The sequence below is a fragment of the Actinomadura miaoliensis genome, assembly GCF_039536785.1.
In the GTDB taxonomy this organism is placed as follows: Bacteria; Actinomycetota; Actinomycetes; order Streptosporangiales; family Streptosporangiaceae; genus Spirillospora; species Spirillospora miaoliensis.
In genome coordinates this window covers 63,224-178,566 of record NZ_BAAAZG010000006.1, presented here as the reverse complement: position 1 = coordinate 178,566, position 115,343 = coordinate 63,224, and the positions used below count along the sequence as shown (strand labels likewise).

The 115,343-nt window shown below is 72.8% G+C and carries 46 protein-coding genes, 1 tRNA gene and 1 pseudogene (1 of these 48 cut by a window edge); 14 read left to right on the top strand and 34 right to left on the bottom strand.

Annotated features, from left to right (window positions below; genetic code table 11):
• The 12 genes from ABD811_RS08060 to ABD811_RS08005 all read right to left on the bottom strand — a co-directional run.
• On the bottom strand, nucleotides 1–20,577 hold the 5' portion of the coding sequence (locus tag ABD811_RS08060) for a non-ribosomal peptide synthase/polyketide synthase (protein ID WP_344943180.1). 2,049 nt of this gene lie to the left of the window's left edge; 20,577 of the gene's 22,626 nt are visible here — the first part of the coding sequence; it begins with the start codon at nucleotides 20,575–20,577; its stop codon lies beyond the left edge, outside the window.
• Nucleotides 20,571–31,322 carry an amino acid adenylation domain-containing protein gene (locus ABD811_RS08055; RefSeq protein ID WP_344943177.1) on the bottom strand — a complete coding sequence of 3,584 codons (10,752 nt, stop codon included), beginning with the start codon at nucleotides 31,320–31,322 and terminating at the stop codon, nucleotides 20,571–20,573. The genes ABD811_RS08060 and ABD811_RS08055 overlap by 7 nt, the downstream gene beginning before the upstream one ends.
• Complete coding sequence (locus ABD811_RS08050) at nucleotides 31,319–49,306, bottom strand: non-ribosomal peptide synthase/polyketide synthase (protein WP_344943174.1); 17,988 nt, start codon at nucleotides 49,304–49,306, stop codon at nucleotides 31,319–31,321. Before ABD811_RS08050 ends, ABD811_RS08055 begins: the two co-directional genes overlap by 4 nt.
• Nucleotides 49,303–64,473 carry an amino acid adenylation domain-containing protein gene (locus ABD811_RS08045; RefSeq protein WP_344943171.1) on the bottom strand — a complete coding sequence of 5,057 codons (15,171 nt, stop codon included), beginning with the start codon at nucleotides 64,471–64,473 and terminating at the stop codon, nucleotides 49,303–49,305. The genes ABD811_RS08050 and ABD811_RS08045 overlap by 4 nt, the downstream gene beginning before the upstream one ends.
• Nucleotides 64,463–64,711, bottom strand: a complete 249-nt coding sequence (locus ABD811_RS08040) for an acyl carrier protein (protein WP_344943167.1) — start codon at nucleotides 64,709–64,711, stop codon at nucleotides 64,463–64,465. The genes ABD811_RS08045 and ABD811_RS08040 overlap by 11 nt, the downstream gene beginning before the upstream one ends.
• Nucleotides 64,712–64,730: 19 nt before the next feature.
• Nucleotides 64,731–66,620, bottom strand: coding sequence for an HAD-IIIC family phosphatase (locus tag ABD811_RS08035; RefSeq protein ID WP_344943164.1), 1,890 nt, complete (start codon nucleotides 66,618–66,620; stop codon nucleotides 64,731–64,733).
• Nucleotides 66,621–66,633: 13 nt separating this feature from the next.
• Nucleotides 66,634–68,757 (bottom strand): ABC transporter ATP-binding protein, encoded by a 2,124-nt coding sequence (locus ABD811_RS08030; protein ID WP_344943161.1) that lies wholly within the window; start codon nucleotides 68,755–68,757, stop codon nucleotides 66,634–66,636.
• Between the two features lie 20 nt (nucleotides 68,758–68,777).
• Nucleotides 68,778–68,996 (bottom strand): MbtH family protein, encoded by a 219-nt coding sequence (locus tag ABD811_RS08025; protein WP_344943159.1) that lies wholly within the window; start codon nucleotides 68,994–68,996, stop codon nucleotides 68,778–68,780.
• Between the two features lie 274 nt (nucleotides 68,997–69,270).
• Nucleotides 69,271–70,080, bottom strand: coding sequence for an enoyl-CoA-hydratase DpgD (gene dpgD, locus ABD811_RS08020; protein ID WP_344943156.1), 810 nt, complete (start codon nucleotides 70,078–70,080; stop codon nucleotides 69,271–69,273).
• Complete coding sequence (gene dpgC / locus ABD811_RS08015; RefSeq protein ID WP_344943153.1) at nucleotides 70,077–71,402, bottom strand: (3,5-dihydroxyphenyl)acetyl-CoA 1,2-dioxygenase DpgC; 1,326 nt, start codon at nucleotides 71,400–71,402, stop codon at nucleotides 70,077–70,079. The genes dpgD and dpgC overlap by 4 nt, the downstream gene beginning before the upstream one ends.
• Before the next feature lie 76 nt (nucleotides 71,403–71,478).
• Complete coding sequence (locus ABD811_RS08010; protein ID WP_360707303.1) at nucleotides 71,479–73,020, bottom strand: acyl-CoA carboxylase subunit beta; 1,542 nt, start codon at nucleotides 73,018–73,020, stop codon at nucleotides 71,479–71,481.
• A gap of 149 nt (nucleotides 73,021–73,169) precedes the next feature.
• Nucleotides 73,170–74,570: an aminotransferase-like domain-containing protein gene (locus tag ABD811_RS08005; protein WP_344943148.1), complete on the bottom strand. Its 1,401-nt coding sequence runs from the start codon at nucleotides 74,568–74,570 to the stop codon at nucleotides 73,170–73,172.
• A gap of 371 nt (nucleotides 74,571–74,941) precedes the next feature.
• Here ABD811_RS08005 and ABD811_RS08000 point away from each other — a divergent pair.
• Nucleotides 74,942–75,015 (top strand) — tRNA-Leu (locus ABD811_RS08000).
• Between the two features lie 32 nt (nucleotides 75,016–75,047).
• Here ABD811_RS08000 and ABD811_RS07995 read toward each other — a convergent pair.
• A complete protein-coding gene (locus tag ABD811_RS07995; RefSeq protein ID WP_344943145.1) occupies nucleotides 75,048–77,861 on the bottom strand; it encodes a helix-turn-helix transcriptional regulator in 2,814 nt (937 codons plus the stop codon).
• Between the two features lie 548 nt (nucleotides 77,862–78,409).
• On the opposite strand from ABD811_RS07995, the gene ABD811_RS07990 reads away from it, so the two are divergent.
• From ABD811_RS07990 to ABD811_RS07980, 3 genes are read left to right on the top strand one after another with little or no spacing between them, the layout of a single operon-like run.
• Nucleotides 78,410–81,406: an AAA family ATPase gene (locus tag ABD811_RS07990; protein WP_344943142.1), complete on the top strand. Its 2,997-nt coding sequence runs from the start codon at nucleotides 78,410–78,412 to the stop codon at nucleotides 81,404–81,406.
• Entirely contained in the window at nucleotides 81,403–82,320 is a 918-nt protein-coding gene (locus ABD811_RS07985; protein ID WP_344943139.1) for an ABC transporter ATP-binding protein, read from the top strand. The genes ABD811_RS07990 and ABD811_RS07985 overlap by 4 nt, the downstream gene beginning before the upstream one ends.
• Nucleotides 82,320–83,129, top strand: coding sequence for an ABC transporter permease (locus ABD811_RS07980; RefSeq protein WP_344943136.1), 810 nt, complete (start codon nucleotides 82,320–82,322; stop codon nucleotides 83,127–83,129). The genes ABD811_RS07985 and ABD811_RS07980 overlap by 1 nt, the downstream gene beginning before the upstream one ends.
• A gap of 101 nt (nucleotides 83,130–83,230) precedes the next feature.
• Here the strand turns inward: ABD811_RS07980 and ABD811_RS07975 are convergent, their stop codons facing one another.
• The 5 genes from ABD811_RS07975 to ABD811_RS07955 all read right to left on the bottom strand — a co-directional run bounded on the left by ABD811_RS07975 (nucleotide 83,231) and on the right by ABD811_RS07955 (nucleotide 89,273).
• Nucleotides 83,231–84,235 carry a ParB/RepB/Spo0J family partition protein gene (locus ABD811_RS07975; RefSeq protein WP_344943134.1) on the bottom strand — a complete coding sequence of 335 codons (1,005 nt, stop codon included), beginning with the start codon at nucleotides 84,233–84,235 and terminating at the stop codon, nucleotides 83,231–83,233.
• A 584-nt stretch (nucleotides 84,236–84,819) separates the two neighbouring features.
• Nucleotides 84,820–85,905, bottom strand: coding sequence for a maleylacetate reductase (locus tag ABD811_RS07970; protein ID WP_344943131.1), 1,086 nt, complete (start codon nucleotides 85,903–85,905; stop codon nucleotides 84,820–84,822).
• Entirely contained in the window at nucleotides 85,902–86,807 is a 906-nt protein-coding gene (locus tag ABD811_RS07965; RefSeq protein ID WP_344943127.1) for a dioxygenase family protein, read from the bottom strand. The genes ABD811_RS07970 and ABD811_RS07965 overlap by 4 nt, the downstream gene beginning before the upstream one ends.
• Nucleotides 86,808–86,850: 43 nt before the next feature.
• The gene (locus ABD811_RS07960; protein ID WP_344943124.1) at nucleotides 86,851–88,017 is read right to left on the bottom strand and encodes an acyl-CoA dehydrogenase family protein; all 1,167 of its coding nucleotides are present in this window, start codon (nucleotides 88,015–88,017) and stop codon (nucleotides 86,851–86,853) included.
• Between the two features lie 71 nt (nucleotides 88,018–88,088).
• Nucleotides 88,089–89,273 (bottom strand): CaiB/BaiF CoA transferase family protein, encoded by a 1,185-nt coding sequence (locus tag ABD811_RS07955; protein ID WP_344943121.1) that lies wholly within the window; start codon nucleotides 89,271–89,273, stop codon nucleotides 88,089–88,091.
• Nucleotides 89,274–89,393: 120 nt separating this feature from the next.
• Between ABD811_RS07955 and ABD811_RS07950 the strand changes: the two genes are divergently transcribed.
• The 4 genes from ABD811_RS07950 (at nucleotide 89,394) to ABD811_RS07935 (ending at nucleotide 92,257) form a co-directional block, all read left to right on the top strand.
• Nucleotides 89,394–90,380 (top strand): LysR family transcriptional regulator, encoded by a 987-nt coding sequence (locus ABD811_RS07950; protein ID WP_344943118.1) that lies wholly within the window; start codon nucleotides 89,394–89,396, stop codon nucleotides 90,378–90,380.
• The gene (locus tag ABD811_RS07945; protein WP_344943115.1) at nucleotides 90,380–91,183 is read left to right on the top strand and encodes an alpha/beta fold hydrolase; all 804 of its coding nucleotides are present in this window, start codon (nucleotides 90,380–90,382) and stop codon (nucleotides 91,181–91,183) included. Before ABD811_RS07950 ends, ABD811_RS07945 begins: the two co-directional genes overlap by 1 nt.
• Before the next feature lie 100 nt (nucleotides 91,184–91,283).
• Nucleotides 91,284–91,727, top strand: a complete 444-nt coding sequence (locus ABD811_RS07940; protein ID WP_425549377.1) for a PaaI family thioesterase — start codon at nucleotides 91,284–91,286, stop codon at nucleotides 91,725–91,727.
• Complete coding sequence (locus tag ABD811_RS07935; protein ID WP_344943114.1) at nucleotides 91,724–92,257, top strand: DUF6817 domain-containing protein; 534 nt, start codon at nucleotides 91,724–91,726, stop codon at nucleotides 92,255–92,257. The genes ABD811_RS07940 and ABD811_RS07935 overlap by 4 nt, the downstream gene beginning before the upstream one ends.
• 10 nt (nucleotides 92,258–92,267) lie before the next feature.
• Here the strand turns inward: ABD811_RS07935 and ABD811_RS07930 are convergent, their stop codons facing one another.
• On the bottom strand, nucleotides 92,268–93,131 hold the full coding sequence (locus tag ABD811_RS07930; protein ID WP_344943111.1) for a universal stress protein: 864 nt from the start codon (nucleotides 93,129–93,131) through the stop codon (nucleotides 92,268–92,270).
• Nucleotides 93,132–93,393: 262 nt separating this feature from the next.
• Between ABD811_RS07930 and ABD811_RS07925 the strand changes: the two genes are divergently transcribed.
• Nucleotides 93,394–93,645 (top strand): DUF1876 domain-containing protein, encoded by a 252-nt coding sequence (locus tag ABD811_RS07925; protein ID WP_344943108.1) that lies wholly within the window; start codon nucleotides 93,394–93,396, stop codon nucleotides 93,643–93,645.
• Nucleotides 93,646–93,684: 39 nt separating this feature from the next.
• On the opposite strand, the gene ABD811_RS07920 is transcribed toward ABD811_RS07925, so the two are convergent.
• The 3 genes and pseudogenes from ABD811_RS07920 to ABD811_RS07910 all read right to left on the bottom strand — a co-directional run bounded on the left by ABD811_RS07920 (nucleotide 93,685) and on the right by ABD811_RS07910 (nucleotide 96,615).
• A complete protein-coding gene (locus ABD811_RS07920; protein WP_344943104.1) occupies nucleotides 93,685–94,221 on the bottom strand; it encodes an acyl-CoA dehydrogenase family protein in 537 nt (178 codons plus the stop codon).
• A 61-nt stretch (nucleotides 94,222–94,282) separates the two neighbouring features.
• Nucleotides 94,283–94,825: pseudogene (locus tag ABD811_RS07915) on the bottom strand (acyl-CoA dehydrogenase family protein); the annotation flags it as partial.
• Nucleotides 94,822–96,615, bottom strand: coding sequence for an AMP-dependent synthetase/ligase (locus ABD811_RS07910; protein WP_344943101.1), 1,794 nt, complete (start codon nucleotides 96,613–96,615; stop codon nucleotides 94,822–94,824). The gene ABD811_RS07910 and the pseudogene ABD811_RS07915, both read right to left, overlap by 4 nt.
• Nucleotides 96,616–96,790: 175 nt before the next feature.
• On the opposite strand from ABD811_RS07910, the gene ABD811_RS07905 reads away from it, so the two are divergent.
• Complete coding sequence (locus ABD811_RS07905; protein WP_344943099.1) at nucleotides 96,791–98,023, top strand: TetR/AcrR family transcriptional regulator; 1,233 nt, start codon at nucleotides 96,791–96,793, stop codon at nucleotides 98,021–98,023.
• Here the strand turns inward: ABD811_RS07905 and ABD811_RS07900 are convergent.
• The gene (locus tag ABD811_RS07900) at nucleotides 97,980–98,615 is read right to left on the bottom strand and encodes a TetR/AcrR family transcriptional regulator (RefSeq protein WP_344943096.1); all 636 of its coding nucleotides are present in this window, start codon (nucleotides 98,613–98,615) and stop codon (nucleotides 97,980–97,982) included. The two genes, ABD811_RS07905 and ABD811_RS07900, sit on opposite strands and share 44 nt — an antisense overlap.
• Nucleotides 98,616–98,690: 75 nt before the next feature.
• On the opposite strand from ABD811_RS07900, the gene ABD811_RS07895 reads away from it, so the two are divergent.
• Nucleotides 98,691–99,512, top strand: a complete 822-nt coding sequence (locus ABD811_RS07895) for an oxygenase MpaB family protein (protein WP_344943094.1) — start codon at nucleotides 98,691–98,693, stop codon at nucleotides 99,510–99,512.
• Between the two features lie 52 nt (nucleotides 99,513–99,564).
• Nucleotides 99,565–100,467 (top strand): oxygenase MpaB family protein, encoded by a 903-nt coding sequence (locus ABD811_RS07890; RefSeq protein ID WP_344943091.1) that lies wholly within the window; start codon nucleotides 99,565–99,567, stop codon nucleotides 100,465–100,467.
• A gap of 166 nt (nucleotides 100,468–100,633) precedes the next feature.
• Here ABD811_RS07890 and ABD811_RS07885 read toward each other — a convergent pair whose 3' ends face one another.
• The 11 genes from ABD811_RS07885 to ABD811_RS07835 form a co-directional block, all read right to left on the bottom strand.
• Complete coding sequence (locus ABD811_RS07885) at nucleotides 100,634–101,314, bottom strand: TetR/AcrR family transcriptional regulator (RefSeq protein ID WP_344943089.1); 681 nt, start codon at nucleotides 101,312–101,314, stop codon at nucleotides 100,634–100,636.
• A 106-nt stretch (nucleotides 101,315–101,420) separates the two neighbouring features.
• Nucleotides 101,421–102,239: a hypothetical protein gene (locus ABD811_RS07880; RefSeq protein ID WP_344943086.1), complete on the bottom strand. Its 819-nt coding sequence runs from the start codon at nucleotides 102,237–102,239 to the stop codon at nucleotides 101,421–101,423.
• An 18-nt stretch (nucleotides 102,240–102,257) separates the two neighbouring features.
• Nucleotides 102,258–103,544, bottom strand: coding sequence for an MCE family protein (locus ABD811_RS07875; protein WP_344943083.1), 1,287 nt, complete (start codon nucleotides 103,542–103,544; stop codon nucleotides 102,258–102,260).
• A complete protein-coding gene (locus ABD811_RS07870) occupies nucleotides 103,541–104,575 on the bottom strand; it encodes an MCE family protein (protein WP_344943080.1) in 1,035 nt (344 codons plus the stop codon). Before ABD811_RS07870 ends, ABD811_RS07875 begins: the two co-directional genes overlap by 4 nt.
• 26 nt (nucleotides 104,576–104,601) lie before the next feature.
• Nucleotides 104,602–105,645 carry an MCE family protein gene (locus ABD811_RS07865; protein WP_344943077.1) on the bottom strand — a complete coding sequence of 348 codons (1,044 nt, stop codon included), beginning with the start codon at nucleotides 105,643–105,645 and terminating at the stop codon, nucleotides 104,602–104,604.
• On the bottom strand, nucleotides 105,642–106,697 hold the full coding sequence (locus ABD811_RS07860; protein ID WP_344943074.1) for an MCE family protein: 1,056 nt from the start codon (nucleotides 106,695–106,697) through the stop codon (nucleotides 105,642–105,644). Before ABD811_RS07860 ends, ABD811_RS07865 begins: the two co-directional genes overlap by 4 nt.
• Entirely contained in the window at nucleotides 106,698–107,837 is a 1,140-nt protein-coding gene (locus ABD811_RS07855; protein ID WP_344943071.1) for an MCE family protein, read from the bottom strand.
• Between the two features lie 79 nt (nucleotides 107,838–107,916).
• Entirely contained in the window at nucleotides 107,917–108,939 is a 1,023-nt protein-coding gene (locus tag ABD811_RS07850; RefSeq protein WP_344943069.1) for an MlaD family protein, read from the bottom strand.
• The gene (locus tag ABD811_RS07845; protein WP_344943066.1) at nucleotides 108,936–109,814 is read right to left on the bottom strand and encodes an ABC transporter permease; all 879 of its coding nucleotides are present in this window, start codon (nucleotides 109,812–109,814) and stop codon (nucleotides 108,936–108,938) included. The genes ABD811_RS07850 and ABD811_RS07845 overlap by 4 nt, the downstream gene beginning before the upstream one ends.
• A complete protein-coding gene (locus ABD811_RS07840) occupies nucleotides 109,814–110,599 on the bottom strand; it encodes an MlaE family ABC transporter permease (RefSeq protein WP_344943063.1) in 786 nt (261 codons plus the stop codon). Before ABD811_RS07840 ends, ABD811_RS07845 begins: the two co-directional genes overlap by 1 nt.
• Nucleotides 110,600–110,924: 325 nt before the next feature.
• Complete coding sequence (locus tag ABD811_RS07835) at nucleotides 110,925–111,941, bottom strand: effector-associated domain 2-containing protein (RefSeq protein ID WP_344943539.1); 1,017 nt, start codon at nucleotides 111,939–111,941, stop codon at nucleotides 110,925–110,927.
• Nucleotides 111,942–112,194: 253 nt separating this feature from the next.
• Here ABD811_RS07835 and ABD811_RS07830 point away from each other — a divergent pair, with 253 nt between their 5' ends.
• Complete coding sequence (locus tag ABD811_RS07830) at nucleotides 112,195–113,769, top strand: VMAP-C domain-containing protein (RefSeq protein WP_344943060.1); 1,575 nt, start codon at nucleotides 112,195–112,197, stop codon at nucleotides 113,767–113,769.
• Between the two features lie 227 nt (nucleotides 113,770–113,996).
• Nucleotides 113,997–115,226 carry an AAA family ATPase gene (locus tag ABD811_RS07825; protein WP_344943057.1) on the top strand — a complete coding sequence of 410 codons (1,230 nt, stop codon included), beginning with the start codon at nucleotides 113,997–113,999 and terminating at the stop codon, nucleotides 115,224–115,226.
• Nucleotides 115,227–115,343 lie beyond the last annotated feature (117 nt).

Here is a 115,343-nt window from a genome sequence, read left to right as displayed (position 1 = left end):
GGAGGAGTCCAGTTCGATCCGTAGGGGCTCGGCGGACTGATCCGCGATCAGGTCATCGAGGGAGTCGATCCGTAGGGTCGCGCCGCTATCGGTGAGCATGAATTCCAGCCGGTCAGCCGGATACTCCGGGTCGAGCGGCACGTAGGCCGCGCCCGCCTTCCACACCCCGACCATCGCCACCACAGCGTCGATCCCGCGCGGCAGGCACAGGCCAACGATCGACTCTGGGCCGACCCCGGCGTCTCGGAGGTATCGGGCCAGCCGGTTCGACCGTTCTTCCAGCTCGGCGTAGGTCAGGGCGGCGTCACCGCACCGCAGCGCGTCCGCGTCCGGCGTGCGGTCCGCCCACTCCTGGATCCGGTCGGGGATCGTGGTTTCGGGGATCGCCGCGGCCGTGTCGTTCCAGCCGGTGAGCAGCGCGTCGCGCTCCCCCTCGCCGAGGATCTCGATCCGGCTGACGCGGGTGTCGGCGTCGGCGGCGACCTGTGCCAGCACGTGGACCAGCCGTTCGGCGATCCGGCGGACGGTGGCCTCGTCGAACAGGTCGGTGGCGTACTGGATGTCGCCGCCGATCCCGGCGGGCGCGCCGTCGGGGTCGCGCTGTTCGACCAGCGTGACCGACAGGTCGAACCTGGCCGCCTCCGTGCCCTCCAGCGGCGGCATCGGCTGCACGCTCAGGCCCGGCAGCTCCCACTCGCCCTCGGCACGCGGAGTGTTCTGGACGGCGAGCATCACCTGGAACAGCGGGTGGCGGGACAGCGAGCGGGACGGGCTGAGGTCGTCCACGAGCCGTTCGAACGGTACGTCCTGGTGGGCGTAGGCGGAAAGGTCGGCCTCGCGGACCCGGCCGAGCAGCTCACCGAACGTCGGGTCGCCGCCGACGTCGGTGCGCAGCACGAGGGTGTTGACGAAGAACCCGGCCAGGTCCTCCAGTGCGGCCTCGCCCCGTCCCGCGATGGCGGTGCCGAACGGGATGTCGGTACCGGCGCCGAGCCGGGCGAGCAGGACGGCCAGCGCGGCCTGCGCGACCATGAAGACGGTCGCGCCGCCGTGCCGGGCGACCTCCAGGAGGCCGGCGTGGACCTCCGGGTCGAGCCGGAGGGGCACGGACGCGCCCTCGAACGACGGGACGGCGGGACGCGGCCGGTCGGTGGGCAGCGCGAGCTCTTCGGGCAGTCCTGCGAGCGCGTCCCGCCAGTAGCCGAGCTGGGAGCTGATCATGCTGTCCGGATCGTCCAGCTCGCCGAGAACCTCGCGCTGCCACAGCGCGTAGTCGGCGTACTGGACGGGCAGCGGGTTCCAGTCCGGTTCACGGCCTTCCAGCCGGGCGGCGTAGGCGACGCCCAGGTCACGGGCCAGGACGCCCATCGACCAGCCGTCCACCGCGATGTGATGGGCGACGATCAGGAGCAGGTACTCGTCGTCTCCCAGCGCCATCAGCCGGATCCGCCAGGGCAGCTCCCTGCCGACGTCGAAGCCCCGGCCGGCCTCGGCCGCCAGCACCTCGCCCAGCTCGTCCTGCGTGACCTCGGTGACGACCAGCGGCGGGCGTCCGGCCGGTCCGGTCAGGATCCGCTGGACGGGGGTCCCGCCGGTCTCGGGGTAGATGGTGCGAAGGGTCTCGTGCCGGTCGGCGAGGTCGCCCAGGGCCGCTTCCAGGACGGACGGGTCCAGCCGACCCGAAAGGCGCAGCGCCATCGGCAGGACGTAACCGGCGCCCGCACCGGCCTCTTCCAGCCGGTTCAGGAACCACATGCGCTGCTGCCCATAGGACAGCGGCAGCACCTGCGGCCGTGGCCGGGACGTGAGCGCCGGTCGGACGCCGCCCGGCCCGGCCGCGCTGACCGCCCTGGCGACGGCCGCGGCGGTGGGTTCGGCGAACAGGGCCCGGATGCCGATCTCGGTGTCGAAGACCGCCCGCACGCGGGCGATGAGCCGCATGGCGAGCAGCGAATCTCCGCCCAGTTCGAAGAACGAGTCTTCGGCTCCGACGCGCTCCAGCCCGAGAACTTCGGCGAACAGGCCGCAGAGGATCTCCTCGGTCTGGGTGGCAGGGGCGCGACTGACCGACCGTCCGGCGAAGTCGGGCGCGGGGAGCGCCGCCCGGTCGAGCTTGCCGTTGACAGTGAGGGGAAGCTCCTCCAACTGCACGAACGCGGCCGGGACCATGTACTCGGGCACAGTGGCCGACAGATGCTCACGGAGAACCGTGGCGTCCACGGCGCCGTTCGATGGGACGACGTAGGAGACCAGGCGTTCGTCTCGGACCAGCACTACCGCGCGGTCGACGCTCTCGTGCTTCGCCAGCACGGCTTCAACCTCGCCCGGCTCCACACGGAACCCGCGAATCTTCACCTGCTCGTCCGCACGCCCGACGAACTCCAACGCCCCATCAGGCGTCCAACGAGCCAGGTCGCCGGTGCGATACATCCGCCCGGCGGCGAACGGGCAGGCCATGAACCGCTCAGCGGTCAAAGTGGGACGGTTGACATACCCGCGCGTCACGCCTGCGCCGGCGACGTACAGCTCTCCAGTCACCCCGGCCGGAACCGGACGCAGGAACTCGTCCAGCACAAACGCCTTGATGTTGCCGATCGGACGGCCGATGGGCGGTGTTCCAGGGCGGTCCACCACACCCACTGTGGCCATGACGGTCGTCTCGGTGGGGCCGTAGGTGTTCCACAGCCGATCCCCGCCTGCCCAGCGTGCAGCCAGGTCCGCCGACAGTCGCTCGGCACCCAGCACCCACCGGCCGACACCTTCGACCTGGGCCGGGTCGAGCACGCTCAGCAGCGACGGCACGATGCTCGCCGCGTCAACACCCTGCTCATTGATCATTCGGGTCAGCGCCGCCGACTCGGCACGCTCCTGCGCGGTCGCGATGACGAGGGTGGCCCCCGACGACAACGCCACAGCGATATCGAGCACCGAGGCGTCGAAGCTGAACGACGCGAACTGCAAGATCGCCTTACCCGGGGCCGCGCCCAGGACCGGCCGCAGCGATTCGACCAGGTTGACCATGCCGCCGTGGTGGCCCATCACACCCTTGGGACGACCCGTGGAGCCGGAGGTGTAGATGACGTACGCCAGGCTCGCCGCGTCCACCTCGATCCCCAACGGCTCGGCGGACTGCTCGGCGATCAGGTCGTCCAGCGAGTCGATCCGCAGGGACGCACCGCTGTCGGACAGCATGAACTCCAGCCGGTCAGCCGGGTACTCGGGGTCCAGCGGAACGTAGGCCGCGCCCGCCTTCCACACCCCGATCATCGCCACCACAGCGTCGATCCCGCGCGGCAGGCACAGGCCCACGACCGACTCACGGCCGACCCCGGCACCCAGCAGATACCGGGCCAGCCGATTCGACCGCTCATCCAACTCGGCATACGTCAGGGCCGCGTCACCGCACCGCAACGCCACCGCGTCCGGCGTCCGGTCCGCCCACGCCCGGATCTGCTCGGGGATCAGGACATCCGCGACCGGCGCCTGCGTGGCGTTCCAGTCCGCCACCACGGCACGCCGCTCGGCCTCGTCCAGAACCTCGACCTGGCTGACGCGCAGTTCCGGGTCGGCCGCGACTTGCTCCAGCACCCGTGCGAAACGGTCGGCAAGAGCCTGAGCGGTGGACTCATCGAACAGATCGGTGGCGTACTGAATGCCGCCGCCGATCCCCATCGGCGCGCCGTTCTGGTCCCGGTGCTCCGTCAGGCTGACCGACAGGTCGAACCGGGCGACCTCGGTGACGTCCTGCGGTGGTAACGGCTCGACTTGTAGGCCGGGCAGGTCCCAGCCACCGCGGACCTGGGGCAGGTTCTGGAGGGCGAACATCACCTGGAACAGCGGCTGGCGGGACAGCGAGCGGGACGGGCTGAGGTCGTCCACGAGCCGTTCGAACGGGATGTCCTGGTGACCGTAGGCGGCCAGGTCGGTGTCGCGGACACGCTTCACCAGGTCGGCGAACGACGGGTCGCCGCCGACATCCGTGCGCAGCACGAGGGTGTTGGCGAAGAATCCGGCGACGTCGTCGAGCGCCACATCCCCGCGTCCGGCGATCGCGGTGCCGAGGGGAATGTCGGTGCCGGCGCCGAGCCGGGACAGCAGCACCGCCAAGGCGGCCTGGGCCACCATGAACACGGTGGACCCGCTGCGCTGGGCGTACTCGACCAGTCGGCCATGTGCCTCGGCGGAGATTCCGACCGGCACGGACGCGCCCCTGAACGAGGGGACGGCGGGACGCGGCCGGTCCGTCGGCAGAACCAGTTCCTCCGGCAGGTCACGCAGAGCCTCGCGCCAGTAGCCGAGCTGACCACTGATCACGCTTTCGGCGTCCTCCGGATCGCCTAGCACCTCCCGCTGCCACAACGCGTAGTCGGCGTACTGGACGGGTTGGGCGGCCCACTCGGGCGCGCCGCCCTGGCGCCGCGCCGTGTAGGCAGCGCGCAGGTCACGCGCGAGCAGGCCCATGGTCCAGCCGTCCACCGCGATGTGGTGCGCCACGATGACCAGCACGTAGCGGCCGTCGCCGCGATCGAGCAGCCGAACCCGCCAGGGCACCTCCCGCTCGATGTCGAATCCCTGGGTGACCTGAATGGCGAGGATCTGGTCGAACTCGTCGTCCTCCACCTGGATCACTTCCAGCGGTGAACCGGCCTCTGCGACGGTGAGTATCCGCTGGTAGGGCGTGCCGTCGATCTGGGGGAAGATCGTGCGGAGGGTTTCGTGCCGCTCGGCGAGGTCGGTGAGCGCGGCCCCCAAGGCGTCCACGTCCAGGTCTCCGGAGAGCTCAAGAGTGAGCGGCAGGTTGTAGGCGGCGCCGGAGCCTTCCTCTTCCAGCCGGTTGAGGAACCACATGCGCTGCTGCCCGTACGACAGAGGCAGCCTTTCCGGGCGGGGCCGGGCCGTCAGCGGTGGACGGGCCTGGTCCGTGCCCGCCGTGACAGCCTTCGCGACGCCGGCGACCGTCGGTTCGGCGAACAACGCCCTGATACCGATCTCCACGCCGAACACCGCTCGCACCCGGGCGAGCAGCCGCATGGCCAACAGCGAGTCCCCGCCCAGTTCAAAGAAGGTGTCCTCGGCTCCGACGCGCTCCAGACCCAGTAGCTCGGCGAACAGGCCGCAGAGGATCTCCTCGGTCTGGGTGGCGGGGGCGCGGCTGACCGACCGTCCGGCGAAGTCGGGCGCGGGGAGGGCGGCCCGGTCGAGCTTGCCGTTGACGGTGAGGGGAAGCTCCTCCAACTGCACGAACGCGGCCGGGACCATGTACTCGGGCACAGTGGCCGACAGGTGCTCGCGGAGAACGGCGGTGTCCACGGCGCCGTTTGATGGGACGACGTAGGAGACCAGACGGTCATCGCGGACCAGCACCACAGCGCGGTCGACGCTCTCGTGCTTCGTCAGCACGGTTTCGACCTCGCCCGGTTCCACGCGGAATCCGCGGATCTTGACCTGTTCGTCGGCCCGTCCGACGAACTCCAGCTCGCCGTCGTCCGTCCAGCGGGCCAGGTCGCCGGTCCGGTACATCCGCCCATCGGCGAACGGGCAGGCCACGAACCGCTCAGCGGTCAGAGTCGGACGGTTGACATACCCGCGCGTCACGCCCGCGCCGGCGACGTACAGTTCGCCGGTCACTCCGGCCGGAACAGGCTGCAGGAACTCATCCAGGACGAACGCTTGCGTGTTGCCGATCGGACGGCCGATGGGCGGTGTTCCGGGGCTGTCGACCACGCCAACCGTTGCCATCACGGTCGTCTCGGTGGGGCCGTAGGTGTTCCACAGCCTGTCCCCGCCTGCCCAGCGCGCGGCCAGGTCCGCCGACAGCCGCTCGGCGCCCAGCACCCATCGGCCCACGCCTTCGACCTGGGCCGGGTCGAGCACGCTCAACAGCGACGGCACGATGCTCGCCGCATCAACACCCCGCTCATTGATCATTCGCGTCAGAGCCGCCGGTTCCGCGCGCTCCTGCGCCGTGGCGATCACCAACGTCGCACCCGACGACAACGCCACCGCCACGTCCAGGACCGACGCGTCGAAGTTGAACGACGCGAATTGCAAGATCGCCTTCCCCGGGGCCGCGTCTAGGACCGGTCGCAGCGATTCGACCAGGTTGACCATGCCGCCGTGGTGGCCCATGACGCCCTTGGGGCGGCCTGTGGAGCCGGAGGTGTAGATGACGTACGCCAGGCTGGACATGTCCAGAGCGGCCTCGATGGGCTCTGGGGACTGATCCGCGATCAGGTCATCGAGGGAGTCGATCCGCAGAGACGCGCCACTGTCGGCGAGCATGAACTCCAGCCGGTCAGCCGGATACTCGGGGTCGAGCGGCACATAAGCGGCACCCGCCTTCCACACCCCGACCATCGCCACCACAGCGTCCACACCACGCGGCAGGCACAGACCCACCACCGACTCACGACCGACCCCGGAATCCCGCAGATACCGGGCCAGCCGGTTCGACCGCTCCTCCAGCTCGGCATACGTCAGGGCCGCGTCACCGCACCGCAACGCCACCGCGTCCGGCGTGCGCTCCGCCCAGTCCTGGACCAGGCCCGGCAGCGTCACCGCCGGGACGGGACGCGCGGTGGCGTTCCAGTCCGCCAGCGCCGCGTGCCGTTCGGCGTCGTCCAGAACCTCGATCTGGCCGACCTTGAGGCCGGGGTCGAACGCCACCTGTTCGAGAACCCGCTGCAGCCGGGTTGCCAACGCCTCAGCGGTGGGCTTGTCGAACAGGTCGGTGGCGTACTGGATCGCGCCGACGATGCCGGCGGGCTCGCCTTCGCGGCCGCGGTGCTCGGCGAGGCTGATCGACAGGTCGAACCGGGCGGTCTCGGCCTCGTCGCCGGGCGGCATCGGCTCGACCTGCAGGCCGGGCAGGTCCCACCGGCCCTGTGCGACGGGCACGCTCTGCAGGGCGTACGAAACCTGGAACAGCGGCTGGCGGGACAGCGACCTGACGGGGTTGAGTTCGTCCACAAGCCGTTCGAACGGGACGTCCTGGTGGGCGTAGGCGGCCAGGTCGGTCTCGCGGACACGCTCCACGAGGTCGGCGAACGAGGGGTTGCCGCTGACGTCGGTGCGCAGCACCAGCGTGTTGACGAAGAACCCGACGAGGCCGTCGAGGTCGGCGTCCCCCCGGCCCGCGGTGACGGTGCCGAGCGGGATGTCGCTTCCGGCACCGAGCCGGGACAGCAGCACCGCAAGCCCTGCCTGCACCACCATGAACACCGTCGAACCGCTGTACTGGGCGAGTTCCACCAGCCGACCGTGGGCCTCGGCGGAGATCCCGACCGGCACGGACGCGCCCTTGAACGAGGGGACGGCGGGACGCGGCCGGTCCGTCGGCAGGACCAGCTCCTCCGGCAGATCACGCAGGGCCTCGCGCCAGTAGCCGAGCTGACCACTGATCACGCTTTCCGGATCGTCCAGGTCACCGAGAACCTCACGCTGCCACAGCGCGTAGTCGGCGTACTGGACGGGCAGCGGCTCCCAGTCCGGCTCCGTGCCCTCCAGCCGGGCGGCGTACGCGATGCCCAGGTCGCGGGCCAGGACGCCGACCGACCAGCCGTCCACCGCGATGTGATGCGCGGTGACCACCAGGGCGTGTTCGTCCTCATCGAGGACCACCAGCCGGACCCGCCACGGCGGCTCCGTGCCGACGTCGAATCCCCGGGCCACCTCGGCTTCGACAAGCTCGGCGAGTTCCGCCTCGGGCACCCGGCTGATCGTCAGCGGGGGACGTCCCGCCTCGCCGGTCAGGATGCGCTGGGAGGGGGCGCCATCGACCTCGGGGAAGATCGTTCGCAGGGTCTCGTGGCGTTCCGCGACATCTGCGAGCGCGGCCTCCAACACGGTCACGTCCAGGGGGCCGGACAGCCGCAGCGTCAGCGGGACGTTGTAGGCGGCGCCGGAGCCCTCCCCTTCGAGCCGGTTGAGGAACCACATGCGCTGCTGCCCGTACGACAGAGGCAGCCTGTCCGGACGGGGGCCGGCCGTCAGTTGCGGCCGGGCCTGGTCCGTGCCCGCCACGACGGCCTTGGCGACTCCGGCGACGGTGGGGTCGGCGAAGAGCGTCCGGATGCCGATCTCGGCCTCGAAGACCGCCCGCACGCGGGCGAGCAGCCGCATGGCCAGCAACGAGTCCCCGCCCAGCTCGAAGAACGAGTCCTCCGCCCCGACCCGCTCCAACCCGAGGATCTCGGCGAACAGACCGCACACGATCTCCTCGGTCTGGGTGGCCGGTCCCCGGCTCGCCGACCGGCCCGCGAAGTCAGGGGCGGGCAGCGCGGCCCGATCGAGCTTGCCGTTGACCGTCAGCGGCAGCGCCTCCAATTGCACGAACGCGGCCGGGACCATGTACTCGGGCAGGCTCACCGACAGATGCTCACGGAGAACGGCGGCGTCCACGGCACCGTTTGATGGGACGACGTAGGCGACGAGACGGTCATCCCGAACCAGCACCACCGCGCGGTCGACGCTCTCGTGCCCGGACAGGACGGCTTCGACCTCACCCGGCTCCACACGGAACCCACGGATCTTCACCTGCTCGTCCGCCCGGCCGACGAACTCCAACACGCCTTCAGGCGCCCAGCGGACCAGGTCACCGGTCCGGTACATCCGCCCGGCGGCGAAGGGGCAGGCCACGAACCGTTCGGCGGTCACGGTGGGGCGGTTGACGTACCCGCGTGTCACGCCTGCGCCGGCGACATAGAGTTCGCCGGTCACTCCCACCGGCACCGGCTGCAGGAACTCGTCCAGCACGAACACGCTGGTGTTGCCGATCGGGCTGCCGATCGGCGGCGTCCCTGGGCCGTCCACGACGCCGACCGTCGCCATGACGGTGGTCTCGGTGGGGCCGTAGGTGTTCCAGAGCCTGTCGCCGCCTGCCCAGCGCGCGGCCAGGTCCGCCGACAGCCGCTCGGCGCCCAGCACCCAGCGATCCACGCTCTCCACCTGGGCCGGGTCGAGCACGCTCAGCAGGGACGGCACGATGCTCGCCGCACTGACCGCCTGCTCGTTGAGCATCCGGGTAAGCGCCGCCGGTTCCGCGCGCTCCTGCGCCGTGGCAATGACGAGCGTGGCCCCCGACGACAATGCCACCGCAACGTCCAGCACCGACGCGTCGAAGCTGAACGAGGCGAACTGCAAGATGGCCTTCCCCGGGGCCGCGCCCAGGACCGGCCGCAGGGACTCCACCAGGTTGACCATGCCGCCGTGGTGGCCCATCACGCCCTTGGGACGTCCCGTGGAGCCGGACGTGTAGATGACATACGCCAGGGCCGCCGCGTCCACCTCGATCCCCAACGGCTCGGCGGACTGGTCGGCGATCAGGTCATCGAGCGAGTCGATCCGCAGGGACGCGCCGCTGTCGGCGAGCATGAACTCCAGCCGGTCAGCCGGATACTCCGGGTCGAGCGGAACGTAAGCCGCACCCGCCTTCCACACCCCGACCATCGCCACCACAGCGTCCACACCACGCGGCAGACACAGACCCACCACCGACTCACGACCGACCCCGGAATCCCGCAGATACCGGGCCAGCCGGTTCGACCGCTGATCCAACTCAGCGTAGGTCAGCGCCGCGTCACCGCACCGCAACGCCACTGCATCCGGCGTCCGCGCGGCCCAGTCCTTGACCAGGCCCGGCACCGTCAGCGTCGGGACAGGCCGCGCGGTGGCGTTCCAGTCCGCCAGCACCGCGCGCCGTTCGGCGTCCTCCAGAACCCCGATCTGGCTGACCCTCAACTCCGGGTCGGCCGCGACCTGCTCCAGCACCCGCACGAAGCGGTCGGCGATGGAACGAGCGGTGGACTCGTCGAACAGATCGGTGGCGTACTGGATCCCGCCGCCGATCCCCGCCGGCGCGCCGTCCTCGTCGCGCCGCTCCGACAGGCTGACCGACAGATCGAACCGGGCCGCCTCGGAACCCTCGCGAGGCGGCAGCAGATCGACCTGGAGCCCCGGCAGTTCCCACCGGCCCTGCCGGTCGCCCGCAGCGCTCTGGAGCGAGTACATCACCTGGAACAGCGGCTGACGCGACAGCGACCTGACGGGGTTGAGGTCGTCCACGAGCCGTTCGAACGGCAGGTCCTGGTGGGCGTAGGCCGCCAGGTCGGCATCGCGGACGCGCTTCACCAGATCGGCGAACGACGGGTCGCCGCCGACATCGGTGCGCAGTACGAGGGTGTTGACGAAGAACCCGGCGAGGCCGTCGAGGACCGCCTCGTCCCGGCCGGCGGTCGCGGTGCCGAGGGGGATGTCGGTGCCCGCCCCGAGCCGGGCCAGCAGCACCGCCAGCGCGGCCTGCACGACCATGAAGACGCTCGCGCCCTGCCGCTGCGCCACCTCGGCCAGCGCCGCGTGGACCTCGGCGGACACGCCCATGGGCGTCATCGCGCCCTCGAACGACGGGACGGCGGGACGCGGCCGGTCCGTCGGCAGGACCAGCTCCTCCGGCAGGTCACGCAGGGCTTCGCGCCAGTAGCCGAGCTGGCCACTGATCACGCTGTCCGGATCGTCCAGTTCACCGAGAACCTCGCGCTGCCACAGCGCGTAGTCGGCGTACTGGACGGGCAGCGGCTCCCAGTCCGGCGCCGAGCCCTCCAGCCGGGCGGCATACGCGATGCCCACCTCCCGGGCCAGAACACTGAGCGACCAGCCGTCCACCGCGATGTGGTGCGCGATGATCACCAGAATGTGCTCGTCGTCCCCGAGAACCAGCAACCGGACTCGCCACGGCAGTTCGCGCTCCACGTCGATGCCCGCCCCGCTCTCCTCGGCGAGCACCCGGTCCACATCGGCCGCCTGGACGGGCGTGACGTTCAGCCGGGGGTGACCGGCGCGGCCCGTCAAAATGTGCTGGCGCGGGACGCCACCCGTCTCGGGGAAGATCGTGCGCAGGCTCTCGTGCCGGTCGGCGACGTCGGCGAGGGCCGCTTCCAGCGCGGTCACGTCCAGTTCGCCGGAGATCCGCAGGGCCAGCGGCAGGTTGTAGGCGGCGCCGACCCCTTCTCCTTCGAGCCTGTTGAGGAACCACATGCGCTGCTGCCCGTACGACAGCGGCACCACGTCCGGGCGGGGCCGGGCCGTCAGCGCCCTGCGGGTGGTGCCCCGGCCCTCCGCCGAGACGATCCGGGCGACGCTCGCGACCGTCGGCGCCGCGAACAGCGCCCTGATCTCCACCTCGACCTCGAACACCGCCCGGATCCTGGCGATCAGCCGCATCGCCAGCAGTGAGTCACCGCCGAGTTCGAAGAACGAGTCTTCGGCGCCGACCTGGTCGAGGCCGAGGACTTCGGCGAACAGGCCGCACAACACCTCTTCGGTCGCGTTCGCCGGGCCACGCCCACCCGACCGGCCACCAAAGTCCGGGGCGGGCAGGGCGGCCCGGTCGAGCTTGCCGTTCGGGGTGGTCGGTAACGCCTCCAGCACCACGAACGCCGCCGGAACCATGTACTCCGGTAAGCGCTCGGCCGCGAACTTCCGCAACACGGCCTCATCCACACCGGCCCCGTCGACGGGGACGATGTAGGCGACGAGGCGTTTGGTGCCGGGCTGGTCTTCGCGCACCACCACCGCGACCTGGCCCACGGAGGTGTGTGCGGCAAGCGCGGCCTCGATCTCGCCCAGCTCGATCCGGAATCCCCGGATCTTCACCTGGTCATCGACCCGCCCCAGATACACCAGCTCACCATCAGCGGACCATCGGGCCAGGTCACCGGTCCGATACATCCGCTCACCCGACCCGAACGGGCAAGCAACAAACCGCTCGGAAGTCAGTCCCTGGCGCCCCAGATAACCCCGGGCCAGCTGCACACCGGCCACATACAACTCCCCCGCGACACCGACCGGGACCGGTTGCAGGGACGAGTCGAGGACGTAGGCGCGGGTGTTCCACACCGGACGGCCGATCGGGATAACGGTCGCGTCCTCGTCGGCCAGGCAGGGCCGGAACGTCACATCAACCGCTGTTTCCGTGGGGCCGTACAGGTTGTGCAGTTCCACCCGAAGCCGCCGGTGGAACTCCGCCACCAGCTCCGCCGGCAGCGCTTCACCGCTGCACACAACCCGCCGCAGACTCCCGCACCGCCCCGGCGACACCTCCGGCAGGAACGCACCCAGCATCGACGGCACGAAATGCACCGTGGTGATCTGCTCCCGCTCGATCACCTCCACCAGATACGCCGGATCCTGATGACCACCCGGACGCGCCATCACCAACCCCGCACCCGTGATGAGCGGCCAGAAGAACTCCCACACCGACACATCGAACCCCGACGGAGTCTTCTGCAGCACCCGATCCGACCCGTCCAGCCCGTACTGGTCCTGCATCCACAACAGACGATTCACGATCGCCCCGTGCGAGACCGCCACACCCTTCGGACGCCCCGTCGAACCCGACGTGTAAATCACATACGCGACGTCGTCCCCGCCCACCGGCACCTCAGAGGGCTTCGGACCGTCGCCGCCGACCAGGCCGTCGTCCACCACAAGGACGTCAGTGCCCTCGGGCACGACATCCCGGGTCGCCTCCGTGCACACCACGACGGCCGGGCGGGCGTCGCCGAGCATGAACTCGATCCGCGCCGCCGGATAACCCGAATCCACCGGCACATAACCCGCACCCGCCTTCAACACCCCCACCAACACCGCCACCAGCTCAACAGAACGATCGACCACCACCCCCACCAAGTCACCACGACCCACACCACGCGCCACCAACTCCCCCGCCACCCGATCACTGGCCGCGTCCAACTCCGCATACGACCAACGCACCCGCTCATCCGCCACCGCCAACGCACCCGGCGTCCGCCCCACCTGCTCAGCGAACAACCCCACCAACGACCCCGACGCCACCCCACGCGCCGTGTCGTTCCAACCCGACACCACGACCTCGCGTTCGGCGGAGTTGAGGACCTCCACCCGGTTCACCCGGACGGCCGGGTCGGCGGCCACCTGTTCGAGGACGCGGACGAGACGGTCGGCCATTTCCGCGACGGTGTGTTCGTCGAACAGGTCGGTGGCGTACTGGATGACGCCGCCGATGCCGCCCGGGGTGCCCTCGTCGTCGCGGTGTTCGGCGAGCGTCACCGACAGGTCGAAGCGTGCCGCCTGGGTTCCGTCCTCGGGCGGGAGCGCTTCGAACGCCAGCCCGGGCAGGGCGGTACGTTCCTGCCAGCGGGGCAGGTTCTGCAGGGTGTACTCGACCTGGAACAGCGGGTGCCGGGACAGCGAGCGGGACGGGCTGAGGTCGTCCACGAGCCGTTCGAACGGCACGTCCTGGTGGGCGTAGGCGGCCAGGTCGGCCTCGCGGACGCGGGCGACCAGGTCGGCGAACGACGGGTTTCCGCTGACGTCGGTGCGCAGCACCAGGGTGTTGACGAAGAAGCCGGTGACGTCGTCGAGGGCGGCGTCGCCGCGGCCCGCGACGGCGGTGCCGAGGGGGATGTCGTCGCCCGCGCCGAGCCGGGCCAGCAGCACCGCCAGGCCGGCCTGGACGACCATGAAGACGGTCGCGCCGCTCTGCTGGGCGATCCGCACGAGACGGGCGTGCACGGCGGCGGGGACGTGCACCGGCACGGCCGCGCCCTGGAACGTGGGCATCGACGGCCGGGGACGGTCCGCCGGCAGCGCCAGTTCCTCGGGGAGTCCGGCGAGCGCCTCGCGCCAGTGGCGGAGCTGGGCGCTGATCGCGCTGTCGGGGTCGTCGAGTTCGCCGAGCACCTCGCGCTGCCACAGCGCGTAGTCGGCGTACTGAACGGGCGGCGGGGTCCAGGCGGGGGCGGTGCCCTGGCGCCGCGCGGTGTAGGCGGCGGCGAGGTCGCGCAGCAGGACGCCCATGGACCAGCCGTCGACGGCGATGTGGTGGGCGACGACGCTCAGCACGTGCTCGTCCTCGCCGAGGGGCACCAGCCGGACCCGCCAGGGCAGGTCGCGGGCGACGTCGAAGCGGTGGACCGCCTCGGCGCGCAGGACGTCGCCGAGATCCTCGCCGGGGTCGCCGACGGTGAGGCGCGGGTGTCCGGCGGGGCCGGTCAGGATCTCCTGGCGGGGGGTGCCGTCCTGGTCGGGGTAGATCGTGCGGAGGGTCTCGTGCCGGTCGGCGACGTCGGCGAGGGCCGCTTCCAGGGCCGCCGTGTCGAGTTCGCCGCGCAGCCGGACGGCCAGGGGGACGTTGTAGCCCGCGCCGGCGCCCGCCTTCTCCAGCCGGTTGAGGAACCACATGCGCTGCTGGCCGTAGGAGAGCGGGACCGCGTCGGGCCGGGGCCGGGGCGTCAGGGCGGGCCGGGCGGTGCCGCCGGTCGTGTCGACCAGCCGGGCCACGTCGGCGGGGGACGGGCCGGCGAACAGGTCGCCGATGCTGATCTCGGCGCCGAGGACGGCGCGGATGCGGGCGAGCAGCCGCATGCCCAGCAGCGAGTCGCCGCCGAGGTCGAAGAAGGAGTCGTCCGCGCCGACCTCGTCCAGCCCGAGCAGCTCGGCGTACAGGCCGCACAGCAGCTCCTCGACGGGGGTCGCCGGGGCGCGCCCGCCGGTGAGGCCGCCGAAGTCCGGTGCGGGCAGGGCGCGCCGGTCGAGCTTGCCGTTGGACGTCAGGGGCAGCGACTCCAGCACCACGAACGCGGCCGGGACCATGTACTCGGGCAGGCGGGCGGCGGCGAGGTCGCGCAGCCGCGCGGTGATGCCGCGGTCGTCGCCGGCGGGGACGACGTAGGCGACCAGGCGCTTGTCGCCGCGGGTGTCCTCGCGGACGACGACGGCGACGCGCGCGACGTCGTCGCAGGTGGCCAGCAGCGCCTCGATCTCGCCGGGCTCGACCCGGTAGCCGCGGATCTTCACCTGCTCGTCGGCGCGGCCGGCGAACATCAGCCGGCCGTCGTGCCAGCGCGCGAGGTCGCCGGTCCGGTACATGCGGGTGCCCGGGGCGAACGGGCAGGCGGTGAACCGTTCGGCGGTGAGCGCGGGCCGGTCCAGGTAGCCGCGGGCCAGGCCGTCGCCCGCGACGTACAGTTCGCCGGTGACGCCGTCGGGCACGGGCTGGAGGAACTCGTCCAGGACGTAGACGCGGGTGTTGCCGCGCGGGCGGCCGATCGGCAGCACCGCGGGCGGGTCGGAGCGGACCTCGTGGGTGGTGGCGCACAGCGTCACCTCGGTCGGCCCGTACAGGTGCCGGAGGGTGACGTCCGGGCAGGCCGCCATGATCTTCGCGGCGGCGCCGGGCGGGACCACGTCGCCGCCGGTCAGGACCTCCTGCACGCCGGTGAGGGCTGCGGGGGATTCCTCGGCGAGCACGCCGAACAGGCCGGCGGTCAGGTGCACGGCGGTCAGCGCGTGGTCGCGGACGAAGCGGGTGAGCGTCGCCGCGTCCACCTTGCCGGGCGGCGCCACGACGACGGCGCCGCCGTGAGCGAGCGGAACCCAGATCTCGAAGGTGGAGGCGTCGAAGGCGTGCGGCGCGTGCAGCAGGACGCGGCCGCGGGCGCCGGGGCCCCAGCACGGGTCGGTGGCGAGGGCGGCGACCGCGCCGTGGGTGGCGGTGACGCCCTTCGGCACGCCGGTCGACCCCGACGTGTACATGACGTAGGCGAGGTCGGCCGGTGCGAGGGCGACGGCGGGCGGGGCCGCGTCGGACGGCAGGTCCTCGACGGTGACGACCGTCCCGGCGGCGATCACCTCGTCGGCGACGAGCTGCCGGGCGAGCCCGCCGTCGGCGACGACCACGTCGAGTCCGGCGAGGACGTGGCGGGTGCGGGCGGCGGGCCACGACGGGTCCGCCGGCACGTACGCGGCGCCGGACCTGAGGATGCCGAGCAGGACCGCGAGCAGGTCGGGTGAGCGTTCCATCGCGACGCCGACCAGGTCGCCGCGGCGGACTCCGCGCGCGGCCAGGCCGGCGGCGATCCGGGCGGCGTGCCGGTCCAGGTCGGTGTAGGTCCAGGAGCGGCCGGCGCCGACGACGGCCACCGCGTCAGGAGTGCGGGCGGTCTGCGCGGCGAGCAGTTCCACCAGGGTCGGCGCGGGCGTCCCGGCGGCGGTGTCGTTGCGTTCGGCGAGCAGGACGTGCCGTTCCGCCGGGTCGAGCACCTGGATCTGGCTGACGCGCAGGCCGGGATCGGCGGCGACCTGGTCGAGCACGCGCACCAGCCGGTCGGCGAGGGTCCGCGCGGTCGTCTCGTCGAACAGGTCGGCGGCGTAGAGGAGGCCGCCGCCCATGCCGGCGGGGGCGCCTGCGGCGTCGCGGTGCTCGGACAGGCTGAGGGACAGGTCGAAGCGGGCGGCTTCGGCGCGGGACATCGCCTGCCGCACCGTCAGCCCGGACTGCTCCCAGCCGCCGGTCTCGGCGTCGGGCTCCGGCATGCTCTGCACGCTCATCGCGACCTGGAACAGCGGATGCCGGGACAGCGAGCGGGTCGGGCTGAGGTCGTCCACGAGCCGTTCGAACGGCAGGTCCTGGTGGGCGTAGGCGGCCAGGTCGGCCTCGCGGACGCGGGCGACCAGGTCGGCGAACGTGGGGTCGCCGCCGACGTCGGTGCGCAGCACGAGGGTGTTGACGAAGAATCCGGCGAGGTCGTCGAGGGCGGCGTCGCCGCGGCCCGCCACGGCGGTGCCGAGCGGGATGTCGGTGCCCGCGCCGAGCCGGGCGAGCAGGGCGGCCAGCGACGCCTGCACGACCATGAACATCGTCGCGCGTTTCTGCTGCGCGAGCCGCACGAGACGGGCGTGCGCCGCCGCCGGGACGCGCAGCGGCACCGACCCGCCGGCGAACGACGGGGTGGCGGGGCGGGGCCGGTCGGCCGGCAGCGTCAGCTCCTCGGGCAGCCCCTCCAGGGCCTTGCGCCAGTGGCCGAGCTGGGCGGTGATCGCGCTGGCGGGGTCGTCGAGTTCGCCGAGCACCTGGCGCTGCCACAGCGCGTAGTCGGCGTACTGGACGGGCAGCGGCGCCCAGCCGGGCGCCTCGCCGCGTCTCCTGGCGGTGTAGGCGGCGCCGAGGTCGCGGGCGAGCACGCCCATCGACCAGCCGTCCACCGCGATGTGGTGGGCGACGACCAGCAGGAGGTGTTCGCCGGCGCCGAGGCGGAGCAGCCGGACCCGCCAGGGCAGGTCGCGTTCGACGTCGAAGCCGCGGGCCGACTCCTCGCGCACCACGGCTTCGACGTCGGCGGCGTCCACCGGGGTGACGTCCAGGGCGGGGTGTGCGGTGAGGATGCGCTGGCCGGGGGCGCCGTCGGTCTCGGGGAAGATCGTCCGCAGGCTCTCGTGCCGGTCGGCGACGTCGGCGACGGCCGCCCGCAGCGCCGCCGTGTCGAGCGCGCCGGACAGGCTCAGCACCATCGGCACGTTGTACCCGGCGCCCTCGCCCGACTTCTCCAGCCGGTTGAGGAACCACATCCGCTGCTGGCCGAACGACAAAGGCAGCGTCTCGGGGCGGGGACCGGCGGTCAGCGCCGGGCGGACGCCCTCGCCGCCGAGGTCGTCGATGAGGCGGGCCAGGCCCGCCACGGACGGCGCGGCGAACAGGTCCCGGATGCCGATCTCGGCCTCCAGGACGGCCCGCACCCGGGCGATCAGCCGCATCGCCAGCAGCGAGTCGCCGCCGAGGTCGAAGAAGGAGTCCTCGGCGCCCACCCGCGCCACGCCCAGCACCTCGGTGAACAGGCCGCACAGGACCTCCTCGGTGACGGTGGCGGGGCCGCGTCCCCCGCTGCCGCCGCCGAGGTCGGGGGCGGGCAGCGCGGCGCGGTCGAGCTTGCCGTTCACCGTGAGCGGCAGCGCGTCCAGGAGCACCACGGCGGAGGGCACCATGTGCTCGGGCAGCAGGCGCGCGGCGAACTCGCGCAGCGCCGCGCCGTCGAGCGCGGCGCCGTCGGCCGGGACGACATAGGCGACCAGGCGGCGGTCGCCGGGGCGGTCCTCGCGCGCCACGACCGCGACCCGGTCGACGCCGTCGTGCCCGGCCAGGACGTGCTCGATCTCGCCGGGCTCGATCCGGAAGCCGCGGATCTTGACCTGCTGGTCGGCGCGGCCGACGAACGCCAGCTCGCCGTCCGGCGTCCAGCGGCCGAGGTCGCCGGTCCGGTACATCCGCTCGCCGGCGGCGAACGGGCAGGCGACGAACCGTTCCGCGGTCAGCCCGGCGCGGCCGAGGTAGCCGCGGGTCAGGCCCGCGCCCGCCAGGTACAGCTCGCCGGTGACGCCGGGCGGCACCGGCCGCAGGGACCGGTCGAGGGCGTACACGCGGGTGTTGGCGACGGGTCGGCCGATCGCGGGCAGGCCGTCGGCCCATCCGCGGCCGTGGCCCCGCGGGTGGACCGGCCCGGCGGTGGCGATGACCGTGGTCTCGGTGGGCCCGTAGGTGTTCCACAGGCGTTCGCCGCGGGTCCAGCGGGCGGCCAGGTCGGCGGGGAGCCGTTCGGCGCCCAGCACCCAGCGTTCCACGCCGCCGAGGTCGGCCGGGTCGAGCATGCCGAGCAGCGACGGGACGATGCTGGCGGCGCCGACGCCCCGCTCGTTCATCATGCGGGTGAGGGCCGCCGGTTCCGCGCGTTCCCCGGCGGTCGCGATCGCCAGGGTCGCGCCGGACGCCAGCGTGACCACGACGTCCAGGACGGACGCGTCGAAGCTGAAGGACGCGAACTGCAGGACCGTCACGCCGGGCGCGGCGCCCAGCACGGGACGTAACGCCTCGGCCAGGTTGCGCAGGCCGCCGTGCTGGGCCATCACGCCCTTGGGCCGTCCGGTGGAGCCGGAGGTGTAGATGACGTAGGCGAGGCCCGCCGGGTGCGGCTCCGCCGCGGGCGGTTCCGGGGACTGGGCGGCCACGGCCGCGCGCACTCCGGGGTCGTCGAGCGGCACCCGCCGGACCCCGGCGGCGGGCACGTCCGTGCCCGTCCCGGCGGTGGTGACCAGCAGGGACGCGCCGCTGTCGGCGAGCATGAACCCGAGCCGGTCCGCCGGGTACTCCGGGTCGAGCGGCACGTACGCCGCGCCCGCCTTCCACACCGCGAGCATCGCGACGATCAGGTCGACGCCGCGCGGCAGGCACAGCCCGACGACGGTCTCGGCGTCCGCGCCGCGGTCGCGCAGGTACCGGGCCAGGCGGTTCGACCGTTCCTCCAGCCCGGCGTAGGTCAGCGACTCCTCCCCGCACAGCACGGCGAGGGCGTCGGGGGCGGCCTCGGCGCGGGCCCGGATGAGGGCGGGCGCGGTGGCCTCGGGGACGGGGGCGGACGTGTCGTTCCAGGTGTCCAGGACGGCGTCGCGTTCGGCGGGGTCCAGCAGGTCGAGCCTACCGAGCGGAAGATCGGGGTGGGCGGCGATCTGCCCGAGGATCCGCACCAGCCGGTCGGCGAGCGCCTGCACGTCCCGTTCGGCGAACACGTCGGGCCGGTAGCTGATCCGGAAGTCCAGGTCGTCGCCGGGGGCGACGGCGACGGTCAGCGGGTAGTGGGCGGCGTCCCGGCCGCCGGTCATGGCGAGCCGCAGCCCGCCGAGGTCGGGCGCGCGGCCCTCACCGGCCGGGTAGCTCTCGAACGCCATGAGGGTGTCGAAGCCGGCGCCGGGCCCGGCGACCCGCCGGATCTCGGCCAGGCCCAGGTACTGGTGGTCGAGCAGCGCGGACTGCTGCTCCTGGAGGCGGGCGAGCACGTCGGCGACGGTCAGGGCCGGGTCGAGACGCACCCGGACGGGGACGGTGTTGAGCAGCAGTCCCAGCATGCGCTCCACGCCGGGGATCTCGGCGGGACGGCCCGCGACGGTCGCGCCGAACACCACGTCGTCGCGTCCGGCCAGGCCGCCCAGCAGGATCCCCCAGGCGGCCTGGGTGACGGTGTTCAGCGTCAGGCCGCGGCCGCGGGCCAGTTCGCGCAGCGTCTCGGTGAGGCGGCTCCCGGCCCGGGCGACGACGGTCTCCGGCAGCACCGGCACGCCGTTGCCCGCGGCGGGGGCGACCAGCGTCGGCTCGTCCAGGCCCGCCAGCGCCGCGCCCCACGCCGCGCGCGCCCGGTCCTTGTCCTGGCGGGCCAGCCACGCCAGGTACTCGCGGTAGGGGGTGACGGGCGGCAGGCCGCCGGCGCGGCCGCCCGCACCGTAGACCGCCCACAGCTCGCCCATCAGGATCGGCAGCGACCAGCCGTCCAGCACGATGTGGTGCAGGGTGATCACCAGCCGGTGGCGGCCGGGTCCGAGCTTCACCAGCAGCAGCCGGAACAGCGGCGGGGCGGACAGGTCGAACCGGCGCAGCCGCTCCTCGGTGACGAGCCGGTCGGCCTCCTGCATGCCGGCGCCGCTGTCCAGGCCGGACAGGTCGACCTCGCGCCACGGCAGGCCGACGCTGCGCATCACGACCTGGACGAGCTGTTCGGCCCCGGCGGGGCGGCGGAAACCCACGCGCAGCCCGGCGTGCCGGGCCAGCAGCGCTTCCCACGAGCGGCGCAGCACGGCGGCGTCCAGGGGGCCTTCCAGGTCGACGACCTCCTGGCCGACATAGACGTCGAGGGCGTCGTCGTCGAAGAGGGCGTGGAAGAGCAGGCCCTCCTGTAACGGAGACAGCGGCCAGACGTCCTCAACTCGCCTCTGCGTCACCATGCGCCCCCTTCAAGTTCGGATTCGAGCTCGTCGATCTGGCCCTGCGCCAGCGTCACCAGCGGAAAGTCGGACGGGGTGTGGCCGCCCGCGTCCGCGCGGTCGGCGTACGCGGCCAGCCCCGTCAGCATCGCCGCCCACCCCGCGGCCAGACCGGAGACCGCCGCCTCGGGCAGCAAGTCTTCGGGCCAGGCCAGTGTCAAGGCAAGGGCCGGGCCGTCCGGCAGATCGTGGACGACGCCGGAGACCTCCAGCACGTGCCCGGCGGCCATGCGGGGATCGGCGCCGCCGCCCAGCCCGGTGCGGCCGACGGGCTGCCACGGGCGGTTCGTGTCGTCGGCGGCCGCGGCGAACCGCCCCAGGTAGTTGAACGCGATCTGCGGCGCGGGCAGCGCCGCCAGCTCGGCGGCGGTGTCCGGGTTGAGGTGCCGCAGCAGCCCGTAGCCCAGGCCGTCGGACGGCACCGCGCGCAACTGCTCCTTGACGCGTTTCACCAGGCGGTCGACGGCGGGTCCGCCGGCCCGCACGTCCGCGAGGTCCAGCGTCCCGGGGTCGAGGCGGACGGGGTGGACGCTGGTGAACCAGCCGACCGTCCGCGACAGGTCCAGCGTGTCGGACGTGCGTCCGTGGCCTTCGACGTCGATGAGCACGCCGCCGTCCGCGGCGCCGCCGTGGCCGCGCCGCCACTCGACGAGCGCGGCGGCCAGCGCCGCGAGCAGGACGTCGTCGACGCCCGCGTGGAACGCCGCGGGCACCCGCGTCAGCAGCGCGTCGGTGACGTCGGCGGGCACGGAGGCGTCCACCCGGCGCATCGCGCTCACCAGGTCGCGGGACGGGTCGAGGTGGCGTGCGCCCAGCAGCGGGTCGGGGCCGTCCAGCATCGCCTTCCAGACCGGCAGCTCGGCCGTCCGTTCCGGGCCGGTCGCCTGCTCGGCGAGGTCCAGGGCCCACTGCCGGTAGGGGACGGGCACAGGCGGCAGTTCCGCGTCCGGAGCCTCGTAGGCGGCGGTGAGGTCCGGCAGGAGGATCCGCCAGGACACCCCGTCCACCACGAGATGGTGGATCAGCCACAGCAGGAGGCCGTCCGCGTCCGGGCCCGCGTCGAACCACACCAGCCGGGTCATCACCCCGGCCGCCGGGTCCAGCCGCGACGCCTCCTCGCGGGCCCGCTCGGCGACGACGCGTTCCAGGTCGTCGCCGGCCTCCAGCCTGCGCAGCACGTCGGCGGCCGCGACCGGCCGCTCGGGGACCACGAGCCGATGCTCGCCGGGCTCCAGCCGGGCGCTGAGCAGCTCGTGCCGGTCGAGCACGGCCTGGACCGCGCCGGTGAGACGGTCGTGGTCCACTCCGGCGGGCACCGACAGCAGCATCGACTGGTAGAACCCGCCCGTCAGGGCCGCATCCCCCGACCGTTCCGCGGCCAGGTGGATCACCGGCGTCCACGGGACCGGGCCGGTCGCCGCGACGCCGCCGTCCTCGTCGTCCTCGATCGGGACCGCCACCGCCGCCAGCCCCGCCGGGGTCTGGTGCTCGAACACCTGCCGCGCCGTGATCGCCAGCCCGGCGCGGCGCGCCCCCGCCACCACCAGCATCGACAGGATCGAGTCGCCGCCCAGGGTGAAGAAGCCGTCGTCCGCGCCGACCTGTTCCAGCCCGAGCACCTCGGCGAACAGCCCGCACAGCGTCTCCTCCGCCGGGGTGGCGGGGGCGCGGCCGCCGACCATGCCGGCGAAGTCCGGGGCGGGCAGGGCGGCCCGGTCCAGCTTGCCGTTGGCGTTCAGCGGCAGCGCCTCCAGCTCGACGACCGCGCCCGGCACCATGTAGGCGGGCAGCAGGCCCGCCGCGAACTCCTGGAGCGCGGCCGTGTCGACCGAGCCGCCGGCGACCGGGACGACGTAGGCGACGAGCCGGTCGTCCCGGGCGACCACCGCCACCCGCTCCACGGCGTCGTGCCCGGCCAGGACGTGTTCGACCTCGCCGGGCTCGATCCGGAAACCGCGAATCTTCACCTGCTCGTCGGCGCGGCCCGCGAACACCAGCAGCCCGTCGGGGCTCCATGCGGCGAGGTCACCGGTCCGGTACATGCGCCGCCCCGGCCAGAACGGGCACGCCACGAACCGTCCGGCCGTCAGCCCGCGCCGGTTCAGATAGCCGCGCGCCAGGCCCGCGCCCGCCACGTACAGCTCACCGGTCACCCCCGGCGGCACCGGCCGCAGGTACTCGTCCAGTACGAACACCCGGGTGTTGAGGATCGGCCGCCCGATCGACGGCACCCCGCCGACCCAGCCGCCGCCGTCCTCCCCGACGGGTCCGGTGGTGCAGATGACGGTGATCTCGGTCGGGCCGTAGGCGTTCCACAGCCGCTCGCCCCGGCCCCAGCGCCGCGCCAGCTCCTCCGGCATCCGCTCGGACCCCACGACCCAGCGGGCCACGCCGTCGAACCGGTCCGGGTCCAGCTCCCGCACCAGGGACGGAACGAGGCTCACCGCGCCGACGCCCCGCTCGTTCACCATCCGGGTCAGCAGCTCCGGGTCGGCCCGCTCCTCGTCCGAGGCGATCACCAGCGTCGCGCCCGACGCCAGCGCCACCGCCACGTCCAGCACCGACGCGTCGAAGCTGAACGACGCGAACTGCAGCATGGCCACGCCGGGCGCCACCCCCAGCACGGGACGGAACGCCTCCGCGAGGTTCACCATCCCGCCGTGCCGGGCCAGCACGCCCTTCGGCCGTCCCGTCGTGCCCGACGTGTAGATGACGTAGGCCAGGCCGTCCGGGTGCGCCCGCGTGCCGACGGGTTCCGCGGACCGGCCCGCGACCAGCTCGTCCAGCGACTCGATCACCAGGGCCGCGCCGCTGTCGGCGAGGATGAACTCCAGCCGGTCGGCGGGGTATTCGGGGTCGAGCGGAACGTACGCCGCGCCCGCCTTCCACACCCCCACCATCGCGACCACCGCGTCGATCCCGCGCGGCAGGCGCAGGCCGACCACGGACTCCCCGCCGATCCCGGCGTCCAGCAGGTGGCGGGCGAGCCGGTTCGACCGCTCCTCCAACCCGGCGTAGGTGAGGGCGGCGTCGCCGAACCGCAGCGCGACCGCGTCGGGCGTCCGCTCCGCCCACCCGCTGATGATCTCCGGCAGCGTCGCCTCGGGGACGGGCCGCGCGGTGCCGTTCCAGTCGGTGAGCGTGGCCCGCCGCTCGGCGTCGTCCAGCAGCTCGACGCCGGCCACGTCGACGTCCGGGTCGGCGGCGACCTGTTCCAGCACGCGGACCAGCCGTTCGGCGATCCGCCGGGCGGTGGCCTCGTCGAACAGGTCGGTGGCGTACAGCAGCCCGCCCTGCAACCCGGCCGGCGCCCCGTCGGCGGCCCGGCTCTCGGTGAGGCTGACCGACAGGTCGAAACGGGCGGCCTCGGTGTCCGGCCGCACCGGCCGCACGCTCACCCCGGGCAGCTCCCACCGGGCGGGCGGCAGGTTTTCGATCGACAGGGTCACCTGGAACAGCGGGTGACGCGACAGCGAGCGGGACGGGCTGAGGTCGTCCACGAGCCGTTCGAACGGCACGTCCTGGTGGGCCAGCGCGGCCAGGTCGGTCTCCCGGACGCGCCGGACCAGTTCGGTGAACGTCGGGTTCCCGCTGACGTCGGTGCGCAGCACCAGCGTGTTGAGGAAGTACCCCACCAGGTCTTCCAGCGCCGCGTCACCCCGCCCCGCCACGGTGGTGCCCACCGGGATGTCGGTGCCCGCGCCGAGCCGGGAGAGCAGGACGGCCAGCGCCGACTGCACCACCATGAACACCGTCGAGCCGGTGCGCTGGGCCAGCTCCACCAGCCGCGCGTGCGCGGCCGCCGGAACCGCGAGGGGAACCACGGCTCCCCGGAACGACGGGACGGGCGGGCGGGGCCGGTCGGTCGGCAGCGCGAGCTCTTCGGGCAGTCCTGCGAGCGCGTCCCGCCAGTAGCCGAGCTGGGAGCTGATCGCGCTGTCCGGATCGTCCAGCTCGCCGAGCACATCCCGCTGCCACAGCGCATAGTCGGCGTACTGGACGGGCAGCGGCTCCCAGTCCGGTTCCCGGCCTTCCAGCCTGGCGGCGTAGGCGACGCCCAGATCACGGGCCAGGACGCCCATCGACCAGCCGTCCACCGCGATGTGATGGGCGGTCACGACGAGGATGTACTCCCCGTCGCCGACCACGAGCAGTTCGGCCCGCCACGGCAGCTCGGCGCCGACGTCGAAGCCCCGTCCGATCACCTCGGCGATCACCGCGGACGGCTCGGACGACTCGGCCCTGGTGAGGCGGGTGACGGTCAGCGCCGGGTGCGCGGCCGGACCGGTGAGGATCTTCTGCTGCGGCAGCGCCGCGGTCTCCGGGTAGACGGTGCGGAGGGTCTCGTGCCGGTCGGCGACGTCCGCCAGGGCCGCCTCCAGGACGTCCGGGTCCAGCTCCCCCGAGAGCCGCAGCGCCAGAGGGACGTTGTAGGCGGCGCCGGACCCTTCCTCTTCGAGCCGGTTGAGGAACCACATGCGCTGCTGCCCGTAGGACAGCGGCAGGATGTGCGGGCGAGTGCGCGGAGTCAACGCCGGCCGGGCCACGGCCGAGCCTTCCGTGACCGCCCTGGCCACGGCCGCGACGGTCGGTTCGGCGAACAGGGCCCGGATGCCGATCTCGGTGTCGAAGACCGCCCGCACGCGGGCGATCAGTCGCATCGCCAGCAGCGAGTCCCCACCCAGATCGAAGAACGAGTCTTCGGCTCCGACCCGCTCCAGCCCGAGGATCTCGGCGAACAGGCCGCAGAGGATCTCCTCGGTCTGGGTTGCGGGGGCGCGGCTGACCGACCGTCCGGCGAAGTCGGGCGCGGGGAGGGCGGCCCGGTCGAGCTTGCCGTTGACGGTGAGGGGGAGCGCCTCCAACTGCACGAACGCGGCCGGGACCATGTACTCGGGCAGGCTTCCCGACAGGTGCTCACGGAGAACCGTGGCGTCCACGGCGCCGTTTGATGGGACGACGTAGGAGACCAGACGGTCATCGCGGACCAGCACTACCGCGCGGTCGACGCTCTCGTGCTCCGCCAGCACGGCTTCGACCTCACCCGGCTCCACACGGAACCCGCGAATCTTCACCTGCTCGTCCGCACGCCCGACGAACTCCAGCTCGCCGTCGTCCGTCCAGCGGGCCAGGTCGCCGGTCCGGTACATCCGCCCGTCGGCGAACGGGCAGGCCACGAACCGCTCAGCGGTCAGGGTCGGGCGGTTGACGTACCCGCGCGTCACGCCTGCGCCAGCGACGTAGAGTTCGCCGGTCACCCCTGCCGGAACGGGCTGGAGAAACTCATCCAGCACAAACGCCTTGGTGTTGCCAATCGGACGACCGATCGGTGGCGTACCCGAAGCATCGACGACGCCGACCGTCGCCATGACGGTCGTCTCCGTCGGACCATAGGTGTTCCACAACCGGTCGCCACCCGACCAGCGTGCGGCCAAGTCCGCCGACAACCGCTCGGCACCCAGCACCCACCGGCCCACGTTCTCCACCTGGGCCGGGTCAAGCACGCTCAGCAGCGACGGCACGATGCTCGCCGCGCTGACCTCCTGCTCGTTGACCATTCGGGTGAGCGCCGCCGACTCGGCACGCTCCTGCGCAGTGGCGATGACGAGCGTGGCCCCTGACGACAACGCCACAGCAACATCCAGCACCGAGGCGTCGAAGCTGAACGAGGCGAACTGCAAGATCGACTTACCCGGCTCCGCGCCCAGGACCGGACGCAAGGACTCCACCAGGTTGACCATGCCGCCGTGGTGCCCCATCACCCCCTTGGGGCGGCCCGTGGAGCCCGAGGTGTAGATGACATACGCCAAGCTCGCCGCGTCCACCTCGATACCCAACGGCTCGGCGGACTGATCCGCGATCAGGTCATCGAGGGAGTCGATCCGCAGGGACGCGCCGCTGTCGGCCAGCATGAACTCCAGCCGGTCAGCCGGATACTCCGGGTCGAGCGGCACATACGCGGCGCCCGCCTTCCAGACGGCGACCATGGCGACGACTACATCGATCCCGCGCGGCAGGCACAGACCCACCACCGACTCACGGCCGACCCCGGCACCCAGCAGATACCGGGCCAGCCGGTTCGACCGCTCCTCCAGCTCGGCATACGTCAGCGCCGCGTCACCGCACCGCAACGCCACGGCATCCGGTGTGCGCTGCGCCCACGCCCGGATCTGCTCGGGGATCAGGACATCGGCGACCGGCGCCTGCGTGGCGTTCCAGTCCGCCACCACGGCACGCCGCTCGGCCTCGTCCAGAACCTCGACCTGGCTGACGCGCAGTTCCGGGTCGGCCGCGAGCTGTTCGAGGACCCGGACGAGGCGGTCGGACAGGGCCTGGGCGGTCGCGGTGTCGAACAGATCGGTGGCGTAGAGGACCTCTCCGCCGATGCCCACGGGGACGCCGTCCTCGTCGCGGCGTTCCGACAGGGTGATCGACAGGTCGAACCGGGCAGTCTCGGCCTCCTCGCCGGGCGGCATCGGCTCGACCCGGAGCCCCGGCAGCTCCCACTGTCCCTGCCGGTCGCCCGTAGCGCTCTGGAGGGTGAACATCACCTGGAACAACGGGTGTCGATCCAGTGACCGGGTGGGGCTGAGTTCGTCCACCAGCCGTTCGAAGGGCAGATCCTGATGCGCATAGGCGGCCAGATCGGTTTCGCGAACGCGCGCCAGGAGTTCCAGGAACGACGGATCTCCGCTCACGTCCGTGCGCAACACCAGCGTGTTGACGAAGAACCCCGCCAGCCCGTCCAGCGCGGCGTCACCCCGGCCCGCGACAGGCGTGCCGAGCGGGATGTCTGTGCCCGCCCCGAGCCGGGCCAGCAACGCCGCCAGCGCCGTCTGCACCACCATGAACACGGTCGCGCCGCCCCGCTGCGCCACCCGGACCAGGCCCGCGTGAGCATCCGGGCCCAAGGTCACCGGTACGGAACGGCCCCGGAAGGACGGTGAGGCGGGCCTCGGCCGGTCGGTCGGGAGCGTCAGTTCCTCCGGCAGATCGCGCAGGGCTTCGCGCCAGTAGCCGAGCTGGCCACTGATCACGCTGTCCGGGTCGTCCGGATCGCCCAGCACCTCGCGTTGCCACACCGCGTAGTCGGCGTACTGGACCGGCAGCGGCGCCCAGCCTGGCGCTCGCCCCTCCCGGCGAGCCGCGTACGCGACACCGAGATCACGTGCCAGTACCCCCAGCGACCAGCCGTCCACGGCGATGTGATGCGCCACGATCTCCAGGACGTATTCGTGCCGGCCCAGCTCCACCAGCCGGGTCCGCCAGGGCAGGTCCTTCCGGAGATCGAAAGCGCGGTCAACGTCCTCGTCAGGCCGGGTGACCTCCAGCCGGGGATGACCGGCGCGCCCCGTCAGCACCCGCTGGTGCGGTTCCCCGTCGATCTCAGGGAAGGTCGTGCGCAGGCTTTCGTGCCGGTCGGCGACGTCGGCGAGGGCCGCTTCCAGCGCGGCGACGTCCAGTTCGCCGGAGATTCGCAGTACCAGCGGCAGGGTGTAGGCCGCGCCCTCGCCGGCCTCCTCCAGACGGTTGAGGAACCACATGCGCTGCTGCCCGTACGACAGCGGCACCACGTCCGGACGGGGCCGGGCCTCCAACGGCGGCCGGGCCTGGCTCGCGCTCGCAGTGACGGCTCTGGCGACCCCGGCGACCGTGGGCTCGGCGAACAACGCCCTGATCCCGACCTCGACCTCGAACACCGCCCGCAGGCGAGTGACGAGCCGCATGGCGAGAAGGGAGTCACCGCCGAGTTCGAAGAAGGAGTCTTCGGCGCCGACCTGGTCGAGGCCGAGGACTTCGGCGAACAGGCCGCACAACACCTCTTCGGTCGCGTTCGCCGGCCCACGCCCACCCGGCCGGCCACCAAAGTCGGGGGCGGGCAGTGCGGCCCGGTCCAGCTTGCCGTTCGGCGTGGTGGGCAGCGTCTCCAGCACGACGAAAGCCGCTGGGACCATGTACTCGGGAAGCCGGTCGGCCGCGTGCTCTCGCAGCGCTCCGGTGTCGACCGAACCGTCGGCCGGGACGATGTAGGCGACGAGGCGCTTGGTGCCGGGCTGGTCCTCCCGCACCACGACAGCGATTTGGCTCACGGAGGCGTGCGCGGCAAGCGCCGCCTCGATCTCGCCCAGTTCGATCCGGAATCCCCGGATCTTTACCTGGTGATCGGCCCTGCCCAAGAACTCCAGCTCACCATCGGGGGTCCATCGAGCCAGGTCACCGGTTCGATACATCCGCTCACCGGAGCCGAACGGGCACGCCACGAACCGCTCAGCGGTCAAGCCTTGGCGTCCCAGGTATCCCCGGGCGAGTTGCACACCGGCCACGTACAGCTCTCCGGCGGCGCCGACGGGTACCGGCTGCAGGAAGTCATCGAGTACCAGCATCCGGGTGTTCCACACCGGACGACCGATCGGAATCACCGAAGCGTCCTCGTCGGCCGGGCAGGCCCGGAACGTCACATCGACGGCGGTCTCGGTGGGGCCGTACAGGTTGTGCAGCTCCACGGGCAACCGCCGGTGGAACTCGGCCACCAGTTCCGCCGGCAGCGCTTCACCGCTGCACACAACCCGCCGCAGACTGTCGCACCGCCCCGGTGAGACCTCGGGCAGGAACGCACCCAGCATGGACGGCACGAAATGCACCGTGGTGATCTGCTCGCGCTCGATCACCTCCACCAGATACGCCGGATCCTGATGACCACCCGGACGCGCCATCACCAACCCCGCACCCGTGATGAGCGGCCAGAAGAACTCCCACACCGACACATCGAACCCCGACGGCGTCTTCTGCAGCACCCGATCCGAGGCGTCCAGCCCGTACTCGTCCTGCATCCACAACAGACGATTCACGATCGCCCCGTGCGAGACCGCCACACCCTTCGGACGCCCCGTCGAACCCGACGTGTAGATCACATACGCGACGTCATCCCCGCCAAGTCGCACCGCTGGAGGCTTCGGGGTGTTGGCAGCCGACAGGTCGTCCACCACGAAGACGTCGAAGCCCTCGGGCACGGCGTCGCGGGTCGCGTCCGTGCAGACGACGACGGCCGGGCGGGCGTCGGCGAGCATGAACTCGATCCGCGCCGCCGGATAACCCGGGTCCACCGGCACGTAACCGGCGCCCGCTTTCAGCACGCCCAGTAGCACCGCTTCCAGCTCGACGGAGCGGTCGACCACCACCCCCACCAAGTCGCCCCGGCCGACGCCACGCGCCGCCAACTCCCCCGCCACCCGATCACTGGCCGCGTCCAACTCGGCATACGACCAACGCACCCGCTCGTCCGCCACCGCCAACGCACCCGGCGTCCGCCCCACCTGCTCAGCGAACAAACCCACCAACGACCCCGACGCCACCCCACGCCCGGTGTCGTTCCAACCCGACACCACGACCTCGCGTTCGTCAGCGCCCAACGCCTCCAAACGCCCCACCAGCAGCCCGGGATCAGCCGCCATCTGCTCCAGCAACCGCACCAACCGCTCGGCCAACGTCCGCGCCGAGGCCTCATCGAACGCGTCGGGGCGGTAGTCCAGCTTCAGTTCGAGCCCGTCACCCGGCCCCACCACGAGCGACAGCGGGTAGTGGGTGGTCTCCTGGACGTCGCCTCCGGTGAAGCGCAGGCCGCCGAGGTCCGGCGGACCCTGCTGGTCCATGGGGTAGTTCTCGAACACCAGCAGCGTGTCGAAGGTGGCGCCGGAGCCCGCGAGCCGCTGGATCTCCGCCAGGCCCAGGTACTGGTGGTCGAGCAACACCGACTGCTCCGCCTGCACGCGGCCCAGCAGCGCCGCCACCGTCTCACCAGGCTCCAGCGCCACTCGCACGGGAACGGTGTTGATGAACAGGCCGAGCATCTGTTCCACGCCGGGCAGGTCGAGTGGACGGCCCGCGACGGTCGCGCCGAACACGACATCACGACGCCCCGTCAGCTTGCCGACGAGTAACGCCCAACCCGCCTGAACGACCGTGTTCAGCGTCACCCCGACACCGCGGGCCAGGTCGCGCAGACCGTCGGCGAGTCGTTCCCCCGCCTGGACGGTCAGGCTGGACGGCGCCACCGGGACGTCGCTCGCGGGGGCGACGAGCGTCGGCTCCTCGACTCCGGCGAGAGCCTCGCGCCAGACGGCCCGCGCGCGGTCCTTGTCCTGGCGGGCCAGCCACGCGAGGTATGCCCGGTAGGAGGTCGCCCGAGGCAGGCCGGTGGTGACGCCTCCCGCGGTGTAGACGGCCCACAGTTCGTTCATCAGGACCGGCAGGGACCAGCCGTCCAGGACGATGTGGTGGGTGGTGATGACCAGCCGGTGCCGGTCCGGCGCCAGTTTCAGCAGGAGCAGCCGGAACAGGGGCGGGACCGCGAGGTCGAAGCGACGGCGGTGCTCCTCGGCGGTGAGGCGGGCGGCCTCCGCCGACGCGGCGTCCGGTGCCCGGCCGGACAGGTCGACCTCCCGCCACGGAACCCGCACGCCCCGGAAGATCACCTGGACGGGCGCGCCCGTGGCGCGCTGCCGGAAGCCGGCGCGCAGGCTCGCGTGCCGGTCGAGCAGCGCCTGCCACGACCTTCGGAGGACCTCGGTGTCCAGGGGGCCGTCAAGGTCGAGCACCCGCTGCCCGACGTACACGTCCGGGGCGTCCTCGTCGTAGACGGCGTGGAACAGCAGGCCCTCCTGCAAGGGCGACAGCGGCCACACTTCCTCCAACATGGACTCGCTCACTTCGGCCCCTTCCGCGCCATCTTCTTCGCCGTCATTTCGAATTCGTCGAGTTCGTGCTGGGAGATATCCGTCAGGGGGAAGTCGGACGGGGTGTGGCCTCCGGCGTCGCCGCCGTCGGTGTGCGCGACCAGTCCGGACAGCATGGCCGCCCATGTCCCGGCCAGTTCCTCGACCGCCTCGGCGTCCAGCAGTTCTTCCGGCCAGGACAGGGTCAGGGCGAGGACGGGACCGTCCGCCAGGTCCTGGACGACGCCCGAGATCTCCAGCGTGTGCGTGGCGGCCATGCCGGGATCGACTCCGCCGTCCAGGCCCCCGAGCGGCTGCCACGGGCGGGGCTGCCGCGCGTCGGCGGTCGCGGTGAAGCGGCCGAGGTAGTTGAAGGCGATCTGCGGTGTGGGCAGTGCCGCCAGTTCGGCGGCGGTGTCGGGGTTGAGGTGGCGGAGCAGTCCGTAGCCCAGGCCGTCGGTCGGGATCGCGCGCAGTTGTTCCTTGATCCGCTTGAGCAGCCGGCCCGCGTCGGGGCCGCCGGCTCGCACGTCGGCGAGGTCGATCGTTCCGGGGTCGAGTCGGACCGGGTGGACGTCGGTGAACCAGCCGACGGTCCGCGACAGGTCGAGCGTTTCGGATGAGCGGCCGTGGCCTTCGACGTCGATGAGTACGCCGCCGCTGTGCCGCCGCCAGTCGGCGACGGCCGCCGTCAGCCCGGCGAGCAGGACATCGTCCACCCCCGCGTGGAAGGCCGCCGGAACCCTGGTGAGCAGCGCCTCGGTCACCTCGGAGGACACCGACACGTCGAACCGCCGCATCCGCGCCACCACGTCGCGGGCCGGGTCCAACGGGCGCTTGCCGATCCGCGGGTCGGGGCCTTCCAGCACCGCCTTCCAGGCCGGTAGCTCAGCGACGCGTTCGGGGCCGGTCGCCTGGGCTTGGAGTTCGAGGGCCCAGCGCCTGAACGGAACCGGCACCGGTTCCAGCTCGTCGTCCGGCGCGTCATAGGCGCCGGCGAGATCAGGCAGCAGAATCCGCCACGAAACGCCGTCCACCACGAGGTGATGGACGAGCCACAGAAGCGTTCCTTCGGCGTCGGGGCCCGCGTCGAACCAGACGAGCTGGGTCATCACCCCGGCCGCCGGATCGAGCCGAGACTCAGCCGCGCGGAGTTGCTCGTTCACCGGCTCGGCAGCCGGCACACGAAGCAGCGGCGGGTTCACCGACTCTTCGCGTTCCGGAATGACCAGCTCGGTGCCGTCGAGCCGGGAACGCAGCACGTCATGGCGGTCCAGGACGGCCCCGACCGCGCGGGCAAGACGCTCGAAGTCGAGCCCGGCCGGGACCGACAGCAGCATCGACTGGTAGAACGCCTCGCCGCTCGACCGTTCGATCGCCTCCCGCATCACCGGCAGCAGCGGCAGCCGTCCCGTCGCCTCGACCTCGTTCGCGGCACCTTCGTCATCGGCTACGGGGACGGCCACGGCCGCCACCCCCGCCGGGGAGCGATGCTCGAACACCTGCCGGGCGGTGAACACCAGCCCCGCGCGGCGCGCCCGCGACACCAGCAGCATCGACATGATCGAGTCGCCGCCGAGGGTGAAGAAGTTGTCGTCCGCGCCGACCCGGTCGAGCCCGAGCACTTCGGCGAACAGACCGCACAGCACCTCCTCCACCGGAGTGGCCGGTGCTCTGCCGCCCGCGAGGCCCGCGAAGTCCGGAGCAGGCAGCGCGGCGCGGTCGACCTTGCCGTTCACCGTCAACGGCAACGACTCCAGCTCCAGCACCGCCGCCGGAACCATGTACTCCGGCAACCGCCCCGCCACGTACTCCCGCAAAGCAGCGGCATCCACAGAACCATTGGCCGGAACCACGTAGGCCACCAGACGCTTGACGCCCGGCTGGTCCTCACGCGCGACCACCGTCGCCCGCCCCACCGACTCATGACCCGCCAGCACGGTTTCGATCTCGCCCGGCTCCACCCGGAACCCACGAATCTTCACCTGCTCATCGGCCCGCCCCACGAACACCAGGTCACCGTCGGGCGTCCACCGCACCAGGTCACCCGTGCGATACATCCGCTCCCCGGCCCCGAACGGGCATGCGACGAACCGTTCGGCGGTCAGGCCAGGCTGCTCCAGGTAGCCGCGAGCGAGCCCGCCCCCGGCGACATACAGCTCCCCCACCATCCCGGCGGGGACCGGCTGCAGGTGCCGGTCGAGCACGAACACGCGGGCATCGTCGCGGGGGCGCCCGATGGGCAGCACGCCCGGCAGTTTGGCTTCGGCGGGCAGCTCGAAGGTGGTGGCGCACAGCGTCACCTCGGTCGGCCCGTACAGGTGCCGGATCACCACACCCGGGCAGGCCTCCCGCACCGCCTCCACCGCCGAGACCGGCACCACGTCACCACCGGTCAACACCTCGCGCACACCCGCGAACGACCCCGGCGACTCCTCCGCCAGCAGCCCCAGTAACCCGGCCGTCACATGCACATGAGACAACCCGTGGGTTTTGATCAGCCGTTCCAGTTCGCGGCTTTCGACCTGTCCGGGCGGCGCGACGACCAAGGTTCCCCCGCTGACCAGCGGCGCCCAGATCTCGTAGGTGGAGGCGTCGAAGACATGGGGCGCGTGCAGCAGCACCCGATCCCCCGCCCCCACACCCCAGCCGCTGTCGACGGCCAGCCGCGCCACGCCGCCATGCGTGGCCACGACCCCCTTGGGCACACCGGTCGAGCCCGACGTGAACATGACGTATGCCGCGTCATCGGCACCCACCCCGGCACGAACCCGACCGCCATCAGTCTCCTCGGCCGGCGCCTCCGAAGGGTCGTCCACCACCACGCTCACCCCGGCGAGCACCGCCTGACGCCGTGCCTCCGGCCACCCCGGATCCACCGGCACATACGCAGCACCCGCCTTCAACACACCCAACAACACACCGATCAGCTCAGCCGACCGGCCCATCACCACACCGACCAGATCACCCCGGCCGACCCCGCGCCCCACCAGCCCGCGTGCCACACGGTCCGCGAACACGTCCAGATCCGCGTACGACCACACCCGGCCCTCTTCGACCACCGCCACCGCATCCGGCGCCGCCTCGACCCGCTCCTCGAACAGGTCCACGACGGAACGGGCGGAGGCCGGTGACGTGGTGTTGTTCCAGTCCGTCAGTACGGTGCGGCGTTCGTCGTCATCGAGGAGCCCGATCCGGCCGACGGGCGTCTCCGGGTCGGCGGCGAACTGTTCGAGGACGAGCACCAGGCGCCGGGCGAGGGCGTCGGCGGTGGGCTCGTCGAACAGGTCGGGGCGGTAGTCCAGCTTCAGTTCGAGTTCGGTGAAGGGCGCGACGGCCAGGGTGAGCGGGTAGTGGGAGACGTCCCGGTCGCCGGTCACCTCGATGCGCAGGCCGCCGCCGGGCGGCGCGGTCGCGTCGACGGGGTAGTTCTCGTAGATCAGGAGGGTGTCGAAGGCGGCGCCGGGGCCGGCCAGACGCTGGATCTCGGTGAGGCCGAGATGCTGGTGGGCGATCAGCTCAGCCTGCCGTTCCTGCAGGTCCGTCAGCAGGTCCGCGACGGTCGCGGCCGGGTCGAACGGCACCCGGACCGGGACGGTGTTGATGAACAGGCCGAGCATGCGTTCGACGCCGGGCAGGTCGGCGGGGCGGCCCGAGACGGTCGCGCCGAACACGACGTCGTCGCGGCCGGTGAGACCGGCGAGCAGCAGCGCCCACGCGCCCTGCACCACGGTGTTGACCGTCAGGCCGCGGGTGCGGGCCATCTCGCGCAGGGCGCCGGTCAGCGGCGCGTCCGCGCGGGCGACGACGCTGCGCGGCATGACCGAGACACCGGGGGCGGCGGCGGGGGCGACGAGGGTCGGGCCGTCCAGTCCGGCGAGGGCCCGGCGCCAGTGTTCCCGCGCGTCCGCCTTGTCCTGGCGGGCCAGCCATTCCAGGTGCGACCGGTAGGGGGTGACCGGCGGGAGGACGTCCGCGTCGCCGCCCGCCCCGTAGACGGTCCACAGTTCGCGCATCAGCACCGCGAACGACCAGCCGTCCAGCAGGATGTGATGCATGGTGATCACGAGCCGGTAGCGGTCGGCGGCCAGGCGCAGCAGGAGCAGGCGGATCAGCGGCGGCTCGGCGAGGTCGAACCGGCGGGCCCGGTCCTGCGCGGCGAGCCGTTCGGCCCGCTCGTCGGGGCGGTCGGTGCCGGAGAGGTCCGTCTCGGTCCACGGGACGGTCACGTCACCGGCGACGACCTGCACCGGGTGGTCCGCTCCGGCGGGCCGCCGGAAGGCGACCCGCAGGCTGGCGTGCCGGGCCATCACGGCGTCCCAGGACCGCCGCAGCAGCGCGGCGTCCACGGGTCCGTGCAGCTCGACGGTCTGCTGGATGGTGTAGACGTCGGGGATCTGGTCGTCGTAGGCGGCGTGGAACAGCAGGCCCTCCTGCAGCGGTGCGGGAGGCCAGACGTCGGCGAGCGCGGGGACGGCGCGTTCCAGTTCCTCGATCTGGTCCTGGTCCAGCGTGACCAGCGGGAAGTCCGACGGGGTGTGGCCGCCCGCGGCGGGGTCGGCGACGTGGTCGGCGAGATCCGCGAGGACGCCCGTCCACGCCTCGGCCAGTTCCTCGACGGCCGTGTCGGCGAGCACGTCCGCGGGCCAGGTCAGGGTGAGGGTGAGCCGCGGCCCGCCGGGCAGGTCGTGGACCAGGCCCGCCGCCTCCAGGGTGTGCGTGGCGGCCAGCGTGGCGTCCGCTCCGCCGGCCAGGCCGATGCCGGTGGGCTGCCACGGCCGGTCGTCGGCGTCGCCGGCGGCGGCGAACCGGCCCAGGTAGTTGAAGCCGATCTGCGGTGCCGGCAGCGCGGCCAGCTCGGCGGCGGTCCGCGGGTTGAGGTGACGCAGCAGGCCGTAGCCCAGTCCGTCGGACGGGACCGCGCGCAGCTGCTCCTTGACGCGTTTGACCGCGCCGCCCAGGTCGGCGGGGTCGCCCGGGTCCAGGCGCACGGGGTAGGTGGTGGTGAACCAGCCGACCGTCCGCGACAGGTCCATCGACTCCGGGGACCGGCCGTGGCCTTCGACCTCGACCAGCAGCCCCGCCCCGGGCTCCGCGCGATGGCGGACGACGGCGCAGGCCAGCGCGGCGAGCAGGACGTCATCGACGCCCGCGTGGAACGCCTCGGGCACGCGCGTCAGCAGCGCCTCGGTGACGGAGGGCGGGACGGTCGTCTCCATGCGCCGCATCTGGGCGGCCAGGTCGCGGTCCGGGTCGAGCGGACGGTCCCCGAGCGGCGGCTCGGGGGTGCGCAGCGTGCCGGTCCAGTGCGGCAGCTCGGCGAGGCGGTCGGGGCCGGTGGCCTGCTCGGCGAGCGTGCGGGCCCAGTGCCGGTACGACACCGGGACGGGTTGCAGGGCCCGTCCCGCGTAGGCGTCGGCCAGGTCGGGCAGCAGGATCCGCCAGGACACGCCGTCGACGGCGAGGTGGTGGATCACCCACAGCAGGAGCCCGCCGGTGTCCGGGCCCGCGTCGAACCAGAGGACGCGGGTCAGGTGCCCGGACCGGGGGTCGAGGCTGCCGCCGGCCTGCCGCATCCACGCGGCCACGGTCTCCTCGTCGGTGCCCTCGACGCGCTGGACGACGTCGGCGGCGTCGACGGCGCCCCTGCCGGGGACGACCAGCTCGTCGCCGTCCAGGCGGGCCCGCAGCAGGTCGTGGTGGTCCAGCACCGTCTGGACGGCGCCGCACAGCCGGGCCGGGTCCAGTCCCGCCGGGGCGGTGACCAGCATCGACTGGAAGTACTCGCCGGTCAGGGCCGTCCGCCCGGCCCGCGCGGCGATCTCGTGCGCGACCGGGGGCAGCGGCAGCCGCCCCTCCCCCGCCGCTTCTTCTCCGGGGGCGGGCGCGTCCCCGGCCTGCCCGGCCCCGCCGAACTCGGCCCCGCCGAACTCGGCGACGGCGGCGAGCGCGGCCGGTGTGCGGTGCTCGAACACCTGCCGGGCGGTGAACCGCACCCCGGCGCGGCGGGCCCGCGACACCAGCAGCATCGACATGACCGAGTCGCCGCCGAGCGCGAAGAACCCGCCGTCGGCGCCGACCCGGTCGAGGTTCAGCACGTCGGCGAACAGTTCGCACAGCAGCCGTTCCCGCGGGGTGCGCGCCTCCCGGCCGCCCGCGAGCGCCGCGAAGTCGGGGGCGGGCAGCCGTGCCCGGTCCAGCTTGCCGTTCACCGACAGCGGCAGCTCCGCCAGCTCCACGAACGCGGCCGGGACCATGTGCTCGGGCAGCCGCTCGGCCAGGTGGGCGCGCAGCGCCGCGCCGTCGACGCCTGCGGCGCCGTCCCCGGCCGGGACGACGTAGCCGACGAGCAGCCGCCCGCCAGGCCCGTCGCGCCGGGCGACCACGGCGGCCTGCGCGACGCTCTCGTGCCCGGTCAACACGGTCTCGATCTCGCCGGGTTCGATCCGGAAGCCGCGGATCTTGACCTGTTCGTCGGCGCGTCCGGCGAACTCCAGTTCCCCGCCGGGCGTCCAGCGGGCCAGGTCGCCGGTGCGGTACATGCGCTCGCCCGGCGCGGCGAACGGGCAGGCCACGAACCGTCCGGCGGTGACGCCGGGCCGCCGCACGTATCCGCGGGTGATGCCCGCGCCCGCCACGTACAGCTCGCCGACCGTGCCGGGCGGCACCGGCTGGAGGCACTCGTCCAGGATGTACACCCGCACGTTGGCGATGGGCCGGCCGAGCGGCACGGTGCCGGGGACGTCGGGCGGGCAGGTCCAGCAGGTCACGTCGACCGTCGCCTCGGTCGGCCCGTACTCGTTGAAGAACGCCCGGCCGGGCGCGAAGCGGCGCAGCAGGTCCGGCCCGCACGCCTCGCCCGCGGTGATCAGCCGGGTGACGGTGCGCAGCGCGTCCGGGTCGAGGGTGTCCAGGACGGTCGGGGTGAAGGTGGCGGAGGTGACGGCGAGGTCCCGCACCTCCTGCCCGAGGTCGCCGTCGCGGTCGGCGACGCACAGGGTCGCGCCGGACGTCAGCGCGGGGAAGATCTCGCAGACGGACGTGTCGAACGAGACCGACGCGAACTGCAGCACCCGGTCGCCGGGCCCGAACCCGTAGGCGGAGCTGCGCCACGTCACGTAGTTCACCGCGCCCGCGTGGGGGACGACGACGCCCTTGGGCTCGCCCGTGGACCCGGACGTGTAGATCACGTAGGCCGGGTGGGCGGGCAGCAGCGGGGCCGTCCGGTCGGCGTCGGTGGGCGGGGTGTCCGGCCGGGCGGCGATCGCGGGGTCGTCCCAGCGCAGCAGCGGCACTCCGGCGGGCAGCGCCGGGGCGGTCGCGTCGGTGCAGACGACCACGGCGGGGTCGGCGTCGGCCACCATGACAGCGAGCCGCGCCGCCGGGTAGCCGGGATCCAGCGGCAGGTAGGCGGCACCGGCCTTCAGCACGCCCAGCAGGACGGCGATGAGTTCGGGCGAGCGTTCCAGCGCCACGCCGACGATCCGTTCCGGGCCGGCGCCGCGGGCGATCAGCTCGCGGGCGACGCGGTTGGCGGCCGCGGCGAGTTCGGCGTAGGTCCAGGTGGCGGCCCCGTGCGTGACGGCGGGGGCGTGCGGGGTGCGGGCCGCCTGCCGTTCCAGCAGGTCGACCAGGGTGGCGGCGGACACCGGACGCTCGGTGGCGTTCCAGTCGGCGAGGACGAGACGGCGTTCGGCCGGGTCGAGCACGTCCAGCGCGCCGACACGGGTGCCGGGGTCGGCGGCGAACTGGCCGAGGATCCGCAGCAGCCGGTCGATGAGCCGCCGGGCCTCCTCGCCGGTGAAGGCGTCGGGCCGGTAGTCCAGGCGCAGTTCCAGGTCGTCGCCGGTGTTGACGACGAGGGTCAGGGGGTAGTGCGCGGCGTCCCGGATCTCCCCCCGGGTCAGCCGCAGCCCACCGGCGACCGCCGGGCCCGCCGGGTCGGCCGGGTAGTTCTCGAACGCCAGCAGCGCGTCGAACACGGCGCCCTGCCCGGCGTGCCGCTGGATCTCCGACAGCCCCAGATGCTGGTGCGCCAGCAGCTCGGCCTGCCGCCGCTGAAGGTCGGCCAGCAGCGCGCCCACCGGGCGGGCGGGGTCCAGCGGCACCCGCACCGGAACCGTGTTGATCAGCAGGCCGAGCATGCGCTCCACGCCCGGCACCTCGGCGGGACGGCCGGAGACGGTCGCGCCGAACACCACGTCGCGGCGGCCGGTGAGCTTGCCGACCAGCACCGCCCACGCGGCCTGCACCAGGGTGTTGACGGTCAGGCCCCGGGCCCGCGCGGTGTCGCGCAGCGCCCCGGTGAGCCGTTCGCCCGCCCGGACGGTGACGCCGCGCGGCGGCACCGGATCGGCGCCCTTGACGGCGGGCGCGACGAGCGTCGGCTCGTCCAGCCCGTCCAGGGCGTCCCGCCATGCCCGGCGTGCCGCGTCCCGGTCCTGCCGGGCCAGCCAGCCGAGGTAGTCGCGGGGGGATGCGGCGGGGGGCGGCGCGGCCGGTGCGCCGCCCGCCTCGTACGCCGCCCACAGCTCCTCCATCAGGATCGGCATCGACCAGCCGTCGATGACGATGTGGTGCATCGTGACCACCAGCCGGTGACGGCCGGGGCCGAGCCTCATCAGCAGCAGCCGCAGCAGCGGCGGCGACGCCAGGTCGAACCCGCATTCCGCCTCCTCGGCGACCAGCCGCTCCGCCTCGTCCGCGTCGCCGCCCGGCACGTCCGCCTCCCGCCACGGGACGGCGACGCCCTCGGCGACCACCTGCACCGGCTCGCGCGCACCGGCCGGGGTGAGGAAGCCGACGCGCAGGCCGGCGTGCCGGTCGAGCAGCGTCTGCCACGACCGGCGCAGGGCCGCCGTGTCGAGCGGTCCTTCGATGTCGAGCACGCGCTGGCTGACGTAGACGTCGGGGAGTTCCTCGTCGTAGCCCGCGTGGAACAGCAGCCCCTCCTGCAGGGGCGTCACCGGCCACACCTCGGCCAGGCCGGGGACGGCGCGTTCCAGCTCCTCGACCTGGCCCTGGTCCAGGGGGACCAGCGGGAAGTCGGACGGGGTGTGGCCGCCCGCCGCCGGGTCGGCGGCGTGCGCGGCCAGGCCGGCCAGCATCGCCGCCCACGCGTCGGCCAGCTCCCGGACGGCCGCCTCGGTCAGCAGCCGTTCCGGCCACATCAGGCCGAGGACGAGTTCGGGGCCGTCCGGCAGGTCGTGGACGACCCCCGACACCTCCAGCACATGACCGGCCGCCATCCGCGGGTCGGCGCCGCCGCCGAGACCGGTGCGGTCCACCGGCTGCCAGTGCCGTCCCCCGTCACCGGGGGCGCCGGCGGACCCGGAGGCGAGGCGGCCGAGGTAGTTGAAGCCGATCTGCGGGGCGGGCAGGGCCGCCAGTTCGGCGGCGGTGTCCGGGTTCAGGTAGCGCAGCAGGCCGTAGCCGAGGCCGTCGGACGGGACCGCGCGCAACCGCTCCTTCACCCTCTTGATCAGCTCGCCCGCGGCAGGACCGCCCGCACGCACGTCGCCGGGGCCGGTCTCCGGGACGGGCAGCCTGACGGGATGCACCTTGGTGAACCAGCCGACGGTCCGTGACAGGTCCATTCCTTCCCGTCCGTGGCCTTCGACGTCCACGACAACACCCGTCGCCCGGTAGTCCTCGCGGGTCTCGGCGAGCGCCGCGCTGAACGCCGCCAGCAGGACATCGTCGACGCTCGCGTGGAAGGCCGCCGGCAACCGGGTGAGCAGCGCCCCGGTCACCTCGGCCGGGACGGTCACCGTCACCTGGCGCAGGGTCGTGACCTTGTCCAGTTCCGGGTCGAGCGGCCGGTCGCCGAGCGGCGGTTCCGGGCCGTCCAGGAGCGCCGTCCAGCGCGGCAGCTCGGCGACGCGTTCGGGCGCGGTGGCCTGGGCCGCGAGGTCCAGGGCCCACTGCCGGAACGACACCGGTACCGGCTCCAGGTCCGTGTCCGGCGACTCGTAGGCCGCCGCCAGATCCGGCAGCAGGATCCGCCACGAGACCCCGTCCACGACCAGGTGGTGGATCAGCCACAGCAGCCGCCCGTCACCCTGCGGACCGGCGTCGAACCAGACGAGCTGCGTCATGACCCCGTTGGACGGATCGAGCCGTGCGGCGGCCGCGCGGACCTGCTCGTGCACCGGCTCCTCCGCGGGCACCCTGCGCAGCGGCGGCGCCGGTGCGTGCACGCCGCCTTCGGGGACCACGAGTTCGGTGCCGTCGAGCCGGGCGCGCAGCACGTCGTGCCGGTCCATGACCGCACGCACCGCCCGCGCCAGCCGGTCGGCGTCCAGCCCCGCGGGCACCGCGACCAGCACCGACTGGAAGAACTCGCCTTCCAAGGCCGCCGGGCCGGACCGCTCCGCCGCCTCCCGCATCACCGGCACCAGCGGAATCCGGCCCGTCGCGGCGGGCGCGTCCGAGGCGGCGGCGCCGTCCAGCGGCGCGGCCACGACCGCCAGCGCCGCCGGTGACCGCTGCTCGAACACCTGCCGCGCGGTGAGCACCAGCCCCGCACGCCGGGCCCGGGCCACCAGCAGCATCGACATGATCGAGTCGCCGCCCAGCTCGAAGAACGAATCCTCCGCCCCGACCCGCTCCACCCCGAGGACCTCGGCGAACAGGCCGCAGAGGAGCTCCTCGGTGGGGGTGGCGGGGGCCCGGCTCGACGTCCGGCCCGCGAAGTCGGGGGCGGGGAGTGCGGCCCGGTCGAGTTTGCCGTTGACGGTGAGGGGGAGCGCCTCCAGCTCAACGAACGCGGAGGGGATCATGTACTCGGGCAGGTGCACCGCCGCGAACTCGCGCAGGACGGCGACGTCGATGCCACCGTTCGCCGGGACGACGTAGGCGATCAGGCGGCCGTCGTGCACCGTCACCACGGCGCGGTCGACGCTCTCGTGCCCAGCCAGCACGGTTTCGACCTCGCCCGGCTCCACGCGGAATCCGCGGATCTTGACCTGCTCGTCGGCTCGTCCGATGAACTCCAGTTCGCCGTCGTTCGTCCAGCGGGCCAGGTCGCCGGTGCGGTACATGCGTCCGGTGGTGAAGGGGCAGGCCACGAACCGTTCGGCGGTCAGGGTGGGGCGGTTGACGTATCCGCGTGTGACGCCTGCGCCGGCGACGTAGAGTTCGCCGGTCACTCCGGCTGGGACAGGCTGGAAGAATTCGTCCAGGACGAACGCCTGCGTGTTGCCGATCGGGCGGCCGATGGGCGGTGTTCCAGGGCCGTCGACCACGCCGACTGTGGCCATGACGGTCGTCTCGGTCGGGCCGTAGGTGTTCCACAACCGGTCGCCGCCTGCCCAGCGCGCGGCCAGCTCTGCTGACAGCCGCTCGGCACCCAGCACCCAGCGATTCACGGTCTGGACCTGGGCCGGGTCGAGCACGCTCAGCAGGGACGGCACGATGCTCGCCGCACTGACCGCCTGCTCGTTCAGCATCCGCGTCAACGCCGCCGACTCGGCACGCTCCTGCGCGGTCGCGATGACGAGCGTGGCCCCCGACGACAGCGCCACCGCAACATCCAGGACCGAGGCGTCGAAGCTGAACGAGGCGAACTGCAGCACCTTCTCGCCTGGCGCCGCGCCCAGGACCGGGCGCAGCGATTCGACCAGGTTGACCATGCCGCCGTGGTGGCCCATGACGCCCTTGGGGCGGCCTGTGGAGCCGGAGGTGTAGATGACGTACGCCAGGCTGGACATGTCCAGGGCGGCATCGATGGGCTCTGGGGACTGATCCGCGATCAGGTCATCGAGGGAGTCGATCCGCAGGGTCGCGCCACTGTCGGCGAGCATGAACTCCAGCCGGTCAGCCGGATATTCGGGGTCGAGCGGCACATAGGCCGCGCCTGCCTTCCACACCCCGACCATCGCCACCACAGCGTCCACACCACGCGGCAGGCACAGACCCACCACCGACTCACGACCGACCCCGGAATCCCGGAGATACCGGGCCAGCCGGTTCGACCGCTCCTCCAACTCGGCATACGTCAGGGCCGCGTCACCGCACCGCAACGCCACCGCGTCCGGAGTGCGCTCCGTCCAGGCCCGGATCTGGCCGGGGATCAGGGTGTCGGGGACGGACGCGCCGGTGTCGTTCCAGCTCTCCAGCAGGGTGAAGCGTTCGGTCTGGTCCAGGACCTCGATCCGGGCGATCGCGCGTTCCGGGTCGGTGGCGAGCTGTTCCAGCACCCGCAGCAGCCGGTCGGCGTAGGTCCGGACGGTCGGCTCGTCGAAGATGTCCGGACGGTAGGTCAGCCGCAGTTCCCACGGGTCCACGGGTGCCACCGCGAGCGTCAGCGGGTAGTGGGCCGCGTCCTGCGCCTCCGCGTCGAGCAGGCGCAGTTCGCCGGGCATCGGCGGCCCGGCCGCCTCGATCGGGTAGTTCTCGTAGACCAGCAGCGTGTCGAACGTGGCGCCGGCGCCGGCCATCCGCTGGATCTCCGCGAGCCCCAGGTACTGGTGGTCGATGAGTTCCGACTGCCGGTCCTGGAGCGCTGACAGCGTCGAGACGAGCGAGGCCGCCGCGTCCAGGCGCACCCGCACGGGGACGGTGTTGATGAACAGGCCGAGCATCCGGTCCACGTCGGGCAGGTCGGCGGGGCGCCCCGACACGGTCGCGCCGAACACCACGTCGTCGCGGCCGGTCAGCTTGCCGACCAGCACCGCCCAGGCGCCCTGCATGAGCGTGTTCAACGTCAGGCCGTGGGTGCGGGCGGTGTCCCGCAGCGCGTCGACCAGCCGGTCGTCCGGCCGGATGGTCAGGCTGGCCGGGAGCACCGTGGCCTCGGCCGTGGCGGGCGCGATGAGCGTAGGTCCGTCCACTCCGGACAGTGCCTGCTGCCAGGCGGTCCGCGCCGCGTCCCGGTCCTGCCGGGACAGCCAGTTTAGATAGCCGCGGTACGGGACCACGGGCGGCAGCGTCGACGTGTCGCCGCCCGCCTCGTACACCTGCCACAGCTCGCTCATCAGCACCGGCAGCGACCAGCCGTCCAGCACGAGGTGGTGCATGGTGACGACCATCCGGTACCGGTCCGCGCCCAGCTTCACCAGCAGCAACCGGATCAGCGGCGGTGTTCCGACGTCGAACCGGCGTCGTCGTTCGTCTGCGGCCAGACGTTCCGACTTCTCGCGGGCCTCGTCCCGGCCGAGCCCGGACAGGTCCGCCTCGTGCCAGGGGACCGTGGCCTCGGGCACCACCACCTGCACGTACTGTTCCGCTCCGGTCGGCCTGCGGAATCCCGCGCGCAGGCCCGCGTGCCGGGCCACCAGGGCGTCCCAGGACCGGCGCAGCAGTGCGGTGTCGAGCGTGCCGGTGAACGTCGCCAGGTGCTGGACGGTGTAGACGTCGGGGGCCTGCTCGTCGTAGAGCGCGTGGAACAGCAGCCCTTCCTGGAGCGGCGACAGGGGCCACACGTCGGCCAGGCCCGTCTCCTCCAGTTCCTCGATCTGGTCCTGGTCCAGGCTCACCAGCGGGAAGTCCGACGGGGTGTGACCGCCCGGCGCGTCGGCGAGCCCGTTCAGCAGGTCGGCCCAGGCCTGCGCCAGGGACCGCACGTCCGGCTCGTCCAGCAGCGTCACCGGCCAGCTGAGCGACAGTTCGAGTTCGGGACCGCCGGGCAGGTCGTGCACGAGCCCGGCCGCCTCCAGCACGTGCGTGGCCGCGAGCCGGGGGTCGGCTCCGCCGCTCAGCCCGCCCGCGCCTGTGGGCTGCCAGTGCCGGCCGGGCTCGCCCGCGGCGAAGCGGCCGAGGTAGTTGAAGCCGATCTGCGGCACCGGGAGCCCGGCCAGCTCGGCGGCGGTCTCCGGGTTGAGGTGGCGCAGCAGCCCGTAGCCGAGCCCGTCGGACGGGACCGCGCGCAACTGCTCCTTGACGCGCTTGACCAGCCGTCCGGCGTCCTGGCCGCCCGGCGTGACGTCCAGGTCGCCCGCATCCAGGCGGACGGGGTGAAGGCTGGTGAACCAGCCGACCGTCCGGGACAGGTCCATGCCGTCGGTGAGGGGGACTCGTCCGTGCCCCTCGACGTCCACGAGCATCCCCGCGCGTGTTTCGGGACGCCATGCGGTGACGGCGCCGGTCAGGGCCGCGAGCAGAACGTCGTCGATTCCGGCGTGGAAGGAGGCGGGGACGCGGGTCAGCAGTGCACGCGTCACCTCTGCGGGGACCGTCACCGTCACCTGGCCGACCCCGGCCGCCACCACGTCCACGTCCGGGTCGAGGGGACGGTCGGCCAGCGCCGGGTCCGGGCCGCTCAGCAGGTCGATCCAGGCCGGAAGCTCGGCCAGGGTCTCGGGGCTCCCGGCGCGAGCGCGCAGTTCCCGCGCCCACTCCCGATAGGACACGGGAACGGGGGCGAGGTCGGGGGTCCGGCCCTCCGCCACCGCCGTGCCGGCGTCGGCCAGATCGGACAGCAGGACGCGCCAGGACACGCCATCGACCGCGAGATGGTGAACCGCCCACAGAAGCAGACCGTCGACGTCCGGACCCGCGTCGAACCAGACCAGCTGCGTCATCACCCCCGCCTGGGGGTCCAGCCTGCGGCCCGCCGCCCGCGACTGTTCGGCGACGACGTCGGGGGCGATGCCGTCCACGCGGCGCAACACGGCGTCGACATCGACGGAGCCGGGCTCGGTGACCAGCAGTTCGTCAGTGGTTTCGAGGCGGGCGTGCAGCATGTCGTGCTGGTCGAGAACCGCCCGGACGGCCCGGGACAGCCGCCCGTGGTCCAGGCCGGCGGGAACCGAGACGAGCATCGACTGGTAGAACTCGCCCTCAAGCGCGACCCGTCCGGCGCGTTCCGCGACGTCACGCATGATCGGGACGAGTGGGAGCCGTCCCGTCGCGGCGTCCTCGCGAGGTTTTGCGGCGGCCTGGCCGGCGGGAACGGCGATGGCCGCGAGACCGGCGGGCGAGCGGTGTTCGAACACCTGGCGGACGGTGAGCGCCAAGCCCGCCCGCCTGGCCCGCGACACCAGCAGCATCGAAGCGATCGAATCCCCGCCGAGTTCGAAGAACGAGTCCTCGGCGCCGACCTGGTCGAGGCCGAGGACTTCGGCGAACAGGCCGCACAACACCTCTTCGGTCGCGTTCGCCGGGCCACGCCCACCCGACCGGCCACCAAAGTCCGGGGCGGGCAGGGCGGCCCGGTCCAGCTTGCCGTTCGGGGTGGTCGGTAACGCCTCCAACACCACGAACGCCGCCGGAACCATGTACTCCGGTAAGCGCTCGGCCGCGTGCTCTCGCAGCGCTCCGGTGTCGACCGAACCATCGGCCGGGACGATGTAGGCGACGAGGCGTTTGGTGCCGGGCTGGTCCTCCCGCACCACCACCGCCACCCGCCCCACGGAGGCGTGCGCGGCAAGCGCCGCCTCGATCTCGCCCAGTTCGATCCGGAATCCCCGGATCTTTACCTGGTGATCGGCCCTGCCCAAGAACTCCAGCTCACCATCGGGGGTCCATCGGGCCAGGTCACCGGTTCGATACATCCGCTCACCGGAGCCGAACGAGCACGCCACGAACCGCTCAGCGGTCAAGCCATGGCGACCCAGGTAGCCCCGGGCCAGTTGCACACCGGCCACGTACAGCTCTCCGGCGGCGCCGACGGGTACCGGCTGCAGGAAGTCATCGAGTACCAGCATCCGGGTGTTCCACACCGGACGACCGATCGGGATGACGGTCGCGTCCTCCTCGGCCGGGCACGGCCGGAACGTCACATCAACCGCGGTCTCTGTCGGGCCGTACAGGTTGTGCAACTCCACGGGCAACCGCCGGTGGAACTCGGCCACCAGTTCCGCCGGCAGCGCCTCACCACTGCACACCACCCGCCGCAGACTGTCGCACCGCCCCGGCGACACCTCGGGCAGGAACGCACCCAGCATCGACGGCACGAAATGCACCGTGGTGATCTGCTCCCGCTCGATCACCTCCACCAAATACGCCGGATCCTGATGACCACCCGGACGCGCCATCACCAACCCCGCACCCGTGATGAGCGGCCAGAAGAACTCCCACACCGACACGTCGAACCCCGACGGGGTCTTCTGCAGCACCCGATCCGAGGCGTCCAGGCCGTACTGGTCCTGCATCCACAGCAGACGATTCACGATCGCCCCGTGCGAGACCGCCACACCCTTCGGACGCCCCGTCGAACCCGACGTGTAAATCACATACGCGACGTCATCGGCGTCCAAGTCCAACGACGTCACGGGAGCCGCTGCCGCCCCCTCCAGCGGCAGGGCGTCCACGACAAGCGGTTCTCCCGTCACCACGTGCCGAGTGGCCGACGTGCACACCACGACGGCCGGGCGGGCGTCGCCGAGCATGAACTCGATCCGTGCCGCCGGATAACCCGAATCCACCGGCACATAACCCGCACCCGCCTTCAACACCCCCACCAACACCGCCACCAGCTCAACGGAGCGGTCGACCACCACCCCCACCAAGTCACCCCGACCCACACCACGCGCCACCAACTCCCCCGCCACCCGATCGCTCGCCGCGTCCAACTCGGCATACGACCAACGCACCCGCTCGTCCGCCACTGCCAACGCATCCGGCGTCCGGGCCGCCTGCTCAGCGAACAAACCCACCAACGACGCCGATGCCACCCCACGCCCGGTGTCGTTCCAACCCGACACCACGACCTCGCGTTCGTCAGCGCCCAACGCCTCCAAACGCCCCACCAACAACCCGGGATCAGCCGCCATCTGCTCCAGCAACCGCACCAACCGCTCGCCCACCGCCCGTGCCGACCGTTCGTCGAACGCGTCGGGCCGGTAGCTGAGGCGCAGCTTGAGGACGTCGAGCGGTGCGACGGCCAGGGTCAGCGGGTAGTGGGCGGCGTCGCTGCCGTCCGTGCCGGCGACGCGGAGCCCGCCGAGGTCGGGCGGCCCCGCCGGGTCGCCGGGGAAGCTCTCGTAGGCGAGAAGGGTATCGAAGGTGGCGCCGGAGCCCGCGAGCCGCTGGATCTCCGCCAGGCCCAGGTACTGGTGGTCGAGCAACACCGACTGCTCCGCCTGCACACGCCCCAGCAGCGCCGCCACCGTCTCACCAGGCTGCAATGCCACCCGCACCGGAACCGTGTTCACGAACAGGCCGAGCATCTGCTCCACGCCTGGCAGGTCGGCCGGACGGCCCGCGACGGTCGCACCGAACACGACGTCACGACGCCCCGTCAGCTTGCCGACGAGCAACGCCCAACCCGCCTGAACGACCGTGTTCAGCGTCACCCCGACGCCACGGGCCAGGTCGCGCAGCTCGCCGCTGAGCCGGTCGCCCACGTCGACGATGACCTCTTCCGGCATGACCGGGGCCGCGTCCCGGACGGACGGGACGAGCAGGGTCGGCTCCTCAACGCCGGCGAGCGTCTCACGCCACACGGCACGTGCGCGGTCCTTGTCGTGGCGGGCGAGCCAGGCCAGGTACTCGCGGTAGGGGGTCACGTAGGGCAGCCCGGAGGTGTCGCCCCCCGCCGCGTACACCGCCCAGAGTTCCCGCATCAGGATCGGCATGGACCACCCGTCCATGACGATGTGGTGGACGGTGACGACCAGCCGGTGCCGGGTCTCGCCGAGCCGGACCAGCAGGAGCCGCAGCAGCGGCGGCACCTCCAGGTCGAAGCGGCGGCCCCGCTCGTCGTCGGCGAGCCGGGCAGCCTCCGCCGACGCGGCGCCCGGCGCCCAGCCGGACAGGTCGACCTCCCGCCAGGGAAGCTCCACGCCGCGGATGACCACCTGGACGAGCTGCTGCGATCCGGCGGGCTGGCGGAAGGCGGCGCGCAGGCTGGCGTGCCGGTCCAGGAGCGCCTCCCAGGAGCGGCGCAGCAGGTCCGCGTCGAGGGGGCCGTCCAGCTCGACGATCTGCTGGACGGTGTAGACGTCGAGGGTCCGCTCGTCGTACAGGGCGTGGAACAGCAGCCCCTCCTGTAACGGCGACAGGGGCCAGACGTCCTCGACCCGCCTCTGCGTCACCGCGTTCCCCTTTCGTCCGTGTACTCGGCTTCGAGCTCGTCGATCATGTCCTGGGCCAGCGTGACCAGCGGGAAGTCCGACGGCGTGTGGCCTCCGGAACCGGTGCCGTCGGTGTGCGCGACGAGGCCGGTGAGCATCGCCGTCCACCCGGCGGCCAGGGCGCCGGCCTCCGCCTCGTCCAGCAGGTCCTCCGGCCAGCTGAGGGAGAGTTCCAGCTCGGGCCCGTGCGGTCGTTCGCGGACCAGGCCGGTGAGCTCCAGCGCGTGCGGGGCCGCCATCGCGGGGTCGGCGCCGCCGCCCTCGCCGACCTGCCGCCAGGCGGCGCGGGCGCCGCCGGCGGTGCCGCCGGTGAAACGGCCGAGGTAGTTGAAGCCGATCTGCGGCACCGGCAGCCCCGCCAGTTCGGCGGCGGTGCCGGGGTTGAGGTGGCGGAGCAGGCCGTAGCCGAGCCCGTCGGACGGGACCGCGCGCAGCTGCTCCTTCACCCTCTTGATCAGCTCCCCGGCGTCCGGGCCGCCGGCGCGCACGCCGGCGGGGTCGATCGGCCCGGTGTCGAGACGGACGGGATGGGCGCTGGTGAACCAGCCGACGGTCCGGGACAGGTCCATGTCGTCGGACAGGGCGACCCGGCCGTGGCCTTCGACGTCCACCAGCACGCCGGTGGTGCCGCGGGTCTCGGTGAGCGCGGCGGCCAGCGCGGCGAGCAGGACATCGTCCATTCCCGCGTGGAAGGCGGCGGGGACGCGCGTCAGCAGCGCGCCGGTCGTCTCGGGCGGGACGGTCACCGTCACCCGGCGCATCCGGGTGAGCAGGTCGCGAGCCGGGTCCAGCGGCCGCCCGCCGAGCGGTGGTTCGGGGTGGTCGAGCATCGCCTTCCACAACGGCAGCTCGGCCGTCCGCTCGGAGCCGCGCGCCTCGGCGGACAGTGCCAGGGCCCAGCTGCGGAACGACACCGGCACGGGATCCAGGGGCTCGTCCGGTTTCTCGTAGGCGTCGGCGAGGTCGGGCAGCAGCACCCGCCAGGACACGCCGTCCACGGCGAGATGGTGGACGAGCCAGAGCAGCGTTCCCTCGGTGTCGGGGCCCGCGTCGAACCAGACGATCTGGGTCATCACCCCGGCCGCCGGGTCGAGCCGGGTGCCGGCCAGGCGAAGCTGTTCGGCGACGGCCTGCTCCGAGGCTTCGGCCGTGACGCGGTGGACCAGCGCGGCGACGTCCACGGTGCCCGGCTCGAGGATCACCAGTTCCCACGGCTCCTCCAGCCGGGCGCGCAGCACGTCATGGCGGTCCATGACCGCGCCCAGCGCGGCGACGAGACGATCGAGGCTGATCCCGGCGGGGACGGCCAGCCGCATCGACTGGAAGAAGCCGCCTTCCAGTGCCGTGCGCCCCGACCGTTCGGCCAGCTCGCGCATCACCGGGGTCAGCGGTGCCCGGCCGACCGCTTCGGCCGCGGCCGTGGGCTCCTCGTGGGCCCCGGTGACGGCTTCGGCGACGGTGGCGAGCCCGGCGGGCGAGCGGAGTTGGAACAGCTGCGTGGTGGTGATCTGCAGCCCGGCGCGGCGGGCCTTGGACACCAGGAGGATCGCGAGGATGGAATCGCCGCCGAGTTCGAAGAAGGAGTCGTCGGCGCCGGCCTGTTCCACGCCGAGCACCTCGGCGAACAGCTCGCACAGCAGGGTTTCGGCGGGCGTGGCGGGGGCGCGTCCCTCGGCGCGGTCGGCGAAGTCGGGGGCGGGTAGGGCGGTGCGGTCGAGCTTGCCGTTGGCGGTGACGGGGAGCGCGTCGAGTTCCACCACGGCGGCCGGGACCATGTGGTCGGGTAACCGCTCGGCGACGTACTCGCGCAGCGCCGCCGCACCCGCGGAACGGTTCGCGGCCGGGACGGTGTAGGCGACCAAACGTTTGTCGCCTGGACGGTCCTCCCTGGCCACGACCGCGACCTGAGCGACGTCCTCATGCGCCGCCAGCACCGTCTCGACCTCTCCCAGCTCGATCCGGAACCCGCGGATCTTCACCTGCTCGTCGGCGCGCCCGGCGAACACCAGCTCACCGTCTGGCGTCCACCGCGCCAGGTCACCGGTCCGGTACATCCGCTCACCCGTCCCGAACGGGCAGGCCACGAAACGCCCCGCGGTCAGGCCGGCCCGACGCAGGTATCCGTGGGCGAGCTGGACGCCCGCGACATACATCTCGCCGGTCACGCCGGCCGGGACGGGGCGCATGAATTCGTCCAGCACGAAGACCTGGGTGTTGGTGATCGGACGGCCGATGGGGACGACGTCTCCGCCGGTCAGCGGGCCGGTCATGGTCGCGCACACCGTCGTCTCGGTCGGACCGTAGGCGTTGATGAACCGACGGCCGGCCGACCAGCGCCGCGCCAGCCACGGCGGACACGCCTCCCCGGCCACCACCAGCGTCACCCCACCTGGCAGGGCGTCCATCACACCCAGCACCGAAGGCGGCACCGTCACATGCGTCACCCCATGCGACTCCACCACCCCGGCCAGGTCACCGCCGGGCACGTCCACCATCACCACCGCCGCACCCGACAACAACGCCACGAACACCTCAGAAACCGCCGCATCAAAACCCAACGACGCGAACTGCAACACCCGCGCCCCGGCCTCCACACCGAAGCCCTCGGACTGAGCAGCCACCAGATTCACCACGCCACCGTGCGGGACCGCCACACCCTTCGGCACACCCGTCGAACCCGACGTGAAGATCACATAAGCCACGTCGTCAGCCGAGACCGCCACGTTCGGCGCCGCGACCGGCCGGCCGTCCAGGTCCCCCAGGACGAACACCGGTGTTCCCTCGGGGACGACGTTCCGCGTGGCGGGCCCGCAGACGACGACCGTCGGGCGGGCGTCGGCCAGCATCAGCTCGATCCGTGTGGACGGATAGCCGGGGTCGACCGGCACGTAACCCGCACCGGCCTTCAACACACCCAGCAGCACCGCCACCAGCTCGGCCGACCGCTCCACCACCACACCCACCAGATCACCACGCCGCACACCACGAGCCACCAGCTCATGCGCGACCCGATTACTCGCCGCGTCCAGCTCCGCGAACGTCCACGAGCCATCAGCACCCACCACCGCCGTCGCCTCGGGCGAACGACCCACCCACTCGGCGAACCGATCCACCAGCGAACCCCCCGGCACCGGCCGAGCGGTGGCATTCCATCCCTCGACGACCGTGTGCCGTTCGGCCGGGTCCAGGATGTCGAGCCGGTCGACGGGCAGCTCGGGGGCGGCCACGACCTGTCGGAGCACCCGGGTGAGCCGGTCGGCCAGCGCGCGGACGGTGGACTCGTCGAACAGGTCGGCGGCGTAGTGCAGCCCGCCCTCCAGGCCGGCCGGCGCGCCGTCGGCGTCCCGGTGTTCGGCCAGCGAGAGCGACAGGTCGACGCGGGCCGCCTCGGTGCCCTCCTGCAGGGGCAGGGGTTCGACCTGGAGGCCCGGCAGCGTCCAGGAGGCCGAGGGGATGTTCCCGAAGGCGAGCATGACCTGGAACAGCGGATGCCGGACCAGCGAGCGGGTCGGGCTGAGGTCGTCGACGAGCCGTTCGAACGGCAGGTCCTGGTGGGCGTAGGCGGCGAGGTCGGTCTCGCGGACCCGGGCCAGCAGATCGAGGAAGGACGGATTGCCGCTGACGTCGGTCCGCAGCACGAGCGTGTTGACGAAGAAGCCGGTCAGCCCGTCCAGGGCGGCGTCGCCACGGCCCGCCACCGCCGTCCCGATCGGGATGTCGGTGCCCGCGCCGAGCCGTGCGAGCAGCGCCGCCAACGCGGCCTGCACCACCATGAACGCGGTCGCGCCGCCGCGCTGCGCCACCCGCAGCAGACCGGCGTGGGTCTCGGGGTCGACGTCCATCGGGACCGTCCCGGCCCGGAACGACGCCGTGACCGGGCGGGGCCGGTCGGTCGGCAGGACGAGTTCTTCCGGAGCACCCGCCAGGGCGTCGCGCCAGTAACCGAGCTGGCCGCTGATCAGGCTGTTCGGATCGTCCAGGTCGCCGAGCACCGCACGCTGCCAGATCGCGTAGTCGGCGTACCCGACCGGCAGCGGCGGCCAGTCCGGGGCGCGGCCCGCCCGGCGCGCCGCGTACGCGACGCCCAGATCACGGGCCAGGACGCTCATGGACCAGCCGTCCACCGCGATGTGGTGGGCGACGACGCTCAGGACGTGCTCGTCGTCGTCCAGCACGAGCAGCCGGGCCCGCCAGGGCAGCTCGCGGGCGAGGTCGAAGCGGACGTTGGCGTCGGCGGCAAGAGCGGTTCCGAGGTCCTCCGCGGCGATCCGGACGGCCTCCAGGCGGGGATGTCCGGCCGTGCCCGCCAGGATCCGCTGGTGGGGCGTGTCACCGTCGTCGGGGAAGATCGTGCGGAGGGTCTCGTGCCGGTCGGCGAGGTCCGCCAGCGCCGCCTCCAGCGCCGTCACGTCCAGCCTGCCCGACAGGCGCAGCGCCAGCGGAAGGTTGTAGCCCGCGCCCGTCCCCTCCTTCTCCAGCCGGTTCAGGAACCACATGCGCTGCTGGCCGAAGGAGAGCGGCACCCGGTCCGGACGGGGACGCGCGGTGAGCGCGGCACGTCCCGCGCCGTCCTTCGCCGAGACGGCCCGCGCCACGCCCGCCGCCGAAGGCGCGGCGAACAACGCCCGGATGCCGATCTCGGCGTCGAAGACCGCCCGCACGCGGGCGAGCAGCCGCATCGCCAGCAGCGAGTCACCGCCCAGCTCGAAGAACGAGTCCTCCGCCCCGACCCGCTCCAAGCCCAGGACCTCGGCGAACAGGCCGCACACGACCTCTTCCGTGGCGTTCAGCGGGGCCCGTCCGCCCGCGCGTCCGCCGTAGTCGGGGGCGGGTAGGGCGGTGCGGTCGAGCTTGCCGTTGGCGGTGACGGGGAGCGCGTCGAGTTCCACCACGGCGGCCGGGACCATGTGGTCGGGTAACCGCTCGGCGACGTACTCGCGCAGCGCCGCCGCACCCGCGGAACGGTTCGCGGCCGGGACGGTGTAGGCGACCAGGCGTTTGTCGCCTGGACGGTCCTCCCTGGCCACGACCGCGACCTGAGCGACGTCCTCATGGGCCGCCAGCACCGTCTCGACCTCTCCCAGCTCGATCCGGAACCCGCGGATCTTCACCTGCTCGTCGGCTCGCCCGGCGAACACCAGCTCACCGTCTGGCGTCCACCGCGCCAGGTCACCGGTGCGGTACATCCGGCCGCCTGTGCCGAACGGGCACGCCATGAACCGCTCGGCGGTCAGGCCGGGACGGTTGACGTACCCGTGAGCCACCCCGGCGCCGGCCACGTACAGCTCACCCGTCACCCCCACCGGCACCGGACGCAGGAACTCGTCCAGCACGAACACCTGGGTGTTGGTGATGGGACGGCCGATGGGGACGACGTCTCCGCCGGTCAGCGGGTCGGTCATGGTCGCGCACACCGTTGTCTCGGTCGGACCGTAGGCGTTGATGAACCGGCGACCGGCCGACCAGCGCCGCGCCAGCCACGGCGGACACGCCTCCCCGGCCACCACCAGCGTCACCCCGGCAGGCAGGTCGTCCACCACACCCAGCACCGAAGGCGGCACCGTCACATGCGTCACCGCATACGACGCGACGACCCCCGCCAGGTCACCGCCCGGCACGTCCACCATCACCACCGCCGCACCCGACAACAACGCCACGAACACCTCAGAAACCGCCGCGTCAAAACCCAACGACGCGAACTGCAACACCCGCGCGTCACAGCCCACCCCGAAACCCTCGGACTGAGCAGCCACCAGATTCACCACGCCGCCATGCGGGACCGCCACACCCTTCGGCACACCCGTCGAACCCGACGTGAAGATCACATAGGCCACGTCGTCAGCCGAGACCGCCACGTTCGGCGCCGCAACCGGCCGGCCGTCCAGGTCACCCAGGACGAACACCGGCGTTCCGTCCGGGACGACATGCCGTGTCCGCTCCGCACAGATCACGAGGGCCGGACGCGCGTCGGTGAGCATCAGCTCGATCCGTGTGGACGGATAGCCGGGGTCGACCGGCACGTAACCCGCACCGGCCTTCAACACACCCAGCAGCACCGCCACCAGCTCGGCCGACCGCTCCACCACCACACCCACCAGATCACCACGCCGCACACCACGAGCCACCAGCTCATGCGCGACCCGATTACTCGCCGCGTCCAGCTCTGTGAATGTCCACGAGCCATCGGCACCCACCACCGCCGTCGCCTCGGGCGAACGAGCCACCCACTCGGCGAACCGATCCACCAGCGAACCCCCCGGCACCGGCCGAGCGGTGGCATTCCATCCTTCGATCAGCAGTTCGCGCTCGGCGGGATCGAGGATTTCCAGCCGGTCCATTGGTGCTTCGGGCTCGGCCGCCACCTGCTCCAGCACCCGGACCAGCCGGTCGGCCAGCGCGCGGACGGTGCTCTCGTCGAACAGGTCGGTCGGGTACTGGATGCTGCCTTCGAGCCCGGACGCGTGCTCGGCCAGCATGATGGACAAGTCGAAGCGGGCACCCACCACCGTCGGCGGCAGGGAGTCCGACTGCATCGGCCTCACGCTCAGCCCCGGCAGCTCCCACCGGATCGGCGGGACGTTGCCATAGGCGAGCATGACCTGGAACAGCGGATGCCGCACCAGCGACCGCGCCGGGTTGAGATCCTCCACCAGCCGTTCGAACGGCAGATCCTGGTGGGCGTAGGCGGCGAGGTCGGTCTCACGGACGCGAGCCAGCAACTCGGTGAACGAGGGATTGCCGCTGACGTCGGTGCGCAGCACGAGCGTGTTGACGAAGAACCCCGTCAGCCCGTCCAGCGCGGCGTCACCCCGGCCCGCCACCACCGTGCCGATCGGAACGTCGGTGCCCGCGCCCATCCGCGCCAGCACCGCAGCCAGCGCCGCCTGCACCACCATGAACACCGTCGCGCCGCCGCGCTGCGCCGCCCGCAGCAGACCGGCATGGGTCTCGGGGCCGACGTTCAGGGGCACCGACGCCCCCTCGAACGTGGCCACCGACGGCCGGGGCCGGTCGGTCGGCAGGACGAGTTCCTCCGGCAGGTCTCGCAGCACCTCCCGCCAGTGACGGAGCTGACGGCTGATCACGCTGCCGGGGTCGTCGCCGTCGCCGAGCACCGCACGCTGCCAGATCGCGTAGTCGGCGTACCCGACCGGCAGCGGCGGCCAGTCCGGGGCACGGCCCGCCCGGCGCGCCGCGTACGCGACGCCCAGATCACGGGCCAGGACGCCCATCGAAAGCCCGTCGGCCGCGATGTGGTGGGCCACCATGAGCAGGACGTACTCGTTCTCACCGAGCACCACCAGGCGGACCCGCCACGGCGGTTCGGACTCCACGTCGAAGCCCCGGCCAGCCTCGATCTCCAGGAGCGCTCTGAGCCCGTCCTCACCGGCCGCCTGGTTGATCACGAGTTCGGGATAGCCGTCCGCCAAGGGAAGCTGGTAGGGAGTCCCGTCGACCTCCGGGTAGACGGTGCGGAGGGTCTCGTGCCGGTCGGCCACGTCCCGCAGTGCCGCCTCAAGCGCCGCGATGTCGAGGGCACCGGACAGCCGCAGGCCGAACGGCATGTTGTACGAGGCGCCCGCCTCTTCGAGCCGGTTGAGGAACCACATGCGCTGCTGCCCGTACGACAGCGGCAGCCTGTCCGGCCGGGGACGGGCCGTCAGCGGTGGACGGCCCTGGTCCGTGCCCGCCGTGACAGCCTTCGCGACGCCGGCGACCGTGGGTTCGGCGAACAGGGTTCGGATGCCGATCTCGGTGTCGAAGACCGCCCGTATCCGGGCGATCAACCGCATGGCCAGCAGCGAGTCCCCACCCAGATCGAAGAACGAGTCTTCGGCGCCGACCCGCTCCAGCCCGAGAACCTCGGCGAACAAGCCGCAGAGGATCCCCTCGGCCTGGGTGGCAGGCCCCCGACTGACCGACCGGCCCGCGAAGTCGGGCGCGGGGAGGGCCGCCCGGTCCAGCTTGCCGTTGACCGTCAGCGGCAGCGCCTCCAGCTCAACGAACGCCGCCGGGACCATGTACTCGGGCACAGTGGCCGACAGGTGCTCGCGGAGAACGGCGGCGTCGACAGCGCCGTTTGATGGGACGACGTAGGAGACCAGGCGTTCATCGCGGACCAGCACCACGGCGCGGTCGACGCTCTCGTGCTTCGTCAGCACGGCTTCGACCTCGCCCGGCTCCACACGGAACCCGCGAATCTTCACCTGCTCGTCCGCACGCCCGACGAACTCCAACGCCCCATCCGGCGTCCAGCGGGCCAGGTCGCCGGTGCGATACATCCGCCCTGCGGCGAACGGGGAGGCCACGAACCGTTCGGCGGTCAGCGTCGGACGGTTGACATACCCGCGCGTCACGCCTGCGCCAGCCACATACAACTCACCGGTCATGCCCACCGGCACCGGACGCAGGAACTCGTCCAACACGAACACTTGCGTGTTACCGATCGGACGACCAATAGGCGGAGCGCCAGGGCGGTCCACCACGCCGACCGTCGCCATGACGGTCGTCTCGGTCGGGCCGTAGGTGTTCCACAGCCGATCCCCGCCTGCCCACCGGGCCGCCAGGTCCGCCGACAACCGCTCGGCACCCAGCACCCACCGGTCCACGATTTCGACCTGGGCCGGATCGAGCACGCTCAACAGCGACGGCACGATACTCGCCGCATCCACACCCCGCTCGTTGAGCATCCGCGTCAGCGCCGCCGACTCGGCACGCTCCTGCGTAGTCGCGATGACGAGGGTGGCCCCTGACGACAACGCCACGGCGATATCGAGTACCGAGGCGTCGAAGCTGAACGACGCGAACTGCAGGATCGCCTTACCCGGAGCCGCGCCCAGGACCGGGCGCAAGGACTCCACCAGGTTGACCATGCCGCCGTGGTGGCCCATCACACCCTTGGGACGGCCCGTGGATCCGGAGGTGTAGATGACGTACGCCAGGCTGGACGGATCCAGTTCAATACCCAAGGGCTCGGCGGACTGGTTGGCCATCAGTTCATCGAGGGAGTCGATCCGCAGGGAGGCGCCGCTGTCGGCGAGCATGAACTCCAGCCGGTCAGCCGGATATTCGGGGTCCAGCGGCACATAGGCCGCGCCCGCCTTCCACACCCCGACCATCGCCACCACAGCGTCGATCCCGCGCGGCAGGCACAGACCCACGACCGACTCACGACCGACCCCGGAATCCCGCAGATACCGGGCCAGCCGGTTCGACCGCTCCTCCAGCTCGGCATACGTCAGGGCCGCAGCGCCGCACCGCAACGCCACCGCGTCCGGCGTGCGGTCCGCCCACGCCCGGATCTGGTCGGGGATCAGCAGGTCGGGGACGGATGCGTCGGTGGCGTTCCAGCCGGTGAGCAGGAGTTCACGTTCGTCCGGGTCGAGGATGTCGAGCCGTCCCACTCCGTTGCCTGGAGAGGCGGCGAACTGCTCAAGGATCGACAGCAGGTGTCCGGAGAACGCCTGCGCGGTGGCCTCGGTGAAGACGTCCGGCCGGTAGTCCAGCGACAGTTCGAGTTCCTCGCCCGGCAGGACCGCGAGCGTGAGCGGGTAGTGCGCGGGGTCCTGGACGTGAGTGCCGAGAAGACGCAGCTCGCCGATCCGCGTGGGCCCGGACGGATCTCCCGGGTAGTTCTCGTAGACCAGCAGCGTGTCGAAGACGGCACCGCCTTCGGCCTGGCGCTGGATGTCGGTGAGTCCGAGATGCCGATGGGCCAGCAACGCGGCCTGCTCGGCCTGCACGCGCACCAGCAGTTCGGTCACCGTCTCGGCGGGGTCCAGCCGTACCCGGACGGGAACCGTGTTGATCAGCAGTCCGAGCATGCGCTCGACGCCCGCGATCTCGGCCGGTCGGCCGGAGACGGTCGCGCCGAACACCACGTCGCGACGGCCCGTCAGCTTGCCCACCAGCACCGCCCACGCGCCCTGCACGACCGTGTTCAACGTCAGGCCGTGCGCCCTGGCCATCTCGCGCAGGGCCGCCGCCAGCGGTTCGCCCGCCCGGACCGCCACCCGGTGCGGCACGACCGGCTCGCCTCCCGTGACGGCGGGGGCCACGAGGGTCGGCTCGTCGAGCCCGGACAGTGCCTGCTGCCAGGCGGCCCGCGCCGCGTTCCGGTCCTGCCGGGCCAGCCACGCCAGGTACTCCCGGTAGGAGGTGACGGCGGGCAGCGCCGCCGGTTCGCCGCCGGCCTCGTACAGCGCCCACAGCTCCTCCATGAGCACCGGCAGCGACCAGCCGTCCAGGACCATGTGGTGCATCGTGATGACCATCCGGAACCGGCGCGGCCCCAGCTTCGCCAGCAGCAACCGGATCAGCGGGGGTGTCGCGAGGTCGAACCGCCGCCGGTGGTCCTCGGCGACCAGCCGTTCGGCCTCCGCGAGCGCCGCTTCCCCGGTCAGTCCTGAGAGGTCGGCCTCGCGCCAGGGAAGCGTCACCTCGCGGGCGACGGCCTGGACGATCTCCTGCGACCCGGCGAGGAGGCGGACTCCGGCGCGGAGGCTCGCGTGCCGGTCCAGCAGCGCCTGCCACGCCCCGCGCAGCCGCGCGGTGTCCAGGGGACCTTCGAGGTCAAGGGCCCGCTGCCCCACGTACACGTCGGCGGACCGCTCGTCGTAGACGGAGTGGAACAGCAACCCCTCCTGGAGGGGCGCCACCGGCCACACGTCGATCAGCCCGGGAACGGCGGCTTCCAGCTCTTCGATCTGGTCCTGGGCCAGCGACACCAGCGGGAAGTCCGAGGGGGTGAACCCGGCGCCGGTGTGCGCGACCAGGCCGGTCAGCGTGGCCGCCCATGCCTCGGCCAGTTCCTCGACCGCGCTTTCGGTCAGCAGCTCCGACGGCCATTCCAGGGTCAGGGTCAGTTCCGGGCCTTCGGGGAGGTCGTGGACGAGCCCGGAGGCTTCCAGGACGTGCGCTGCGGGCGTCCGCGCGTCCGCTCCGCCGACCAGGCCACCGCGTCCCGCCGGCTGCCACGATGTGGCGGGGGCGTCGGCGGTGCGGCCGCTGAAGCGGCCGAGGTAGTTGAAGCCGATCTGCGGTGTGGGCAGGGCCGCCAGTTCGGCGGCGGTGTCGGGGTTGAGGTGGCGGAGCAGTCCGTAGCCGAGGCCGTCGGAGGGGATCGCGCGCAGTTGTTCCTTGATCCGCTTGAGCAGCCGGCCCGCGTCGGCGCCGCCGGCTCGCACGTCGGCGAGATCGATCGTTCCGGGGTCGAGTCGGACCGGATGGACGTCGGTGAACCAGCCGACGGTCCGCGACAGGTCGAGCGTCTCAGATGACCGGCCGTGGCCTTCGACGTTGATGAGTACGCCGCCGCTGTGCCGCCGCCAGTCGGCGACGGCCGCCGTCAGCCCGGCGAGCAGGACATCGTCCACACCCGCGTGGAAGGCCGCGGGAACGCGGGTCAGCAGTTCGGCGGTCACCTCGGGCGGAAGCGTGACCGTGCGCGTGTTCATCGTGCCGACCACGTCGCGGTCCGGGTCCAGGGGCCGGTCTCCGAGCACCGGCTCGGCGCCGTCCAGCATCGCGGTCCACAGCGGCAGCTCCGCGATCCGTTCCGCCTTGGCGGCCTGCTGGACCAGATCCAGGGCCCAGCGCCTGAACGGAACCGGCACCGGTTCCAGCTCGTCGTCCGGCGCGTCGTAGGCGCCGGCGAGATCAGGCAGCAGAATCCGCCACGAGACGCCGTCCACCACGAGGTGATGGACGAGCCACAGAAGCGTGCCTTCGGCGTCGGGGCCCGCGTCGAACCAGACGAGCTGGGTCATCACCCCGGCCGCCGGATCGAGCCGGGACACCGCCGACCGGGTGTGCTCGTCGACCACCTCGTCGTCCGGCGTCCCCTCGCAGGGCACCCAGCGGACAAGCCCAGCGGGATAGATCGTTCCCGGCTCGGGGACGACCAGCTCGGTTCCGTCGAGCCGGGCGCGCAGCACGTCATGGCGATCCAGGACGGCCCCGACCGCGCGGGCAAGACGCTCGAAGTCGAGCCCGGCCGGGACCGACAGCAGCATCGACTGGAAGAATCCGCCCTCCAGTGCCATACCGCCCGATCGCTCGACCGCCTCCCGCATCACCGGCAGCAGCGGCACCCGCCCGGTCGCCTCGACCTGATCGGCGGCAACGATGTCGTCTTCGACGGGAACGGCCACAGCCGCCATCCCGGCCGGCGAGCGATGCTCGAACACCTGCCGGGCGGTGAACACCAGCCCCGCGCGGCGCGCCCGCGACACCAGCAGCATCGACATGATCGAGTCGCCGCCCAACGCGAAGAAGCCGTCGTCCGCGCCGACCGTGTCCAACCCCAGCACCTCGGCGAACAGACCACAGAGAACCGCCTCGGTCTGGTTGGCCGGTGCTCTGCCGCCCGCGAGGCCCGCGAAGTCCGGGGCGGGCAGCGCCGCGCGGTCGACCTTGCCGTTCACCGTCAACGGCAACGACTCCAGCTCCAGCACCGCCGCCGGAACCATGTACTCCGGCAACCGCCCCGCCACGTACTCCCGCAAAGCAGCGGCATCCACAGAACCATTGGCCGGAACCACGTAGGCCACCAGACGCTTGACGCCCGGCTGGTCCTCACGCGCGACCACACTCGCCCGCCCCACCGACTCATGACCCGCCAGCACGGTCTCGATCTCGCCCGGCTCCACCCGGAACCCACGAATCTTCACCTGCTCATCCGCACGCCCCACGAACACCAGGTCACCGTCGGGCGTCCACCGCACCAGGTCACCCGTGCGATACACCCGCTCCCCGGCCCCGAACGGGGACGCCACAAACCGCTCCGACGTCAACCCCGGCTGCCCCAGATACCCCCGGGCGAGCCCGCCCCCGGCCACATACAGCTCACCCGCCACTCCAGCCGGGACGGGCTGCAAATACCGGTCGAGCACGAACACCTGCGCATCGTCGCGGGGACCGCCGATCGGCAGCACACCCGCCAACTCCTCGTCCGCGGCCAGCTCGAAGGTGGTCGCGCACAGCGTCACCTCGGTCGGCCCGTACAGATGCCGCACCACCACACCCGGACAGGCCGCCCGCACCGCCTCCACCGCCGAAACCGGAACCACATCACCACCGGTCAACACCTCACGCACACCCGCGAACGACCCCGGCGACTCCTCCGCCAGCAACCCCAGCAACCCGGCCGTCACATGCACATGAGACAACCCATGCACGTCGATCAGCCGCTGTAGCTCACGGCTTTCGACCGCCCCGGGTGGCGCGACGACAACCGCACCACCACTGACCAAAGGCACCCAGATCTCATAGGTCGAGGCGTCGAACACATGGGGCGCGTGCAGCAGCACCCGATCCCCCGCCCCCACACCCCAGCCGCCATCCGTCGCCAAACCCGCCACACCACCATGCGTGGCCACGACCCCCTTGGGCACACCGGTCGACCCCGACGTGAACATCACATACGCCGCGTCCTCCGCGCCCACAGGGACCCGGACCCGACCGCCATCGGTCCCCTCGGCCGGCACCTCCGAAGGGTCGTCCACCACCACGTTCACACCGGCGAGCACCGCCTGACGCCGCGCCTCCGGCCACCCCGGATCCACCGGCACATACGCGGCCCCCGCCTTCAACACACCCAACAACACACCGACCAGCTCAGCCGACCGGCCCATCACCACACCGACCAGATCACCCCGACCCACACCACGACCCACCAGCCCGCGTGCCACACGATCCGCGAACACATCCAGATCCGCGTACGACCACACCCGGCCCTCTTCGACCACCGCCACCGCATCCGGCGCCGCCTCGACCCGTTCCTCGAACAGGTCGACCAGCGAGCCGCCGGAACCGCCGGTGCCGCCCCAGCGCGTCACCACCAGGTCGCGGCCGGCCTGGTTCAGCAGGGTCGCGCGGCCCACCGGGAGGTCCGGGGAGGCGACCACGGCTTCCAGGAAGCGGACGAACGGTTCCCGGTGGGCGAGGGCCTCGGGGGCGGAGTTCGTCTCGAACTCGATGGACGGTTCGTCGCCGCCGCGCACCACGATCGACAGTTCGTCCACCGGGCGGATGGACAGGTCGTGGGCGGTCGCGGGGGCGCCGGCGAAGTCCAGGACCCGTTCGAAGCCGATGATGTTGAGGACGGGGCCGAAGTACCGCCCGGCGGGCCAGCCGAGCTCCCGCCGCAGGTCCTCGCCCCGGAAGCGCTGGTGCCGCACCGTGTCCCTGAGCGAGTCGCGCACCCGCCCGGTGAGGTCGAGCAGGGTCGCGCCGGGCGAGACGTCCAGCCGGAACGGCAGGACGTTGGCCAGCGTGCCGGGGGTGCGTCCGGCCAGCGGGCTGATGCGGCCGGTCATCGCGAGGCTGAACACCGTGTCGCCGCTGTCGGTCAGCCGTCCGAAGTACGCCGCCGTGGCCGCGGTGACCACGCTGGACCAGTTGGTGCCGGCGCGCCGTGCCAGGTCCCGGAGCCGTTCGCCGAGCGGTGCCCGCACCGCGTCCCGGCGGAACTCGCCGGGCGCCGCGCCGGAGCCGAGGGTCACCGGGTCGGGCCGGTCGGCGAAGCCCTCGGTCCAGTGCGCGCGGTCGGCGGCGAAGTCCGCGGACTCGCGGTAGGCGTGCTCCTCCTCCAGCAGGTCGCGCAGTGAGCCGAACCGCGCCGGCCCCGGTTCACGGCCCAGCACCAGCGCGGTGTAGACCTCGGCGACGCGGCGGGCGATCAGCGACCAGCCGTAGGCGTCCATCACCACGTGGTTGTAGCGCTGATACCAGAAGTACCGGTCGGGCGAGAGGCGGAACAGGGCGAAGGCGAACAGCCGGTCCCGCAGGGGGTCGGCCGGTGCCGCGAGTTCGTCGCGCATCCAGCGTCGCGCGGCCCCTTCCGGATCGGGCTCCCCGCTGACGTCGAGCACGGGAAGGTCCCAGTCCCCGGCGGCGTGCGGGACCTGCCAGGGCCGTTCGTCGTCCTCGACGACCCGGACGTTCAGCACGTCCGCCTCGGCGACGGCCGCGCGGACGGCGCGTGCGAACGCGGCCTCGTCCACCGGGCCCCGGATGTCGAGGAACTCGCCGGAGTTGTACGTGGCGCTGGGCGCCCCGACCCGCTGGGCGAGCCAGAGGTCGTACTGCGCCGCCGACAGCGGAAGACGACGGTTCTCAGCAGGCATCGCGCACCCTCTGCTCGTTCGCCGCGAGGTCGTAGACGTACCTCAGGTTGGGGGCCTCCAGCAGGTCCACGACGTTGATCCGGCGGCCGGTGCGCTGTTCGAGGATGGTGACCAGCCACAGCAGGTGCACCGAGTCCCAGCCCGGGATCTCGTGCAGCGCGCGTTCCAGGTCGTCCTCGGTCAGCGGGAGACCCAGCTCGGCGCGGACGAGCGCGACGAATTCCACGGCACTGTTCATGGCTCCCCCCGAACGGGTTTCACGGCGCTTCATGGACCTCGACGAGACGGATGTGCGGGGGCGGCGGCGGGATCTCGGTGAGCGGGTGCCGGAAGGTCAGCATGGTCCCGTCGTCGGCCTCGTGGACGAACCCGTTGCGCGGATAGAACTCGCGGACCAGGCCGTTGCGGCCGCCGGGCCGGTACCCGGCGAGCACCGCGCCCGCGCCGCGCTCCCGCGCGTGCCGCAGCACCCAGTTCAGGCACGCCTCCTCGACCGACCGGGAGAAGACCCGGCAGCTGAGCAGGAAGTTGTCGATGTGCAGCAGGTCGCCGTGCCAGCGGGCGAGGACCGCGCCGACCAGGCCGCTGTCGCCGAACCGGTCGCCGACGTGCACGGACAGGACGAGCGCGTCGGGGTCCCGCATCAGCCGCCGGACGTCCTGGGGCTGCAGCCGCCGGCCGGTCAGGTTGAACTGGTTGGTGCGCAGCGTGAGCTGGGAGATCCGGGCGGCCTCCGGCTCGGTCGCCCGGCTCACCCGCACCCGGACGTCCAGCTCGCGCAGGTAGTCCTCGACGGAGTCGAAGCGGTCGAGGAACCCCTTGCGGGCCGCCTCCTCCCGGTACCGGGCGGGGCGGACCCGGTCCTCGCCGGTCAGCTCCCGCTGGTCGAACCAGCCGTCGCGCAGCAGCCGCCCGGGGTGCAGGGCGGGTTCGCCGTCCACGTCGACGACGGCGACGCCGGGCAGCTCCCGCCGGACGAGGCCGCGCTCGTAGGCGCTGTCGTCGACGAAGACGAAGCTGTCGACGCCCAGGCCGAGCCGGTCGGCGAGACCGGCCAGGTTCTCGTGCTTGGGCCGCCAGTTGGCGACGACCTGGACGAAGTCCGCCTCCCGCAGCGCCATCGCCGGATGCTCCCGCAGCGCGCGTTCCACCAGCTCGGGGTCGTTCTTGCTGACGGCGGCCAGCAGCACGCCCTGCGAGCCGAGCTGCTTGGCGACGCGCTGGAACGCCAGGAACGCCTCGCCCCGGTAGCCGCCGCCGATCTCGATGCCGTCCACGCCGTCGTCGCCGAGCACCCCGCCCCACAGCGTGTCGTCCAGGTCGAGCACCAGGCACTTCTTGGTGCGGCCGACGAGATTCCTGGCCAGGTGGCCGATCTCGCGGGCGTAGGCGGCCAGGAGGTCGTCGGTGAGGTGGGCCTTGGCGTAGGTGCCGAGCCGGTCGTCGCCGACCGGAACGCCCTCGGCGACCAGCGGGTCCAGGTCCACCACCACGACGGACGGGTGGTGGTCGGCCAGCGCCAGCAGCCGGGCGTTCGCCTGCCGCCACACCGCGCCGAGCCGCGCCCGGGAGCGCCAGTCGACGAGCTGGGCGGTGTGGCGGCGCGTCAGCGGCATCGTGTTCAGCACCAGGGTGCCGCGCCCGGCCCGCGTGTACCGCTCCGCCAGCCGCTCGATGAGAGCGACCTTGGCGGTGGCGGCGCGTTCGACGTCCGCCGGGGTCCACGGCACCGGGACCTCGTCGAACACCATGGCCGGGTCGAGCACGCACAGCACCAGGTCGGGCCGCGCGGCGGACAGCTCGCTCGCCGGGTCGCCCAGCTCCCGGACGTACCCGTCGAAGCCGGTGACCGTCGGACGGGCGACCAGGCCGTGCCGGGCGAACTCGGCCCGCAGCGCGGGCGCGAGCGCCGACAGGGTGCCGTGCCCGGTGATGCCGACGGAGACGCCCGGCAGTCCCGGGTGGAGCCGTTCGATCTCGGCCGGGTCGACCCGGTCCAGCAGCCGTCCGGCCCGTGCCACCTCACCTCGCGCCGGCTCCTGCTCCGCCAGCGCCGCCACGATCCGGCAGACCAGCGGGTACTCGGCGGCCAGGCGACCCGCCGCGGCCAGCTCCAGCAGCGTTCCGGCCGAATGGTCGGCGACCAACCCCGGCACCTCCTCAGCCCGAACCCTGCGGCGGACGGCCACCGGGCATGGGGCCCCCGTTGGGCGGCGGACCCATCGGCGGTCCCTGCATGGGCGGCGGTCCCTGCATCGGCGGTCCCTGCATGGGCGGCGCGCCGGGAGGCGGGCCCTGCATCGGCGGCGGGCCCTGCATCGGCGGGAACATCATGCCGCCGGGCGGCATCCCCTCCAGCGGCGGCAGTCCGGCGCCGTTCGGGTCGCCGTAGACGGGACCGCCGGGCGTGGGCACCGCGCCGTTCCTGGCGGGCTGCCGGGTGAACTGGGTGCGGTACAGCTCGGCGTAGAGCCCGTCCGCCTCCAGCAGTTCCTCGTGCACGCCGCGCTCCACGACGCGGCCCGCGTCGACGACCAGGATCTGGTCGGCGTCGCGGATCGTGGACAGCCGGTGCGCGATCACCAGCGACGTCCTGCCCTCCAGCGCGGTCTTCAGCGCCCGCTGGATCGCCGCCTCCGACTCGGAGTCCAGGTGCGCGGTGGCCTCGTCCAGCACCACGATCGACGGCGCCTTGAGCAGCAGCCGCGCGATCGCCAGGCGCTGCTTCTCACCGCCGGAGAAGCGGTAGCCGCGGTCGCCGACCACGGTGTCCAGGCCGTCGGGCAGGGCGGCGATCAGGTCCCAGATCTGCGCGGCCCGGCACGCCTCGACCAGGTCCCGTTCCTCGGCCCCGGGACGGGCGTACAGCAGGTTCGCCCGCAGGGTGTCGTGGAACAGGTGCGCGTCCTGGGTGACCATGCCGACCGTGTCGCGCAGGCAGTCGAACGTCAGGTCCCGCACGTCGTGCCCGCCGATCCGCACGGTCCCCGACACGGGGTCGTAGAGCCGCGGCACCAGCTGCGTGATCGTCGTCTTGCCCGCGCCCGACGGTCCGACCAGCGCCGTCAGCGTGCCCGCCGGGGCGCGGAACGTGATCCCGTCCAGCGTCAGCGTGTCGTCGGCGCGTTCGGGGGCCGGGGCGGCGTAGCCCTGCAGCGAGGCCAGCGACACCTCCGACGCCCTGGGGTAGCGGAACGACACGGCGTCGAACTCGACCTCCGGGGCGCCGCGCGAGCCGTTCAGCGCGACCGCGCCCGGCTTCTGCGCGATGAGCGGCCTGAGGTCCAGGACCTCGAAGAGGCGGTCGAAGCTGACCAGCGCGGTCATCACGCTCGCCTGCATCGACGACAGCTGGTTGATCGGGCCGAACAGCCGCGTCAGCAGCACGGCCAGCGCCACCAGCGTGCCGAGCTGGAACGAGCCGTCCACCACCAGCACGCCGCCGAGCCCGTACACCACGGCGGTGGCCAGTGCGCCGAGCAGCGTCACCGACACCAGCAGCATCCGCGAGTACACCGTCGTGACCACGCCGATGTCGCGGACCCGTCCGGCGCGGTCGGTGAACAGGCGCTTCTCGCTGTCGGGACGCCCGTACAGCTTGGCCAGCAGCGCGCCGGCGACGTTGAAGCGCTCGTGCATCAGCGTGCCCATCTCGGCGTTGAGCTGCATGGACTCGCGCATCAGGCCCTGCAGCCGGCGGCCCACCAGCCGGCCGGGCAGCAGGAACAGCGGCAGCGCCGCCAGCGCCACCAGGGTGATCTGCCAGGAGAGATAGAACATCGTGCCGAGCACGAGGATCAGCGACAGCAGGCTCGACACCGACTGCGACAGCAGGGTCGTGACGGCCTGCTGGGCCGCGACCACGTCGGTGTTCAGCCGGCTGACCAGGGACCCGGTCTGCGTCCGCGTGAAGAACGCGATCGGCTGCCGCTGGACGTGGTCGAACACCTGGGTGCGCAGGTCGTAGACGAGCCCCTCGCTGATCTTCCCCGAGAGCCAGGTCTCGGTGAACGCCAGGATCGCCTCCAGCAGCGCCAGGCCGGCGACCGCGAGCGCGATCCAGACGACCAGCCCCTTGTCCCTGGGGATGATGCCCTCGTCGATGACCGTCTTGAGCAGGAGGGGGCTCGCCACCTGCGCCACCGCGCCGAGCGAGGTGAGCAGCAGGAGCACGACGATGATCCAGCGGTACGGCCTGGCGTACGGAAGGGCGCGCCGCGCCGTACCGGGCGTGACGCGCTGGCGGGTCGAGTCGGAGTCCTCCCCGAACCCGCGGATCGTCATGACCGGTCCCGGGCCGCCGATCATGGCGCCTGGCGCTCCATCTCCGCGACGAGGCTCTTGGGACGCATGTCGGTCCAGTTCTCCTCGATGTAGTCCAGGCACGCCCGGCGGGTGTCCTCGCCGTGGACGATCTCCCAGCCCGCCGGCACCTCCGCGAACGTCGGCCACAGCGAATACTGGCCCTCATCGTTGACGAGGGCGTAAAACGTCCCGTCTTCGTCGTCGAACGGATTGGCCACGATCACTCCTTGGATTGGAAATTCGCCCAGATGTCCCGAACCGGAATTCTGCTCGACCGTCCCGCTGTCCACCACCCGGGGTTTTGCCGGTTGGACGTCGGAGCCGATTTCGATCCGCCGATCACACGAGGTCGACGGCGCAGGTGGACGTGTGCGGCGGCCGCCGGGCGGGGCGCCGTCCAACCGCGCGATCTCGATAGTTGGACAGCGCCCGGAAAAAGGTGAGGGGCGCGCCTCCCGGCACGCCCCTGATCATTTCACGTTCACCGCGACGTCAATATCCACACCACCGCGGATCGCGTTTTTCCGCGAACGCCCGCGGCCCCTCCGCGGCGTCGCGGCTGTGCATCCGCCGCTCCTCCCAGACGAACCTGGTGGCGAACGCCTGCTCCAGCGGCATGTCGACGGACCGCAGCACCGCCTCCTTGATCGCCCGCACCGAAAGCGGGGCGCTGCGCAGCAGGTCGTCGGTCCACGTCTCGACGCAGCGGTCCAGGTCGTCGTGCGGGACGACCTCGTTGACCAGCCCGTACCGCAGCGCGTCCGCCGCGCCCATCCGGCGGCCGGTGAGCAGGTGGCCCATCGCGACCTTCAGCGGCAGCTGCCGCGCCAGCCGGAACGCGCCGCCGGCGCCGGGGACCAGGCCGAGCCGCGCCTCCGGCAGTGCGAACACCGCCCGCTCGGAGGCGACGATGATGTCGCAGGCCAGGGCCAGTTCGAAGCCGCCGCCGAGGGCGTAGCCGTTCACCCGCGCGACCACCGGCTTGGTGAGGGCGAACCGCTCGGTGAGCCGCGGCCAGCCGGGCTGGCCGCGGCTGCCGAAGGTCGTCGGCGGCGCGCCCTCCCGGGTGAGCCGGGCGCGCTCCTTCAGGTCCTGCCCGACGGAGAACGCCCGGTCCCCGGCGCCGGTGAGCACCACGACCCGCACGTCGTCGTCCCGTTCGACGTCGTCCCACACGGCGCCGAGTTCCTCGTGCATCCGCAGGTCCATCGCGTTCAGCACGTCCGGCCGGTCCAGGGTGACGCGGGCCAGGTGGCCCTTCTTCTCGTAGCGCACCCGGGCGGCGCCGTCGGGGGCGGTCATGACGGCCGGACGGTGAACCGGCCGACCTTGTTCAGGACGTCCTGCCCGTAGATCCGCAGGGCCTGCTGCAACGCGAACTCGGCCATGTAGCGGCGGAACTCCTCCGGCGGCTCCTCGGCCAGGTTCAGCATGCGCCGGTTGGTGAGCACCGCCGGGCCCTGCAGGCTCCGCACGCTGCGCTCGATCGCCGCGTCGACCTCGCCCGGCTCGACGACCTCGTCGAACAGCGTCCGCGCGGCCGGCTCGGTCGCCCACACGCGGCGACCCCCCAGGATGATCTGGCGGGACAGCCGCGGCCCGCCGGCGTGGCCGAGCCGGAAGTTCCCGGCGCCCGGGACGATGCCCTCCTGCGCGGCGGGAAGACTGAAGTAGGCGTCCGACGCGGCGATCACGTGGTCGAACACCAGGAGCAGCTGGGCGCCGCCGCCGATGGCGAAGGAGTCCACGGCGGCGACCCACGGCTTGTCGACCGTCGGCCACTGCCACGACGCGTCCCGCTCGACCCGCACGCCCCGCACGAGCTTGTGGATGTAGCCCAGCTCGCGCCGCAGCAGGAAGCCGACCAGCGAGATGCCGCCCGCGTGCAGGCGCTTGAGGTTGATGCCCGCGCTGAACACCCGCCTGCCGCGGTAGCGGGGATGGGTCATCTCGCCGCCGCGCAGCGCCCCGACGTGCACGGCCGGGTCGAGCAGCGCCAGGTCGACGGCGGTCTCCATGTCGTCGACCTGCCGCTCGTCCTCGGCGTTCAGGCAGTCGTCCCGGCACATCGTCAGGTACGCCACGCCGTCCCGGCGCTCCAGCCGGACCGAGTCGGTCTCCACCAGGCCGGTGCGGGTGAACTCCGGCAGCAGCGCCAGCGCGCGGGGCGTCGGCCGCAGCATCGCGTCGAGCAGGTGCGGGCCCGCCACCGGCGACCGCAGCACCCCCCGCAGGAAGATGCCCTGGTCGATCTCCCGGCCCTCCTTGGCGGCCTGCGGCCGGGACCGTTCGACGGCGATCATGTCGGCGGTGGGGACCAGCCCGGGGAAGGCGGCCGCGGCGGCCTCGACCAGCTCCGCCACCCGCAGGTCGACGGCGCGGCCGTCGGTGAGCTCGTCGTACACCGCGTCCGCGTGGACGTCCATGAACCGCGCCCGCAGCGCCCGGACCGCGTCGGTCGCGGCGGCGATCCGCGCGTGCGCCTCCGGTGTGCGCTCGGCGGGGTCCGGCGCCGCGGCCACCAGGTCCTCGACATGCCCGGCGGCCTCGGCCAGCCTGTCCCGGGCGACGCGCAGGTCGGTCTCCATGGCCTCCAGCGGAGGCGCGTCCGCCGCGGTGGTCATGACGCCGCCGGTCGAGAGCCGCTGCCGAGCAGCGTGACACCACACCTGATCACTGAAGCCACCTTCCCGAGAGGGTTCACAGGGGTACGTTGCCGTGCTTGCGCTGCGGCGCCGGTCCGCGCTTGGTGCGGAGCATCGCCAGCCCGCGCGCGACCGCGGCCCGGGTCCGCACCGGATCGATCACGTCGTCGACCAGTCCCCGCTCCGCGGAGAACAGCGGGTGCACGAGCTGCCGGGTGTACTCGCCGATCAGCTCCGCCCGCCGCGCGTCGGGGTCGGCGGCGGCGGCCAGTTCCTTGCGGAAGACCACGTTGACCGCGCCCTCGGCGCCCATGACGGCGATCTCGTTGGTCGGCCACGCCAACGACAGGTCGCAGCCGATCGACCGCGAGTCCATGACGATGTACGCGCCGCCGTAGGCCTTGCGCAGGATCACCTGAACGCGCGGCACCGTCGCCTCGCAGTAGGCGTACAGCAGCTTGGCGCCGTGCCGGATGATCCCGTCGTGTTCCTGGTCGACGCCGGGCAGGAAGCCGGGGACGTCCACCAGCGTCACCAGTGGAATCCCGAACGCGTCACAGAACCGCACGAACCGGGCGGCCTTCTGTGCCGCGTCGGCGTCCAGCACCCCGGCGAGCACCATGGGCTGGTTGGCCACCACTCCGACGACCTCGCCGTCGATGCGGGCCAGCGCGCAGATCACGTTCCGGGCCCAGTTCTCGTGCAGCTCGATGACGCTGCCGTCGTCCACCAGCTCGGTGATGACCTGGCGCATGTCGTACGGCTTGTTCGGCTCCACCGGGACGATCTCGGCGAGCCGGGGCCGCTCGTCGCCGGCCGCTCCGGTCGGCGGCAGCGCGGGCGCGGGCTCCAGGTTGTTGGCGGGCAGCAGCGACACCAGGTACCGCACCTCGGCCAGGCAGGTCTCCTCGTCGTCGTGGACGAACGTGGCCACTCCCGACCGGCTGCCGTGCACCTCCGCCCCACCCAGCTCGGCATGGCTCACCCGGTGCCCGCTCACCGCCTCAACGACGTCCGGGCCGGTCAGGTACATCTGGGCGGAACCGCGCACCATGAACGTGAAGTCGGTCAACGCGGGCGAGTAGGCCGCTCCCCCCGCGCACGGCCCCAGGATCACACTGATCTGCGGGATCACCCCGGACGCCCGGACGTTGCGGTGGAAGATCCCCCCGTACCCGTCCAGGGACATCACGCCCTCCTGGATCCGGGCGCCGCCGCTGTCGTTCAGCCCGATCAGCGGGGCGCCCGCCGAGATCGCCAGATCCATCAGCTTGTGGATCTTCGCGGCGTGCGCCTGGCCGAGCGACCCGCCGAAGACGGTGAAGTCCTGGGCGTAGACGAACACCCGGCGGCCGAAGATCTCGCCGGAGCCGGTGATCACGCCGTCGGTGTGCGGGCGGCGGTCCCCCATGCCGAGTTCGGTGGCCTGGTGGCGGCGGTACATGTCGGTCTCGACGAACGAGCCCTCGTCCAGCAGCAGGTCGAGCCGTTCGCGCGCGGTGAGCTTGCCGAGCCGGTGCTGCCGTTCGACGGCGGCCCGGTCGCCGCCGACGATGCGGGCGCGCAGCCCGGCGTGCCGCTCGCGCAGCCGGTCCATCGACGGCGGCGGTGCCGGCTGCGGGCGGTGGCCGTTGCCGTTGACGCGCCCGTCCGCGTTGGTGCGGCCGTCCGTGGTGGCCCGGCCGTTGCCGTTGACGTGGCCGTTGCCCTCCGGGGCACGGCCGAACTCCGTCTCTAATGGGGCCGTCATCGCGCCGCCGCGCTCTCCGCCGCGATGAAGCGGGCGAGCCGGGCGGTGCCCTCCTCGATCTCCGCCGTGGTCAGGTAGCTGGTGGACAGCCGGATGGCGTGCTCGCCGCCGCCCTGCGGATAGAAGTACGACATCGGCGTCCAGATGACGCCGAAGTCCTGCGCGGACCGGGTGAGCGCCGCGTTGTCGGCGCGGAACGGGACCTCCAGCCGGAGGAAGAACCCGCCGGTGGGCCGGTTCCAGCGCACCCCGAGCGCGGCGCGGCGGTCGGCCGGGATGGTGCGGTCGAGTCCCGCGAGGACGGAGCTCATGGCCCGCCCGTAGTAGGCGGCCGCGTCGGTGTTGAGTTCCGAGAGCCGCCCGTCCGAGGCCAGGAGCGCGCCCGCCACGGCGGCCTGGCTGAGCGACGAGGTGTTCACCGTCACCATGCTCTTGATCTTGGCGATCTCGTCCGCCAGCAGGCCGCCGCGCCCGTCCGCGTCCACGACCCGCTGGTCGGCGATGACGAAGCCGACCCGGGCGCCGGGAAAGAGCGTCTTGGAGAACGAGCCGAGGTGCACGACCCGCCGCTCCCGGTCCAGGGACTTCAGGGTCGGCAGCGGCGTGCCCGGGCTGACCAGCCGGTAGGGGGTGTCCTCCAGGACGAGGAAGTCGTGGCGCGCGGCCAGGTCGAGCAGCGCGTGCCGCGTCTTGAGGTCCATCGTGGTGCCGGACGGGTTGGAGTGGTCGGGCACCACGTAGAAGGCGCGGGGGCGGCGTCCGCGCGCGTGTTCGGCCAGGATCGCCGCCTCGACGTCGTCGCAGGAGATGCCGTTCTCCCGCTCCTCGACCGCCGTGAGGGTGACGTCCAGCAGGCGGGCCGCGCCGGTGATGCCCACGTAACAGGGGCTGGACACCAGCAGCACGTCGTCGGGGCCGCCCATGAGGGCGCGCAGCACCAGCAGCATGCCCTCCTGCGCGCCGACCGTCACCACGATGGACTCGGGCGGGACGTCGATGTCCTCGTCCACGCGCAGGGAGTCGGCCAGGACGTCCCGGATCTGGCCGGCGGTCGGGCCGTACTGGAACACGGCGGTGCGCACGTCCTGCGGCGTGCTCCCCTCCGCGGCCAGGTGGTCGAGGAACCGGCGGATGTGCGTGAAGATCTGCTCGTTGTCGAAGAAGCCGTCGTAGGGGCGGCCGGGCGCGAAGGAGATCGCCTCGGGATAGCGCAGGGTGATCTCGTTGAGGAAGTTCATGGTGTCCAGGACGGGGCTGGACACGCTGGCGTGCAGATCCTCCTTGCGCAGCCCGGCCCCGCCGGCCGCCGGTTCCGGCCGCGGCCCCGCGCGGTCGTCGAGCGTGTCGTCGAGCGTGCCGGCCCCGGCCTGCTGGATATCGATGTCTCCCCCGCTCACGAGGCGACCGTCCGAGCGTTTTCCATGATTTCGCTGCTCCGTCCGGGCATGGCGGACCCATGCGGCATTGAACTGCGGAGTGTCCTCGGCCCGGTCAGGATTGCATGCGGCGGAACGGCCGACAAGGGCGGACGGCGGTGCCCTCCCGGCCCGGACACCGTGGATTGACGGTCGGGTCAGATCGATTCATGGCAGAGCCCGGACATCCCGTCCAAGCGGCGTTTCTGCGCACTTGGACGAGCCCCTGGACGCACCGTCCCGGCCTAGAGTTCCCCATGGTCGCGGCCGTCCGGAGGGCCCGGCCGGCGACGCTGCGGAATCCCCGACAATAGACATGGAGAACCTCGGCGGGGCGAAGTTAGAATCGTTCCGCCCCCGTAGCCCAATTGGCAGAGGCGGACCCCTTAAAAGGGTTAGGTTGTCGGTTCAATTCCGATCGGGGGTACCGTTCCCGGTAGGGGCCTTTCCCCGGGGCCCCTACGCCGGGAAATCCTGGGACGACTGCAGCAGCAGGGTCACCGGAAGGTCGGTCCGGCGGCTGATCTGGAGCTTGCGGTACACCTTCGTCAGATGCTGTTCCACGGTGCTGGTGGTGACGTGCAGCCGGCGCGCGATCTGCCGGTTGGTGTACCCGTCGACGGCCAGCGCGGCCACCCGCAGCTCGGCCACGCTCAGGCCGTTCAGCAGGTCGGGGCCCGCCCCCTCACCGCGCTCGTCCACCTCGGCCAGGCGCGGGGACAGCGTGTTGCCGATCTCCCCGGCGCCGCACTCGGCCGCGAGCGCGCGGGCCCGCTGCTCCACGGCGCGGGCCCGCCGTTCCTGGCCGGTGGCGTGGTACAGCTCGCTGAGGTCGGCGAGCGCGCGGGCCAGCTCCAGCCGGTCGCCCGACCGTTCCAGCAGCTCCACCGCCTCGGTGATCAGCGCCGTGCGCCGGTCGACGTCGGAGGCGGCGGCGAGCGTGCGCAGCGTGGCCCCGCGCGTGCGGACCTGGCCGGGCGACAGCATCCGCAGCTGCTCGGCCGCGAGCCTCCTGGCGTTCTGGCGGTCGCCCAGGACGAGATGGGCCTGCGCCATGTCGGTGCGCCACGGCACGAAGCCGGGCACGTCGAACCCCCACCCCGTCATCAGCTCGCCGCAGGTCTGGAACTCGGCCAGCGCCGCCTTCGGCCGGTTGATCGCGAGGTAGTACCGCCCGCGGGCCTGCAGGTGGGGCAGCACGAACGGGCTGTGGAACAGCCCTTCCGGCAGCGGCATGTCGAGGTACTCCTCGACCTCCTCGTACCGGCCCGCCGCCGTGAGGGAGACCACCATCGTGGCGAGCGGTATCGCGATGACCACGCCCCAGCCCTTGGGCGTCATGAGCGTGAGGGCCTCGCGCGCGCACTTCACCGCGGCGTCCAGCCGGCCGCGCCCGTGGTGGACCAGCGCGCGCATGGCCATGAGGAGGGCCCGGCCCTGCGGCGGCCACGTGGCCGTGGACCTGCCGAAGGCGTCGCACCACCGCTCGGCCGTGTCGAGTTCGTCGGCGTAGACCAGGGCCGCGATCGCCGCGATCAACATCGGCGACTTGAACGCGGGCCCCGCCTCCTCCAGGATCTGCTCCGCCCGCGCGACCGCCTCTTGGACCGCTCCCCGCGCGAGCGCGTTCGCCAGCATCGCCTCGGCGCGCAGCGAGGGCGCCACGGCTCCCGGGACGGCCGTGTCCGGTGCGCGTCCGGGCGGACGCAGGATGTCCCCGAGCCCCTCCAGCCGGGTGAGCCCGGGGTAGGCGTAGGGCAGCCACCACGGCGACGGCTCGGCGCGGGGGCCGTGCTCGGGCCGCCGCCCGGGGCCGGCGTGCGGCAGGGTGACGCCACCGGACACCTCGGTCATGATCTCGAGCGCGTCGTGGGTGCGGCCGAGCCACAGCATCCAGCTGACCAGGGTGGCGTCGCCGCCGGCAGGCAGGCGCCCCTTGCGCAGGCCGCGGACCAGGTCGGGCAGATGCCGGGCGGCGATCGCCGGGTCGATCCGCCACTCGGCGCGGGCCAGGTCCAGGTGGACGGCCGGGCGCTGGTCGTCGTCGCCGCACTCCCGCAGGGCCAGCCGCAGCAGGCCGGTCGCGTCCGACACCCGGCCCTCGGTGAACGCCTGCTCGGCCGCGTCCCGCAGGACCGCCACCGCCCACGGCGTCCGGGCCTGGTCGGCGGCCAGCAGGCGGTCGGCGACCACCGCCGCGGGCGCGCCGTGGCGGTGCAGCATCTCGGCCGCGCGCAGGTGCAGCGCGGTCCGCTCGTCCGGGCGCATCCCGCCCAGCACCGCCGCCCGCAGCGCCTCGTGCCGGAAGCCCCCGGCGTCCAGCAGCCCGGCCGCCTGGAGCACCTCGCAGGTCCAGGCGACCGACGCGGCGTCGGCGTGGACCAGCTCGCCGAGCAGCCCGCCGGACACCCCGTCGGGGAGCACCGCGACGGCGCGGGCGAGCGTCGTGGACTCCGACCGGTACAGGCAGGTGAGCACCGCCTGCCGGAACGCGTCGCCGAAGGTGAGGCAGGCGGGCCGGGTCGGCTCCGCCATCCGGTGGTCCTCGATCAGCGCGTGCACCAGCAGGGGGTTGCCGCCGCTCACACGATGGCACTCGGGTGCCAGCTGGGCGGCGGTCGCCGCGCCGACGTGCTCGGCGAGCAGGTCGGCGACGCCTTCCTCGGACAGCGGCTTGAGCCGCAGCCGCCGGCAGTGCGGCTCGCGCAGCAGGTCGGTGTGCAGGAGCGAATGCGGCCGGGTCGGCCGCAGGCACTCGGTCAGCACCAGCAGCACCCGGGCGGTCCCGATCCGCCGGGCCAGGTACAGCAGGAACTGCACCGACGCGTCGTCGGCGTGGTGGATGTCGTCGACCCCGATGACCAGCGGCCGCTGCTCGGCCACCTTGAGCACCATCGCGGTCAGCCTGCTGAGGATGGGCGGCGGGACCCGGACCACCGCCTCGCCCTCCGGGCGGACGCCGAGCGCCCGCACCGTGAGGAAGCCGTCCTGGATCAGTCGGTCCGCCTGCTCGGTCTCCGCGGGCGGCAGCGCGGGATCGTGGAACAGCTGGCTGACGGCGCTCAGCGGCAGCTCGCGTTCCGCCCGCGACGCCGACGCGCTCAGGAAGGTGGCCCCGGCCTCGACCGCGCGTCCGGCGAACGCGTGCATCAGCGTCGTCTTCCCGGTGGCCGCGGCGCCCTCGATCAGAACGACCCTGCCCGGCCGCTCCCGGTCCGGCGCCAGCAGTTCCTGCAAAGTGAGCAGTTCCCCCGTCCGCTCCACAATGCGCATGCGGCGATCCCCCCGCAACGGTTGCATTCTGTGTCCGCGCCCCAACGGTCCGGCACAGCCGCGTCCCACGGTCGGCTCAGGTCCGCATGGCAGGGGGCGTCGACGGCCGGTCCTTCATGACGTTCGCACCAGAGCGTCGACGGATCAAATCACCATCAGCTACCATTCGCATCCGGAGTGTAGTTAACACAGGGGTGACCTGCGACTTCGCCCGCGCCCATGGAAATTGCACTGTCCGGACCCTGCCACCGGCCTGTCCGCCTGGTGAAACGGCTGTGGCCGCGATCCCCCGACGTCACGAAACCGGCGGCCGATCAGTGAGAACTCTCCCGGCGGCACCCGGGTGACCCGCGGCCGCACCGGGCGCCGCCCTGAGACGAACGTCACGTTACGTCCTTGTGACGTCGCCAGTGGTTGGCTCACGTCGTCTCCCTTCCGAGACGACCGGGCACCAGGAGGACATCGAATGTCGCAGACCGGCCGCGAGAACGGAACCGTCCACCCCACCACCGACTAGCAGGTTGATTCCACTTCCTCGGGGCGCGCACATGAATCTGATCGAGCGAGAACTGGAATTGACGACACTGCGGAGCCTGTTCGCCGAGTCGCTGGACGGCCACGGGAAGGTGGTGGTCGTCGGCGGCGCGGTGGCGTCCGGCAAGAGCGCTCTCCTGCACTCCCTCGCCGAGCACGCCACCGCGTCGGGCGCGGTCTTCCTCGGCGCGACGGCCTCGCACGCCGAGCAGCGGTTCCCGCTGGGCGTGGTCCGGCAACTGTTCCGCGGGGTGACGCTTCCCCCCGGGAGCGAGGACGCCAGGCGGCTGCTGGACGAGCAGATCGGCACCGCCGCCTTCGCCGGGGGAGAGTTCCGGCCCGAGACCACCGCCCAGACGACCTGGCCGGTCCTGCAGGAGCTGTGCAGGGTCCTGCTCGGCATGGCGGCGCGCACCCCCCTGGTGATCGGTGTCGACGACGTGCACCACGCCGACGCCGCGTCCCTCAGCTTCCTGTCGTACGTGGCGTACCGGCTCAAGTCGGCCCGGATCGTGATGGTGCTCAACGAGCGCACCGGTCCCCGCCGCGAGCACGCGTGGTTCCACGCCGACCTGCAGAGCCAGCCGCACTACTGGCGGCTGCGTCTCAAACCGCTGTCGCGCCGCGGCCAGATCCAGTTGCTCAGGACCAGGCTCGACCCTCGCCAGGCGCACGAGTTCGCACCGGTCTGCGACGCGGTGACCGGGGGCAACCCGATCCTCCTGCAGGCCCTGCTGCAGGACGAGCGCGTCCCGCCGCAGAACGGCCCGGTGCGTGACGCGGCCGAACTCGCCGTGGGCGACGCGTTCCCCCAGGCCGTGCTGCACTGCCTGCACCGCGGCGGCCCGGAGATGCACCGCGTCGCCCGCGCCCTGGCGATCCTGCGCGAGCCGTGCTCGCCCGACCTGGTGGGCGGGCTGCTGGATCTGGACGCCGAGTTCGTCTCCGACGTGATCGACACGATGGACACGGCCGGGCTGCTCGACGCCGGCCGGTTCCGGCACCCCGCCGTCCCGGCGGCCGTGCTCGAAGGCATGGCCGCCGAGGAGCGCGCGGCGCTGCACGGCCGGGCCGCCAGGCTGCTGCACGACCGCGGCGCGGCGCCCCGGACGGTCGCCGAGCACCTCATCGCCGCCACCGAAACCGCCTACCGGTCCGCCGCCCAGGCGCCCCCCGGCGTCACCGGCCCCGCCCAGGTGAACCTCTGCCCGGCCGCCGAGGAGTCCTGGAAGGTGCCGGTACTGCTGGAGGCGGCCGAGCAGGCCCGCGCCGACGGCGCCGCGCACACCGCCCTGGTCTGCCTCCGGCTGGCCCACGAGATCTGCACCGACGACCGGCGGCGGGCGGAGATCACCATGGCGATGGCCCGCGTCGAATGGCGCGTCGACCCGGGGTCCGTTGAGCGTCTGCTGCCCGGGCTCGTCGACGCGGTGCGACGGGGCCGGCTGGACGGGCGGCACGCCGTCAGGCTGCCCGGCTACCTGCTGTGGCACGGGCGGCCGGGCGAGGCCGTCGAGGTCCTCGCCCCGCTCACCGGCCGGGCGGAGGCACCGGTGGACGCGTCCGCCGGGTGCCTGACGGCCACGCGGCTGCTGATGTCGTGCGTCTACCCCGGATATCCCGGAGCGCCGGGCGCGGTCGCCGACCGGCCCGCCGCCCCGGGGCGGCACGTCGTCTCGGGCATGGAGGGCCGGCGGCTGCGGGCCGCGGCCGCGCTGCGGGAGGTGCTGACCGGCCGGGCGGTCTTCGACGTTCCCGGCACCGCCGAGCAGTTCATGCAGGGCACCCGGCTCACCGAGACGTCCCCCGGGGCGGTGCTGGCGGTGCTGGCGGCACTCGTCTACGACGACCACCCGCACACGGCGGCGCGCTGGTGCGATCCGCTCCTGGACGAGGCGGCGGCCCGGCACGAACCGCTGTGGCACGCGACGCTGGCGGCCGCACGGGCGGTGATCTCCGTGCGGCAGGGGGACATCGCCGCCGCCGAGGACCACGCGCGGGCGGCGCTCGCGCGGATCTCCCCGGCGAGCTGGGGGGTGGCGATCGGCATGCCCATCTCCGCGTCGGTGTACGCGACGACGGCGATGGGACGCTACGAGGACGCCGCCACCCACCTCGGCATCGCGGTGCCCGACGCCATGTTCGACACCCTCTGCGGCCTGCACTACCTGCAGGCGCGCGGCCGGTTCCATCTGGCGACCGGGCATCCGGAGACCGCCCTGGCGGACTTCCAGGCCTGCGGCGAGCGCATGCGCAGGTGGCGGGCCGACGTTCCGGGCCTGGTCTCGTGGCGCACGGACGCGGCGCAGGCGCTGCTGGAACTCGGCGAGACCCGCCGGGCCGCGGAGCTCGTCGACGAGCAGCTGGCCATGGTGCGGCACCGGACCGGCCGGACGCTGGGCGTCTCGCTGCGGGTCCGCGCGCTGGCCGCCGCCGACCCGCGGCGCCGCGGCGAGCTGCTCGCCGAGGCGGTGGGCGTCCTGGAGCAGTGCGGCGACCGGTACGAGCTGGCGCTCGCGCTCGGCGACCTGAGCCGGGCCCAGCACGCGCTCGGCGAGCGCGGCGAGGCGCTGGCGACGGCGCAGAGCGCCCACCGCGTGTCCGCGCGCAGCGGGGCGCTTCCGCCCAGGACGCCGGCGCGGGACGGGATCCCGGCGCCGGCCGATCCGGCCGCCGCGCTGACCGAGGCCGAACGGCGGGTCGCCGCGCTGGTCGTCCAGGGCCGGACCAACCGGCAGATCGCCGACGCGCTGCTGGTCACGATCAGCACCGTGGAGCAGCACCTCACGCGGATCTACCGCAAGCTCGGGGTCACCCGCCGCGCCGACCTCGTGCGGCGGCTGCGGGCCGGGCCGCCGGGCCCTCCGGGATCTCCGGGACCGCCCGGGCCGGCGGGGTCGTCCGGGTCGGCGGGGTCGGCGGGGTCGGCGGGGTCTTCCGAGTCGTCCGGGGCGGCCGCGGCGGGGACGCGGTGTCGCGACGACCAGATCACCTCAAGGGGAGGGACATGATCGAGCTGCGCCGCCTGACCAAGCGGTACGGCGCGGTCCGGGCGGTCGACGACCTCACCGTCACGGTCCGGCCCGCCCGGATCACCGGGCTGATCGGCCCAAACGGCGCCGGCAAGACGACCACGCTGCGCATGATCCTCGGGCTCACCGCGCCGACCAGCGGGACCGCGACCACGGCCGGCCGCCGCTACGCCGATCTGCCGAGCCCGATGCGGCAGGTGGGCGCCCTGCTGGACCCGCGGGCGGCGCACGACGGCCGCCGGGCCGGCGACCACCTGCTGTGCCTGGCCCGCAGCAACGGCCTGCCGCGGTGGCGGGTGGACGAGGCGCTCCGGCTGGTCGGCCTGGAGCAGATGGCCGGGCGGCACATCCGCGTGCTGTCGGCCGGGATGCGGCGGCGGCTCGGCATCGCCGCGACCCTGCTGGGCGACCCCGAGGTGCTGATCTACGACGACGTGATCGGCGGGCTGGACGCGGCGGGCGTCGCCTGGCTGCGCAGCCTGCTGCGGCGCCTGGCCGACCAGGGGCGCACCGTGCTGGTCACCGGCCACCTGATGGGCGAGATGGCGCGGATCGCCGACCAGTTCGTCGTCCTCGACCGGGGGCGTCTGGTCGCCGACAGCAGCGCCGAGGAGCTGTCCCGGCGCGGTGTCCGGCAGCGGGCGCTGATCCGCTGCGACGACCACCGGTTCTTCGCCGACCGGCTGACCGCGGCGGGCGCCCGTGTCCGCCAGGGCACCGGCCGCACGCTCGTGGTGTCCGGCATGGACGGCGCCGACATCCACGGCCTGGCCACGGCGTACGGTGTCCGCCTGCACGAGCTCACCCCCCAGCGGCCCTCCCTGGAGGACGTGCTGCTGGAGCTGGTCCAGGACGGCGCGAACGGTGACCTCGCGGCGGGCAGGGCCGCCTGATGTGCGCCACCCGCGTGCACCCCGGCACCGGCCCCAAGGCGCGGTACCCGTCGGTGACCTTCCGCAACGCGCTCTGGTCGGAGTGGACGAAGATCCGCACGCTGCGCTCGGCCCGCGACGCGATGATCGCCGCCGCCGTGCTGATGATCCTCTGTGCGGTTTTCGGTGTCCTGGCCGGGCGGTCCCCCTGCCGGGGGTCGATGGCCGCGGAGTGCGCGGCGTTCGAGGCGGTCCGGCCCAGCCTGCAGGGCTACCACCTGGCCCAGGTCGCGTTCGGGCTGCTCGGCGTGCTCGCCGTCACCTCCGAGTACGCCACCGGCATGATCGGCACCAGCCTGGCCGCCGCGCCGCGCCGGGGCCGCCTGCTGGCCGCCAAGGCCGCGGTGTGCTCGCTCGTCGCGCTGCTGGTGGGCGGGGGCGCGAGCGCCGTCGCCCTCCTCCTCGGCCGGCGCGTGGACGCGGGTGACGGGGCCCTGTCGGGGGTCGGCATGCTCCAGACCGTGACGGGCGCCGGGCTCTACCTCGCCCTGATGGCGCTGGCGGGGGTCGCGGTGGGGGTGCTGGTCCGGACGACCGCGGCGGCCCTCGTGGTCCTCGTCGTCGCGACGCTCGTCGTCCCCGCGCTGTGCCCGCTGTTCCCCGGCCCGCTGGAGCAGTTCACGCGCACGTACTGGCCGGTCTCGGCGGGCGCCCAGATCATGGCGGTGCGGCCCGCGCTGCCGCCGTGGACCGGTCTGGGCCTGCTCGCCGCGGCCGTGGCCGTCACCCTGGCCGCCGCGGCGGTCGTCTTCCACCGCCGGGAGTACTGATGGGCTGGCAGTACTGATGGGCGGGAGTGCTGACGAGCCGCGCGGCACGGCGAACCGGTGGCCTCCCCGCGAGGAGCCTGAGGAGGCCACCGCCCGGGCCGCTAGACGATGTTGGCGATCTGGTGCTCCACCTTCATCGCGAACTCCGACCACATCTCCGAGCAGTCGCGGGCCAGCTGGGCGACGATGCCGCTGCAGTGCGAGGGGACGTTGTTGATGATCTCCTCCCACTCGGCGGCCTTGAGGGTGTGCATGCTGAGCAGCATCAGCAGGTTGCGGCCGGTCTCGCTGAACCGCAGCGCCGGATCCGCCTTGAGCCTCTCCACGACCGCCGCGCGGTCCCGGGGCGCCGCCCGGGCGATCCGCCGGCCGTCGCCGTGACCGTGACCGCTGCCGTGACCGCTGCCGTGGCCGTGGCTCGCGCGCCGGCTGGCCAGGCTCACCGTGTTGGTCCGGCGCCGCGGCAGCGGGTCCTCGCCCCGCCGCATCCGGTTCCGGACGTCGCGCGCCGTTTCCGGGGAGATCCCCGCGGCCCGCGCGATCTGCCGCAGGGACAGCTCGGGATTCTTGGCGATCAGTTCCGACGCCAGCCTGCGCCCCTCGCTGCCGTTGATGGGACGCGCCCGGCCGTCCTGGCCGATCCGGACCGTCTGCGGCGGCACCGCCCCCTCCGTCCGCCTGCGTATCTCCGCGACCGTTCCCGGGGCGATACCGGTGACGGACGCGACCATCCGGTCCGACCACTGCGGATGCGAGTTGATGATCCGTTCTGCCGCGCGCTTGCGGTCGGCCAGCGACAGCGGCAGGCCGTGCGAGATGTTCGACCTGACCGCCATCACGAAGGCGTCGGCCTCGTCCCCGTCGAAGAACCTGACCCGGATCCGGTCCTCGCCGCGGAGCCTGGCCGCCTTGAGCCGGTGCAGCCCGTCGATGACCCGCATCGTCGCGCGGTGCACGATGATGGGCGGCAGCTCGGCCTGCGCCGCGGCCAGCGCCTCCACGTGCTCGGCGTCCTCCCCGGACGTCCGCGGCGAGTCGGCGCTGGACAGCCTGCTGATCTCCACGTGGACGACCGGTTCCCGGTCGATGTTCCGTTGCCCCTCCACTATGACTCCCCTACGAATCGTTCTCACCTGTGTGCAGCGGGGATGGGCTGCGCGCACCGGTTCCGGGAATGCGCCCGGCGCCGGCGGCGCGCGATGGATTGTCGGAGAACTCCGGCACGCCGGCGACGGGGGAGCCTGTACAGGCCGTTTCGGCGAACCGTACTCGTAACACGAAAGGAATCCGCGCACCCGAGTGCGCGGTTCACCGCCCGGAACGATGGCGGGCCGCTGTGGCGGGCGTTCCGGGCCGGCACCTTGGCCGCATGGTCTGACGAATTTTTCTTCGCGCCTTTCTTTTCCTTCTTCAAGCCCCCCGAGAAGGTAATAGAACCCCGATCAGGGAATTTCTATCAAAACGTTGTAGACGCTAACAGCGGGGGTCGGTCAGGGGTACCCCTGACCGACCCCTACGCCGCTCCCCTAGCAACCGGTGTGACGGAAGTTTCCCGATGGACTGACGTGCCCGAAGACATCCCACGTCTGCCGCGGCGGACGCCCAGCACCGCGCCGGTGGCCCGCCGAAGCCGCCCAGAAGTCCCACCAAAGAAGGTCCATGCGCGCACGGCCGGTAGGGGCTTGCCCGATCACGGCAACGGTGACTGGGAGGGGAGCTGGGGAGGGGCGCCGTGGACGGCCGCTTCCAGCAGAGCGCGCAGGCGGCCGGGGTCCAGGGGGACGGGGTTGGGATAGGCGTCGCGGGTGGCCAGGTCGACCGTCGGGGCTATGGCGTCCTCGGTCAGCCCGAGTTCTCCCAGTGAGGACGGCGCTCCGAGGTTGCGCGTCCAGGTCCACAGGGCCGTCACGGGGTCGCTCTCCCCGAGGGCCTGCGCGATCGCCGCGCATGCCTTCGGCGCCTTCGCGCTGTTGTAGGCGAGGGCGTAGGGCAGCACGACGGCGTGGGTCTGCGCGTGCGGCAGGCCGAACGTGCCGCCGAGCACGTGGCACAGCTTGTGGTGGAGACCCATGGTGGTGGAGCCGAGGCAGCAGCCGGCCAGCCAGGCGCCGTGCAGTGTCCGCGCCCGGACGCCGGGGTCGCCGGGCTCGACGGTCAGCCGGGGCAGGTTCGCCGTCAGGACGCGGACGGCCTCGGCGGCCATGAGGTCGACGATCGGCGAGCCGTTCGGCGCGTACAGGGCCTCGACGGCGTGGGCGAGAGCGTTCACGCCGGAGACCACGGCGGTCTCGGGCGGAAGGGTGAGGGTGAGGTCCGGGTCGTAGACGACCGCGACGGGGCGGACGCGTTCGTCCCTGCCCGTGCGTTTGCGCCCGTGTTCCGTCAGGCCCCAGACCGGCGTCATCTCCGAACCGGCGTACGTGGTCGGCACCGCGACGTAGGCGGGGCCTCCGGACAGGGCGATGGCCTTGGCCAGGCCGATGGTGGAGCCGCCGCCGATGGCGACGCACCCGTCGGCGGACAGCCGGGCGGCCGTCTCGCGCGCCCGCTCGGCGCCCCCGGCCGGGACGTGCATGGCGGCGTGCGGATGCGTGCCGGCGGCCAGGTCGCCCAGCAGGCCGGCGACCCGGTCGGCCAGGTGCCGGTGTCCGGGCGTGGACAGGACGAGGACGCGCGAGAACCCCGCGCGTTCGACCTCGGCACGAACGGAGGCCAGGGTTCCCGGCCCGAACACCACGCGCGTGGGAAGCGGCGCGAACGTGAATCGCAGCGTCAACGGGAATCCTCGGGTGCGGGCTCCAGGACGATTTCGACCTCCACGTGGCGATAGGGCGGCGTGAGCCCGTACTCGGCGGCCTCTTCGGCATCGGTGACTTCGGTGAAATCGCGCACGAGGCTGCGTTTCACGGCGAACACCGCGTCGCTGTCGAGATAGGGGCTGCCGGCCACGAAAATGTGCGTGGTGACGGGGACGTGGCCGTCGGCCTCGGCGATGAAATGGATGTGCGCGGGCCGGTAGGAATGCCGGGCGGTGGCGGCGAGAAGCTCGCCGACGGGGCCGTCGGTGGGGATCGGGTAATGGGCGGGGACGACGGTGGTGAACCAGAACCGGCCCGAGTCGTCTGTGGTGAACAGTCCGCGCCCGTTGCCGGGTTCCTGCACGCCGGGCTGCTGGACGTCGTAGAAGCCGTGCGCGTCGGCCTGCCACACGTCGACCGTGGCGCCGGCCAGCGGCCGGCCGTCGGTGCCGCGGACCGAACCGGTCACCAGGCACGTCTCGCCCTCGCCGACCTCGCTGATCGCCTCGCCCGGGCGTCGGCGCGGCGACTCGGTCAGGTGGAAGGGGCCGAGGACGGTGGCCTCGGTCGCGCCCGATCCGGTGCGGTGGTTGATGCTCTCCACGAGCGCGGAGACGCCGAGCACGTCGGACAGCAGCACGAATTCCTGGCGGACGGGGTCGCATTTCTGTCCCGTCGCGGTCAGGAACTCGATCGCCTTCTGCCATTCGGCGAGGGTCGGTTCCAGTTCACGGACGGCTGCGTGCAGGTGCCGGGTGAGCACGGTCAGGCAGTGCCGCAGCCTGGCGTCCGGCGTCCGGTCGAAACTCGCGACGACCGCGTCGGTCACCGTGTCCTCGGTGAAGTCGGCGGGCGGTGGCGCGTCGGGTCGGGAAGTCATGTTCCGACCGTAGACCGGGCGCCGCCGCCGGCGGGGACGCCGGTCAGGCGTCCAGGCCGCCGCGCGAGACGAGCTGGCGGACGATCACGTTGCGCTGGATCTCGTTGGTTCCCTCGCCGACGATCATCAGCGGGGCGTCGCGGAAGTAGCGTTCGACGTCGAACTCGGTGGAGTAGCCGTAGCCGCCGTGGACGCGGATCGCGTTGAGCGCGATCTGCATGGCGGTCTCGGAGGCGAACAGCTTGGCCATGCCCGCCTCCATGTCGACGCGGCGTCCGGCGTCGGCCTCCCGGGCGGCGTACAGGGTGAGCTGGCGGGCCGCCATCAGGGACGTCGCCATGTCGGCCAGGTGGTTGCCGACCGACTGGTGCTGCCAGATGGGCCTGCCGAACGTCTCGCGTTCCTGGGCGTAGGCGAGCGCGTCCTCCAGCGCCGCCCGGCCGACGCCGAGCGCGCGGCCGGCGACCTGCAGGCGCCCGGTCTCCAGGCCCTTCATCATCTGGGCGAACCCGGCGCCCTCGGTGCCGCCCAGCAGGGCGCCGGCGGGCGCCCGGTGGTCGGTGAAGACCAGCTCGCAGCTCTCGACGCCCTTGTAGCCGAGCTTGGGCAGGTCGCGGGAGACGGTCAGGCCGGGGCCCGGTTCGACCAGCAGGATCGAGATGCCCTTGTGCGCGGGCCGGGCGTCCGGGTCGGTCTTGCACAGCAGCGCGATCAGCCCCGACCGGCGGGCGTTGGTGATCCACGTCTTGGAGCCGTTGACCAGGTAGCCGTCGGCGTCGCGGCGGGCGACGGTGCGCATGGCCTGAAGGTCCGACCCGCCTCCGGGCTCGGTCAGCGCCATGGTCGCCCGCAGTTCGCCGGTGGCCATCCGCGGCAGGTAACGGCGTTTCTGTTCGTCCGTGCCGAAGTGCAGCAGGAGCTTGGACACCACGGTGTGGCCGCCCATCGCCCCGGCCAGGCTCATCCAGCCGCGCGCCAGCTCCTCGGTGACGAGCACGTAGCACGGGGTGGACACGGGCGTGCCGCCGTACTCCTCGGGGATGGCCAGCCCGAAGATGCCCAGCTCCTTCATCTTCTCGATCAGGGCCTCGGGGTAGGCGTTCGCGTGTTCCAGGTCCCGGACGGCGGGCCTGACCTCCTTGTCGACGAACTCGCGCACCGTGCTGACGACGAAACGCTCGTCCTCGGCCAGGACGTCCAGGGTGCTCATGGTGTGACGCTCCTTCTGGTGGGTGCGGGGGGCGCTGCTGGGTGCGGGGGCGCTGCTGTGTGCGGGGCGGGTCAGATGACGTCGCCGCCTCTGAGGGCGTCGATGTCGTCGGTGCCGTAGCCGAGTTCGGCCAGGATCCGCTCGGTGTGCTCGCCGGGGGCCGGGACGGCGTCCATGCGTGGGGCGGTGCCGGCGATGTCGACGGGCGGCACGAGCGCCGAGACCATGCCGCCGGGGGTGGGCACGTCCTGCCAGCGGCCACGTTCGCGGAGCACGGGGTGGTCGAGGAACTCCGCGACGTCGTTGACCCCGGCGTTGGCGATGCCGGCGTCGTCCAGCAGCTTCATCGCCTCGCGGGCGCCGGATCGCCGGAAGCGCTCGGCGACGATGGCGTTGAGTTCGTCGCGATGCGCCACGCGGGCGGGGCCGGTGGCGAAGCGGGGGTCGTCCACCAGGTCCGGGCGTTCCAGGAACCGCTCGCACAGCGCGGCCCACTCGCGTTCGTTCTGTATGGACAGCAGCACCTGCTTGCCATCGGCCGCGGTGTAGGCGCCGTAGGGGGCGATGGTGGCGTGCTGGGTGCCGATACGCGGTGGCTGGGTTCCGCCGTAGCGGGTGTAGTAGGCGGGCTGGCTCATCCATTCGGCCAGCGCCTCGAACAGGGAGACCTCGACGGCACGGGCCACACCCGTGGTCGCGCGCACGTACAGGGCGGTGAGGATGCCCGAGTAGGCGTACATCCCGGCGGCGATGTCGGCGACGGACACGCCGACACGGGCGGTCTCCTCGCCTGTGCCGGTCAGCGACACCAGTCCGGTCTGGCACTGGACGAGCAGGTCGTAGGCCTTGCGGTCGGCCCACGGCCCGGTGGACCCGTAGCCGGACACCGAACAGCGGATCAGCGAACCGTGGCGCTCGCCCAGGGAGCCGGCGTCCAGGCCGAGCCTGGCCGCCGCGCCGGGCGCCAGGTTCTGGACGAACACGTCGGCCCTGGCGAGCAGCCGTTCCAGGACCTCGCGGCCGCGCGGCGACTTCAGGTCCAGGGTGAGCGACTCCTTCGACCGGTTCAGCCACACGAAGTAGCTGGACTGGCCGTGCACGGTGGTGTCGTAGCGGCGGGCGAAGTCGCCGCCGCCCGGGCGTTCGACCTTGATGACCCGGGCGCCCAGATCGGCCAGCTGGCGCGTGGCGAAGGGGGCCGCCACCGCCTGCTCGACGGTGACGACGGTGACGCCGGAGAGCGGCGGCTCGGTCATGCGGCGACCTCCCGGAAGCCTGGCCGGAGACGGGCGGCGCGGCCGGCCGGGCGCGACGCCGTCCAGACCGCAGTACCATCATGGCAATTCATGGATCACAGTGTGCAATAGCAATACGTGATGGCACCATGCCGGACGCGGATGGGGGACGCGGTGGACCTCAAGCAGCTCAGGGCGCTGGTCACGGTCGCGGAGGTGGGCAGCGTGACGCGGGCCGCAGACCTGCTGCACCTCGTCCAGCCCGCCGTCACCCGGCAGATCCGCACCCTGGAGCAGGAACTCGGCGTGCCCCTGTTCGAGCGGACCCGGCAGGGCATGCGGCCCACGCCGGCCGGCGCCATCATGATCGACCGAGCGCGCCGCGCCCTGGGCGAGCTGGAACGCGCCCGCGCGGAGATCCGGCCGTCCCCCGGCACGGTCACCGGCATCGTGACCGTCGGCCTGCTGGAGAGCGCGGCCGACCTGCTCGCCGAGCCGCTGGTGGCGGCCCTGGCCCGCGACCGGCCCGGGATCGAGCTGCGCGTGTTCACCGCCTACTCCGGCCACCTGCAGCAGTGGCTCGACGACGGGGACCTGGACCTCACCCTGCTCTACAACCTGGACAGCACCGCGTCGCTGAACGCCCAGCCGCTGGTCCGCGAGAGGCTGTGGGCGGTGGCGCCGCCCTCGGCGGGCCTGCGGCCCGACGAGCCCGTGCCGTTCGCGGACGCCGCCGCGCATCCGCTGGTCATGCCCGCCACCGGACACGCGCTGCGCACCGTGATCGACGCCGCCGCCGCACGCGCGAAGATCACGATGGACGTGGCCCTGCAGACCAACTCCATGCGGCTGCAGAAGAGATTCGTCCTCGCCGGTTACGGCTGGACCGTCCTGCCCGGGGTGGGGATCGCCGCCGACGTCGCCGACGGCACGCTCAGCGCCGCCCCGCTCCGCGAACCGGACGTGTGGCGTTCGGTCGTCCTCGCCACCCCCAGGACGGGACGCACCCCGCCCGCCGTCGAGATCGTCGCCCGCGAGCTGACCCGCCAGGTCCACGCGGCCGTCCGCCAGGGCGGCTGGCCCGCCGCCCGGCCGCACGCCCCCGAACCCGCCGACAAGGACGCATGATGAGCACCGACCAGCCGCTTCACGCCCACGCCCGCGCCGAGGACGGCACCAGGCTGGCCTACCAGCGCCACGGCGGCGGCCGGCCGCTGGTGCTCCTGGCGGGGCAGGCCAACGACCACCACTGGTGGGACGGCGTGCGGGAGGACTTCCACGCCACCCACAGCACCATCACCCTCGACTACCGCGGCACCGGCGACAGCGACAAGCCCGACGGCCCCTACTCCACGCAGGTGTTCGCCGACGACGTGATCGCCGTCCTGGACGATCTGGGAATCGAGCGCGCCGACGTCTACGGCACGTCCATGGGCGGACGCGTCGCCCAGTGGATCGCCGTCCGCCATCCGCGACGGGTCGGCCGCCTGGTCCTCGGCTGCACCTCCCCCGGCGGCCCCCACGCCGTCGAACGCGACGCCGCCGTCCGCCGCGCACTGGCCCAGCCCGACCCCGCCGCCGCGCGCGAGGCGCTGCTCGACCTGATGTACACGCCCGCCTGGCGCGCCGCCCATCCCGGCCCGTACACCACGCTCGGCGACCCTCGCATGCCCCCGCACGCGCGTCGCGGCCACCTGCAGGCCAGCAACCGGCACGACGCCTGGGACGCGCTCCCCCGGATCACCGCGCCCACCCTGATCCTGCACGGCGACCAGGACCGCCTCACCCCGCCGGCCAACGTCCCCCTGCTCGCCTCGCGCATCCCGAACGCCCGGACGCACATCTTCCCTGGTGCACGGCACGCCTACTTCCAGGAATGCCGCCCCCAAGCCGGCCCCCTGGTCGCGGACTTCCTCAAAGCAAAAGCTTAGGTATCCGCAACGAAATCCAGGGATTGACTGGGATATCAGCCGCTCGCACGCTGGTCCACAGGGACGCGCGAAAGCGACTCCGTGAGACGAAGGAGCGGTGATGGCCATGGATCCGGCGGCGGTGGCGCGGATGCTGGGCGTGGGACGCAACATCCTCGACGACCGGCTCGGCATCGAGATCGTCGAGGCGAGCGCCGAACGTGTCGTCGCCCGGATGCCCGTCGAGGGCAACACGCAGGTCTACGGCACGCTGCACGGCGGGGCGTCCTGCGTGCTGGCCGAATCCGCGGGCTCCTGCGCCGCCGCGGTGCACGCGGGCCCCGGGCGCATGGCCCTGGGCATCGAGCTCAACGTCTCGCACCACCGGACGGTCACCGAGGGCATGGTCACGGCCGTCGCCACCAAGGTCTCGGCGGGCCGCACGCTGGCCACCTACGACGTGGTCGTCACCGACGAGCGCGACCGCCGCGTCTGCACCGCTCGCGTGACCTCGATGCTGCGCGACCGTCCCCAGCCCGCGACGCCACGAGGCGAGGTCGCGTGAGCGCCGCGGCGACCGAACTCCTACTGGCCAGGGGCGCCGACGAGATCCGGCACCCCGGTGGGACGCTGTTCGAGCACCTGCGGCGCGTGCACGCCACGCTGGACGCCTGGGGCGCCAGGCCCGAACTGCGGCTCGCGGGGCTCTGCCACGCGTTCTACGGAACGGACGGGTTCGCCGTCCCGCTCGGCGGCATCGACCGGCGCCCGGAACTGGCGGAGGTCATCGGCGATGAGGCGGAACGCCTCGTCCACCTCTACGCCCGTTGCGACCGCGCCCGCACGTATCCCGGTCTGGGCGAACCCGGCGGGCTCTTCGTCGACCGCTTCTCGGGAACGCCGCTCGTCCTCTCGCCGGGTGAGCGCCGTGACTTCGCCGAACTCACCGTCGCCAACGAACTGGACGTCCTCCGGTACGCGGGCGGCGAGGCGGACCCGTCGCAGTTCGCCCCTCTGCTCGAACTGTTCACCTCTTGGGGGCCGCTGCTCAGCGCCCCCGCCCGCCGGGCCGTGCACCGAGCACGGCGGACCTGAGCGTCGATCGTCAGGAGTCGGTGCGGGCGCGGGCGATGACGACGGGGCAGTGCGCGTGGTGGATCACGCCGTGGCTGACCGAGCCGAGGCCCAGCGCGGCGAGCCCGCCCTGGCGGCGCGGGCCCACGACGAGCAGATCCGCCTCGCGCGAGGCGTCGCACAGCGCCGTCACCGGGTGCTCCCGGACGACCTGCTCGGTCGCCTCGACGTCCGGGTAGGTCTTGCGCCAGGGGGCGTGGGCCTCGATGAGCCGCCAGCGGATCTTCTCCTCGATCTGCCTGTCGTCCAGCGCCCGGTTCGCCTCCGCGTAGGCCGCCGACACCTCCCAGGCGTTCACGACACGGACCCGGGACCCGCGGGCCGCGGCCGCCTCGAAGGCGTAACGGAGCGTCTCGGTCTCGTCCCCGTCCAGCGCGAGCCCGGCGACGATCTCACCGTGCTCGCCGTCGGCGGCGCCGCGGACGATCACGACCGGCCCGGCGGCGTGCCCGGCCATGGTCAGCCCGGTCGAGCCGAGCAGCAGGCTGCTGAAACCGCCCAGCCCGCGATGCCCGAGCACCAGCTCGAACGCCTCCTCGGACAGCTCGCACAGCGCCCCGGTGGCGCGTCCGGTGAGCAGCCGGGTCCTCACCTCCACCTCGGGCCGCCGCTCGCGGGCGATCTCCTCGGCCTGCGCGAGCATCTGCCGGCCCGCGTCGGTCAGCGCGTCCACCGCCTGGGGCGCCGCGAACAGCGGCGCGGCGTACAGGGCGCTGTCCAGGGAGTGGACGATCAGCAGCGGCCGGTGCCGTACGGCGGCCTCGTCCGCCGCCCATTGCACGGCGCGGTGGGCGCTGTCGGATCCGTCGGTGCCGACGAGGACGGGCTCTGTCATGTCACTGGCTCCTTCGCGGTTCGCCGGGGCCCTGCTTCTCCAAGGCGACGCTAGGCGGCCCCGGCCGCGCTGGTGCGCGGGCCAAGGTCCCTACCCGCTCCGGCGATGGTCACCTCCCGCCGGGGACGCAGGGACCGGCGACCCGGCCTGCGGGAGCCGGGACCTTCGTCCCTGTCTCCGGTGCCCATCGCACCCGGTCGGGAGCGCCGTCGCCCGACAGGCTGGGGAGAGGACACACGCGCGAAGGAGGAGGTGCGGGGCCGTGGAGACCAAGCAGTGGTCCGTGGACATCTACATCAACGAACACGGCGACGACACCGGCGTCAGGGCCGTTCTCACGTCGGCGACGGCCACGAAGGTGGAGGGGGTCGGCCATGCCCGGCGCCACCCACGGGACCGGAACGTCCCCGAGATCGGCGACGAGCTGGCGGTCGGCCGCGCGCTCATCGACCTGGGCGCCCGGCTCGTGCGGATGGCCGACGTGGACATGGAGGCCGTCGCCCGGCAGCGTTGAGCGGAACGCCCGTGCGCGGACGGCCTAGGCGCCCGGGTCTCACAGCCCGAAGGTCTTGCCGATGATGTCGCGCTGGATCTCGCTGGTGCCGCCGTACACGGTGGACACGACGGTGGAGCGCAGCAGCCGTTCCATGCCGTACTCGGTGGCGTAGCCGTAGCCGCCCATCATCTGCATGCCGTCGAGCGCCATCGCCTTGGCGACCTCGGTGGCCTTGAGCTTGGCCATGGACGCCTCGCGCGGCAGCATCCGCTCCGGATCCGCGTCGATCTTCCGGGCGACGTCGTGGACCAGCAGGCGCGTGCACTCCAGCTCCGTGGCGTGGTCGGCGATCCGGTGCCGCAGCGCCTGGAAGGAGCCCACCGGACGGCCGAACTGCCGGCGTTCGCGCACGTAGGCGACCGTGTCGTCGAAGGCGCGGCGCGCGGTGCCCAGCATCATCGCGGCCAGGATCATGCGCTCCAGGTTCAGCCCCGCGGTCAGCTGCCGCCAGCCCTGCCCGACCTCGCCGACGACCGCGTCCTCCGGGAGGAGGCAGTCGGTGAAGTACAGGTCGTTGACCTCGCGTCCGCCCATCGTGTTCGATGCCGTGAACGGTCAGGCCCTCGGCTCCGGCGGGGACGGAGAACATGGTCAGGCCGTCGTGCCTGCCGCCGGAGGTGGACGTGCGGGCGACCAGCAGGATGTGGTCGGCGATGTGCGCGTTGGAGCACCAGGTCTTCTGGCCGTTGATGAGCCAGCCGTCCCCGTGCCGTTCGGCCTTGCAGGTCAGCGCGGCCACGTCGGATCCGGCGCCCGGCTCGGACATCGAGATCGCCAGCACCCGGCCGCGCAGGAAGTCGCCGAGCACCCGGCGTTTCTGCTGCTCGGTGCCGAACTTCTGGTAGGACGCCGCGGTGATCGCCGAGGTGGCGAAGCCGCCGATCGGGGCCTGCCAGTAGCCGGTGGCCTCCAGCAGCAGCACCAGGTCGACCATGCCCTGGCCGGCGCCGCCGTACTCCTGCGGCACCGCGACCCCGAGCCAGCCGAGGCCGGCCATCTTCTCGTACAGTTCCGCGCTGTGCGGCTCCCGGCCGCCGTCGGTGAGCTTGAGCCACCGGTCGCGGTCGCCGACCTCGCGGCGGCAGAAGTCGTTGACGGCGTCGACGAAGTCGCGCTGCTCGTCGGTCAGCGTGGTCACGAGGACCGCCCTTTCGCGTAGAGCCCGTCGATCTCGGCGGCGTAGCGCTGCTCGACGACCGCCCGCCGGAGCTTCAGGGTGGGGGTGAGTTCTCCGCCGTCCGGGGTCCAGGGACGGTCGACCAGGTGGAACGCCTTGATCTGTTCGGGGCGGGACAGCGCTTCGTTGGCCTCCCGGACCGCGGCGGAGACCTCCTCGTGGATCCGCGGGTCGGCGGCCAGCTCCGCGAAATCCGTGGCGGGCAGCCCGTGCGCGGCGGCCCACACCGGTGCGGCCTCCTCGTCCAGCGCCACCAGCGCCGTCAGGTAGGGGCGGCGGTCGCCGACCGCCGCGACATGCCCGATCAGGGGATGCCTGCGCAGCAACGACTCGACGCGGCTGGGGGCGATGTTCTTGCCGCTGGAGGTGATGATGATCTCCTTCTTGCGGCCGGTGATGCGGAGCATGCCGTCGTCGTCGAAGGTGCCGAGGTCGCCGGTCGGCAGCCAGCCCTCGGCGTCCACGGCCGGTTCGACGCGCCCGTCCGGCTGCAGGTAGCCGGGGAACACCAGCGGCCCGCGCACCTCGATCTCGCCGTCGGCGGCGGCCCGTACCTGCATCCCGGGGACGGGCAGGCCCACGGTGCCGGCGCGGTAGCGGTCGGGGTAGGTCGTGGTGGCGGCTCCGGTGGTCTCCGACAGCCCCCACACCTCCGTGATCGTCATGCCGAGGCTGCCGAAGAACTCCAGCACCTCGGGCGGGATCGGGGCCGAGCCGCTGCCCAGCCGCAGCGCCTCGGCGAGCCCGAGCCGCTCGCGCAGGGGACGCAGCACGAGCTTGTCGGCGTCGGCCAGCGCGGCGGCGAGTTCGCCGGGCAGCGGTGTGCCGTCGGCCCGGATCCGGTACGCCTCGGCGGCCAGCCCGCGCGCCCGGTCGACCGCCGTCCGCAGGTCCCCCTCCAGACGGGACAGCTCGTGCTGGACGGCGGCGGCGAACTTCTCCCACACCCGGGGCACGCCGAAGAACCCGTGCGGCCGCACCGCCGTCAGCGTCGCCGGGAGCTGGGCGGGATCGGGGCAGATCGTGACGTGCCCGGCGCTGTAAACCGGCAGGTACATGCCGAGCACCCGTTCGGCGACGTGGGCCAGCGGCAGGTAGGCGATCGTCCGCGGATGCGGCGGCACGGGCTGGATCAGCTCCTGGAGGGCGCACTGGTAGAGCACGTTGCCGTGGGTGAGGACGACGCCCTTGGGGTCCCCGGTGGTGCCGGAGGTGTAGATCATCGTCACCGGGTCGTCCAGCCCGACCGGTTCGAGCGGTTCCGTGGCGGGCGGTGTCGCCGCGAGTTCGGCGAAGGGGACGTGGCCGTCACCCGCGCCCTCGACGACCACCACCGCCCTCAGCCCCGGCATCGCGGCCAGCGCCTGGCGCCAGCGCCGCAGTTCGGCGGGGCCTTCCAGCACCACGACGGTGGCGGCGCTGTGCAGCGCGATCTGGTGGATCTGCTCGGGACTCAACGTGGCGTAGGTGGTGCAGGGGATGGCGCCGAGCTGGACGGCGGCGAAGTCGGCGATCCAGTGCTCGGGACGGCTGGACATGCCGATGAGCATCCGCTCGCCGCGCCGCAGCCCCAGCGCCCGCAACCCGCTCGCCACGGCCCGTACCCGGTCGTGCAGCCGCCGCCAGGTCAGGGTGCTCCCGTCCGCTCCAGTCAGGGCCGGCAGGTCGCCGTACTCCTCGGCGTTGCGCCGCAGCAGCGCCCGCACCGTCTGCGCGCCCACCGCCGCGTGCACGTCGGCTGCAGTGATCATCCTCGCTCCCTTCGCCGGGACGGCCGGGGGCACCCATCACAACCCGAACGCCATTCGGCTGTCAATAGATCCGAATGACCACTTACTTTTTTCGTTGTCTCCGCAGGTGAGATCGGGGTGGGCGCGCGAAGATCGATAGTTTCCCGGTTCACAGGGCCGCGTTACACTCGGCGCCATGCCGCCTCGCCAGCGCCCACGCCCCAAGGACCGGAAGGAGTCGATCGCCCTCGTCGCCGCGCGGCTGTTCTGCGCCCGCGGCTACCACAACGTCGGCATCGAGGACATCGCCCGGGAGGTCGGCATCACCGGCCCGGCGATCTACCGGCACTTCCCGACCAAGCAGGACGTGCTCGCCGCGGCCGTCCAGGAACTGGGCCTGCGGTTCGCCGAGCGCGTCGAGTCCGGTGCCCGGGGGGACGCGCCCGCCGACCGCCTGCGGGCCGCGCTGCGGGCGCTGGTGCGCTACGGCCTGGAGCGGCGCACCGTGGCCCGGCTCTACCAGTGGGAGGGCCGCCATCTCGACGCCGAGCGGCAGGCGGTGCTGGCCGCGCCGTTCGACCGCGCCGTGCGCACGCTGCGCGGACTGCTGCTCGACGTGCGGCCCGAGTTGTCGCGGCGGGACGCCACGCTGCTGGTGGCCGCGGCGCTGAGCGTGATCGCCAGCCCCGCCACCCACCGCGCGAGCCTGGCCAGGGCCAAAGCCGAACGCACCCTGCTGGACTGCGTCGACGCCGTGCTCGCCGTCGACCTGCCCGCGCCGCCCGCCGAGGCGCCGCCGCGGCGTCGGCACCCGGACCGGTTCGCACTGCTGCCCCGCCGCGAGCGGCTGCTGGCCGAGGCGGTGCGGCTGTTCCACGAGCACGGCTACCACCAGGTGAGCATGGCCGACATCGGCCGCGCCGCCGGGATCACCGCCTCCAGCGTGTACACGCACTTCACGGGCAAGGCCGAGCTGCTGGCCGCCGCCTACGACCGAGCCACCGGCCGTCTGGAGGACGCCGTCGCCGAGGCGCTGGTCGACGCGGGCTCGCCGGAGCGGGCGCTGCGCCGGCTGGTCGACACCTACGTCCGGCTCACGTTCGACCAGGCGGACCTGGCCGCGGTCTACGTCTCCGAGAGCGAGAACCTGGCCCCGCCCGACCTCCGGCGGCTGCGCGCCGCGCAGCGCAGGCACGTCGACACCTGGATCGGCCTGGTCGCCGAGCTGCGCCCCGGGGAGGAGCCGGCCGCGATCCGGTTCCGGGTGCACGCGGCGCTGAACGTCGTGACCGACCTCGCCCGCTCCGCCGGCCCGTCGGCGACCGAGCCGAGGACCGCCGCCCTGCTCGGCCCGATGCTGGAGCCGCCTGACCGCACGGCCGGGGTCAGCCGGACGGCGGGGGCGCCTTCCGGTCGGCGATGGCGGTGAAGATCTCCACGCACCCGGCCACGAGCTCGGCCTCGCTCAGCGGCAGCGCGCCCGACAGCCAGGCGGACAGGGTCTGCGCGAGGCCGCCGACCATGAACTGCGCGACCAACCCCAGCTCCGGGGTGTCCGGGACGCCGTAGGACTGGCGTGCCTGCCCGCTGAGCAGGCGCGCGAAGAACCGTGAGGACTCCACCCTGCGCCGGGCCAGCAGCGGGTCGGTCAGCGTGACCGAGAACAGCACCCGCCCGTGCCGCCGGTCCTCGGCGACCGCGCGGACGAGCTCGGCGAGCCCGGCGCGGATCTTCGCCTCGGCGGCCGGTCCGGCGGCCTCGACCGCGGCCAGGGCCCGGGTGGCGATGGTCTGCACGACGTGCTCGTGGACGGCCGCCACCAGCTCGTCGCGGTCGGCGAAGCTCTCGTAGAAGTAGCGAGGGGTCAGCCCCGCCCGCCCGCACACGCGGCGCACGGTGAGCTGGTCTCCCTCGGTGCCGCCGAGCAGGTCCAGCCCGGCCTCGACGAGCTGCGCCCGGCGTTCGGTCTTGCGGTCGGCGCCGGTCACCCCTCCGTAGACCCGCATCTCAGAAGCACCCATGCGGCCATCTTGACAGACCCGCCGGAGAGCCCTTCACTATCTGAAAACGGACGTTATCAGATCACCGGAGGCGCCATGCCCCCCACCGAACCGGTCCCGTTCGACCGGAAGGCGATCGTCGGCGCGGCCCTGCTGGCCGGCGGCGCCAACGTGATCATGCAGCTGGCCCGGCCCGGGGTCGGGTACGGAGTGATCGAGAGCCCCGTGGAGAGCGGGCAGCTGCACCGCCACCCGATCAAGCGGGCCCGCACGACGTTCAGCTACCTCGCCGTCGCCATCATGGGCACCCCGCAGGAGAAGGCCGCCTTCCGCAAGGCGGTGAACAAGGCGCACGCGCAGGTCCGCTCGGGCCCCGCCAGCCCGGTGCCCTACAACGCCTTCGACCGCGAGCTGCAGCTGTGGGTCGCGGCCTGCCTGTACCGAGGGCTGGAGGACACCTATCGCTCGTTCATCGGCCCCATCGACCCCGCCGAACGGGAACGGCTCTACCGGTCGGCCGCGACCCTCGGCACCACCCTGCAGGTGCGGCCGGAGGACTGGCCTCCCGACCGCGCGGCCTTCGAGGAGTACTGGCAGCGGGAACTGAAGAAGATCGCTATCGACGAGCCGGTGCGCCGCTACCTCGGCGACCTGGCCGACCTGCGGTTCCTGCCCGGTCCGGTCAGCCTGCTGTTCGGACCGGCCAACCGCTTCGTCACCACGGGATTCCTGCCGCCGGAGTTCCGCGAGCAGATGAGGCTGCCCTGGAGCGACCGGGACCAGCGGCGGTTCGACCGGCTCGTCGCCGCGCTGCGCGCCTTCGTGCGCATCCAGCCCCCGGTACTGCGGCGGTTCCCGTTCGACCTGCTGCTGTGGGACGTGCGGCGGCGCATGCGCACCGGCCGTCCACTGGTCTGACGACATCGACGAGGATCGACGAGGAGTGACGAGGAGTGACGAGGAGTGACGAATGACCATCACCGGCGAATCGAGGAACGCGCGGACCCGGGCGCCGGCGCCGGTCCCGTTCCGGCCCGGCTCGATCCTGTGGGACACCATCGGGCTGCACACGTCCGTGCTCGCGGCCAACAGCGCGTTCGTCCTGCAGACGATGCATCCGTCGATCGGCACCGTGGTGGACCAGCGGTCGCGCTTCCGCGTCGACCCGGTGGGGCGGGCGGCACGCAGCTTCGCCTCGGTGCAGACCTGGATCTACGGCGGCGAGGAGGCGATCGAGGAGGGGCTGCGGCTGCGCGAGATGCACAAGTCGCTGAGCGCCGTGGACGAGGAGGGGCGCACCCATCACGCGCTGTCCGCCGAACCGTGGGCCTGGGTGCACCTGACCGGCTTCTACGCCGCCGTGACCGCCGCGCGCTACTTCGCTCCCGCCGAGCCCACGCCCGAGGAGGAGCAGCAGATCTTCGACGAGTTCATGCGGCTCGGCCGCATCCTGCGGGTTCCCGAGCGCATGCTGCCGAAGTCGATCCCGGAGTACTGGGTCTACTTCGACGACATGGTGGAGAACACCCTCGTCCCGCACCGGGTGGCGCACGACGTGCTGGACATGCTGGACCGGGTGCCGCCGGGGACGCCGGCCCTGCTGCGGCCGCTCGCGGCGCCCGCCGGCCTCGCCGCCGGGCGGCTCGTCCGCTTCATCACCGTCGGCACGCTGCCCCCGGCGGCGCGCGACAAGCTCGGGCTGTCATGGAGCCGCGCCGACGACCGGCGGCTGCGCGTCGTCTGCCGGACCATCGCCGTCACCACCGCGCGGCTTCCCGAACGCCTGCGCTACATGCCGATCGCCTACCGGGCACGGCAGGCCGCCCGGGCGCGGCAGCGTCTCGACCAGGCCCTCGCCGACCGCCCGCTCTAATGTTATTGGCGATCCGCCAATAACTATTGTCAAGTCGCCAACAAGGCTCTACCGTGCCCATTACCGGAAGGTCCTGCCGCACGTTCCCGACCGGTGAACGCCCCCTGGACTCCCGGCGTTGGCCGCACAGCGACCCGTACCCCGCGGCCAATGCCGGGCCCCCTCGTCACTCGGGCGGCGGCCCGGCGGGTGCCTCGGCGGACGGCGCCCGGGCGGTCTCCACCAGCGCGGGGACGACGTCCTCGATGAGGTGGAGCAGGACCTGCCGCAGCAGCAGACGCACCTGGTCGCGGGACAGACGGCCCTGCTTGAGCCATTCGCGGGTGGTGGCCTCGGCCATGGCGGAGTAGCCGCGGAAGGCCGCGCGGATCTCCGGGTGTGTCCGCGACAGCGGGGTGAGGCCGACCACCTCGGTCATGTGGTCGACGGCGCGGTCGCGGGCCTCCTCCAGGATGCGGTCCAGGTCCGCGTCGCCTCCCGAGGCGGTCATGTCCAAGGCGGCGACCCACGTTTCGCGGTTGCGTTCCAGCAGTTCCAGCCACGCCTCGATGCTCTGGTCGATGCGGTCGCCGACGCTCGCGCCCGCCACGAACGCCGGGACCGGGATCGGCGGCACGCTCATCATCTGGCTCACCGCCGCCAGGTACAGCTCGCGCTTGGTGCCGAAGTAGTGGTTCAGCAGCCCGCGGCTGACGCCCGCCGCGGCGGCGATCTCGGTGTTGGACACGGTGGCGTACGGGCGCCGGCTGAACAGCTCGCGCGCGCAGGCGAGGATCTGGTCGCGCCGCTCGTCGGGCTCCTTGCGGACGCGACGCGGCGCCGCCCCGTCCCCCCGCCGCTCGCTCATCGCGTCCTCGCCATCGTCACCCGTCCCGGCGATCCGACGATACCGGCGCCGGTACCGGAACGGCCGCCGGCGGCCGCGAGCACGACCGGTGCCCCGCCGGCGGCGCTCATCCGCCGGAGGAGGACGGGGACGGGGACGGGTTCGGCAGCGGCGAGCCGTCACCCTGCCGCTGCTCGCCGTCGTCGCCGGTCATGGTCTCGTCGGCGGCGCCGATCGAGGTGACCTCGGTGACCCGCCAGCGCTCACCGGTGCGGGTGAGCCGCATGTCCAGGTGGGACCCCAGCACGCGGCGGGTGCCGGCGGAGCTGCGCACCTCCGAGTCCATGACCACGATCGCCCGTGCCGTCGAGCCCTCGATGTCACCGAGATAGACGGTGCGCACGGTCGCGGTCGCGTCGGCCTTGAGCCGGGCGATGACGCTCTCCAGTCCGCCGGTGAACGCGGCGTCGTAGGTCTTGGCGAAGTCGTCGGACGCCAGCGACAGCACCCGGTTCCTGGCCGCCTGCAGGTTGCGGTGGTCGTAGCTGAGCAGCGCCTGCCCGAACTCGCCGGCCCGGGCGCGCACGGCCCGCCGGTCGGCCTCCCGCTGCGCGGCCTGGTCGGCCTGGTACCACTGCAGTCCGGCGGTGACGACGGAGGCGACCAAGGCGACCAGCACGGTCGCCCTGGCCAGCGTCGCCCCCGACGGACGGCGGGAACGGGACGAGTCCGCGCGCGCCTCGTCCCCGCCCGCCTCCGTGTCCTCGGCCGCCTTCGCCTCCTGGGCCTCGGCGGCCTTCGCCTCCGGCGCGTCGGCCTTCGCCTCCTCGCCGTTCGCCTCTTCGCCCTTCGCCTCTTCGCCCTTCGGTTCCTCGCCGTTCGGCTCCTCGCCGTTCGGTTCCGCGGTCCGTGGTCGGTGTTCCTCGGTCGTGGCCTCGGCTGGCACTGCTACCTCCCAGAGGGGTCATCTGCGCATGCGGACACGGGCACGTACGGACTGGACGGCGACGGCCAGCAGCACGGCCACGCCGATCACCGGTGGCAGCAGCGGAAGCCACCGCGAGGACACCGGCGGCTCGCCGACGGAGCTGACCGGCTTCGCCGACAGGGTCGGATCAGGGGTCGGCGAGGACGCCCGCGCCGTGGGAGTGGAACCGGTGGCCTTCTTCGCCGAGCCGGCGGTCCCTTTCGCGGAGCCGGTGGTCTTCCCGGTCGCCCGGCACAGGGCCGGCGCGGGCGGATCGGGACGCGGGACGGGGCGGGTGTACTCGGCGGCGGCCTTGGACCCGCCGATGGTGACCACGGGTGTGACGCGCAGGTAGGCGCCGGACGCGTCCCGGGCCGTGATGTCGCCGACCAGGGCCTGCAAGGTGGGGACCATCGTCAGCACGTGCCGGATCCTGGCCGAGTTGGCGGGGGTGAGAAGCGGTGTGGTCGGCGTTCCGGCGGCCGTGAGCAGGCAGCCCAGCCCGGGACGCGACTCCTGGAGCAGCCGGTTCACCTCGCCCAACGTTCCGGGCCCCTTGGCCAGGATGGTGTCGAGATCCTTGCGGTTCTGCCGCACCGAGGCGGTGAGCGCCGCCAGGTCGCCGGTCCCGGACGCGAGCTGGTAGCGGTGGTCGGACAGCGTGGCGGTCAGGCGGGTCAGTTCGACCGACAACGCGTCCAGCGTCCCGGCGTTGGCGGCGAGGGTCCGGGTGAGCTGGTAGGTGTCGCCGATGATGTCGTGGATGGAGCCGCCCCGGCCCTGCAGTCCGGTGGCCGTCTCGTGCACCAGCGTGCGGGCGTCGCGCGGGTCGACGGACCGCAGCGTGGCGCTGAGCCCGGCGAACAGCTCCTGGTAGTCGACGGTTCCGGCGGTGCGGGACAGCGGGATGTGGTCGCCGTCCTTCAGCACGCCGGTGCCGGGGCGGGACGGCTGGGTCAGCTCGATGTACGGCTCGCCGATCGCCGACTTGCGCAGCACCCGGGCGCCGACGCCGGCGGGGACGCGCACGCCGCGGTTCAGGTCGAACCGCACCGCCACGCGGCCCTGCCGCAGCCGGACGGCGCCGACCCGGCCGACCCGTACGCCCAGGTGCGTGATCTCCAGGTCGGCGGTCAGCCCCGGGGAGGTGGTGAAGTCCGCGGTGACGTGGAACGGCCGTTCGAGGGCGTCGATGCTGATGATGCTCCGTACCGCCCACACCGACAGCACCACGCCGAGCAGGGCGAAGAAGGCCAGGTTGACGAGGATGCGGGGTTCTCTCATGGGCGCGGCCCCATCAGCTCGGTGAACGGGCGGCGCTCCGTCGCCTGCGCGGTGGTCCCGGGCCGCGGCAGGAAGCCCTTGATCCAGGCGAAGAGCAGTGCCTGGCCGCTGGAGGAGACCGACGGGCCGCGCAGGAAGGCCAGCACGGCGTTCGCCAGCACCTTGAGGTCCTCGCCGCCGCGGACGGCGGCGGCCAGCAGCGCGTCGGCGCGGCGCAGCAGGGCGGCCAGGCGTTCGGCATGGCGGGTCTGGACGTCGGCGTTGACGGAACGGGCGAGTTTCGTCAGCTGCTGGACGGCCCGTTTGAGCTGGGCCCGGTCGGCCTGCAGCCGCTCGGTGGCGAGCGCGACGTTGCCGGGCAGCCGGTCGATCTGCCGCGAGCCCTCGCGCAGCGATCCGCCGATGCGGGCGAGGGCGTCCAGGGCGCGACCGAGATCGCGGCTCGCGGCGGCGTAGCTGTCGGAGACGTCGGCGGCCTTCTTGACGAGGGTGTTGAGCCGGCGGCCCTTGCCGTCGAGGGCGGTCGCGGACTCGCCGGTGATCGTCGACAGGTCCTGGCCGCCCAGCGCGGCCAGCAGCGGGCCGAGCCGCTGACTGATCTGCTCCAGGTCGGGCTGGACGGACGTCTGCCCGATCTCGGCCCCGCTCGCCAGGAACGGCCCGGTGCGCATGTCGCGGCCGCGGGGCAGGTCCAGGCGCACGTAGTTCTCGCCCAGCAGCGACGTCCTGGCGACGGTCGCGGTGGTGCCGACCGGGATGCGCCGGTCGTCGCGCAGCGCCATCGTCACCTTGCCGCGGTATCCGGCCAGGCGGATGCCGGTGACGGTGCCGACGCGGATGTCGGCGACCTGGACGCTGTGACCGACGACCAGGCTCTGCACGTCGTCGAACGTGGCGGTGAGGACCATGTCGCCGCGCGGCGCGCCGATCGTCTGGAGGGAGCAGCCGCCCGTGCCCGCCGCCAGGGCGACCACCAGGGGCGCGGCGAGGACGGCGGCCGGGACCGGACGTCTCGCCGTGGGCCTCGCCACCCGCCGGTCCCCCGGCCCGCGGGCGCTCACGGCCGGGCCTTTCCGGGCGGGTCGGTGCAGTCGGCCAGTTCGGGTCTGCCCTCCAGGCAGGGGACGGTGCCCCAGCCCATCGCGGTGAACAGCGGCTGGAGCCAGGCCCGCAGGGTGCCGTGGACGACCAGGCGGACGGTGGCGACGTGGTTCTCGCGGTCCCACGCCTGGACGGCCACGTCGGCGAACTGCCCGAGGGCGCCGATGGCCTGCTCCAGCGAGCCGGCGTTGGCCTTGAGCGTCATCACGATGTTGGACAGGTCGGTGACGGTGCCGGGCAGGGTCTCCCGGTAGGCGGTGACCAGGACCCCGCTCTTGCGGATGGCGGCGGCGAGCCCCTCGACGAACCGGTTCAGCCGGGTGCGTTCCTCGGCCAGCGTGCGGCTGGTCGTGGAGAACGACTCGATGAGCTCGCCGAGGCGGCGGTCGCGGCGGTTGAGGTCGGCCGCCAGCGTCCGCAGCCCCTCGGCGAGCGAGACCAGCCGCCGGTCGTGGGCGGCCAGGTTGTGGGTGAGGGACGCGGTGCCGCGCAGGGCCTCGTTGATGTCGTCGCCGTGCCCCCGCAGGCCGTCGGCGCCGCGCCGCACGGACGTGCCGAGCCGCCGGGAGTCGATCGACCGGTTCAGCCTGGCGAACGCGGCGAGCGCCTCGTCGATCTCGACCGGCAGTTCGGTGCGTTCCCGCGGGATGACCATGCCGGGCGGGGCCTTGGCCCGGCCCGGCGTCCACGCCGGTTCCAGCCGGACGTACCGCTCGCCGAGCGCGTTGGCCGAGGCGATGACGGCCCTGGCGTCCCGGCGCACCGGCACCGACGCGTCGACGGCCAGGTCGACGCGCACCCGGTCGCCCTCGTCGCGGATGGCGGTGACACTGCCGGCGTCGGCGCCCATGACCTTCACCCGGGACTGCTCGTACAGCGAGGTGGTCCTGGCGAAGTAGACGGTGATGCGGTAGGTGCCGTCGCCGGTGCCGGTCACGGCGCATCCGCCCGCGCTCGCGGTGAGGGCCAGGGCGAACACCGTCGCGACGAGTCGTCTCATCGTCCTCCTCCCCGGGTGGCCGGCGACCGCCGCGATTCGGGCAGCAGCCGCGCCAGCTCGGCCAGGTCCTTGGGCGACAGCGGGCCGAGGCCGGTGGCCACGACCTCCAGCCAGGGCCCCTGGCCGCCGACGCCCGAAAGCCCGCTGAGCGTCGGGCCCGCCCAGGCGAGCAACTCGTTGAAGTCCTTCGTCGCGGGACGCAGGGTCCCCAGGGTGCGGTTCAGGTCGTCGATGACGGAGATCAGCTCGCGCTGCCGTTCGTCGATCAGCCGGGTCATCGCGGTGACGGTCCGGCCCCCGGCGCCCAGGAAGGTCGACAGCTCGTCGCGGCGGCGCCTCAGCTCGTTCAGCATGATCTGCACGTTGGTGAGCAGCCGGGACAGCTGCCGGTCCTTGGCCCGGGCGAGGTCGAGCACTCGTTCACCATTGGTGAGCAGCTTGTCGATCTGGGGATCGGACTCCTCGACGGTCCGCGCCAGCTCGGCGAGGTCGGTCAGGACGCGGCCGAGCCGGTCGCGGTCGTGCGCGCTCACCTCGCCCAGCTCGCCCAGGATCCGGTCGATGGACCGGGTGTCGAGCCGGGTGACGGTCCTGGTGGAGGTGTTGAGCACGTCGTTGACGGTGGTGGGCGTGCCGGTGCGGTCGAGGGGGATGCGGCGGCGCTCGTCCGGCAGGTCGGCCAGGTGCGGGGTGGTGACCGGGCCGGACAGCCGCAGGTAGCGGCCGCCCAGGACGTTGGCGACCTTGACCTCGGCGCGGGTGGCGGGCCCCAGGTCCACCTCGGCGTCCACCTTCCAGGTGACCAGCACGCGGCCCCGGGCGAAGTCCGGCTCGACGGCGGTCACCTCGCCCGCCCGGATGCCCGCGACCCGCACCTCGTCCCCGGACCGCAGCCCTCCGGTGTCGGCGAACACGCCGGTGACGGTGTAGCGGTCCTGCAGCAGCCCCCGGGTGCCGACCAGGTACACGCCGACGACCAGGACGAGCAGTGTCCCCGTCGAGACCAGCCCGACGGTGGTCCTGTTGCGGTCGCGGAACGATTTCAGTGCCATTCAGCCGCCTCCGACCAGCAGACGACGCAGCGCGTCGGACGAGTCGAGGGCCACCGCGCCGCCGGTTCCCGGAGCGGCGGCGCCGCCGGCGGCGCGCGGTTTCCCGTCGCGGCCCTTCCCGCCGCCGGAACCGGTTTCGCGGGGCCCCGGCAGGCGGGTCGGGTACGGGCACGGCGGGGCGGCGAGGCTGACGCACGGCGCGGCGACCTCGACGTAGCGTCCGTTGTCGACGGCGGCGAAGATGTGCTGGAGCTTGGGCGTCGCCGACCCCAGGACCTGCGCCAGCGTGCCGCTGTTGCGCCGTACGCCCGAGGTGAACTCCGCCAGCCGGGAGATGACGGCGGCCAGTTCGCGGCTGTTGCCCGCCAGCACCTTGTCCGAGGTGTTCGCCAGGGCCGCCAGCTCCACCAGGGCCTGGTCGACAAGCCGCCGGTTGTCGGCGAACGCGCCGCTCAACTCGACCAGGTCGGCCACGGCGGCGGCGATCTGCCGGTCGCGGCGGGCGATGATCTCGGTGACGGTCGCGTAGTCGGCCAGCATCCGCCGCAGGGTGGCGCGGCGGGCCGCGATCGTGGACGACAGCTCCTCCACGTTCACCACCAGCCGGTCCAGCTCGCCGGCGTTGCCGTCCAGCGCCTGCGCCAGCGACACCAGCACCTGGTTGACCTGGGCGGGATCGACGCTCCTGGTCAGCGGGGCCAGCTGGTCGACCAGGGCACTGGCGTCGACCACCGACCGGGTCCGGGTGATGTGCGCGCCGGGCGGCATCGGCGTCGGGCTGGTGCCGGGGATCAGGTAGACGACACGGCGTCCCATGGCGTCGCGCCAGCGGATGGCGGCCTCGCTGTCGGCGGGGACGGTGACCGACCGGTTCACGGTGAGGCGCACCCGGGCCCGGCCGTCGGCGACCCGCAGGTCGTCGACCCGGCCCACCGGGGTGCCCGCGATCTTCACCTGGTCGCCGGGCTCCAGGCCGCTGGCGTCGTCGAAGGTGGCGGTCAGCGACCAGCCGTCCTGGAGGCTCACCCGGGCGATCTGCGCGCCGATGTACACCGTGAGCAGGCCGGTGACGGTCACGAACGCCGCCAGGCGGACCGCCGGCCCGATCCGGGCCCGGCCCCGCGCGGACAGGGCTGCCATCCGGTGGCGCGCGTGCGCCGGCGCACCCGCCGGCCGCTTCGTCGGCCGCTTCGTCGATCGCTCCGCCGGTCCCGCCATGTCAGCGACCTCCCGTCGAACCGCACAGGCCGATGATCAGACGGCACGGGTCGGTGGGCAGCAGGCCCTGGACGCGCAGGTAGTTCTTGCCCGGCGGGCCGGGCAGCGAGGACAGCTCCCCGTACAGCGGCAGCAGCCGGTTTCCGGTCCGGACGGCGTTCCCGGCCAGTCCGAGCTGGGCGTAGACGACGGCGGCCGCGCGCTCCCCCGACCGGAACCCCTCGCCGAGCTGGCCGCCGCGTTTGTCGAAGCCGTGCGACACCAGCGCGGAGATCTCCGCGAGCCGGTCGGCGAACGAGCCGAGCCGGTCCCGTCCCCCCGCGGCCGTCGCGGAGATGAGGGCGTTGGCGTCACCGGTGACGGCGACGACGTCGTCGCCCGAGCCCGCACGCGCCAGCGCCCCCGCCAGGTCGGCGGCGTCGCCGAGGAACCGGCGGGCCTCGCCGCGCCGCCGGTGGGCGACGTCGGTCAGGGTGGCGGTCTGGTCGATGGTGGCGCGCAGCCGCCCGCCCTGCCCGTCCAGGCCCTGGGCGAGAGTGCGCACGATCGTGGACACCTCGGTCGCGTCGACCGCGCGCAGCGTCGCGTCCGCCTGGGCCAGCAGGTCGGACAGGTCCTGGGGTGCGGAGGTCCGGGCGATGACCGCGCCGGAGGCCAGGAACGGGCCCGTCCACTCGCCCGATCCCGGGACCAGGTTCACGAACTTGGGGCCGAACGCCGAGGCGGGCTCGATGGACGCCGTGGCCGAGGCCGGCACGCGGACCCCGGGGTCCAGGCGCAGGGTCAGGCGGGCGCGGCCGGCGGGGGTGAGCTCGGTCCGTTCCACCGACCCGACGGTCACGCCGCGGATCTTGACCGGGGCGTCGCCGCCCAGGCCCTGGCCGGCGCGCCCGAACTCGGCCGTCAGCCGCGTCCCCTCCGCCCGCAGCGGGCGGGCCGCCAGCGCGTACCCGCCGAGCGCCGTGGCGACCACGGTGACCAGGGAGATGAGCAGCGCGCGGCGGAACGGGATCTCGTGGTTCATCCGGTCAGCCTCACGGTCGCTCCGGCGCCCCAGAACACGTAGGACAGCAGCAGGTTCAGGGTGACGATCACGATGATGGACAGCCGGATCGCGCGGCCCGCGGCGCGGCCGACCCCGGCGGGCCCGCCGGTGGCGTGGTAGCCGTAGTAGCAGTGGATGGCGATCACCGCGAAGGCGAACACCGCGACCTTGATCGAGCTGTAGACCAGGTCGATGGTCGGCAGGTACAGCCGGAAGTAGTGGTCGTAGACACCGGGGGCCAGGTCGAAGAACTCGGTGCTGATCAGCCGGGTGGCGAAGAAGCTGGCGAACAGGGCGATCAGGTAGAGCGGCACCAGTGCGATCAGCGCCGCGACCACGCGGGTGCACACCAGGTAGGCGAACGAGCCGATGCCCATGACCTCCAGCGCGTCGATCTCCTCGGAGATCCGCATCGCGCCCAGCTCGGCGGTGAACGCCGACCCGCACTGGGCGGCCAGCGCGGTCGCCGCGATCACCGGGGTGATCTCCCGGACGTTGGCGAACGACCCGACCAGCCCCATGAACGACTCGGCGCCGATGGACCGCAGCCCGGTGTAGCCCTGCAGCCCCACCTCGGTGCCGACGAAGAACGCCATCGTGAAGATCACGAAGATCATGCCGCCGCCGACCACGGTGGCCCCGGCGCCCACCACGACGTCGCTGACGTGCCGCGCGACGGTCCGGCCGTACCTGCGGTGCCAGACCAGGTCGCGCAGCGAGTACAGCACCACCCGGTAGACGAACACCGGCCACCGCGCCAGGTCGCCGCTGCGCCGCGCCCCCGTCGCGGCGGCCGTCGCGGCGAGCGCCGCCGCCCGGACGCCGACGCGCGTGGGAAGGAACGGGCCGGCCATCAGATCCTGGGCGGGAACGCGACGAAGTACACCGTCGTGATCACGTAGTTGAGGGCGAACACCAGCATGAAGGCGACCACGATCGCCCGGTTCACCGCCTGCCCCACCCCCACCGGGCTGCCGGCGCAGTTCATGCCCATGTAGCAGGCGACCATGGCGGCGATCAGCCCGAACAGCCACGACTTCAGCAGCGTGACGACCAGGTCGGAAATCTGCAGCAGGGACACCGCGCCGTCGAAGTAGGCGCCGGGGGTCACGTCCTGCAGCAGCACGTTGAACACGAACCCGCCGGCCGCCCCGGCGACGATGACCAGTGAGGCCAGCAGCGTGGAGACCATGCTCGACGCCCACAGGCGGGGGGTGACCAGCCGGTGGATCGGGTTGACCGCCATCACCTCCATGGCGGCCAGCTCGTCGCGGATGCGGCGGGCGCCCATGTCGGCGGTCATCGCCGAACCGCCCGCCCCGGCGATGATGAGGGCCGCCGCGATCGGCGCGACCTCGCGCACCAGGCCGACGACCACCGCGCCGCCCGTCGCCGACTGCGCGCCCAGCTGCGCCGCGAGCTGGCCGACCTGCAACGCGACCGTGGCGCCGAGCGGCAGCGACACCAGGATCACCGGCACGCTCGTGACGCGGGCCAGGAACAAGGACTGCTCGACGAACTCCCAGAACCAGGCGCGCACGTCCCAGGTGCGGCGCAGCCCCTCCAGCGCGACCACGAACAGTTCCCCGGTCTCGCCCAGCAGGTCGTGGACCCGTGCCGGCACCCGAACCGTCGCCATGGCCGTCACCTCCTCCCCGGACTCGCCGTGGGACGCCGCCGCCCGATCACCGCCGAAGCGACGGCCCGGACGGCGGGCACGGCCACATTAGCGACTTGTTGACGGTTCGCCAATAGTTGTTGGCGAGTCGTCAATCATGCGGGCGGGCCTCGGAGGCGAGGGGGCCGGAGCCGGCGCTCCGGCATGTGACCAGGCCAGTTGCCGGTGCGCGGCGGCCGTTTCGCTCAGGGCGCGCAAAGCCCGCCGTGATGGCGGCGTGGTAGTCCGAGCCGCAGGGCCCCGGGCGTCCCCTCGGGGCGGCGAATGTCCTCCGGGCCGGGGGCGCTCAGTCCGACGACCGGACGAGCGCGGCCACGGTCTGCTCCAGCCGCCTCATCTGGGCCGTGTCCCCGACGAGGGAGCGGACGACGGCCAGGAACTCCTCCAGGCCGTTCGGAAACTCCAGGCAGGTCCGCACGATGGAGTGGACGTCCAGATTCGGCTGCGGGCGGCGCGCGATGCGTATGGCGATTTCCTGGCGCAGCGATCCGACGATCTGCTCCCTGCCGTCGGGCGAGGCCAGCAGCGGGATTTCCAGCAGCCGGTCCACGATTTCGAAGATGGGAGGCAGCGCCGGGCGGTCCAATTCTGGTTCCGCGGGCGCCGCCCGCGGCCCGGGCACCGTTTTCGACGGCTCGGTGTCCCGCGCCGTCGGGGCCAGTGGAGAGCCGCTCTCGGAGGATCGTTCGCCCACCGGTTCGCGAATGCACAGCCAGCCGTCGGCGTAGGTCTCCTTCAGCCGGATCTCGATCCGCCGGAACTCGGTCGGGTCGATCGCGCCGAGCCCTTCCTTGATCACTTCTCGGTAGAATTCGTCCGACGCCAGAATTCCCAGGTCGGCGGCGCTTTCGGTGAATGCCGCCTTGAACGACGGGGCGTCGAGCAGCCGCGCGGCGTGGTTCACCGTGACGCCGACCATGCCGTTGTCGTCCATCGTCAGGGGGCCGGCGTGCAGGGCGACGCGCAGCCGCATCTGCGCCTGTTCCACCGACACCTCGTTGTGTCTGCGCAGCTCGGCCCGCAGGTGATCGGGCAGGGGGTGGACGAGGCGCGCCGGGTCGGACGCCGGCGGCAGGATGATGATCGCGCCGTCCCCCCGGTCCTCCCGGTAGCAGTCGTCGTACGGCAGGCCGGACGCGCCGAAGCAGCGCGACAGCGCCTCGTACATGACCTCGCGCAGCCTGCGCTGAACACCGTCGGGCCGCTTCCCGAATCCGACGATGTCGCATGCGAAGATCGTGCAATGCCCGGAGGGGATCCATTCTTTCCGGGCTTCGCCGACTTCATCAACGCCGTCGCGCATCACTTCAGACTCCTTGGCGCGGTGATACCCCCCACTGTGCACGCGCCGCGACGCTCACGGCAAGCTTTCTTTGATCATCTCGGCGTCCGCCATCGTCTTCACACGTGCCCGCGTCCTACCCTTGACGCATCGGGGGACCGTATGAGACCGGGCCGGGGATTTCACTGTGTCCTGCGACGCAGACCGACGTTCCGAATGGTGCTTAGCTTGATCGGAACGAGGGGACCTCTGCCCGAATGCCGGGGAGAAACGCATGGTGGAGGACGAGGGCAGGTTGTCGGCCCTGCCGCAGCGGGCGGTCGAGAGCCTGCGCAACAGGTCCGTCGAAACGGGGAAGGTGGAGCAGTCCACCGCCGAGATCGTCGAACTGCTCGCCGACGTGCCGGTGCTCCGGGAGGCGACGGGGCGCACGGTCCTGGCGCACTACATCAGCGAGGCGTCCGGCCTTCCGCTGATGCTGCCGGAACTGCCCAATCCGAAGTTCCATCTCTACAACCTCGTGCTGGCCTGCAGGGAGATTCCCGACGGGCTGCGCCTGCTGGTCAGCGGGGTGGAGTTCGTGGCCGGGCAGACGACGGCGGTGGCGCGGCTGCGCAGGCTGGTCAGCCCGGTCCGCGAGCACCTGGAACCCGTGGCGGAGTCCCAGCTGGAGGACCTGCTGGCGGGGCTGCGCGTGCCGTCGCTGGCCCGGCTGTACTACGCGGCCACGGGCGGTGGCATCACGCACGTCCCGTTCCGCCTCACCGACGCCTGGGACGCGTTCACCGCCCTGCTGGACCACAACACCGCGCCCGACCGGCCGTCCCCCCACCTGGTCTTCATCGCCATGCTGCTGCGCACGATGCAGGCCCGCGAGGCCGCCGACGCCACCACCCCCGAGAACGCCTGGCGGCTCAAGCGGCTGCGCGAGTGGCTGGCGATGCAGACCGAGCGGCTCCGGATGGACGGGGCGACCGCACAGGCCGACTATCTGGACCGCATGCGGGACCGCACCCAGGACCTGGAGGCGCGTCCCGACAAGCCGATCTACCTGATCATCCAGCTCGAACCGATCCATGATCTGGTCGACGGCCACGTGATGTGCCGCCTGTCGCACTGGCGCCAGGTGCATCCGCTGGAGTGGCGTCCCGAACCCGGCGACGACCGGGTGGTGCCGCTGGACGAGGTGCCCCGGCACGTCGGCGAGCTGATCCGCGAGGCCGAGGAGGGCTGGGCCTACCAGCTGGACGACTCGCTGGTGCTGGAGTTCGTGCTCCCGATGGACATGCTCAACCTGGACCTCGAGCAGTGGACGCGCGATCTGCCCGACGCGCCGCATCCGGCGCCGCTGGGGTCGGAGTACGAGATCCTCATCCGCAGCCAGGAGCGGCTGCGCACGCTGCACATGCACCGCGCGTGGCGGCAGCGCTGGCAGGTGCTGGTCGACGGGGTCGAGTGCGTGACGTACTGGGCGACCGCGGAGGACCCCGCCCACCTGCGCCGGATGGGCCACCGGCTGCTGGGCAGCCGCGAGGTCGTCGCGTGCGTGCTGAGCGGCCCGCCCGACCGCGAGCCGGGGCGCAGCGAGCTGTGGATGGCGCTGCGGGCGGGGATCCCCGTGGTGCTCTGGCACCGGACGCAGGAGCCGCCCGCCGAGGTCCGGCGGGAGGTGCGCCGGATCGTCGAGCGGCGCGACTTCCGCGGCCTGCCCGCCGACATCAAGCGGCTGCGCGCGACCATGCCGGTGGTCGACGACCGTAACTGTCGTACGGATACGCAGGTCGCGCTGCTTTGGGACGACCCGCACCACTTCCTGGACGAAGCGGACACTCTTCGCGCCCCAGGATGATGATCTCGCAACGCGCACACATATCCCTCGAGGGGACACAATCGGCCCCCGCCCGCGCGCGGCACTATACGGCCTCATGGGGAGAGGATCGTCACCGCCGGAATCTTGCCAACCACTCTCAGAACGGGGATCCTCGACGATAGAGTCGGGTCGCCGCGCCATGGCATTCTTTATTAAGCAGAACAATTCCGACGGGACCAGCGGGCCGCAGCAGGAGGGCGTTGCCGATGGCTGACGAGCTGTCCATGCCCCCTTCCCCCGGTGACGGGACAAATCCGCCCGGTTCACCGGAGGGATCGCCGGGGGCGTCGTCGACCGAACGCCCGGCCTGGTGGATCTACCGGGGCACGGGCCGTCCCCTCGCGGAAGGCGAACTCGCCGCCGCCCTGCCCCCGCCGCCCCCGTGGCGCACCTTCGACGGAGGGCCCGCGCTGCCCTCGCCGCCCGCCGACGAGCGCGACTTCGTCCGCAGGCTCGGGCCGGTGGCCGGCGGCAGGCCGCGGCTCGCCGACCGCGAAGAGATCGACATCGTCAACACCGCGCTGCTGCTGCGGCGCCCCCTGCTCATCACCGGCGAGCCCGGGGTGGGCAAGTCCAGCCTCGCCTACCGCGTCGCCCGCGAGCTCGGGCTCGGCAGGGTGCTGCGGTGGCCGGTCAGCAGCCGCAGCACGCTGCGCGAAGGGCTTTACGAGTACGACGCCATCGGCCGGGCGCAGGACGCCGCCACGGCCCGCCAGCTGGCCGGTTCCGGCCGGGGGCAGCACTCCGGGCCTGAGGCGGACGACGCGCGGCGGGCACGGCCGGTCCGGGACGGCCACACGGACGGCGACGCGAACGGCGGCGGCGCGGCCGGGGCGACCGCCGACACCGGCCTGGGCAACTACCTGCAACTCGGCGCGCTCGGCACCGCGCTCCTGCCGTACGAGCTGCCCCGGGTGCTGCTGATCGACGAGCTCGACAAGAGCGACATCGACCTGCCGAACGACCTGCTCGACGTCTTCGAGGAGGGCGAGTACCGGATTCCGGAACTGGTGCGCGTCGGTGCCCGCGAACCCGTCGTGACGGTGCACACCGCCGATCCCGGCGGCACCGCCGAAATCGTGCGGGGGCACGTGCGCTGCCGCGCCTTTCCCCTCATCTTCATCACCAGTAACGGCGAACGCGACTTTCCTCCCGCCTTTCTCCGGCGCTGCCTTCTCTACACCATGAAGGAGCCGGACGAGGCGCGCCTGGCCGATATGGTCTCGGCGCATTTCACCGACAGTTCCGACGAGCGGACCCGGCAACTGGTCCGCAGGTTCCTGGAATACCGCCGCAGCCAGGGCCGGCTCGCCGCGGACCAGCTCCTCAACGCCGCCTACCTGACCAGTTCGGGACGGCACATCCCCGGCGACGAGTGGGAGCGGGTGCTGGACCTGGTCTGGCAGCGCCTGAATCCCGAGGCGGCCGCTGAGTGAACGAACCGTCCGCCGAATCGCCGGTGCGTCCGAAGGCCCCCGACGCGCCGCGGCAGCGGCCTGTCTGGTTCGAGGTCTCCGACGCGATCTGGCTGGCCGGTCACATGGCCGCCGCGG

Excerpts from the sequence above, each read along its gene's own strand:
- ABD811_RS07920 (WP_344943104.1), bottom strand. The coding sequence starts at position 94,221 with ATGGGCGGACGCGAGGTCAACGACCTGTACTTCACCGACTGCCTCCTC.
- ABD811_RS07910 (WP_344943101.1), bottom strand. The coding sequence starts at position 96,615 with ATGATCACTGCAGCCGACGTGCACGCGGCGGTGGGCGCGCAGACGGTG.
- ABD811_RS07900 (WP_344943096.1), bottom strand. The coding sequence starts at position 98,615 with ATGGGTGCTTCTGAGATGCGGGTCTACGGAGGGGTGACCGGCGCCGAC.
- ABD811_RS07990 (WP_344943142.1), top strand. The coding sequence starts at position 78,410 with ATGAATCTGATCGAGCGAGAACTGGAATTGACGACACTGCGGAGCCTG.
- ABD811_RS07850 (WP_344943069.1), bottom strand. The coding sequence starts at position 108,939 with ATGAACCACGAGATCCCGTTCCGCCGCGCGCTGCTCATCTCCCTGGTC.
- ABD811_RS07950 (WP_344943118.1), top strand. The coding sequence starts at position 89,394 with ATGGCACCATGCCGGACGCGGATGGGGGACGCGGTGGACCTCAAGCAG.
- ABD811_RS07845 (WP_344943066.1), bottom strand. The coding sequence starts at position 109,814 with ATGGCCGGCCCGTTCCTTCCCACGCGCGTCGGCGTCCGGGCGGCGGCG.
- ABD811_RS07980 (WP_344943136.1), top strand. The coding sequence starts at position 82,320 with ATGTGCGCCACCCGCGTGCACCCCGGCACCGGCCCCAAGGCGCGGTAC.
- ABD811_RS07840 (WP_344943063.1), bottom strand. The coding sequence starts at position 110,599 with ATGGCGACGGTTCGGGTGCCGGCACGGGTCCACGACCTGCTGGGCGAG.
- ABD811_RS07865 (WP_344943077.1), bottom strand. The coding sequence starts at position 105,645 with ATGAGACGACTCGTCGCGACGGTGTTCGCCCTGGCCCTCACCGCGAGC.
- ABD811_RS07930 (WP_344943111.1), bottom strand. The coding sequence starts at position 93,131 with ATGACAGAGCCCGTCCTCGTCGGCACCGACGGATCCGACAGCGCCCAC.
- ABD811_RS07995 (WP_344943145.1), bottom strand. The coding sequence starts at position 77,861 with ATGCGCATTGTGGAGCGGACGGGGGAACTGCTCACTTTGCAGGAACTG.
- ABD811_RS07940 (WP_425549377.1), top strand. The coding sequence starts at position 91,284 with ATGGCCATGGATCCGGCGGCGGTGGCGCGGATGCTGGGCGTGGGACGC.
- ABD811_RS07855 (WP_344943071.1), bottom strand. The coding sequence starts at position 107,837 with ATGGCAGCCCTGTCCGCGCGGGGCCGGGCCCGGATCGGGCCGGCGGTC.
- ABD811_RS07960 (WP_344943124.1), bottom strand. The coding sequence starts at position 88,017 with ATGAGCACCCTGGACGTCCTGGCCGAGGACGAGCGTTTCGTCGTCAGC.
- ABD811_RS07890 (WP_344943091.1), top strand. The coding sequence starts at position 99,565 with ATGACCATCACCGGCGAATCGAGGAACGCGCGGACCCGGGCGCCGGCG.
- dpgC (WP_344943153.1), bottom strand. The coding sequence starts at position 71,402 with ATGACCACCGCGGCGGACGCGCCTCCGCTGGAGGCCATGGAGACCGAC.
- ABD811_RS07905 (WP_344943099.1), top strand. The coding sequence starts at position 96,791 with ATGCCGCCTCGCCAGCGCCCACGCCCCAAGGACCGGAAGGAGTCGATC.
- ABD811_RS08045 (WP_344943171.1), bottom strand. The coding sequence starts at position 64,473 with ATGCCTGCTGAGAACCGTCGTCTTCCGCTGTCGGCGGCGCAGTACGAC.
- ABD811_RS07895 (WP_344943094.1), top strand. The coding sequence starts at position 98,691 with ATGCCCCCCACCGAACCGGTCCCGTTCGACCGGAAGGCGATCGTCGGC.
- ABD811_RS07825 (WP_344943057.1), top strand. The coding sequence starts at position 113,997 with ATGGCTGACGAGCTGTCCATGCCCCCTTCCCCCGGTGACGGGACAAAT.
- dpgD (WP_344943156.1), bottom strand. The coding sequence starts at position 70,080 with ATGACCGCCCCCGACGGCGCCGCCCGGGTGCGCTACGAGAAGAAGGGC.
- ABD811_RS07885 (WP_344943089.1), bottom strand. The coding sequence starts at position 101,314 with ATGAGCGAGCGGCGGGGGGACGGGGCGGCGCCGCGTCGCGTCCGCAAG.
- ABD811_RS07835 (WP_344943539.1), bottom strand. The coding sequence starts at position 111,941 with ATGCGCGACGGCGTTGATGAAGTCGGCGAAGCCCGGAAAGAATGGATC.
- ABD811_RS07875 (WP_344943083.1), bottom strand. The coding sequence starts at position 103,544 with ATGAGAGAACCCCGCATCCTCGTCAACCTGGCCTTCTTCGCCCTGCTC.
- ABD811_RS08030 (WP_344943161.1), bottom strand. The coding sequence starts at position 68,757 with ATGACGATCCGCGGGTTCGGGGAGGACTCCGACTCGACCCGCCAGCGC.
- ABD811_RS08040 (WP_344943167.1), bottom strand. The coding sequence starts at position 64,711 with ATGAACAGTGCCGTGGAATTCGTCGCGCTCGTCCGCGCCGAGCTGGGT.
- ABD811_RS08010 (WP_360707303.1), bottom strand. The coding sequence starts at position 73,020 with ATGGACCGGCTGCGCGAGCGGCACGCCGGGCTGCGCGCCCGCATCGTC.
- ABD811_RS07985 (WP_344943139.1), top strand. The coding sequence starts at position 81,403 with ATGATCGAGCTGCGCCGCCTGACCAAGCGGTACGGCGCGGTCCGGGCG.
- ABD811_RS07830 (WP_344943060.1), top strand. The coding sequence starts at position 112,195 with ATGGTGGAGGACGAGGGCAGGTTGTCGGCCCTGCCGCAGCGGGCGGTC.
- ABD811_RS07965 (WP_344943127.1), bottom strand. The coding sequence starts at position 86,807 with ATGACTTCCCGACCCGACGCGCCACCGCCCGCCGACTTCACCGAGGAC.
- ABD811_RS07860 (WP_344943074.1), bottom strand. The coding sequence starts at position 106,697 with ATGGCACTGAAATCGTTCCGCGACCGCAACAGGACCACCGTCGGGCTG.
- ABD811_RS07955 (WP_344943121.1), bottom strand. The coding sequence starts at position 89,273 with ATGACCGAGCCGCCGCTCTCCGGCGTCACCGTCGTCACCGTCGAGCAG.
- ABD811_RS07945 (WP_344943115.1), top strand. The coding sequence starts at position 90,380 with ATGAGCACCGACCAGCCGCTTCACGCCCACGCCCGCGCCGAGGACGGC.